The organism is Streptomyces sp. NPDC052023 (assembly GCF_044548465.1).
Lineage (GTDB): Bacteria > Actinomycetota > Actinomycetes > Streptomycetales > Streptomycetaceae > Streptomyces.
On sequence record NZ_JBIUBW010000005.1, the window covers coordinates 258789 to 373455 of the forward strand.

The following is a 114667-nucleotide window of genomic DNA, read 5'->3' on the forward strand; positions in this document are numbered from 1 at the left end:
CTGTGCTCGCTCCCTCCTCCCACCTCCTCCCCCCGCCCCCCCCCCCCCCCCGCTCCCCCCCCCCGCCGGGGGGGGGGGGGGCCCCCCCCACCCCGCCCCCCCCCCCCACCCCGGTGGCGAAGAAGCGGGAGACGTCCGCGTCGCACGTCCCGCCGGGCGCCCCGGTGTCCGGCGGGACACCCATCTTCCAGTCGAGGCCGTAGCGCCGGAACAGCTCGGCGCGCAGGGGCGCGATCGGCATGCCCACGTTCGGCAGCACCATGGCGTAGACCGAGCCCATCAGCAGCGCGCGCAGCATCGGATAGTCGGCCCCGGCGTCGTGGGAGCCGTGCCGGGTGACGGTGTCCCGCAGCAGTTCGGCGAGCCGCTGCTGCTCGGGGCACTGCACGAAGCCCTCGGTGTCCAGCAGTCCGGCCATGTGCTGGCGCATCAGCACCGTCCGGTCCCGGGCCAGCCCCAGGATCGCGTCGATGGCCCGCGCCATCCGCTCCCGGCCGTCCTCGGTGCGCGGTTCGCGCTCCAGCGCCTCCTCCAGGGTCCGGTGCATCAGCCGGTGCACGGCGGACTGGACCAGCTGGCGCTTGCCGGGGAAGTAGTACGACACCAGCCCGCGCGCCGATCCGGCCCGGTCCGCGATGTCCGCGAGCGTCGTCGCGTCGTATCCGCGCTCGCTCACCAGCTCGACCGCCGCCTGCAGAAGCCGTTCCCGGGAACGCCGCCGCAACTCTTCATTGACCGAGGCGCTACGGGGGGTCATGCTGTAACTCCTGCGTTGACTGGCTGCCAGCCAACTATACTCAGGGTGTCCGGACCGGCCCACGGAGTGGCCGGTTCCGGCGGTGCCGTCCTGCCCCGGGCGACGCGGGGGATCGTCCGGGGTGGGCGGTGGTTCTGCGAGGTCAGCGCACCAGGCCGAGAACCGGGCGCAGCCCGTCCGGCCGCCGGTCGGCCGGCAGATGGTCCACGAAGTGCACCGCGCAGCCCAGCGCCGCGGCGCCGCCGTCCGCCCGCCTGTCGTCACCGACCATCAGCACCTCCCGGGGGTCGGCGCCGATGCCGGCGCAGGCGATCTCGAAGAGCCGGGGATCGGGCTTGCGGATGCCGTGCTCGTACGACAGGACGTACCTGTCCACGTACGCGTCCAAGCCGTGCGCACGGAAGACCGGGCGCAGGTCCCAGCCGATGTTGCTGACCACGCCGACGGCGATTCCGCGTTCGCGCAACGTCCCCAGCACCTCGGCGGCGTCCGGGTACGGCGTCCACGCGTCCGGTCGCATGTGGCGCTCGTAGAGCGCGTCGTGCAGTCGGGGGTCGGGCAGCGGCACCTGCCGGGAAAGGCCGGTGAAGGCGGCCCGGTGCTCCTCGGGTGTCCGGTCACGGACCTCCCACATCTCGGCGAGGTCGGCGGGAACGTGCTGCGGGGACGCGCCGCCGGGCAGCGCGCCCGCCGCCTGAAGGGCCTGCGCGGTCTTGGTGAACTCGGGCTCGGTGAGCTCTACTTCGGTTTCGGCCAGTACGGCACGCAGCCAGACCTCGGTGGGCTCGACGCGGAAGAGGGTTCCGGAGAAGTCGAAGAGAACGGCGGTCATGCGGTGATCCTAGGGGCGGGCGCCCCGCGCCGTCCGGGGATGCGGGGGACCACGTACCGGACGAGCCTTGGGCCACCGGCCCCGTGGTCAGGGGTGCCGGCGCGTGTGGACCCCGACCGCCAGGGCCACCACCATCGCCCCGAGCAGCCAGCCCGCGACCACGTCCGTCAGCCAGTGCACCCCCAGCCACACGCGGGTCAGCCCGACGCCGGCCACCGAGACCACGGCGACGGCGAGGACCGTGCGAAACAGGGGGCGGCCTGCGTCGTAGTGGTGCAGCAGCCACAGCAGCAGACCCAGGACCACCGTGGCGGTCATGGCGTGGCCGGACGGAAAGGCCGCGTAGTGAGCCGTGTCGACGGGGTCGGGCCACTCGGGCCGTTCACGGCCGACCGCGGCCTTCATCGTCTGCTGCACGCCTGTGGTCACCGCCACGGTGACCACCAGCCACAGAGCCGTCCACCACGCGGAGCGCCGCAGCACCAGCCACAGCACGACCGCCGCGCACAGGAGGCGCATCGTCACGGGATCCCAGACCCAGTCCGTGAGGATCCGGCACGCCTGCGTGAGCCCCGGCTCCTCGACCGCCCAGCCGTGGGTGACCCGGGCGACCTCGCGGTCCAGGGTGATCAGGGGGTGCCAGCCGGATGCGACCAGGGCGAGGAGCAGCAGTGAGCTCAGTGCCAGCGCGATCGCGGCACGGACGGCCGTGTGGGGGGCGGACGTACGGGGCGGGGTGTCGACGGGCTGGTGCATGGTGCGATCTTTACCAACTCTTGGGGTAGGAGGCCAATGTCCTGAGGCGCCGGGACACAGGACGGCCTGATATCGCCGCCGATGCGTGGCGGACATCATCATGTGCGCCGCGGCGCCCGTGACTACCCCAGTACCCGCAGTGCCGGTACGAACGTCACCAGCACCGGCACGACCGGCACCAGGGCCCCCGCCGCCGTCAGACGCATCCGGCGGGCGGCCGTGAGGCGCGCCGGGGGAGTCAGCAGACGGTGCACCCGCTGGGGCACGTGCGCGTGCGGGGCCGGACCGGGACCGAACACACCCCGGTCCTCGTTGAGTTCCACCAGCGCCAGGGCGGTGGTCAGCCGGCCGAAGCGGCGGGAGGCCACGTCGTCCGCGGCGAGTTCCACCAGCCGGTGCATCTCGTCGCGGAACGCGGCGAACACCGGCACCTGCGGGAACCCGCCCGCCAGCGCCGCCGAACAGTGCAGCAGCCAGTCGTGCCGCGCCCGCGCGTGCCCCTGCTCATGCGCGAGGACGGCGTCCAGCTGCCGCCCCCTCAGTCGGCGCAACGCGGCGGTGGTGACCACGAGCCGGGGCGGCGCACCAGGAAGCCACCAGGCGTCCGGCCGCTCACCCTCCAGTACGACGAGCCGCCCGTCCGCCGGTTCCTCGCCCGGCAGCAGCGGCGCGCGGACCAGGAGCTCGGCCCGCCGCCGGTGGCGCAGCGCCCGTGCGCGGACGACCTCACGGACCAGCATCGCGGCGCTCCACACCGCGCCGCCCGCGAGCGCCAGCGCGGTCGCCGCCGCCCACGGAACCGCGACTCCCAGCGCATACGCCTCGACCACCGCGCTCGGTGCCCCGGCGAACACCTGGCCGCGTACCGCGTGCCAGGCCGCCGCCGCACTGAGCGTCATCGACAGCGCGCAGCACAGCAGCACGCCCGCCACCACGCACTGCCACACCCACAGGGCCACCACGGGTTCGCGGTCCGGCCAGTCGGCCCGGGCGAGGAGCCGCGGGGCCAGGACGGCAGTCAGGGCGCCGAGCAGCAGAAGTGCCGCGGGGACCATCATGGGAACACCCTATGAGCGGCGGGCTACTCGGCGGTACGACTGCGTCGGCAAGTGACACAGGACACGTTTCCCTCACAGGGTGATGAGCATGGCGACCATGGCGATGCCCATCGACAAGCGGCAGGCCTGCGCCAGTTCGGGCCGGTCGCCCCATCCGGCGGGGGGCGCGCCGCCTGCCGCGGCGGGCACCGGGATCAGCCGGGCCCCGCTCAGCAGGACGTATCCGGTGAAGTAGAGCAGGAGCGCGCCGGTCACCGGGGCCAGGCCGGACCCGCCGTGGGCGTGGCCGTGCGCGGAGGGGGAGACGGCCATGGCCCATGCCATGTAGACCATGGCCGCGGTGCCCACCAGGTGGTGCAGGTGGTGCCTGCCGACGCGCGCCGCCCACAGGGCGCGCAGGCCCGCCGCGCCGAAGACGGCCCCGTAGACCGGCCAGGCCCACTGCGGTGGCGTGTACACCGCCGCCGGTACGGCCATCGCGGCCATCCCGAATCCCATCAGCGCCTCGTCGCCCGCGGTACGGCGCTGCTCCTCGACACCGCTGCGCAGGCGCAGCAGGCAGTAGGCCCCGGTCGCCGCGCACAGCGCGACCAGCAGCCAGCCCGACGCGGCCGGTCCGTGCACCCGAACCTCCCCGCTCGACGGTCGGTCAAGGGTTGCTCGGTTGAAAGAGATGCCCGTTTCGTGCGGCGCGCACGCGAGCGCAGGGGTGTACGTGGGGGCGTTCGGCGGAGCGCATTCACTCCGTCGTGAGGATTCCCGGGCGAGGCCCGCGCAATGCATCGCGATGCGCCGAGATGATTCACGAGTAAAACACCTGTTGCTCGGCATGCTGGGTGGGCTCGCCGTCGCCCTGGTCACCGCGTCGCTCACCAGCGACGGCGTGGTGCTGGTGACCGTCGGAGCCCTCCTGGCCGCCGCGCAGAAGGCGCTGTGTGACGCCACCCGGATCGGCCCGCCCGGCAACGTCGTCCTCACGTTCGTCAGCTCCGCCGCACTGTTCGCCCCGCAGTCCCTCCACCAGGTGCCCGGTCATCTGGCCTTGGGCCTCGCCGCCGGCGCGTGGGCCTGGCTCGTCGGCATGGCACCGGGCCTCGCCCGCCCGCACGGCCCGGAACGCCGCGCCACCGCGCTGGCCCTGGACGCCGCCGCCGGGTACGCCGCCCTGCACGGCACCGGGGACGGTCACGCCCGGACCCGGGCCGCCGCGGCCGCCGCCGTGCAGGCCGCCTGGCAGACGCTGCTCCCCCCGGGGACCCGCCCGGGCGGACGCTCGACGACCCGGAGTGACCTGCGTGCCCTCGTCGTCCGCGCCGAGGTGGCCCTCGCCGCGCCCCGCGGCACCGACCCGGCGCGGCTGCGCGCCTGGGCCCGCGACCTGCGCGGCAACCGTCCCGTGCCGCACACGGGTGACGCGAGCACCGGCGAACTGCTCGGAGTCGACCTGGAACTCGCGGCGCCCCGCCGGCCGTTGGGACGCACCCTCGCCGCCCTCGGCCCGATCACGGTCCGCACCGCTCTGGGATGCGCGCTCGCCGGGTACGTCTCCCTGGGCCTCGGGATCGGCCGTCCCTACTGGGCCCTGGTCACCGCCGCCGCGCTGTACCAGGTCAACATCACCCTCACCTGGAGCCGGGCCGTACAGCGCGTCGTCGGCAACCTCGACGGCGTCCTCGTCTTCGCCGCCCTCACGCCGCCCGCCCACCTCGGCCCCGCGGCGCTGGTGCTGTGCTGCCTCGCCTGCAGCTTCGGCGCCGAAGCGCTGATCAGCCGCAACTACTGGCTCGGCAGCGTCTGCGTGACGCCGATGGCGTTGCTCATCACCGAGTTCACCGGCTTCCAGGATCCCGGCGCGCTGACCACTGAGCGAGTCGCGGACACCTTCGCCGGCGCGCTGGCCGGCTTCGCCGCCGCGCTCGCCGTCACCGACCGGAGCGCGGGCGCCCGCCTCGAACAGGCCCTCGCCGCCGCCGAACGCGCCCGCGGGTTCACCGCCCGCCTGCCGGCCGAGTCACGGCCCGCCGCCGGAGCGCTGGAAGCCGCCCGCCGTGGCCCCGCCGCCGCCCTCGTCGACCTGCGCGCCGCCGCCGACGCCGCGTCCGGCGAGTGGTGGCAGGGGGCCCCTGCCCCAGGAGCGGGTCGTCGACGCCGAACAGGCAGGACACCGTACGCTCGCGGCGACGGTACGACACCAGGGCTCGCTCCTGGACCGGGACGCGCGCAGGACGACGGAGGACGCACGGCCATGACGGGGACGAACGGGCGGGGCACCGACGGGGGAGACCGGGCGGATGCGCGGGGGCGGCGTGACGCGGGCGAGGCGGACCGTCCCGGCGCCTCGGCCCACCCCACCCCCACCGACGCCGATCCCGCAGGTGGCGCAGATCGCGCCGGGCCGGGCGGCCGGCGAGACACCGTCGCCGCCGTCGTCCATCAGTGGCAGGCCGTGCACCCCGGTCTCGACACCGGCCCCATGGAGATCATCGGCCGGGTCAACCGCTGTGCCGCCCTCCTGCAGCAGGCCGAGGACGCCCCGCTGCGGCGGGCCGGGCTCAGCAGGCCGGAGTTCGACCTGCTCGCCGCGCTGCGCCGCACCGGGCACGAGCTGACCCCCGGCGAACTGGTCCGTGAGACCTTCTCCTCCGGCGCCGCCGTCACCAAACGCCTCAAGCAGCTCACCGAACGCGCACTGGTCGAGCGGCGGGGCGACGACCGGGACCGTCGTGTCGCCCACGTCCGTCTCACCGACTCCGGACGCGACCTCGTCGACGCCGTCCTGCCTGAACAGCTCGCCTACGAGGGCGCCGTACTGGCCGGACTCGACCGTCCGCGGCAGGGTGAACTCGCCGCGCTGCTGGGCGAGTTGCTCGGCCAGCTGGAAGGGCGCCTGGGCGCGCCGCGGTGAGCGGACCGCCGGCTCAGCCCTCGTCGCTCGCGAGATAGACGCCGAAGACCGCGCCCTGCGGGTCGCGCAGCACGGCGATCCGCGGACCCTCGGGTACGGAGGTGGGCTCCATCAGGGCCGTACCACCCGCCCCGGTCGCCGTCGCGGCGGCGGTGTCGACGTCGTCCACCGCGAAGTAGGGGAGCCAGTGCGGGGGCACCTCGTGCGGGAACTTGTCGTCCATGACCATCATGCCGCCGAAGTCCTGGCCCGCGAGGCCCCACTGGGTGTAGTGCTCGGAGGCGTTGACGGTCCACCCGAAGACGTTCGTGTAGAAGTCGCGCGCCCGTGCCGGCTCCCGGGTGAGCAGTTCCACCCAGCCCAGCGCGCCGGGCGCGTTGAACACCCCGGCGCCCTCGAAGGCCCGTGGCTGCCACAGCGAGAACACGGCGCCGGACGGATCGGCGGCCACCGCGAAGCGTCCCATGTCGAACACGTCCATCGGGTTCATCACCACCGTCCCGCCGGAGGCCGTCACCTGCTGCGCGGTCTCGTCGGCGTCCCGGACTGCGAACGACACGGTCCACGCGACCGGCTGCCCCTCCTGGTACAGCGGTGTCAGCGCGGCGACCGCCGCGTCTCCCAGGTGCGCGACCGTGTATCCGCCCGCCTCCTGACGCGGGTCGGTCTCGCAGCGCCAGCCGAACAGCTCGGCGTAGAACCGCTCGGCCTGCGCCATGTCACTCGTGCCCAGTTCGGTCCAGCAGGGACCGCCGACAACCGGCTTGTGCAGCTTCATCCGACGTCCTTCCCCAGGGCAGACCTCCACCAGCACGCTAGTCCCGGCCACCGGCGGCGGCCATCCGGCAATCTCCTCGCGCCCGGCGCCGCCTCCGACGTACGATCAGCCGCGTACCGCACCGCGTGGCGGCCTCCAGACGCTCACCCCTGCCCGGAGGTCGAACATGTCAGCGCCGCAGGTGCGCCCCTTTCTCCGCGACGACCGTGACCAGCTCACCGAACTGATCAACGCGCATGCCGCCGCCGTCGTCCCCGGTGTCTCCGTCTCCGTCAACACCGTGCTCGGCGCGCTGGAGCGGGAGCCCGGCGAGTTCATCACCGACCCTTGGGTGCGCGACCGGGTCACCCTCGTCGCGGAGCAGCGCCACTCGGTCGTGGCGGCCGCCCATCTCCTGCGCTACCGCGCCGACGCCGGCGTGGGCGCGCCCTACCGCGACACGGGTGAGATCCGCTGGTTCGTGTGCTCCCCGCGGGCCTCGTTCCGGCCGGACACCGAGCGGGCCGGCGATCTGCTGATGCAGGCCTGCCTCGCCTGCCTGGCCCGTTGGCGGGTGCGGGCGCGGTACGCCGACGGCGCGCTCCCGGCGCCCGGCGTGTACGGGCTGCCCCGGCCCTGGCCGCACGTCCGCTCCGTCTACGAACGCGCCGGGTTCCGCCACACCGGCCGCACCGAGGTGCTGCTCATCGCCCGCGTCGCCGACCTGCCCCGCCCCGATTCCGCGCCCGGCGTCGGGTACGAGCGCACGCTGGGGGAGTGCGGCACCCGCTGGACGGCGTACGCCGACGGGCACGCCGTGGGTTTCGTCGAGGTGGACACGGCACCGGCCCGGCCCGAGCGGCATGTCCGGGCCGGTGGTCTCGCGGACATCGGGAACCTGTGCGTGGAGCCGTCCCGCCGGGGTGAGGGCTGGGAGCGCCGGCTGCTCGCCCGGGCGGCCGACTGGCTCCGCCTGTGCGGCGCGGACCGCGTCCTGGCGTACGAGGAGGCCGAGGACCGTACGGCGATCGATCTGCTGACCGCCGCCGGCTTCCGGGAGCTGACCCGTATGGACCGCGGCTGGGAGCACCGCCCGGCGTGACCGGGCGTCAGATGCCCGGCCGGTACCTGATCGGATGATCGGCCGGCACCTCCACCAGCACGATCGGCACGCCGTCCGGATCCGCGATCCACATCTCGACCAGCCCCCACGGCTCGCGGACCGGCGGACGTACGATCTCCACGTTGTTCCCGCGCAGTTCGTCGTGCGCGGCGGACACGTCCTCGACCTGGAGCCACAGCCGGACGGCCGGGGACGGCGGGGTCTCGGAGCGGCCGGAGAGCTCGAGGTGGCCGCCGCCGAGGAAGTAGACCGTCCCGCGCTCCGGTCCCGTCCCGAACTCGCGGTAGACGGCGAGGCCCAGCTGCTCGCCGTAGAAGGCACGGGACCGCTCGGGGTCGGTGGGCCGCAGCAGGATCCGTCCGCTCAGTACATGCACCATGCACCCGGAGCCTAGTGGCAGCGTTAGGCTCGTCGGTGCCCGAGCCGCGCCGAGAACCGGAGAGACACCTCATGGAGAGCGCCGCCGTCCACGGACTGACCTTTCGCGACGCCACCGACGCCGATGTGGACACGCTGGTCGCGCTGATCGAGTCGGCCTACCGGGGTGACTCCAGCCGGGTGGGGTGGACCACCGAGGCGGACATCCTCCAGGGGCAGCGGACCGACCCGCAGGGCGTACTGAGCGTGATCAAGGCCCCGGACAGCAGGCTGCTGACCGTGGAGCGCGACGGCACCGTCGTCGCATGCTGCCAGCTGGAGCGCCGGGACACCCACGCCTACTTCGGCATGTTCGCCGTCAGCCCCGCCCTGCAGGGTTCCGGACTCGGCAAGGTGATCATCGCGGAGGCGGAGCGGCAGGTCCGCGAGAGCTGGGGCGCACGGGAGATGCACATGACCGTGATCTCCGCACGCGACGACCTCATCGCCTGGTACGAGCGGCGCGGCTACCGCCGTACGGGCCATATGACCCCGTTCCCGTACGGCGACGAGCGGTTCGGCATCCCGCAACGCGACGACCTGCAGTTCGAGCTGCTGGTGAAGGAGCTCGCGTGACTCTCGCGCCTACGCCGTGAACCGGCCGGTGCGCTTGATCTCCGGGTAGTCCGTCGTCGCGCCGTCCAGTTCCAGCGCCCGTACGAGACGCAGCTGCTCCTGCGTGTTCACCACCCAGCCGATGATCCTCAGGCCCGCCTCACGCGCGTGCTCCACGATCTCCAGCGTGAGCCGGCGGACGTTCAGGCAGACGGTCGCCGCACCGGCCTCGACGGCACGCTCCACGACGTCGGGGCCGTAGCGGCTCGCGATCAGGGCGGTGCGCACCCCGGGCACCAACCGGGTCATCTCGGCGACGGCCGCGTCGTGGAACGAGGACACCTCGACCCGGCCCGTGAGGTCCCGCTGCCGCATGATTCCGGCCAGTGCCCGCGCCGCCCGCACGTCCTTGATCTCTGCCTGGAGCGGCGCCCGCACCGCCTCCAGGACCTCCTCGAACACCGGGACCCGCTCGCCCCGGCCCGCGTCGAGGGTGCGCAGCTCGGCGAGGGTCTTCTCGGCGATCGGACCCGAGCCGTCCGTCGTCCGGTCGACCGCTGTGTCGTGCATCACGACGAGGGCGCCGTCCTTGCTGAGATGGAGGTCGAGTTCGATCGCGTCCAGACCGGCCTCCTGAGCTGCGACGAAGGACCGGAGGGTGTTCTCGGGCTCGACACCCATGACTCCGCGGTGACCGATGGTGAGGAAGTTCAAGGTGTGACTCGCTTCCGTCGACAGCGGCGTGGAGGCCTCGCGGCCCGTCTTGGAAGGTATCGCCTGAGCGGTTCTGGGCAGAGGGTGACGACGAGGCCATGTGTCCTCGCCATCGCCGTGTCCGACAGAAAAAAGTGCGGTGAAGGCGGGGGCGCCGCAGAATATTCTCCCGAGCTTCCCCTTGCTGGGTGAAACTCGGTGTGTATACGGTCTCCTTACGCGAGGTTCTCCCGTGGAGGATGGGACATGACGGAAATTCTTGTGCAGGTGGGTACGGAGGGGCAGGTTCCTCCTGTGGTCAGGGTGGTGGAGCACCCGGCGTGGCCCGTGCTCAAGGATGCCGTGGAGCAGATCCGGCCATGGCAGTCCAAGGACGGATCGATCGACTTCGAGGCCGAGGGCGCCCCCGGCCGGGACCAGGCCGAGCTGGCCGTACGACGGGTCGTCGACGCCGTCGAGGCGCTCGCGCCGCTCCTGCCGCACGACGCCGCCTACCACGAGGCACTGGTGCGGGACCTGCGCCGCTGGGCCGACGAGGGCTTCGAGGTCCCCGACTTCCTGGACTCGCTGCTCGCCTTCCAGCCCGCCGCGAACCGCCAGGACGGTCTGCAGCACCTGGTCGTCTTCCCGATGTACACGCAGAACGGCAACCCCGACCGCAACCTCGAAGCGGTCGTCCTGCGCATGGTCTGGCCGGAGTGGCTGGCCGAGCTGGAGCGCACCCGATACGACAACCCGCTGTTCTGCGGCATCACCTTCGAGGACTTCACGGCCGGGTACGACACCAACTCCGCCGTCCTCTTCCCCGAGACCATCGCCGTGCGCGAGGCGCCGGAACGGTTCTCCTGGGGCGGTATCTTCTGCGACCGCGAGGCCGCCCGCTTCCGCCGGGTCACCGACGCCGCTGTCGGCCTCCTGGGGCTCGACCTGCCCGAGGACATCGCCGCCATGGTCCACGACCAGAAGCGCTGCGAAGAGGCCTTCGTGCTCTGGGACATGGTCCACGACCGCACCCACAGCCACGGCGACCTGCCGTTCGACCCGTTCATGATCAAGCAGCGCCAGCCGTTCTGGATGTACGGCCTGGAGGAGCTGCGCTGCGACCTCACCGCCTTCAAGGAGGCCGTGAAGCTGTCCGGCGAGGGCGTCCCGCAGGCCCGCGACGTGCAGTACGCGGTGCTGTTCGACCGCATGTTCCGCTTCCCGGTCACCGGAGAGCGGGTCCGCAACTACGACGGCCTCGGCGGCCAGCTGCTCTTCGCCTACCTGCACAAGCACGACGTCGTCCGCTGGACCGACAACAAGCTGTCCATCGACTGGGAGCGCGCTCCGCAGGTCACCAACCAGCTCTGCGCCGAGATCGAGAAGCTCTACCGGGACGGCATCGACCGTCCCAAGCTCGTGCACTGGTTCGCCGGATACGAGCTGGTCTCCACCTACCTCGCCCCGCACCCGGGTTCCAAGTGGGCCAAGGGCCCGGACGCCCTGGACCTGAGCCAGCCGCCGCGCAAGCTCGTCGATGACGTGCTTCCGGACGAGTTTCCGCTGAGCATGTTCTATGAGGCGCTGTCCAAGAAGCTCAGGAACGTGATTGCCTCGACCAAGGGCATCACGGCGGACCCCGCCGAGCAGGTCGCCGCGTGAGCGACCGCACCACACACGCTGCTCAGGAGGCGAAGACCATGCACAACGGAGCTCTCAGCGGTGCGGTGATCGCGGTGGCCGGCGCGGGCGGCCCCGCGGGCCGGGCGACGCTGCAGCGCCTGGCCGACGCGGGAGCGACCGTCGTCGGCTCCGACAACGACCCGGAGCGCCTCGCCGAGGCCGTGGACGCGGCGAGCTACGCGCACGGCGGCGCCACGGTCGTCGGCGACACCGTCGACCTGCTCGACCTGCAGGCCACCCAGGACTGGGCGAACCGCATCGAGAAGGACTTCGGGCGCGTCGACGGCCTGGTCCACCTGGTCGGCGGCTGGCGCGGCAGCGAGACCTTCACCAAGACCCGGCTCGACGACTGGGACCTGCTGGAGCTGCTGCTCATCCGGACCGTGCAGCACACCTCCCTCGCCTTCCACGAGCCGCTCCAGCGCAGCCCCCGCGGCCGGTACCTCCTGATCAGCGCCGCCGGGGCCAGCAGGCCGACCGCGGGCAACGCCGCGTACGCCGCCGCCAAGGCCGCCGCGGAGGCGTGGACCCTGGCCATGGCCGACTACTTCGCCAAGGCCGGGGGCGAGCAGGGGCCGAACGCCGCGGCTGCGATCCTGGTGGTGAAGGCACTGGTGCACGACGCCATGCGCGCCGACCGCCCCAACGCGAAGTTCGCGGGCTTCACGGACGTCGGCGACCTGGCGGAGGCCATCGCCTGCGTCTGGGACAAGCCTGCCGCCGAAGTGAACGGACAACGTCTGTGGCTGACCGAGAAGCCGTGAACCCACCGAAGACCGACGCGCGTCGCCATCACGACCCGGAGGTCCGCGGTTTCGCGAGCGACAACTACGCCGGGGTCCATCCGGAGGTGCTCGCCGCCCTCACCGTGGCGAACGGCGGGCACCAGGTCGCGTACGGCGATGACGACTACACCGAGAATCTCCAGCGCATCGTCCGCAGCCACTTCGGTGCCACGGCCGAGGCGTTCCCGGTGTTCAACGGCACCGGCGCCAACGTCGTGGCCCTCCAGGCGGTCACCGACCGCTGGGGCGCGGTGATCTGCGCCGAGAGCGCGCACATCAACGTCGACGAGGGCGGCGCCCCCGAGCGGATGGGCGGCCTGAAGCTGCTCACCGTGCCCACGCCGGACGGCAAGCTCACCCCCGAGCTGATCGACCGGCAGGCCTGGGGGTGGGACGACGAGCACCGTGCGATGCCGCAGGTCGTCTCCATAGCCCAGGCCACCGAGCTGGGCACCGTCTACACACCCGACGAGATCCGCGCGATCTGCGAGCACGCCCACGCCCACGGGATGAAGGTGCACCTGGACGGCTCCCGGATCGCCAACGCCGCGGCCTCCCTGGACGTGCCGATGCGGACGTTCACCAACGCGGCCGGCGTCGACATCCTCTCCCTGGGCGGCACCAAGAACGGCGCCCTGTTCGGCGAGGCGGTCGTGGTGATCGACCAGGACGCCGTCAGCCACATGAAGCATCTGCGCAAGCTGTCGATGCAGCTGGCCTCCAAGATGCGTTTCGTGTCGGTGCAGTTGGAGGCCCTGCTCGCCAGGGACCTGTGGCTGCGCAACGCCCGGCACTCCAACGAGATGGCCCAGCGGCTCGCCGAGGGTGTCCGGTCCGTGCACGGCGTGGAACTGCTCTACCCGGTGCAGGCCAACGCGGTCTTCGCGCGGCTGCCGCACGATGTGAGCGAGCGCCTGCAGAAGCGCTTCCGCTTCTACTTCTGGGACGAGGCCGCCGGCGATGTGCGCTGGATGTGCTCCTTCGACACCACGCAGGAGGACGTGGACGCGTTCCTCGCGGCGCTCAAGGGGGAGATGGCGCGGTAGGACGCGCGGCTCTTGTGCATAGGTATGCGGTCACCTGAAAAGTCATTGACGCTCGGGTGATCGCATTTCTATGCTCTGCGGGCATGGAGCTGATCCAGGAAACACCTCACCTTTCCGCGTACCTTGGCGCCGACGAGGCCGTCGACCACGACCATCCGCGGGTGCGGGACACGGCTGCCCGGCTCGCCACCTCGGCTGCTGACTCGTATGACTATGCGCGGAGGGCGTTCGAGTTCGTGCGTGACACCGTGACGCACTCCCAGGACGCCGGCGACCTCCGTGTCACCTGGCGCGCTTCCGGCGTCCTGGAGCAGGGCACGGGCATCTGTCACGCCAAGGCCCACGCGCTGGCCGCGCTGCTGCGGGCCGAGGGCATCCCGGCCGCTCTGTGCTACCAGCGGTTCGACGTGGTGCACGGGCTGGTCGCCGTGCGCTTCCGGGGTGCGTGGCATCGGCAGGACCCGCGCGGCAACAAACCCGGCGTGGACGCGCAGTTCTCTCTGGATGGTGAGCGTCTGGCCTTCACGCCCGACCTGAAGTCCAATGAGATGGACTATCCAGTCCTGTATGCTGCACCGCATCCAGCGGTACTGGCGGCGCTCAAGGCCGCGCCCGACCGGCCGTACCTCTGGCGGCACCTCCCCACCGCACTCTGAGGCAAGGACCATGACTCTCACGCTGACCGTGTCCGACGAGGTACGTGCCCTCGCACCCGGCTTCACCCATGTCGCCGTCGAGGCGCACGGACTCGTCAACGGACCCAGCACCGACGCCAGTGCGGCGCTCCTCGACGAGGCGGCCCGTCGGCTCGCCGTACGCCTGGACGGGCGCGCCCCGCACGAGGATCCGCACATGGCCGCCTGGCGCGAGGTCTACACGGCGTTCGGCTCGAAGCCGTCGCGCACCCGTAACTCCGCCGAGGCGCTGGCCAGAAGAGCCCTCACGGACGCCGGTCTGCCGCGGATCAACGTTCTCGTGGATGTCTACAACGCCGTCAGCGTCGCCCGTCTGATCCCCGTCGGCGGCGAGGACATCCACCGGGTCCAGGGCGGGATGCGACTCGTGCGGGCCACCGGCGAGGAGGACTTCGTCACCGCCGCCGACGGCGCGGAGGCCGTCGACCACCCCGATCCGGGCGAGGTGGTGTGGCGTGACGACGCGGGAGTGACCTGCCGTCGCTGGAACTGGCGCCAGGGCCCGCGGACCCGGCTCACCGAGGCGACCGTCTCGGGCATCTTCCTGCTGGAGACGATGGCTCCGATGCCGGTCGCCGAGGCCGAGCAGGCGGCCGCCGAACTCGCGGCGCTGCTGGAGAAGTTCAGCCCCGGAGCCCGGATCACGGTGCACACCCCCGAGCCGGCGGCCTGAGCCGCCGGCTCGCCCGGGGTCAGCGCGCCTCGGCCTCGCGGACCTGCTCCGGGGTCGGGGCCGAGCCGCCGAGGTGGGCGGGCAGCCACCAGCTGTCGTCCGCGCCGCGGGGGCGGCCGGGGTAGGCGCGCTGGGCGACGTCCAGCAGGTCCTGGACCCGCTCGCGCAGGCGGCGCGTGATCGCCCCCGCGTACTGGTCGCGGGGGGCTTCGACGGCCTCGCCCACCCGGATCGTGACCGGGAGGTGGCTGCGCCTGAAGTTGCGCGGATGCCCCTTGGTCCACAGCCGCTGCGTGCCCCACACGGCCATCGGGATCAGGGGAACGCCCGCCTCCTGGGCCATCCGTGCCGCACCCGACTTGAAGCTCTTCAGGGTGAACGACTGCGAGATCGTGGCCTCCGGGAACACCCCCACGATCTCACCGGAACGCAGCGAGTCCAGGGCGTGCTGATAGGCCGCCTCACCCTGCTTGCGGTCCACCGGGATGTGCCGCATGCCGCGCATCAGCGGACCGGAGATCCGGTGCCGGAACACGGACTCCTTCGCCATGAAACGCACCAGCCGCTTCTGCGGGAGCGCGGCCAGGCCGTTGAAGACGAAGTCCAGATAGCTGATGTGATTGCTCACCAGCACAGCGCCGCCCGAGCGCGGGATGTTCTCCGACCCCTGACAGTCGATCTTCAGGTCCCAGACCTTGAACAAGGTCCGTGCGAGACCGACGACGGGACGGTAGACGAGTTCTGCCATGGGCGGGGTGGACCCTTCCTGCTCTGCCTGGGGAGGAACTCCCCGCCAGAAAGTTACGTAGCCGTAGGTTTACGGCATCTCGCAGATCGTGCCCCAAGAACGGTCGGGGAGCCAGCCCCCGTGCCCGACCGGCGCGAGATCCTCGTCACGTCGGCGTACATTCCACCTCGTGCTTTTACGGCGCCTTTACTCCACGCGGAGCGCGACCTGCTGGGCGAGCAGGTACATCTCGCACGCCACGCAGAACCCCGACGCCGCGTGCAGGAAGGCACCGGCGAGCACGGCCCCGGTGGCCAACAGGCCCAGCCACAGCGGGCCCAGGGTGTAGCCGGCCAGTCCGACACCGGCGAACACCAGCCCCACCGCCTGAGCGAACCGCGAGGGTTCGAGCCCCGCCGGATCGGCCACCGGCGCCACCCGCGTCCGTACGAACCGGTGGAACGCCCAGCCGTACGGCGAATGGCCCACACCGCCCGCCGCGCCCCACGCGAACACCAGGGTCTGCCACGCCAGCAGCCACGCGTTCCCGGTGATCAGAACGACCGCAAGGACGGCGGCCGTCACGGCCGCCCCGAAGCGCGGTCCCCTCACGTCGATGTCCATGAAGCCAGGATTCCGGGGTGAGATGACCCGCGGCAGGCGGGAATCTTTGCGGTCTCGTGAACGCTTGTGCTGGTCGTGACGGAAGAACTGACAGGCGGGGTGGGACACGCGCGTGCGTGACGACGACAAGGAGAGGCCGCTCGGCGCTGCCGAACTGGGCGCCGAACTCGGTGAGCGGGCCACGCTGGTGCAGTTCTCCAGCGCCTTCTGCGCGCCCTGCCGGGCGACGCGGCGGGTCCTCGGCGAGGTGTCCGGCCTGGTGCCGGGCGTCGCCCACGTCGAGATCGACGCCGAGGCGCAACTGCATCTCGTCCGCGCGCTCGGCATCGTCAGGACCCCTACCGTGCTGGTGCTCGACGCGGACGGCCGGATCGTGCGGCGGGCCACCGGACAGCCGCGCAAGGCGGATGTGATCGCCGCGCTCGGGCAGGCGGTCCGCACCCCGGCTCCCGGCGGCTGAGACCGGATCCCGGATCACGGGGCGAACTTGACTGGGCGCGGCATCCATCGTCAGCTTGACCCCATGCCTTCGGAAGTCCTTCTCTTCGGCCGGGTCCACGTCGACCTCGTCCGCACCGCGAGCGCGCGCTGTCCGGGCTGATGAACAGCCCAGGATCCGCCCGCCGCCCCCCGCAGAAGGACAACTCCATGACGGCCACCCCCGGCCTCGCCACACCCGCCTCCCCGCACCGTGCCGCTCCCGACCTGTTCCGTGCCGTCTTCCGGCGGCACGCGGCCGGCGTGGCGGTGATCACAGCGCGCGGAGCCGACGGTCCGGTCGGCTTCACCGCCACCTCCCTCACCTCGGTCTCCGCCGAACCGCCGTTGCTCTCCTTCGGGATAGGCACCGGGTCGTCCAGCTGGGCGGCGATCTCCGGGGCCGGGCATGTCGGGGTGCACATACTCGGTGAGCACCAGCAGGAGCTGGCGGCCACCTTCGCGCGCAGCGGTGCCGACCGCTTCGCGGCGCCCACCGTCTGGCGCGAGGGTCCCGAAGGGGTCCCGCTGCTCGACGGCGTGCTGGCCTGGACGGTGTGCGCGGTGCACGCGCGCGTGCCCGCGGGTGATCACCGTCTCGTGCTCGCGGAGGTCGTCGGCGGTGACCCGGCCGGCGCAGGCCGGCCGCTGCTCTACCACCAGGGACGCTTCACCGCGTTGCGCGACTGAGCGGCCTGCGGAACCGTCCAGTTCCGGTTACGCTGCGTTGCGAAGGTCACAGTTCAAAGCGCTTGCTTAGCGGGCATGAAGTGGATGTACTGACGAGTAATATCTCGTTCGGAGCGTGGGTCGCCCCGACCGGGATCCGCCGCTAGAGGCGCCTATGCTGCCTGCAAGAAGGCAGCCAGAAATTGACGATGCAGTAGGAGAGCCGGCGTGAGCTTGAGGATCGTTGTCACTGTGAAGTACGTGCCCGACGCCACTGGCGACCGGCACTTCGCCGATGACCTGACCGTCGACCGCGACGACGTGGACGGTCTGCTCTCCGAACTGGACGAGTACGCGGTCGAACAGGCCCTGCAGATCGCCGAGGACGCCGACGACGCCGAGGTCACGGTGCTGACGGTGGGCCCCGAGGACGCCAAGGACGCGCTGCGCAAGGCGCTGTCGATGGGTGCCGACAAGGCGATCCACGTCGAGGACGACGACCTGCACGGCACGGACGCCATCGGCACCTCGCTCGTGCTGGCGAAGGCGGTCGAGAAGGCGGGCTACGACCTGGTCATCTCCGGCATGGCCTCCACCGACGGCACCATGGGCGTCGTCCCCGCCCTGCTCGCGGAGCGTCTCGGCGTTCCGCAGGTGACCCTGCTGTCCGAGGTCTCCGTCGAGGACGGCGTGGTGACGGGCCGCCGCGACGGCGACGCCGCCTCCGAGCAGCTTCAGGCGCAGCTCCCGGCGGTGGTCTCCGTGACCGACCAGTCGGGCGAGGCGCGCTACCCGTCCTTCAAGGGCATCATGGCGGCCAAGAAGAAGCCGGTGGAGTCCTGGGACCTGTCCGACCTGGACATCGAGGCCGACGAGGTCGGTCTGGAGAACGCGTACACCACGGTCGACGCCGCGACCGAGCGCCCGGCGCGCACCGCGGGCACGATCGTCAAGGACGAGGGCGAGGGCGGCAAGCAGCTCGCTGAGTTCCTCGCGAGCCAGAAGTTCATCTGAGCCCTGCGCTCGACTTCGCTGACCGCCCCTCATACTTCGCAAGCAGGAGAGAAGAAGTCCCATGGCTGAAGTTCTCGTCTACGTCGACCACGTGGACGGCGCCGTCCGCAAGCCCACCCTGGAGCTGCTGACGCTGGCCCGCCGCATCGGCGAGCCCGTCGCCGTCGCGCTGGGCAACGGCGCCGCCGACACCGCCGCCACGCTCGCCGAGCACGGCGCGGTGAAGGTCCTCACCCACGACGCCGCCGAGTACGCCGACTACCTGGTCGTCCCGAAGGTGGACGCTCTGCAGGCCGCCCACGAGGCGGTCTCCCCGGCCGCCGTGCTGGTCCCGTCCTCCGCGGAGGGCAAGGAGATCGCCGCCCGTCTGGCGCTGCGCCTCGGTTCCGGCATCATCACCGACGCCGTCGACCTGGAGGCCGGCGACGAGGGCCCGGTGGCCACGCAGTCGGTGTTCGCGGCGTCCTACTCCACCAAGTCCCGTGTCACCAAGGGCACCCCGGTCATCACGGTCAAGCCGAACTCGGCCGCCGTGGAGGCCGCCCCGGCCGCCGGTTCGGTCGAGGCCCTGAGCGTGTCCTTCTCCGCCCAGGCCACCGGCACGAAGGTCACCTCGCGCACGCCGCGTGAGTCGACGGGCCGTCCCGAGCTGACCGAGGCCGCCATCGTGGTCTCCGGCGGCCGTGGCGTCGGCGGCGCGGAGAACTTCGCGCTGATCGAGGCGCTGGCCGACTCCCTCGGCGCGGCCGTGGGTGCCTCGCGTGCCGCGGTGGACGCGGGCTGGTACCCGCACACCAACCAGGTCGGCCAGACCGGCAAGTCGGTCTCGCCGCAGCTGTACATCGCCTCCGGCATCTCGGGCGCGATCCAGCACCGGGCCGGCATGCAGACCTCGAAGACCATCGTGGCCGTCAACAAGGACGCCGAGGCCCCGATCTTCGAGCTGGTCGACTACGGCGTCGTCGGCGACCTCTTCGACGTCGTCCCGCAGCTCACCGACGAGATCAAGACCCGCAAGGGCTGACCGTCCGCGGGCTGTCCACAGTCTGTACGAGGCCCCCGTGACCGTCGACGGTCACGGGGGCCTCGCCTCATCCGAGGGTCACCGTGGCCTGCACGGGCAGGTGGTCGCTGGGGAACTGCCCGTCCACCGAGAAGGTGTTGATGTCCGCCCGGTGCACGGTGACCCCGGGCGTGGCGAGGATCCAGTCGATCCGGTCGCCGTTCGGCGTCAGCGGCCGGTAGCCGTGGAAGGTGGCGTACAGGTCGCCCCGCTCGGCGGCCGTCTCCCAGGTGTCGGTCAGGCCGGCGCCCAGCATCGTGTCGTAGACCGGGTCCTTGTGCGCGGCGACGTTGAAGTCACCGGTCACCAGCAGCGGCAGCGAGCGGTCCAGCCCGGCGATCCGCTGCGCGATCAGCGTGGCCGCACGCGCGCGTGCCTCCTGGCTGCGGTTGTCCAGGTGCGTGTCGAGGAAGTAGAACTCCCGGCCACCGTCGCGCAGATCGCGGAAGCGGACCCAGGTGACCATGCGGATGGAGCCGCCGCCCCAGGTGTTCGAGCCGATGAGGTCGGGGGTGTCGGAGAGCCAGAAGTGGTCGTACTCCAGCGGGGCGAGGCGCCGGGTGTCGTAGAAGATCGCCATGAACTCGTCGCGGCTGCCCCCCGCGCGGCCGGTGCCGATCCAGTCGTGGTGCGGGCCGAGGTCGGACTCGATGTCCCGTACCTGCTGGAAGAGCCCCTCCTGGGTGCCGATGAGGTGCGGGCGCTCGCGGCGCAGCAGTTCGCGCATCACGGGTCTGCGCACGGCCCAGCTGTTGGGTTCGGAGGTGCCGGCGAAGCGGAGGTTGAAGGACATGGTCTCCAGCCGCCGGCCGCCGCGCTCCGTCGGCGCGGCGCCGGCACGCTCCTCCGCCGAGGCGGCCGACGACGACAGTGCTGTACTGGAGAGGGGCACGGCGGCCGCCGCGGCCAACGCGCTCTTCAGGCCCAGGCGGCGGGTGACTCGGCTCCGGTTCGGCACAGGGGCTCCTTCGGTCGTGGCGGCCAGCAGAGTGTGCCTACCGAAGTGTTCCACCGACTCGTGATGTGAACGTGAACATGCCGAAAGGTCAGGGTGGCACGGCGAGGAAGCGGGTGTTGACCAGGCGGAAGGTCCCCGGATAACTTCATTCTACGGATTGTTGATTCCGCAGAGCGGAAAATAGGAGAGTGTGGGATGGGTCAGGGCCAGCAGGAGCAGGTCGCGACGAGCCTCGCGGGCACGGTCAGCGAGGAGATCAGCGCCTCCCTCGCGCCGGTCGACGCCGAACTGGAACGCCGCTACCCCGGAGACCCCGGCACCCGTCAGCCCGTCCACACCGTCTACGTACCGGGTGACGCCTTCGCCCCCGGCACCCTCCGCTCCTGGGGCGACCAGGCGCTCGCCACCCTCGACGAACACGCCCCCGACGCCGCGTCCTTCGCCGCCGTACTGGGGCTCGCCGACGACCTCGCCGAGCCCGTGTACGCGCGCGTGCGCGCCAAGCTGGAGCGCGAGCCCGTCGAGGACCTGCGGGTCGACTTCGAGGACGGCTACCAGGGTGGCGACGAGGACCATGACGCCGCCCGCGCCGCCCGCCTGATCGCCGACGCCTACGCCGGCGGCACCGCGGCCCCGTACATGGGCATCCGCATGAAGTGCATGGAGGCACCGGTACGGGACCGTGGCATCCGCACCCTCGACATCTTCCTCACCGGCCTGATCAGGGCCGGTGGCCTGCCCGGCGGACTGGTGCTCACGCTGCCCAAGGTGACCTATCCGGAGCAGGTCACGGCCATGGTCCGGCTGCTGGAGGCCTTCGAGAAGACGCACGCCCTGGAGCCCGGCCGGCTGGGCTTCGAGATCCAGGTCGAGACCAGCCAGTCCATCCTCGCCTCCGACGGCACCGCCGCCGTCGCCCGGATGATCCAGGCCGCCGAGGGCCGCGCCACCGGGCTGCACTACGGCACCTTCGACTACAGCGCCTGCCTCGGTGTCTCCGCCGCCTACCAGGCCGGCGACCACCCCGCCGCCGACCACGCCAAGGCGGTCATGCAGGTCGCCGCCGCGGGCACCGGCGTCCGCGTCTCGGACGGCTCCACCAACGTCCTGCCCGTCGGTCCCACCGAGAAGGTGCACGACGCCTGGCGCCTGCACTACGGACTCACCCGCCGCGCCCTGGCCCGTGCCTACTACCAGGGCTGGGACATGCACCCCGGCCACATCCCCACCCGTTACGCGGCCGTGTTCGCCTTCTACCGCGAGGGGTTCGAGCAGGCCGCCGGCCGACTCGCCCGCTACGCCAACCGGACCGGCGGCGACGTCATGGACGAGCCCGCCACCGCCAAGGCCCTCAGCGGCTATCTGCTGCGTGGCCTGGACTGCGGCGCCCTCGACATCGCGGAGGTCGCACGCCTGACGGGGCTGACCCGGGCCGACCTCGAAGCCTTCGCGGCGCCCCGGCGGGGCGACCTGACGGCCTCCGCGAAGTAGGCGACGGACCCTGCCCCGCACGTCCCGGCCGTCCGCCGGCGCCGCAGCCCCATGGCACTGACCGGCGTTGACGGACGGGTCGTGCAGGCATGGCAGCGGGGCCGCCGTCGCGGCAGAGCGTGGTCCGGCGGGCGGCCGACGAGGCCTCCGGCCGCGAGGCCGAGGGTGGGTCAGTGAACGGCGGGCCGCGCGTGCGCCGCGGCGAGCGCGACCGACCGTCGGACCGTGTCCAGCGCGGCCGTTCGCTGCACGTCGGTCATGCGGGCCGGTCCATAGGTGACCACGGGGTCGAGCACCTGGTAGCCGACGAACTCCAGCATGCCGCGGTGGATGTGGAACAGGAAGTCGTCCATCGGGCCGAAGTCGCCACCGGGCCGGAACGACTCACCGGAACCGCCGGTCGTGAACAGCAGCATCGCCCGCTTCCCGGCGAGCGCCGCGTCGGCGAAAAGGCCGTACTCCCCGCCGAAGACCCCGCCCATCACGAAGACCCGGTCGATCCACCCCTTGAGGACGGCGGGCAGCGAGAACCACCACAGCGGGAACGACAGCACGAGCAGATCGGCGGCGAGCAGGCGGTCGAGGTGGGCCTTGACGGTGGCATCGAGGTCCCCGTCCCGGACCGCGCGCTGCTGCTCGGCCTGCGGCTTGAAGTGGCCTTCCACCGGCGCGAACTGTTCGCGGGTGAGCACCGGGGCCCAGGCCTGCGAGTAGAGGTCGAGGACATCGACCAGGTACCCGGCGTCGCGCAGGGCCTGTGCCGCAGTGGTCATCTGCGCCGTGCTGAACGAGCGGGGCTCGGGGTGAGCGTGCACGATCAGGGCGGTGGGAACAGCATCACGGGTCGACATGAAGAGATCGTATCGACGTATTGCGATTCGTCAATCAGAGGGTGACGTCGATCGCTCGTGCCACCTGCGTCAGCCGCGCTTCGTCGCGCCGGTAGTGGGTCCACTTGCCCACCCGGGTGAGCCGTACGAGCCCCGCCCGTTCGAGGGTGCTCATATAGCTGGAGACGGTCGACTGGGCGAGCCCCGACTTCGCCTGGATGTGCGTGACGCAGACGCCGACCGACCGGCGGTCGGCGATTGGCTCGTACTCGCCGAAGTGCGCCTCGGGATCCTTCAGCCACCGCATGATCTGCAGACGGGCAGGGTTGCCGAGGGCCTTGAACACCTCGATCAGATCGCCGGAGTCCAGTCCGGTCGCCTCGGTCATGAGCCACACCTCCGTCACGCCGGACGCCGTCCCGCCGACGTGCCGTCACATCACGATATCCCGATACTCGGCGCCCATGAGCGCCGCCTGACCGTGCCGTCCGCGGTGTCGATTCCCGCGCCGCCCGGTCCGCCGCGCGGGGAGGCTCAGCGTGCCGGCGGCAGCTCCCCCGACCCCCGGGTGATCAGCCGGGTCGGCAGTTCGATCTTCTCCGGGACGACCAGTGAACCGTCCAGCTGGCGGAACAGCCGCTCGGCGGCCGTGCGGCCCAGTGCCGCCGCGTCCTGCGCGACGACCGTGACGCCGGGCTGGAGCAGGTCGGCCAGCTCGATGTCGTCGAAGCCGACGAGCGCGACCTGGCGCGGCTGCTCGGCCAGGACCCGGATCACGGTGACCGTCACCCGGTTGTTGCCCGCGAAGATCGCGGTCACGTGGTCGGGGCGGGACAGCATCTCCTCGGCCGCCCGCCGCACCCGGAGCGGATCCGTGGCCCCCAGGGACATCCAGGCGTCCTCGACGGGTATGCCGGCGTCCTCCATGGCCGCCCGGTAGCCGCGCAGGCGCTCGGCGGCCGTGTGGATGCGGGGCATGTCGCCGATGAACCCGATCCGTCGGTGCCCGTGCGCGATCAGGTGGGCCACGCCGTCCCGGGCGCCGCCGTAGCTGTCCGAGAGGACCACGTCGGCGTCGATCTTCCCGGCCGGACGGTCCACGAACACCGTGGCGACGCCCGCCTTCAGCTCGGGCTCCAGATAGCGGTGGTCGTCGCCGGCCGGGATGACCACCAGTCCGTCCACCCGCCTGGCGCACAACGCCAGCACCAGCTCCTGCTCGCGGTCCGGGTCCTCGGCGCTGGACCCGTTGATCAGCAGCGCCCCGTGCGCGCGGGCCACCTCCTCCACGGCGCGGCTCAGAGGGCCGTAGAACGGGTCGGCGAGGTCCTCCAGGACGAGTCCGATGCTCGCCGTGCGGCCCTTGCGCAGCACGCGCGCGCTGTCGTTGCGGCGGAAGCCGAGCGCCTCGATGGCCTCCTGAACGCGGCGCTCGGTCTCCGGAGTCACCCCCGCCTCCCCGTTCACGACGCGGGACACCGTCTTGAGTCCGACTCCGGCGCGGGCCGCCACGTCCTTCATCGTGGGCCGGTTGCCGTAGCGGTTTGCGGCGAGGCGGTGGGTCTCGGGCACGGTGCGCTGTCCTGTCCTGTGGTCCATGGGGATGCGTCGATCCATGGTTTGTATGAGGATGTGGCGTCGAGCATAGAGCCTGGACAACGTTGTCAGAAGCGGGAGAGACTGTCCACCGCACTTCCCGGCCCGCGCCCCACCGCAGGGTCGGCCGGCCCATAACCCAAGGTTGACGGGGGATCTCACACTGATGCACACCGACCTCGTGGCCGCGCTCGACATCGGCGGCACCAAGATCGCAGGCGCGCTGGTGGACGGCGGCGGCCGGATCGTGGTGCGCGCGCAGCGCCCCACACCCGCCCAGCAGGACGGCGAGACCGTGATGCGGGCCGTCGAGCAGGTCATCGGCGAGCTCACCGCCTCGCCGCTGTGGGGGCGCGCGCACGCGGTCGGCATCGGCAGCGCGGGTCCCGTGGACGCCTCCGCGGGCACGGTCAGTCCGGTGAACGTCCCCGGCTGGCGCGACTATCCGCTGGTTTCCCGGGTCCGGGCGGCGACCGGTGGGCTGCCCGTCGAGCTGATCGGCGACGGCGTGGCCATCACCGCCGCCGAGCACTGGCAGGGCGCCGCACGCGGTCACGACAACGCACTGTGCATGGTCGTCTCCACCGGCGTCGGCGGCGGCCTGGTCCTCGACGGGCGCCTGTATCCCGGCCCCACGGGCAACGCCGGCCACATCGGCCACATCAGCGTGGATCTCGACGGTGACCCCTGCCCGTGCGGCGCGCGCGGATGCGTGGAACGCATCGCCAGTGGCCCCAACATCGCCCGCCGCGCCCTGGAGGGCGGATGGCTGCCGGGTCCGGACGGCGACACCTCCGCCGCCTCCGTTGCCGCCGCCGCCCGTGCGGGCCATCCGGTCGCGGTGGCGTCCTTCGAACGCGCCGCCCGGGCCCTGGCCGCCGGCATCGCGGCCACCGCCACCCTGGTCGAGATCGACATCGCCGTGATCGGCGGGGGAGTGGGCAAGGCCGGCGACGTGCTCTTCGTGCCCCTGCACAAGACTCTCGCCGACTACGCGACGCTGTCGTTCGTCCAGCGCCTGACCGTCGTGCCCGCCCAGATGGGCACCGACGCGGGGCTGGTGGGGGCCGCCGCCGCGGTGCTGAGCCGGAGGCCGGACGCCGCAGCGGCGGGCGTCTGAGACGGAGGCGGCAGGAACGTTCACCCTCGGCCCCGGCGACGGCCGGGGCCGAGGGAACGGGAGACAGGTGCGTGACCCCGGGGCCGGTCCGTCAGTTGTTCGGGGCATGAAGAAGCGCAGCATGCTCGCCATCGCCTCCCTCGCCACCGGCTTCGTCGTCGCGGCGGTCACCCCCTCCCACGCCCTGGGTGAGGGGCTGAGCAATCTCAGTGTCGGGGACACCCTCGACACGATCGACCAGACCATCGCCGACGAAAGCCTGCAGATCGACAGGGATGTCCTTGGCGGCGGCCGAAGTGACACGGACGACGACAAGCAGGGTCAGAAGACCGAGGGCGGCAAGGGCCAGAAGACCGAGGGCGGCAAGGGCCAGAAGACCGAGGGCGGCAAGGGCCAGAAGGCCGCAGGCAAGCCGGGCAACAAGGCCGGCGGTGACAAGGGCGGCAAGGCCGCGAGCGGCAAGGCCGCGAGCGGCAAGGGTCACAAGGCGGGCAGCAGCAAGGCCGGCAAGGGCCACTGAGGCGGCAGGCAGCGACACGCCAAGCGCCGGCGACCCGGACAAGGGTGCCGGCGCTTCCGCTTGTGCACCCTCAACTGGGGCTGGTTTCCGTGGCAGGGTGGAGCGGGCAAGGCACAGGGGGCCAACAGAAGAGGGGGAACCGTGATCGTCTGGGTCAACGGCGCGTTCGGTGCGGGGAAGACCACCACCGCACGGGAACTGATCGACCTGATCCCGAACAGCACGCTCTTCGACCCCGAGGTCCTCGGCGGCACACTCACGCATCTGCTGCCGGCCAAACGCCTCGCCGAGGTCGGTGACTTCCAGGATCTGCCGATCTGGAGACGTCTCGTCATCGACACGGCAGCCGCGCTGCTCGCCGAACTCGGCGGCACGCTCGTCGTGCCCATGACCCTGCTGCGTCAGGAGTACCGTGACGAGATCTTCGGTGGCCTCGCCGCCCGCCGGATCACTGTCCGGCATGTCCTCCTCACCCCGGCCGAAACGATCCTGCGCGAGCGGATAGCCGCCCGTGAGATACCGCAGGACATACCCGACGGCGAGATACGGGCGCGGCAGTGGGCGTACGACCACATCGAGCCGTACAAGACCGCCCTCGCGTCCTGGCTCACCGCCGACGCCCACCCCGTCGACAACGGCGCCCTCACCCCGTACGAGACCGCGAACCGGATCGCCGAGGCCGTCAACTCGGGTGCCGTCCCCGTCTGTGACATCGTGCAGACCCCCGAACCCACCGCCGAGACCCTCGCCGCCGGCGTCCTCCTCTTCGACGAGCAGGACCGCGTGCTGCTCGTCGACCCGACCTACAAGGCCGGCTGGGAGTTCCCCGGCGGCGTCGTCGAGCCCGGCGAGGCACCCGCCCGCGCCGGCATCCGCGAGGTCGCCGAGGAGACCGGGCTCCACCTGGACGACGTACCGCGCCTGCTCGTCGTCGACTGGGAGCCGCCCGCGCCTCCCGGGTACGGCGGTCTGCGCCTCCTCTTCGACGGCGGAAGCCTCGACTCCGCGGCGGCACGGGAGTTGCTGCTGCCCGGCCCCGAACTGCGCGGCTGGCGTTTCGTCACCGAGGAGGAGGCCGCCGGCCTGCTCCCGCCGGTCCGTTACGAGCGCCTGCGATGGGCCCTGCGGGCCCGGGAACGCGGTGCGGCGCTGTACCTGGAGGCGGGCGTCCCGGTCGGGGGGTGAGGGGTGGGCACCTGTCGTCCGGTGGTCGGTGTCCTCCGGGGAGGCCCGTGTCTTCCGGGGGTGTACCCGTGCCCTCTGCGGGTGGGACCGTGCGTCTTGCGCGGTGGGTCTGTGTGTCCTCTGCGGGTGGGACCGTGCGTCTTGCGCGGTGGGTCTGTGTGTCCTCTGCGGGTGGGCCCAGGTGCTTTCTGTGGGCGGGCCCGTGGCCGGACGCGGGGCTTGATCACCCGGTGTGTCCGGCAACGGGCCGAAGGCGCCGCCCGGCGCCTCACCGACGACGGGCCGGCCGGCGCCGACCGGCCGGTCAGTTCGCCGCGTAGTTGCGCAGGAACTCCGCCTCCGCCACCGACAGCCGTTCCAGTTCCTCCGGCGAGACGCTCTCGTTCACCGCGTGGATCTGGGCCTCCGGCTCGCTCAGGCCGATGAGCAGGATCTCCGCGCGCGGGTAGAGAGCGGCGAGGGTGTTGCACAGCGGAATCGAGCCGCCCTGGCCGGCGTACTGCATCTCCTGTCCCGGGTACGCCACCGCCATCGCGTCGGCCATCGCCTGGTACGCCGGGCTGGACGTGTCCGCGCGGAACGCCTGCCCCTGGCCGATCTGCTCCGTGCTCACCCGCGCGCCCCACGGCGTGTGCGCCTCCACATGCGCCTGGAGCAGCTTCGTCGCCTCGGCCGCGTCCACACCCGGCGGCACCCGCAGGCTGATCAGCGCGCGGGCGCTCGCCTGCACGGACGGAGTGGCGCCGACGACCGGCGGGCAGTCGATGCCGAGCACGGTCACGGCCGGACGCGCCCAGATCCGGTCGGCGACCGTACCGGAGCCGATCAGCCCGACGCCCTCCAGCACCTTGGCGTCCCGGCGGAACTGCCCCTCCTCGTACTGCAGACCCTCCCACCGCGCCTCGGAGGTCAGCCCGTCGACCGTCGTCGATCCGTCCTGCGCACGCAGCGAGTCCAGCACGCGGATCAGCGCCGCCAGCGCGTCGGGCGCGGCCCCGCCGAACTGCCCGGAGTGCAGGTTGCCTTCCAGCGCGTCGACCCGCACCCGCACCAGGGTCATCCCGCGCAGGGTCGAGGTCACCGTCGGCAGTCCGACGCGGAAGTTGCCCGCGTCGCCGATGACGATCGTGTCGGCCGCGAGCAGCTCCGGGTGCTCCTCGGCGTACCGCTCCAGGCCGCCCGTGCCCATCTCCTCCGAGCCCTCGGCTATCACCTTGACGTGCACGGGCACGCCACCGTTGGCCTTGAGGGCGCGCAGCGCCAGCAGGTGCATGATCACGCCGCCCTTGCAGTCGGCGGCACCGCGGCCGTACCAGCGGCCGTCCCGCTCGGTCAGCTCGAAGGGAGGGGTCGTCCAGCCGGCCTCGTCCAGCGGCGGCTGCACGTCGTAGTGGGCGTACAGCAGCACGGTCTTCGCGCCCGCGGGGCCGGGCAGGTAGCCGTACACCGACTGCGTGCCGTCAGGGGTGTCGAGCAGTGCCACATCCTCGAAGCCCTCGGCGCGCAGCGCGTCCGCGATCCAGCGCGCCGCACCCTCGCTCTCACTGCGCGGGAACTGGTCGAAGTCCGCCACCGATTTGAAGGCCACCAGCTCGGCGAGCTCCTCCTTCGCCCTGGGCATCAGAGAGGCGACGGTCTCGGCGACCGGATTCGACATCATGGGCACGCTCCTCGTAGGTGCGACGTTGTACTTCTGTGTACGGGTTCCGTACGGGTCGGTCTGTACCGGACCTGTACGGTCCGCGCGGTCGGTGGTGGTTGCCGCGGGTGCTGCACCCGGCCGCGTGAGTGTAGGCGCGCCCTGGTGTGCGGGGCGCATACGGTGCCGATCCTCCCACAGCGACCTGCGGCGATCACGGCCGTAGGATGCGGGGGACAGATCGGCAGGCGGCGGATCGGGAGCAGTAGACCATCGTGAGCAGCGAGAACTCTTCGGCGGACGACGGGCAGCAGGTGTGGGACGTCGTCGTGGTGGGTGCGGGACCCGCGGGAGCCTCGGCGGCCTATGCGGCGGCGGTCGCGGGACGGCGTGTGCTGCTGCTGGAGAAGGCCGAACTGCCCCGTTACAAGACGTGCGGCGGCGGGATCATCGGCCCCTCGCGCGACGCGCTGCCACCCGGGTTCGAACTGCCGCTGCGGGATCGCGTCCACGCGGTGACCTTCTCCAGCAACGGCCGCTTCAGCCGTACGCGGCGCTCCAGGCAGATGCTCTTCGGGCTGATCAACCGGCCCGAGTTCGACCAGCAGCTCGTCGAGCACGCCCAGAAGGCGGGCGCCGAGCTGCGTACGGGTGTCACGGTCTCGCGGGTCGAGCAGCACGGGTCGGCGGTGCCGGACCGGCGCTCGGTCGCCGTCGTGCTCCAGGGCGGTGAGACGCTGCTGGCGCGGGCGGTGGTCGGTGCCGACGGCAGTGCCAGCAGGATAGGTGCCCACGTCGGGGTCAAGCTCGGTCAGGTGGATCTCGGCCTGGAGCTGGAGATCCCGGTGCCGGACACGGTCGCGGAGGACTGGAAGGGGCGCGTCCTCATCGACTGGGGGCCGATCCCGGGCAGTTACGGATGGGTGTTCCCCAAGGGCGACACCCTCACGGTCGGCGTGATCTCCGCGCGCGGTGAAGGTGCCGCCACCAAGCGGTACTTGGAGGACTTCGTCGCGCGGCTGGGGCTCGCAGGCTTCGAGCCCAGCATCTCCTCCGGGCACCTGACCCGCTGCCGCGCCGACGACTCGCCGCTGTCGCGCGGGCGCGTGCTGGTGTGCGGTGACGCGGCCGGGCTGCTGGAGCCGTGGACGCGCGAGGGCATCTCGTTCGCGCTGCGGTCGGGGCGGCTGGCGGGGGAGTGGGCGGTACGGATCGCAGAGGCGCACGACGCGGTGGACACGCGCCGGCAGGCCCTCAACTACGCGTTCGCCATCAAGGCAGGGCTGGGCGTCGAGATGGCGGTCGGCAAGCGGATGCTGACCGCCTTCGAGCGACGGCCCGGGCTCTTCCACGCCGCACTCACCGGGTTCCGGCCGGCATGGAAGGCATTCCGGGACATCACGCGGGGCGCCACGTCCCTGGGCGAGCTCGTTCGCACGCATCCCATGGCCCAGCGGGCCCTGACCATGCTGGACCGGTGGGCCGTGGGGAACGCGACCCCGGAGAACGGGGCGGCGGAGAGCGGCCGGGGGGACAACGGCACGGCGGCGAACGGCACGGCGGTGAGTGGCGCCGGGGAGCGTGACGCGGGGGAGCGTGGCGCGGCGGACCGTGGTGCTGGGGAGCGTGGTGCGGGAGAGCGTGGCTCGGGCGAGGAGAACGGCGCGACCGGGAGCGGTACGGCCTGAGGCCGGCGCGTCAGCTCAGGGTCCGTCGCGCCGGCGAGGCCGGGGGAAGGGCCGATGGGGCTGATGGGGCTGATAGGGAACCGACGAGGCCGTCGAGGTCAGTTACTCAGGCTCGTGGGGCTTGCCGGCTCCGTGTAGCTGATCTCGAAGATGGGGTGGTCGGGGGCGATACGGCGCAGCTCCTCGTCGGAGGAGTCGGGGACCTCTTCTTCCGGCAAGCCGCCGGCCAGCTCGCTCAGACCGTCGGCCTTGTCTTCCCGCAGCGGGGCAGGGCCGAGCAGCGCCGCCGAGGCAACGGCTCCGGAGGCAAGGACGGAGGGTCCGCCGGCAAGGGCGGCAGGCCCGGGCAGTAATGCCGGAGCGGCGCGTGCAGTGACGTGCCCTCGTGTCCTCGTGCCCCGCGCCCCCGTGTCCTCCTGCCCCGCGCCCCCGTGTCCTCCTGCCCCCGGCGCCCTCGCGTCCAGGCGCCCGGCCCGGCCGGCCCGGTCAGGTCGTCCGGCTTCGCAGGTCGCTCGCGGCGTGGAGGGACACGCTTGCCGAGACGGGGGCATGGTCAGGCCAGGCGAAGACGTACCGGGGGTCGCCCCCACGACTCAGCCGTACGAAGCGCAGGAGTTCGCGCACGATGCCTGCGCTGCCCATCGCCCAGCCGGTGCGCGGTTCGAGGTCGCTCGGTGTGGCCCGGTGCTCGGAGTTGGACCAGCGGGCTCCGCCGGCGTCCCGGATCGCACGGCCGGCCAGGTCCGCGACGAGGACGTGGGCGAAGTCGTGCGGGTCCTGCTGTTCGGCGATCCGGTCGCAGGCCAGGGCGAGGACACCCGCGGTTCCGCAGCAGCGGCCGTTGTTGTCCCAGAACCCGGGGCGTAGCCGATCGGGCAGGCCGGAGTGGGTGACCGTGTGCCAGCAGCGGTCGGCGAGGGCCGGCCAGGCGGGGTCGGCCGTGACGTCCCGCAGCAGCCGGAAGACCTGGGCGTCGCCGGCCGGGCCATGGCACCAGCCGTAGCTGATCGGTTCGATCCGGTCGGGGAGGTACTGCGGGGTGGAGTGCCGTACCAGGAAGCCCTTCGGCCCCGCTTCGTCACGTGCCACCACGTCCGCGGCGCCGGCCAGCGCCGACTCGACCAGGTCCGCACGGCCGGTGGCCCGGCCGACCTGGGCGAGGCCCAGGACGATGCCGAGGGTGCCGTGCGAGATGTGGTGCAGGCGTGAGTCGGTGCCTGTCCGGTGGGCCCAGTGGACGCCTGCCGGGGTCTGTTCCGCCATCCGCAGATACGGTTCCAAGGCGAGGACGGCCAGATCGGTGTCACCGGCCACAAGCGCCCCGAGGCCGATCCCCGCGTTGCCGCCCATCAGCTCGAACAACTCGCCCCAGCGCGTTCCGTCGAAGCGTGACCGTACGAGTTCCAGCGCACGGTCGGCGGCGGCGCCGGCGGCGGTGTCGCCGAGTTCTTCGTGAAGGGCCCGCAGTACGAGGGCTGTCCCGGTGCGGCCGAAGTAGAGGGAGTCGTCGTCGAGGCCGTCGATCGATTCCGCCAGGCCGGGGACCGTGCGCAAGGCGGTGTCGGCGTAGGAGTCGTCGCCGAAGTGCCGCCACGCCTCCAGGAGGACGGGGACGATCCCGGCCGTGCCGCTGTAGAGCGTCGGGTCGGTTGCGTGATCCGAGGGCTTGTCCGGCCAGGCGAGGCTGCCCCCGGCCGTCTCCCGCGCGTCAGCGGTGAGCCGGCGCAGCCCGTCCGCCGCGAGTGCCTCGACCTCGTCGACCGCCACGGTGGCTTCCGCTGTGTTCATCGGCCCAGACTCGCATGATCTTTTGGGCCTGCCCAGAGGGTGGTGGTTCTCCGGCCGGGTGCCGGGTGCCGGGTGCCGGGTGCCGGGTTCAGGGTTCTCTCGTCGCATGCCCGCAGCTGATGGGCCTGCGCCGGAGCGCGTACTTCGGTGGGAGTAGACGTGATCACGCCGCACGGCCGACGCCGTCCGCCGGGGGCGCGGTCTAGCGTGGCGGCATGGAGGAGCAGTGGGGACCGCGCGGCAGGTGGCGAGGCCATGGGCCGCCCCGGTGGGGCCGCCGGGCCCATGAGCTGATCCACCGGGACGACGAGCAGCGCCGCCGGGATGCCGAGCGGGGCTGCCAGGACGACGGGCAGCCCCACCGGGACGCCGAGCGGTGCCGCCGGGACGACGAGCAAAGTGGTGGGGACGACGGGCAGAGCCGCCGGGACGACGGGCCGCCGGGACGCTGGGACGACGAGCGGCTGGGACGCTGGGGTGTCGTGCCGGGCGGGCGGTGGCCGTGGCGTTCCACCGCGCTGCTCACCGTGTTCGTGCTGGTGGGCTCCCAGTTCGCGGCCCAGGCCCAGCAGGGCGAGCGGGCGATGCTCGACCCCTTCGCGCGGATACTGCTGGTGGCGGCGGCGGGGGTGCTGCTGTGGCGGCAGCGGTTCCCGGCGGCCGTGGTGTTCGCGAACGCGGTTGCCGTCGCGGTGTATCTGGGCGCCGGTTACGCCTACGGGCCCGTGCTGCTCACCGTCGCAGTCGCCTGCTTCGGCGCGATCGTCGCGGGGCACCGCAGGGCCGCCTGGGCGGCGCTGGGGATGCTGTGGGCGGCGCATGTGCTGGTCGCGCACTGGCTGTACCGGTGGCTGCCGCCCTCCGGCGACGCTGCCGCCGGCTGGACGCAGGAGATCGTGATCGCCACCTGGGTGGTGGCGATCGTGGCCCTGTCGGAGCTGGTACGGACCCGGCGTGAGCAGTGGGCGCGGGAACGGGCCGAGCGGGCGCAGGCGGCGCGGCGCCGGGCCGACGAGGAACGGCTGCGGATCGCCCGCGAGCTGCACGACGTGCTCGCGCACAGCATCTCCGTGATCAACGTCCAGGCGGGAGTCGGCCTCGCCCTCCTCGACACCGACCCGGAACAGGCGCGGACGGCGCTCACCACCATCAAGGACGCCAGCAAGGAGGCGCTCGGCGAGGTCCGCCAGGTGCTCGACACCCTGCGCACACCGGGGGACGCGCCGCGCGCCCCCGCACCGGGCCTGGACCGCCTGCCCGAGCTGGTCGAGCAGGCGGCGGGTGCCGGACTGACGGTGACGGTCGACGGCGAGGCGCCCCGCCTGCCGCCCGGGGCGGACCTCGCCGCGTTCCGGATCGTCCAGGAGGCACTCACCAACGTGGTACGGCATTCGGGTTCGCGGCACGCGCGTGTGCACCTCGCTCACGCGGGCGGCGCGTTGCGGCTGCGTATCGACGACGACGGGCCGGCGACCGACGCGGACGCGGGCGGCAGCGGCAACGGCCTGGCCGGGATGCGGGAACGGGCCGCCGCGCTCGGTGGCACGATCGAGGCGGGACCGCGGTCCGACGGCGGCTTCCGGGTGCTCGCCACTCTGCCGCTCACGAGAAAGGACGACGAACGGTGATCCGCGTACTGCTCGCCGACGACCAGTCACTGGTCCGGGCCGGTTTCAAGGCGCTGCTGGACGCACAGCCGGACATCGAGGTGGCCGGTGAGGCCTCCGACGGCGGCGAGGCGCTGCGCGCGGTGCGCGAACTGCGGCCCGACGTCGTCCTGATGGACATCCGCATGCCGGTCCTCGACGGCCTCGCCGCGACCCGCCGCATCACCGAGGACGCCGGCCTGACGGACGTGAAGGTGGTCATGCTGACCACCTTCGAGCTGGACGAGTACGTCTTCGAGGCGCTCCGCTCCGGTGCCTCCGGCTTCCTGGTCAAGGACACCGAGCCGGCGGAACTCCTGCGCGCGGTACGGGCGGTGGTCGCCGGCGACGCGCTGCTCTCACCGGGCGTGACGCGGCGGCTGATCGCGGAGTTCGCGGCCCGCTCCAAGGAGCCCGCGGCCGCCGGCGCCCTCGCCGGGCTGACCGAGCGGGAACGGGAGGTGATGGCCCTGGTCGGCATCGGGCTGTCCAACGAGGAGATCGCCCGCCGTCTGGTCGTCAGCCCGCTCACGGCGAAGACGCACGTCAGCCGCACGATGGTGAAGCTGGGCGCGCGGGACCGCGCCCAACTGGTCGTGCTGGCCTACGAGTCCGGATTGGTACGGCCCGGCTGGCTCGGCTGAGCCGCGTGCCGGAGACGGAGAAGCACGGCGGTCACCCGTACGACGAACAGCACCGGAGCGAGAACCTGTCCCGCCCGGATCAGTGACGTCTCCAGCAGGCCGGGCAGATCGAAGAGCCACGCCGGCCCGGCGACCGCCCCGAAGACCACTGCCGCCGCGAAGGCCGCGCTGCACAGCGCGTAGCCGATCTCGACGGTGATCGCATCACGTTCGGCCTGTGTGCGCCGTCCCCCGTAGCTCTTCATGACCGCATCAAACATGCGTGCGCCCGGCGGAGCAAGCAGGCTCCGCCGGGCGCACTCCGGACATGCCCCGTGGTGGACCGGTACCGGCCGGGTCAGTCGCGGACCGGTACGCGCTCCGCCTCCGCCACCTTCTCCACGGATCCGGTGCCGGAACGGGCGACCACCACCGTCTGCCGCGCACGCTTCGGGGAACGCAGCCCCGACAGGGCGGTCAGGAGGCCGGCGACGGCGATGCCCGTGACAACGATCAGGCCGGGCCGGTAGCTGTCGAGGACGGCCTGCGGGGTGGCGTCCGCCGGGGCGCCCGCGGTCACCACCGCCGTCACCACGGCGAGGAAGATCGCGCCGCCGACCTGGACGGAGGTGTTGAGCAGTCCGGAGACCATGCCCTGTTCGTGGTCGTCGACGCCGTTGGTGGCCTGGATGTTGAGCGACGGGAAGACCAGCGCGCAGGCCGCGCCGATCAGCAGCATGCTGGGCAGGATGGCGGCCGCGTAGACCGGGTCGAGGTCGACACCGAGGAACAGCGCGTAGCCGACGACCATCAGCGCGAAGCCCGTCGCGAGCAGACGCTGGGTGCCGAACCGGTCCACGATCGAGCCCACGCTCGTCGACGACAGGGCCACCAGCGCGCCGGCCGGCAGGAAGGCGAGCGCGGTCTGCAGCGCGGACCAGCCGAGCAGGGACTGCATGTACAGCGTGACCAGGAACTGGAAACCGACGTAGGAGCCGAAGAAGGCCATGGCGCCCAGCTGGGCGCGGATCTGGGTGCCCGAACGCAGGACGCCGAGCCGGATCAGCGGTCCGGGGGAGCGCCTCTCGACCACGACGAACACCGTGAGCAGGACGGCGGTCGCGAGGAACGACAGGAGGGTGCGTGCGGAGGTCCAGCCGGCCTCGGGTGCCTGGACGACGGTGAAGACCAGCAGCAGCATCGAGGCGGTGCCGAGCACGGCGCCCGGGATGTCGTAGCCGTTGTGGTCGCGTTCGCGGGGGCTGCGCGGCAGCAGCTTCAGGCCCGCGAGCAGGGCTATGAGGGCGATGGGCGCGGGCAGCAGCATGGTCAGGCGCCAACTGGCCTCGGTGAGCAGGCCGGACAGCACCAGACCCATCGAGAAGCCGGTGGCGGCGCAGGTGGTGTAGATGGACAGGGCGCGGTTGCGCAGTGGGCCCTCGGGGAACGTCGTCGTGATGATCGACAGGCCGGCTGGGGCCGTGAACGCCGCGCTGAGGCCCTTGATGAAGCGGCTGGCGATCAGCAGCGGGCCGGAGTCGACGAGGCCGCCGAGCAGCGAGGCGAGAGCGAAGACACCCAGGGCGATCAGGAAGACCTGGCGCCTGCCGAGCAGGTCGGCGGTGCGTCCGCCGAGCAGCAACAGGCCGCCGTAGCCCAGGATGTAACCGCTGACGACCCACTGCAGGGCCGAGGTGGACAGGCCGAGGTCGGCGCCGATGGACGGCAGGGCGACGCCGACCATCGAGACGTCCAAGGCGTCCAGGAACATGGCGGCGCACAGCACCAGGAGGGTGCCCCACAGCCGCGGTGTCCAGCGTCCCCCGGACGCCGAGGTGGTGAGCGGAGAGGTCATGGCGGCGACACTACATGCGCATGCATTCAATGCAAATGCATTTAATGTCGATGCAATAAATTCATTTCTCTGCTACGGTGCCGTCATGGCGGCGAAGAAGGCCGAGCAGGCGCTTGTCGAGCAGTGGCGGGACATCCTGGACCTGCACGCGCGCACCCAGTGCGAGATAGACCGCGCCCTTCACCAACACGGCCTGTGCGCCAGCGACTTCGAGGTGCTCGACGTGCTCGCCTCCGGCTCCGCGACGGACACCGGCACCTGCGCCCTGCGCGTCCAGGAGATCTCCGAGCGGGTCCACCTCAGCCAGAGCGCGCTGTCCCGGCTGATCGCGCGGCTGGAGAAGGACGGGCTCCTGGAGCGCGCGATGTGCCCCGAGGACCGGCGCGGCGTCCGTGTCGCGCTCACGGCGAAGGGGCGCGAGACGCACAGTGAGGTGCTGCCGGTGCAACGGGCGGTGCTGACCCGGATGCTGACGGACTGACGGCGTCCCGGCCGGGCATCAGCTCCAGACGATCCCCGACTTCTCGCGCCACAGGCCGGCGAGCGCGCTGTCCCCGCCGACCTCGGGGAACGGCCGCCGGTTCCACAGCGACAGATAGAGCTGTACGGCCGGTCCGGCGATCTCGCAGTCGGCGGCACCGGCGTCGTCCCGCTCCGTCACGGGCGGTTCCGCGGACAGCCGTACGGTCCACACCGCGTCGTCCCGGTCCGTGGCCCGCACCCGCAGCACCCGGGGCGCCTCGGTGCGCACGGCGCTCCGGCGGCGGGCGTGGAAGCCGCGCAGCAGCTCGTCGATGCCGTCCACCGCGAACCCGGGGGCGATCTGCGCGCCCGTACCGCCGCGTGCCGCCTCCGCGTCGACGCGGTGCACGGTCGTCTCGTGCGCCTGCCGCCGCGCCCAGCAGGCCAGCGGGGACGGAGCGGGCAGCACCTGCCAGCACTGCACGTCGGCCGGGGCGGCGGTGAGCGCCCCGACGAGCCGGCGGTGCCCCGCGCGGAACCAGGTCAGCAGGTCCTCGCCGTCCAGGTCCGGCAGTTCGCCGCCGGGCCGGTACGAGGTCCGCGCCTCGGCGACGAAGGCGGTCGCCCAGCGGTGCACCATGCCCGTGTGCCGCAGCAGGTCCCTGACCTGCCACTCCGGGCAGGTCGGCACCTTGGCGCCGGTCCCGGCCTCGGCGGCGGCGGTGGCGAGCAGACGGCCCTCGCGGTCGAGGGTGTCGATGAAGTCGGCGGTCTCCATGCGGGCGAGTCTGCCGCATGGAGCGCGGTCGCGGGGGCGCGTTTCCAGGCGCTTCTCTAGTTGTCGTCAGGCGGCTGCCGGTCGTCCGACCGTCGTGGCGCCTCCGGCGCCGTGCGGGCGTTCGGCCCGCACGGTGCGCGGCGCGGCACGCCCGGCTCGGGCGGCCGGCGGCCTTCACCCCCCGGCCACCTTGCGGGTGGCGATGCCGATCACCGCGGCGATTCCCGCCAGTACCGCCACGCTCGTCAGGGCGGCAGGCAGGGAGAACCAGTCGGCCATGAACCCGATGGCGGGCGGCCCGAGCAGCATGCCGCCGTATCCGAGCGTGGAGGCGGTGGCGACGCCGCCGGGACCGGCGAGCGCGCCCGCGCGTTCGACGGCCACGGGGAAGAGGTTGGCGAGACCGAGGCCGGCGACCGCGAAGCCGAGGAGGGCCGCCCACAGGGAGTTCGCCAGCGCGCCGACCAGCATCCCGGCCGCCGCGGTCATGCCGCCGGCGACCACGGTGCGGGTACGGCCGAGGCGTTCGAGCAGCGCGGTCCCGGTCAGCCGGCCCACCGTCATGGCGAGGGCGAAACAGGAGTAGCCCACCGCCGCCACCCCGGCCGAGGCGTCCAGGTCCTGCTCCAGGTGCAGGGCGCCCCAGTCGGCCAGGGCGCCTTCCCCGTAGGCCGTGCACAGTGCGGTCAGGCCGAAGACCAGCACGAGGCCCCGGGTGCGCCGGTCCATGCGGCGTGGGTCCTTCGTGCCGCGCGGGGTCCGCTCCGGCGGGGCGGGCGGTGTGATGCGCAGCAGAGCCGGTCCCGCCAGGGCGGTCACCAGCAGGCCGACGCAGGTGAGTCCGAGCAGGTGGCGGGTGGGCGAGAGGGTCCCCGCGACCAGCGCGCCGAGGCCGGCGCCGACCATGCCGCCCAGACTGAAGGCGGCGTGGAAACTGGGCATCACCGGGCGCCGCAGCGCGGTGACGAGGTCGACGGCGGCGCTGTTGAAGGCGACGTTGATGCCGCCGTAGGCCGCCCCGAAGAAGAGAAGGACGGCGCCGAGGGTCGTCGTGGAGTGGGTGAGCGGTGGCAGAGCGACGCTGAGGGAGAGCAGGACCGAGCAGACCACGGTCACCGGGTGACTGCCGAAGCGCCGGCACAGCCGTCCCGTCAGCGTCATCGTGACCACTGCCCCGGCGGAGACGCAGAGCAGCGCCAGCCCGAGCGTGCTCGCGGAGGCGTCCGTCTGTTCCTTGATCGCGGGGATGCGGACGACCCAGCCCGCGAAGATGAAGCCGTCGAGAGCGAAGAAGGTGGTCAGGGCGACGCGGAGCCGGGTGAGGTCGTTGCCCTTGCCCGGCACGGCGCTGTGCGAACGGGTTTTGTTTATCAGCGGCACAAAATGAGGTTAGGTCGAGTGTGGGGGACGGGGCAAGGCCGGAGAGCTGTGAGGGCGCCGGCCGCGTCCCGAGGGTGCGCAAACGCCTCCGGCCGTGAGCGCGCCGACCGGGCCAGGGGTTCGTTCCCACAGCGCCGACGCGCCCCCGGGGCGGGTACGGTCGCCACGGTGACGTCCTGAAGGGCTGGCAGCGGGGGGTGGAGGGGGCGTTCCGGCCGCCCCAGCTCTGGCGGGAGTTCCCCGGTGCGGCGCTCCGCTCGGCGGCCCCTGGCCCAGGTGGCGGCGAGGGCTACCTGTACGGCCGCCCGTCGCACCCCTCGGCCAGGGTGCGCCAGGCGTCGTCCTGCCGGGCCTGCTCCTGGCCCTGTCTTGACCCGGCTCGCCGCGGGTTCTCCAGCCGGTCCCTGTCCCGGGGCCCTGGAAAACCTGACGTAACCACCCGGCGAATGATCGAAACGGCGGTGTGGTTAGCATATGAGCGCCACCTAGCTCGAAAGATAGGCCCGTGACGATCAACGACGACTCGTTCACCAACTGGAAGAACCGCGAGGAGATCGCGGAGTCGATGATTCCGATCATCGGGAAGCTGCACCGCGAGCGGGACGTCACCGTCCTGCTGCACAGCCGCTCCTTGGTGAACAAGTCGGTCATCAGCATCCTCAAAGCCCACCGGTTCGCCCGCCAGATCGCCGGTGCGGAGCTCTCGGTCACCGAGACGATGCCCTTCCTCCAGGCGCTGACCGCCCTCGACCTCGGCCCCTCCCAGATCGACATCGGCATGCTCGCGGCCACGTACGTGGCCGACGACCGCGGCCTGAGCGTCGAGGAGTTCACCGCCCAGGCCGTCGCCGGCGCCACCGGCGCCGACAGGATCGAGCGCCGCGAGCCACGCGACGTCGTCCTCTACGGCTTCGGCCGCATCGGCCGTCTGGTCGCCCGCCTGCTGATCGAGAAGGCCGGCTCCGGAAACGGGCTGCGGCTGCGCGCCATCGTCGTCCGGGGCGGCGGCGATCAGGACATCGTCAAGCGGGCCTCGCTGCTGCGGCGCGACTCCATCCACGGCCAGTTCCAGGGCACGATCACCGTCGACGAGGCGAGCAGCACCATCTTCGCCAACGGCAACGAGATCAAGGTGATCTACTCCGACGACCCGACGTCGGTGGACTACACGGCGTACGGCATCAAGGACGCCATCCTCATCGACAACACCGGCAAGTGGCGGGACCGCGAGGGCCTGTCCAAGCATCTGCGGCCGGGCATCGACAAGGTCGTGCTGACCGCTCCCGGCAAGGGCGACGTCCCCAACATCGTGCACGGCGTCAACCACGACATGCTCAAGCCGGACGAGAACATCCTGTCCTGCGCGTCCTGCACCACCAACGCCATCGTCCCGCCGCTGAAGGCCATGGACGACGAGTACGGCGTGCTGCGCGGCCACGTGGAGACCGTCCACTCGTTCACCAACGACCAGAACCTGCTGGACAACTACCACAAGGCCGACCGGCGTGGCCGTTCCGCGCCGCTGAACATGGTCATCACCGAGACCGGCGCCGCCTCCGCCGTCGCCAAGGCGCTGCCCGACCTCAAGGCGAGGATCACCGGCAGCTCGATCCGTGTCCCGGTGCCGGACGTGTCGATCGCGATCCTCAACCTGCAGCTCGCCCGCGAGACCACCCGCGAGGAGGTGCTCGACCATCTCCGCGAGGTGTCGCTGACCTCGCCGCTGAAGCGCCAGATCGACTTCACCAGCGCCCCCGACGCGGTCTCCAGCGACTTCATCGGCTCGCGCCATGCCTCGATCGTCGACGCCGGCGCCACCAAGGTCGAGGGCGACAACGCGATCCTCTACCTCTGGTACGACAACGAGTTCGGCTACTCCTGCCAGGTCGTCCGGGTCGTCCAGCACGTCTCCGGCGTCGAGTACCCGACCTACCCGGCACCGGTCGCCTGACCGGTCGTACGCCGCCGCGACGCCCGGATCACGTTCACCCGTGGTCCGGGCGTCGGTCGTTTCTCACGGGGTAGCGAGCTCACGGGCAGCGAGCGACGGGCCGTCGCCGGCGAAGGGGCGCACACGGCTTGGCCGATCAGGTACTGGACGAGCCCCCGCACATCCCTACTCTGTCCCTCATGAAGACCACAGAGCGCCTGGCGGCCGGGACTTGACGGCGCGTCGGCCGAGGCCGGTCCGGGGCGAGCCCCTTCACCGCCAGTCAACGTGCCGTACCTCATGGCCGTCACCTCCCGGCCAACCGACCGCCCCGTGGGGGCGGTTGTTAACCCAGTCGGTGGTAGCGGGTCAACTGGCGAAGCGGTGGCTGTTGCCTGTGGCTCGGACCCTCGCGAACATGACAACGACCAGAGCCGGACTGTCACGTGTCGCGGCGGCCACCGTCGCCGCCCTGGCCATCCTGGCCGCTCCCTCCGCTCAGGCCGCCCCGCCCGCTCAGGCCGCGGCCACCGCTCAGGCCGCCGGCGCCGCCCGGAGCCTGCCGCTCGGTGACGCCGACCTGGTGGAGACGCGCAGCAGCCAGACCCTGGCGAGCGGCGTCACCCTCACCCGGATCGTCCGGGGCACCGAGCCCGCCCCGCCCGACCAGATCAACACCACGACCCGGGGCCCCTGGGTGGTCAACGTCCTGACCATCGACCCCCGCAAGGCGCGCGGCCACCTGGAGGCCACGTACGGCCCCGACCTCGCCCGCACCGAGAAGACCACCGACCTCGTCCGCTCCTCCGGGGCGCTCGTGGGCGTCAACGCCTCCTTCTTCACCTTCACCGCCAACCCCCAGTACCCGGGAGACCCGGTCGGCCTCGGCCTGTACGGCGGCAAGCTGCTCAGCGAGCCGTCCAGCGACCCCGCCGAGGTCAACTTCCTCGTGGACTCCCGCACCGACCGGGTCGTCATGGGCAAGCTCAGCTGGTCCGGCAGCGTGCACAACCGGCAGACCGGCGCGAGCCTTCCGCTGGAGTTCATCAACCACCCGCCGGTGGTCCCCGCGGGGTGCACCTCCCTCCCGGACCAGACCCAGTGCACCCAGCCCGGTGACCTCGTCCGCTTCACGCCCGAGTTCGCCGCGGCCACGCCGTCCGGCGCCGGCGCCGAGGTCGTCCTCGACCGGCGCGGCTGTGTGGTCCGCACCGCCACGACCCGGGGGACGCAGCTGACCACCGGTCAGACCTCCCTGCAGGCGACCGGCCGTGAGACGGCCTCGCTGCTGCAACTGGCGGCGGAGGGGTGCCTGTGGACCAGGTCCCGACTCGTCGACGAGAAGGGCGAGCGGGTCGCGCTGCACAGTGGGCTGACCGGCGTCAACGGCCGTTACCGGCTCACGGCCGGCGGCCGGATCGTCGTCCCGGGCGGCACGGGCAGCTTCTTCGACCGCAACCCCCGCACCATCGGCGGTACGGCGAAGGACGGCCGGATCGTCTTCGCGACCATCGACGGCCGGATGACCAGCAGCGTCGGCACCACCATGGACGAGACCGCCGCTGTCGCCCACGCGCTGGGGCTGCACGACGCGGTCAACCTCGATGGTGGCGGCTCCACCGCCATGTCCGTCCGGGGCGAGTTGGTGAACCGGCCGAGCGGCACCACCGAGCGGCTCGTCGGCGACGCCCTGATCCTGCGCGGCTGACCCCGCTGCCCGCCCGGCCGGCCGGCCGGACCGAGAGGTCCGGCCGGTCAGCCGAGGGCCTTGTCCAAGTTGAACGCCGCGCTGATCAGCGCGAGATGGGTGAACGCCTGCGGGAAGTTGCCCTGCTGCTGGCCGGTGTGGCTGATCTCCTCGGCGTACAGGCCGAGATGGTTGGCGTAGGTGAGCATCTTCTCGAACGCCAGCCGCGCCTCCTCCACCCGGCCGGCGCGCACCAAGGCCTCGACGTACCAGAACGAACAGATCGAGAACGTGCCCTCGTCTCCGCGCAGCCCGTCCGGGCTGGCCTGCGGGTCGTAGCGGTAGACCAGCGAGTCGGACACCAGGTCCCCGGTGAGCGCGTCCAGCGTGGACAGCCACTTGGGGTCGGTGGGCGCGATGAACTTCGACAGCGGCATCATCAGCATCGCCGCGTCGAGCACCTCGTCGTCCTCGTGCTGGACGAACGCCTGACGCCGCTCCGACCAGCCCTGGGTCATGATCCGCCGGTAGATCGTGTCGCGGACGCCCCGCCAGCGCACGATGTCGGCGGGCAGACCTCGCCGGTTGGCCATCCGGATGGCCCGCTCGATCGCCACCCAGCACATCAGCCGCGAGTACAGGAAGCTCTTGCGGCCGCCGCGGGTCTCCCAGATGCCCTCGTCCGGCTGATGCCAGTTCTCGCAGACCCAGTCGACCAGGTCGCACACATGGTCCCACTGGGTGCTGGAGATCGGCTGCGCCCACTTGTCGTACAGATAGATGGAGTCGATGAGCGCACCGTAGATGTCCAGCTGGAGTTGCTCGGCGGCGGCGTTCCCGACGCGTACCGGAGCCGCGCCCTCGTGCCCCTCCAGATGGTCGAGTTCACGTTCGGGCAGGTCGGTGCGGCCGTCGATGCCGTACATGATCTGCAACGGGCCCGAAGGCTTGCCGTCGCCCGGGGTGATGTGCCGGGTCACGAACTTCATGAACGCGTCGGCCTCGCCGGTGAAGCCCAGCCGCAGCAGGGCGTACACACAGAAGGCGGCGTCGCGCACCCAGACGTAGCGGTAGTCCCAGTTGCGCTCGCCGCCCAGCTGCTCGGGCAGGCTGGTGGTCGGCGCGGCGACGATCGCGCCGGTGGGCGCGTAGGTGAGCAGCTTCAGGGTGAGCGCCGAGCGGTGCACCATCTCCCGCCAGCGGCCCCGGTACTTGGAGGCGGACAGCCAGCGCCGCCAGTACGCCACCGTCGCCGAGAACTGCTCCTCCGCCTCCTGACTCGGGCAGCAGCGCGGGGCCACGTCGTCGCCGACCTGGTCCAGCGCCAACACCGCCGACTCGCCCTCGGCGAGCTTGAAGTCGGCACGGGCGTCGAGACCGGCGGCGTCCATGGGGACCGTGGAGGTGAGGCCGAGCGAGAGGTCGGGGGACTCGAACACTGCCACGTCGCCGACCATGCGCAGGGTGTGCGGATGGGTGCCGTAGTGGAATCGCGGGGCCACCCGCGCGCGGAACGGGATCGAACCGCGCACGCACAGCACCCGCCGGATCAGCCGGTGCCGCTCCGCCTCGAGGCACTCGCTGCTGATCGGCATGAAGTCCTGCACCTCGCCGACGCCGTCCTCGGTGAAGAATCGGGTGATCAGGACGTTGGTGTCGGGGAAGTAGAACTGCTTGGTCCGCCCGGGCACGGACGCGGCCAGCTCGAAGCAGCCGCCCCGCTCGGCGTCCAGGATCGACGCGAAGACGCTCGGCGCGTCGAATGCGGAACAGCAGTACCAGTCGATCGTGCCGTTGGTGCCCACCAGGGCGACACTGCGCAGATCGCCGATCAGCCCGTGCTCGGCGATCGGCAGGTACCGGGAGCGCCCGGATGCCCCGTCACCAGGTATTCCGTACATCGCTGCCTCCCAGAACGGCCGTACAGCGCGGTTCCAGCTTAGGCGCGATCGAACAGACCGGCGGTACGAACCGGACACCGAGCCGGATCGGAGGCCGTGGAGGCGCCGCCTGCACGGCAAGGGTGCCGGTCAGACCGCGACCACCGTCACGCCCGCCTCCTCGAAGCGCCGTACCGTCTCCTCGTCCACCGCCGTGTCCGTGACCAGCGTGTCCACGAGCTCGGTGCCGCAGATCCGGGCGAAGGCGCGCCGGCCCAGCTTGCTGGAGTCGGCCGCGACGATCACTCGCTCGGCGCGCTCGCACAGCAGCCGGTTGATCGCCGCCTCCGCCTCGTCGTGTGCGGCCGCCCCGTCCGCGACATGCAGGCCGACGACCCCGAGCACCGCCACGTCCAGCGTGATCTGGCCCAGCACACCGTCCGCGAGCGGCCCGATGAGCTCGTACGACTGGGCCCGCGCCACCCCGCCCGTGACCACGATCTTGAACTGTGGTCGTACCGCCAGCTCGTTGGCGATGTTCAGCGCGTTGGTGACGACGGTCAGCGCCGGCGAGCCGGAGGCGAGGTCGCCGCGCACGGCCAGGGCCCGCGCCACCTCGGTCGTGGTCGTGCCGCCGGTCAGCCCGACCGCCTCACCGGGGGCGATGAGATCGGCGACCGCCTGGGCGATGCGCTGCTTCTCGGAGGCACGACGGGCCGTCTTGTAGCGCAGGGGCAGCTCGTACGACACCCCGTGGACGACTGCGCCGCCCCGGGTGCGGACGAGCATCTGCTGCTCGGCGAGCCGGTCGAAGTCGCGGCGGATCGTCGCGGGCGACACCTCCAGTTCGGTGGCGGCCTCCTCGACGTCCAGTCGGCCGCGCTCGACGAGCAGCTCCAGCAGCGCCTTCCAGCGGGCGTCCCGCGACATCCGCACCTCCCTGCACGTTCCCGGTACCCGTGACCCTAGCGCAGCCCCCGTTCCGCGAAATGCTTGATTCTGCTCGAAAAAGCGCTGTACCTTGCAGTAATAATCATACGCTGGGAGGGGTACGGCATGACGCATGTCGAGGACGAGCTGCGCAGCCAGCCGGAGTGCTGGACCCGGGCCGCCGCGCTCGCGCCGGAGCGGCGCGCGGCACTGCCGGCGCCGGGGGAGCGGGTCGCGATCGTCGGATGCGGCACCTCGTACTTCATGGCACAGTCGGCCGCGGCCCTGCGCGAAGCCGCCGGGCAGGGCGAGACGGACGCCTTCGCCGCCTCGGAGTTCCCCCACGGCCGCGGGTACGACCGGGTCCTCGCCCTGACCCGCTCCGGCACCACCACCGAGGTCCTCGACCTGCTCCGCAAGGTGAACGGACGCACCCGCACCTCCGCGATCACGGCCGACCCGCTCACCCCCGTCATGGACGCCGCCGAACACGTCGTCGTGCTCGACTTCGCCGACGAGCGGTCGGTCGTACAGACCCGTTTCGCCACCACCGCGCTCACCCTGCTGCGCGCCCACCTGGGCCTGCACACCGACGGCGCCGTCGCGGACGCCCGCACCGCACTCGACGCCGTGCTGCCCGAAGCCCTGGTGGAATGCGGTCAGTTCACCTTCCTCGGCACCGGCTGGACGGTGGGCCTCGCCCATGAGGCGGCCCTGAAGATGCGCGAGGCCGCCCAGGCGTGGACCGAGTCCTACCCCGCGATGGAGTACCGGCACGGTCCCCTCAGCATCACCACCGAGGGCACGGCGACGTGGATGCTCGGGCCCGCGCCCCACGGACTCGCCGACCAGGTGCGGGCCACCGGCGGGCAGTGGGTGGCGGGTGGCCTCGACCCGCTCGCCGAGCTGATCCGCGCCCAGCGCCTCGCCGTGGCCGTGGCGGCGGCCCGCGGCCTCGACCCCGACCGGCCCCGCAACCTCACCCGCTCGGTGATCCTCTGAGACGCCTGCGCACGGAGGGGCCGTCCGGCCCCGTCCTCGCCTGATCCTCCGAGCAGCACCAGCAAGGAGAAGCCGTGCCCCTCGTGACCACCGGCGAGCTCGTCACGCGCGCCGCCGAGGCCCGTTCCGCCGTAGCCGCCTTCAACATCATCACGCTGGAACACATCGAGGCCGTCATCGCCGGCGCGGAGAGCGCCGAGAGCGGTGTCGTGCTGCAGGTCAGCGAGAACGCCGTCAAGTTCCGCTACGGCCGGCTGCTGCCGCTCGCCCGCGCCGCCGTCACCGCCGCCGAACGGGCCGCCGTTCCCGTCGCGTTGCACCTCGACCACATCCAGAGCGACAGCCTGCTGCGCCAGGCCCCGGACGCCGGCTTCAGCTCCGTCATGTACGACGCCGCGCGCCTGGCCTACGCCGACAACCTCGCCGCGACCCGCGCCGCCGCCGACTGGGCGCACGCCCAGGGGCTGTGGATCGAGGCCGAGCTGGGCCAGGTCGGCGGCAAGGACGGACAGCCGCCGCTGGACGCCCACGCGCCCGGCGCCCGTACCGAGCCCGCCCAGGCCCGCGCGTTCGTCACCGACACGGGGGTGGACGCGCTGGCTGTCGCCATCGGCAGCAGCCATGCCATGACCACCCGCACCGCCACCCTCGACCACACCCTGCTCAAACGCCTCTCCGGCACCCTCGACGTCCCCCTCGTCCTGCACGGCTCCTCCGGAATCCCGGACGGCGAACTGACGGCGGCGGTCGCCGGCGGCATCACCAAGGTCAATGTCGGCACCGCCCTCAATGTCGCCATGACCGGCGCGATCAGGGAGTTCCTCGCCGCCCATCCGGAGGCCGTCGACTCCCGCAAGTACCTCAGCGTCGGCCGCGAGGCGATGGCGCGGACGGTCACGGCGCTGCTGCGGACACTCGGCCGGCCTACCGCTTGACGGCCTTCAGCACCACGAACTTCGGGTCGCTCGCCATGAGATGGCTGTTCCCGAACAGCCGCCGCAGCTTGACGTGATATCCGAGATGCCGGTTGCCGATCACCCACAGCTCGCCGCCCGGCCGCAGGGCCCGCCGCGCACCCGTGAACATCCGCCAGGCGGTCGCGTCGGTCGTCGCCTGGTGCGAATGGAACGGCGGATTGTTCAGCACCAGGTCGACACTGCCCGACGGCACCCCGGCCAGCCCGTCGCCGACGCGGAACTCGGCGTGCCCGGGCACCCCGTTCGCCTTGTACGTCGCCTCCGCCGAGGCGACGGCCTGGAACGACTCGTCGACGAACAGGACCTCGGCGGCCGGGTCGGCCAGCGCCACCGCCGTACCGACGACACCGTTGCCGCACCCCAGGTCGACCACGCGGCGCAGCCCACGCGTCCGGGGCAGATGGGCGAGGAAGAACCGCGTGCCGATGTCGAGCCGGTCCGCGCAGAAGACGCCCGCGTGGTTCACGACCGTGTGCCCGGACACCGGGCCGACGCCGCCGGGCAGGGCGTAGCTGTGCGGCCACGGGTTCGCGGGCCGCCGCAGCGACGGATCCGGCGTGCACAGGATCAGCCGGGCCTTCTTCTGCGCGAGTGAGGTACGGGTCGGGCCGAGGATCCGCTCGAACAGATGCAGCGTCGAGGTGTGGATCTCCTTCACCATGCCGGTGCCGACGACGACCGTGCCCTCGTGCACGGCGGGCGCCAGCCGCAGCAGCTGGTCCTCCAGGAGCGCCAGGCTCTTCGGGACACGCACCAGGAGCACGTCGATCCGCCCGGGCGGCGCGTCCCGCGTCGTGAGCAGCGACACCGTGCCGGGCTCCACGCCGCTTCGGGCGAGGTTGGCGCGGGTCGCCTCCTGGGCGAGGTAGGAGTCGGTGATCTGCACCGGCGCGTGCCGCGCGAGCGCCGTGACCAGCGCCCCCCATCGGTCGCCGAGCACCACGACCGTGCCGGACAGCGGGACGTCCTGCTCCACGAGGTGCCTGAGCAGATACTCGTCGGAGGCGTCCCACGCGCGCAGGCGGTCACGCGGGTCCTCGGGGAAGCGGGTCGGCGCGAACTCGCCCCAGGGCGTCGTCATACGGTCGTTCATCGTGCCGTCCAGGCTAGCTGCCCGCAGCTCACGGCCGGTGCGCGAGGATGGAGGGCATGGACACCGAGCTGTTCCCCAGGGAGCGTACGGAGATCGCGCCCGGCGCGGTGCACGTGCCCGACTGGCTGGACGGGGACGGTCAGCGTGAGCTGCTGCGCGCCTGCCGCGAGTGGGCGCGCCCGCCCGCCGGACTGCGCACGGTCCGCACCCCTGGCGGCGGCAGCATGACCGCCCGGCAGGTCTGCCTGGGGTGGCACTGGTACCCGTACGCCTACGCCCGCACGGTCGCCGACGGCGACGGTGCCCCGGTGAAGACCTTCCCGTCCTGGCTCGGCGACCTGGGCCGGCGCGCGGTGACGGACGCGCTCGGAGCGGAGGCGGCCACCGGGGCCGCGTATGACATCGCACTGATCAATTTCTACGACGCCGACGCCCGGATGGGCATGCACCGCGACGGCGACGAGAAGTCGGACGCGCCGGTGGTGTCCCTGAGCCTCGGCGACACCTGCGTCTTCCGCTTCGGCAACACCGAAACCCGGTCGCGCCCCTATACGGACGTCGAGCTGCGCAGCGGCGACCTGTTCGTCTTCGGAGGGCCGTCACGGCTCGCCTACCACGGGGTGCCCCGGGTGCGGCCGGGGACCGCGCCCGGCGAGCTGGGCCTGACCGGGCGGCTGAACGTGACCCTGCGGGTGAGCGGCTTCACGGCAGAGCGGGCCGAGGGCCGTACGGCACCCTGATCGGGCGCGGGGAACCGGGCGGCCCGCCACTACGGCGGCGCAGACCGCCGGCCGCATGGCCCGGCACTTCCAGCGGCGCCCCCGGCGGCCGTCGCCGAACGAACGGATCATGGGAGACTCGCCCTCATGAGCGGCAAGGCGGACCCCCGGACGGCGGGGGAAGGGACCACCTCGAGAACGCGGTTGGACCGAGGGCGCGGAGCGCTCGGCCCCGCGCTGGAGCTCGTGCACACCGGACGCGCCCCGACCCGCGCCGTCCTCACCGCCGAACTCGGCGTCACCCGCGCCACGGCCGGAGCGGTCGCCGCCGAACTGGAGGCGCTGGGCCTGATCCGTGTCGACGCGCGGCCCGGCGCCGCCGCCGGTTCCCAGGGCCGCCCCTCGCACCGGCTGGAACTCGCCGAGGACGGCCCCGTGGCACTCGCCGCGCAGGTGCACGCCGACGGCTTCCGGGCTGCGCTGGTCGGCCTCGGCGGGCGGATCGTGGCCACCGCGCCCGGCTGCGAGACCGTCGACGCCGACCCCGCGAAGGTGCTCGGGTCGGTGGTGGAGGCAGGTGCCGAGCTGCTGCGCGAGACCGGGCGCCGGTGTGTGGGCGCCGGGCTCGCCGTGCCGTCGGCCGTCGCCGAGCCGGCGGGGCTGGCACTCAACCCGCTGCACCTGGCGTGGCCGGCGGGGGCGCCAGTGCGGCAGATCTTCGCCGAGTGCGTCCGCGCGGCCGGGATCACCGGCCCCGCGTTCGCGGCCAACGACGTCAACCTCGCCGCGCTCGCCGAGCACCGGCACGGCGCCGGACGGGGCGCCCGCGACCTGCTGTGCGTGGCCACCGGACACCGCGGCGTCGGCGGGGCGCTGGTGCTCGACGGGCGGCTGCACACCGGCAGTTCGGGCCTGGCTCTGGAGGTCGGGCACCTCACCGTCAACCCCGAGGGCCGCCCCTGTCACTGCGGCAGCCGCGGCTGCCTCGACGTCGAGGCCGACCCTCTTGCCTTCCTCACCACGGCCGGCCGCGAACCGGGCCCCGAGGTGTCCCTGCTGAAGCAGGCCGACGACCTGATCCGGCACGAGTACGCCGACCCCGCCGTCCGCATGGCGACCGAGGCCCTCATCGACCGGCTGGGGCTGGGCCTCGCCGGGCTGGTGAACATCCTCAATCCCGACCGGATCATCCTGGGTGGCCTGCACCGCACCCTCCTCGACGCCGACCCCGGGCGTCTGAGGGCGGTGGTCGCCGACCGCAGCCTGTGGGGCCAGAGCGGCGGAGTGCCGATCCTCGCCTGCTCCCTGGACCACAACAGCCTGGTCGGTGCGGCGGAGCTGGCGTGGCAGCCGGTGCTGGACGATCCGCTGGGGGCGCTCGCGGCGGCCTGAGGAGTGCCGCGGTCCGGCGCAGACGTCTGGCAGGCAGTCACCGTGACGACACGGCCGGCCGGGCCTTCGGGGCGGCCGGACCGGGCCCTCTCGGGGCGGGCGCGACAACTCCCCGCCCGTCAGCGCCACTCCACGGCGAACGCCCGTCCCGCGTCGGCGGCGGACGTCACGGTCCGGCCCCGGACGGCGGCCGGACCCCCGGTGCGGTCCGGCGCCACGTACGGCGGGCCGTGGCCCCCGTGTGACGCCGTTCAGCAGGTCCCGCGCGGTTCGCTCACCGCCCGGTCAGCCGACAACGGCCGACCGGGCGGGAGTGTGTTCGGGCGCGCGGCCGGCCGGTTCGACCTCCGCGAACCGGCGCGCCGGCTCCGCGGCCGTACGGCGTGCCGGGCGCGGGGGCGCCGTCATGGCAGGGCTGACCGTGGGCAGCGTGAACCACACGATCTTGCCGTTGTCGCCGTCCGGCCGTACGCCCCAGCTCTCGCTCATCGCCGCCACCATGGCGAGCCCGCGCCCGCAGGTGGCCAGCGGGTCCGCGTCCGCCACCACGGGCAGACGCGGGTCGCGGTCGCGCACCGAGACGGTGAGCCGGTCGAGCAGGAGCTCGATCTCGACGGTGCACGTCTTGTCGGGTTGGGCGTGCCGGTGGACGTTCGAGAGCAACTCCGTCACACCGAGCGCCGCTCGGTCTATCAGGGGATCCAGATGCCAGTAGCGCAACTGCGCAGATACGATTCTGCGGACCTGGCCGATCCGCGACGGCAGGGCTTGGAGCTCCACCGTGCAGTGCCTGCTTGGGTGACTGATCACGGCTGCGACTCCCCGACGTGAGGTCCGGAAGAACACGGAGTTCGGATCCAGCAGCGCCTGCGTGAAAACGGCCGCCTGCTGTCGTGGCCGGCGGGCTGGTTCGCAGCGTTATCGCCGGTAAACCCAGAGTGACGTGAGACCAGAGTGACGCAAGGGGTATGAGGCCGCAACTCGCGGTATTCCGGACGGAAGGCGGCCCCGTCGCTTCCCGGCCACCGCTGCGGCCCCCCTCGGCCCCGCTCTCGGTCACCCGTCAGGTGCCCTCTCCCGCCGCCCTGCGCACGGCCTCGATGAACCGGCGTGCCGCGGGTGGCCCAGGCTCGCCCGGGGCGGGGTCCTGCTCGCCGAGGGTCAGCACATAGCGCTTGCCGTTGAGGTCGGCCAGCGCGCGGTCCCCGGAGGCGAACCACGGTTTCGACGCCCGCACCGCCCGTACCGGCGCGCTGTCGATCTCGCTGCCGTAGCTGGTGAGCAACTCCACCCGGCCGCCGCTGATCCGGACCTGCCCGGCCCGGGTGAGTGAGCGAAGGCCCTTCCCGATCCGCACGCCCAAGGCCGTGAACTCCGGCTCCGCCATGCCCTGCCGCCCCCTCGTCGACCGCGGGTCCTGTTCGGGGTGTCCGTCCCACCCGGTGCAGTCTGCACGCCCCCGCAGTCGCGCACCAGTGCGCACGTCACCGAGGCATAGGCCACCCGGTGCACTCACGCGAATGCGCCCCCGGAGATGGCCGGCGGCGCCTACGTCCGCAGGCCGGCGACCGGGGCACGGCACGACCGCCGCGCGGTGGTGGCGCGTGCCGGTACGGAGTGGGCCCCCAGCGCCCGCTTTGAGCGCCTCAAAGATGCGTTTATGCAGGTGAGAAGCGTGCGCAGGCTGCTTATGATCGGTGTGTCGGCCGCGCGATCCGCCGTCGGCGTGCAGCCCTAAGGAGCCCCGCCGTGACCACCCCCCAGCAGACCCGGACCGGCGCCACCCTCGACGCCGACCGTACCGACGCCGCCTACCGCGTCTGGCTCAAGGACGCCGTCCGCAAGGTCCAGGCCGACGCCAACCGCTCGGCCGACACCCACCTCCTCCGTTTCCCGCTGCCGGAACACTGGGGCATCGACCTCTACCTCAAGGACGAGTCGACCCACCCCACGGGAAGTCTCAAGCACCGCCTCGCGCGCTCGCTCTTCCTCTACGGCCTGTGCAACGGCTGGATCCGTCCGGGCCGCCCGGTGATCGAGGCGTCCAGCGGCTCGACGGCCGTCTCCGAGGCGTACTTCGCGAAGCTGATCGGTGTCCCCTTCATCGCGGTGATGCCCCGCACCACGAGTGCCGAGAAGTGCCGTCTGATCGAATTCCACGGCGGCCGCTGCCACTTCGTGGACGACTCACGCAGGATGTACGAGGAATCCGCCCGCCTCGCGGCCGAGACCGGCGGACACTACATGGACCAGTTCACCTACGCGGAACGGGCCACGGACTGGCGCGGCAACAACAACATCGCCGAATCCATCTTCCGCCAGCTGGAGTTGGAACGGTTCCCGGAGCCCGCGTGGATCGTCGCCACGGCCGGCACCGGCGGCACCTCCGCGACCATCGCGCGTTACGTCCACTACATGCAGTACGACACCCGCGTATGCGTCGCCGACCCGGACAACTCCTGCTTCTTCGAAGGCTGGACCACCGGCGATCCGGACGTCACCTGCGACTGCGGCTCCCGCATCGAGGGCATCGGCCGGCCCCGGATGGAGCCGAGCTTCGTGCCCGGTGCGATCGACCGGATGATGAAGGTGCCGGACGCGGCGAGCGTCGCCGCGGTACGCGCCCTGGAGCGGGCCATCGGCCGCAAGGCGGGCGGCTCGACGGGCACCGGCCTGTGGAGCGCCCTGAAGATCGTCGCCGAGATGGTCGCCGAGGGACGTACCGGCAGCGTGGTCACCCTGCTGTGCGACCCGGGCGACCGCTATCTCGACAAGTACTACTCCGACGCCTGGCTGGCCGGACAGGGGCTGGACATCGCCCCCTACACCGCGGCGATCGACTCGCTGCTCGCCACGGGTGTCTGGCCGGACTGAGGCGTCCTACCGCGCCAGCCGCCGGTCCAGCGCCGTCACCGCGTCGCGGAACGCCTTGCCGAGGCCAGGGCGGGCGAGCCTCAGCAACGCGCGGAACACCGGCGGCCCGTCGGCCGCGAACGTCCACTGCACCCGCGTACCGCCACCGGCCGGCGCGAGCCGCCACTCCTCGACGAGCGCGCGGGCGCCCGGCGTGTTCGTCTCGTCGATGCGATACGCGTACACCTCGGGCCCCTTCGCCACGAGGATCGTCTCCGCGAACCGCGTACCGCCCCGCAGGCGGACCTCCCGCCCGGCGCCCTCGTGGGTCGGCCGGGCCAGCGTCACCGCCGAGAACCACTCCGGCCAGCCGGCCACGTCCTCGGCGAGCGCGCGGAAGACCGACTCCGGGGGAGCGGTGATCTGCCGCGCGAAGACCAGCCGTACCGGAGCGGACCGGACGAAGTCGAGATCCACCGGACGCAGTCGGCGCGCCATGCGAAACCCCCTGTGGGAGGAGCGGGAACGGGGCCGCTCACCCTAGTCGGGGGATCCGCCGGATGTCTGCGACGCGGACGGGATCAGGGCTCGTCGGTGGCCTCGTCCTCGCCCGCCACGATCAGGTGCCGCAGATGCTCCGCGATGTCCTCGCGCGCCTCGGCGGTCAGCCCGGAGTCGGTCACCAGCGTGTCCACCTGCTCCAGCGTCGCGAACGAACTCAGGCCCACCGTGCCCCACTTGGTGTGGTCGGCGACCACGACGACCCGCCGTGCCGACTGCACCAGCCGCCGGTTGGTCTCGGCCTCCGCGAGGTTCGGCGTCGACAGGCCCGCCTCCGCCGATATGCCGTGCACGCCGAGGAACAGGACGTCGAAGTGGAGGGTGGCGATCGCCTGGTCGGCGACCGGCCCCACCAGGGAGTCGGACGGCGTGCGCACCCCACCGGTCAGCACGACCGCGGCGGCGCCCTGCCGCTGTCCCGAGGAGCGCTGCGCCGAGTGGAAGACGTCGGCCACCCGCACCGAGTTCGTGACCACGGTGAGGTCGGCGACCTCCAGCAGATGGTGGGCCAGCGCGTAGGTCGTCGTGCCGCCCGACAGCGCGATCGCCGAGCCCGGCGCGACCAGCTCGGCGGCTGCCTTCGCGATGTCCTCCTTGGCGCTCAGCTCCAGGCCCGACTTGGCCTCGAAGCCCGGCTCGTGCGTGCTCGCCTCCAGCACCGGCACCGCACCGCCGTGCACCTTCTCCAGGACGCCCTGGCGGGCCAGCGCGTCCAGATCGCGGCGGACGGTCATGTCGGAGACGCCGAGCTTGCGGGTCAGCTCGTTGACGCGGACACCACCGCGCCGCCGCACCTCGTCCAGGATCAGGGCGCGGCGCTGCTCCGCGAGGAGGTTCTGATTCTCACTCACGTACGCTCCGGTCCTTTCCTCAAGCCGCCCGACACACCCCTCGCACCTGCTCCCACTAGGACGTTCTCGTGGGCCCCGGTGCGTGGGCGTCCCATATTCGCACGGCTTGGCCCGAGTCGCGCCACCGGCTGCACGACGCGCACATGTCACCTGGGTCTCATCCGTTGCCCGCCCCTCACACGGATCGGGGAGATTCCGTGACGAGGGGTGTGCAACGTCCCGCCAGGGGAGATCCTGGTGCCGCATGGACATGCCGATGGCGCGCCCCGGGGGATGTGCCAAGGACACGGGGGAAGTGCGGAGAGTGGAAAGCGCGCAGGAACGCGGCCTGAACGACGGGGCGTCCGGGCCCGCGGCCGCGCCGGCGGGGACCGGGGCCACCCTGGAACTGCTGGTGCACGGAGTGGGCGGCGCCACGCCCGAGCACATGCTGGACGATCCGCGCACCGTGCGGGTCTCCGGCGACGACACGGCCGCCGTCTTCCGCCGCGCCGACGACGTGGATGCGGAGCATCGCCCCGCCGGGACCCGGACCGGGACCGGCAACGCGACCGGCACCGGCAGCCGCCCGGTGCCGGAGGCCTACGTCTGGTGCAACCTCACCTCCGGGAACGGCGCACGAGCCCTGTGGCTGCTCTTACTGCCGTTCATGGTGGCCAACCTCGCGCACTGGATGCGCCCCTCGGCACAGGACCGCCCCCGCACCATCCGTTTCTACGGGCTGCTGGTGCGGCTCGTCGGGCTCAGCCTGACGGTGCTGCTGGTCGCGGCCGCCTGCGAGGTCGCCCTGGACCTGACTGCCTGGCAGTGCGCCGGCACGCGCGCGTGCGCCGAGCGGCACACCTGGCTCGGCTTTCTGTCACCCACCGCTTCGGCCGGCGGCTGGTGGAGCCCGCCGGGCCGCCGGCTGGCCCTCGCGGCCCTGGTGCCCACCGCTCTGGTCGGTCTGCTCTGGTACCTCTCCCGGCGCACCTGGAGCGCCTACGAGTCGGAACAGCCGCTCGTCCGTGAACCCGACGAGGACATCCCCCGCAGTGCGCTCGGCCGCCCCGGCTTCTGGTACGGCCGGCGCCTGGTCGCGCGGCTGCGCGGCGCCCACACCGCCGCCGGTCTGCTCACGGTGGCCGCCGCCGTGGCCCAGGCCGCCGCCCGGCACGACCGCGAGGCCGGCGGTCCGGCCGCCCTGGAGACGCTGGGACGGGTCCTGGAGGCGGCTCTCGTCCTCGGCGCGGCCACGGTGGTGGCGGTGGTCTGCCGGCGCGGCCGCAGCGAGAAGCACCTCGACCGCGAGATCGACGCCTCCTTGGTACGGCACCTGCCGCTCGGTGCCCTCGTGCTGCTCGCGCTCACCCTGGTCCACGCCTGCTGGGAGCGCCCCGGGTGGCACTCGGACGGCAGGCTGCCGGGCGACGTGGCTTTCGGGGGCATCGCCCTGGCCCAGGGCCTGCTGGTGATCGTCCTCGCGGTCGTCGCCCACCTGCTGTACCGCAGCGACCCCGACCCACGCACCGCGATGCGGGGCTTCGCCGGACCCGCCGTCGCGATGCTGGCCTGCGCACTGGGCGGCGTGATGTCCGGCGGCGTCTCCCAGCGCGTCGCCGACTGGGTGGACGGCACCCGGGCCTCCCTTCCCGGTCCACCCGTCGTGCTGACCTGGCAGGCCTCCGTGATCCCGCCGCTGCTCGTCGTCCTGCTGCTGCTCGCCGGCTGGCAGGCCTGGCGCACCCTGCGGCTGGCCCGCGCCGAGCGCGCCGTCGTGGAGGCGGAGTACGGGCGGGAGGCCAAGGACCCGGACCGCACCCGCCGTATCGCCCGCACGCGTGCGATGGCCACGCTCACCGACCGCGGCCCCCTCTTCGTCGCCGCCGTCTCCGCCGTCTCCCTGATGCTGGGTACCGGAGCGCTGGCCGGCGCGATGGCGACGGACAAAACCCCTGGTGCCGCCGCGCAGCACACCCATCCTTTCGTCCACGGTGCCGCGGACACCGCCCAGGCGCTCGGATCCTGGCTGGTCGGACTCGGCTTCATACTGTTCGTCACCCTGGGCCGGCGTGCCTACAAGGACGCCTCCGCACGCCGCACCGTCGGCGTCCTGTGGGACGTCGGCACGTTCTGGCCGCGCGCCGCCCACCCCTTCGCGCCGCCCTGCTACGCCGAGCGCGCGGTCCCCGACCTGAGCTGGCGGATCACCACCTGGACCCGCACCACCGGCGGCCGTCTGGTGATCTCCGGCCACTCCCAGGGGAGCGTCCTCGCCGCCGCCGCGGCGTGGCAGCTGGCGCCGGCCGTGCGGGGGAAAGTCGCTCTGCTGACCTACGGATCGCCGCTGGAGCGCCTGTACGGCCGCTGGTTCCCGGCCCACTTCGGGCCGGCCCCGCTCGCCGCTCTCCGCGAGGAGGTCGACTGCTGGCGCAACCTGTACCGGCTCAGCGACCCGATCGGCGGCCCCGTGCGGCTGCCCGCCGGCGACGGCCCACAGGTCGACTGCGAGCCGCTGCGGGACCCTCTGGCCCATGCCCGCAGCGACCTGCACCCGCTGCCCGCCCCGATCCTCGGCCACTCCGACTACCAGGCCGACCCGACCTTCGACCGGGAACGCGGCGACCTGCTGGACCGGCTCCGCCCCGGACTGCCGGGCCAGCGCCCCGGGGACACGCGCTAGCCGCTCACGCGAGGTCGGGCAGGTCCTGCGCGTACAGCAGGGTCAGGTCGTCCGTGCTCGGCTCCTCGACCTGGGCCACCCGGCTGGCATGCCGTTCCACCATCGCCTCGAAGGTCTGCCGCGCGGTGCGGCCGTTGCCGAAGGCGGGACCCTTGGGGATCGCCGTGAAATACTTCAGCAGGGCCTCCGCAGCACCCGGCGCGAGCCGGTACTCGTGCTCCTCGGCCTGCTGTTCCACGATCCGCAGCAGTTCCTCGGGGCCGTAGTCGCTGAAGGTGATGGTGCGTGAGAAGCGGGACGCGACACCGGGGTTGACCGACAGGAAGCGCTCCATCTCGGCCGTATAGCCCGCGACGATCACCACGACCGCGTCCCGGTGGTCCTCCATCAGCTTCACCAGTGTGTCGATGGCCTCCTTGCCGAAGTCCCGGCCCGCGTCCTGCGGGGACAGCGCGTACGCCTCGTCGATGAACAGCACCCCGCCACGCGCCCGTTCGAACGCCTCCTGGGTGCGGATGGCCGTCGAACCGATGTGCTCGCCGACCAGATCGACGCGGGACACCTCGACCAGGTGGCCCTTGTCCAGCACCCCGAGCGAGGCGAGGATCTCGCCGTAGAGGCGCGCGACCGTGGTCTTGCCGGTGCCGGGGGAGCCCGTGAAGACCAGGTGCCGCTTGACCGACGCGGCCTTCAGGCCCGCCTGCTGCCGGCGCCGGCCCACCTCGATCATGTCGGTGAGCGCCCGCACCTCGCGCTTGACGCTCTCCAGGCCCACCAGGGCGTCCAGTTCACCCAGGACGGCCTTGGAGGTCCGGGCCGCTGTCTCCGGCTGCACGGCGGCGACGAGCGGCTCCTGCTCGGTCGAGCGCTGCCCGGGGATCGCGCCCAGCAGTCCCGGCGACTGACCGGCCGTCTGCACCGCGGGTGCGGGGGCCGCGGTGGGTGTGCGCACTCCCGCGCTCTCGTCGCTGGTGCAGTCCTCCACCACCGGCCCCATACCCGACTCGGCGTCGGGACCGCCGTCCGCGAACTCGTACCCGCCGCGCGCGCACCGCTCCGTACGGCACTTCTTCAGCGTCGTACGGCAGCCGTCGAGGACATGGAAGCCGTATCCGCCGCTGCCCCGCACCCGGCAGTCGAGGAAGCTGCCGCGGCCTCCCGCCGAGACGTAGAAGCCGGCCTCGGCGGGGGAGTCGACCGTGCACCGCTCGATGGTGGGGTCGGCGCCCTTGGTGACGATCACGCCGGTCTGGGTGCCGTCCAGCGTGCAGTTGCTGAGCGTGCCGCCGCTGCCGTGGTCGCGGAACCACGCGCCCGTCGCGGCGTCCCGGATCCGGCAGTCGTCGAGCTGCGCGGTCGCCCCGTCGCTCACCGACACCGCCGTGTTGCGCACCTGGGACAGATCGCTGTCGACGACGTCCGCGCGCGAGCCGCGATCGAGGACGAACAGCGCGTCGGGCACGTCGTGCACCCGGCAGGAGTCCAGCACCGCGGTGGCGCCGTCGCTGACCCAGACCGCCGGGTAGTCGCCGGTGCTGTCGAAGATCTCGCACTGGTTGGCGTCCACGCGTGTCCCCGGGTCCCACACCGACAGGCCGTTGCGCCCGAACTGGCGCACGCTGGTGCGGGTCAGCGTCAGAACGGAGCGGGAGCGCAGGTCGACCGCGTTCTCCGGGATGTCGTGGATACGGCAGTCGGCGAGGGTGAGCACGGCGTCCGTGTCGAGGGTGACACCGTCGGCGGTGGTGCGGTGGACGTCGCAGTCGGTGAGGTGGGCCGTGGCCCGGCCGGTGATCTGCACACCGCTGCCACGGACCTCGTACACCTCGCACCCCACGGCCTCCAGCGCGGAGTTCTCACCGGTCACGGTGAGGCCCGAACCGGCGGCGTGGTGCACCCGGCAGCGCTCCAGGCGCGGGTGCGCGCCGCCGCGCACCGCCACGCCTGCCTGCCCGGCGGCGACGACCTCGCAGTCCTCGAACACCCCGGCCCCGCCGTCGACCACGGCGATCCCGATACCCGCCGGGTTGTCGACGGTGCACCGCCGCACGGTCGGCCGGGCGCTGCCGCGCACCTCGATCCCGGCGGCGGACCGTGTGACGACCCGGACGTCGGACAGCTCCGGCGTGCCCTCCTCGACGAGCAGCGCGGGCGCCGCCGCGTCCTGGCCCTCCACGTGCAGGTCCTGGACCACCGCGGAGGCGCGCACGACGAGCGGCACGCCGTCGGCGGGCGCGATCCGTACGGAACCGGGCGAGCCCTCGGGTCCGCGCAGGGTCACCGCCCGCTGGACGACGAGATTCTCCCGGTAGGTCCCCGGGGCGATGGTGAGCACGTCACCGTCGGCCGCGGCCTCCAGGGCGGCGGCGAGCGAGGCGTACTCACCTGTGCGGCGCCGCCACCGCGACGTACCGGCGTGCGTCACCTGGACCGTGCCCTGTGCCATGGCGTTGCTGTGCCCCCACCTCGGTCGTACTGATGGCTCGTTCGCCCGGGGGCGTCACGCCGGTGCCGGAACCCGTGACCGCGCCCGGCCCCGGAGGGCCGTCGCGCGCTCGCGCGCTCGACACCGGCGCACCCCTGAAGCTCTCTCGCGCGCAGGTCGATGCCGAATCTCGCTTCGGCCGGTCCACCGTAGCGTGCGCGCGGACGCCGGGTTGACCGGAGCCGGAAGGCCGTCAGCTGCCCGTGCCGGTCCTGCCCCAGTCAGGGCCCGCCCGGTCCCATGCCTGGTCCCAACGCGCGTACCGGCGAAGGACCATGCGCCAGACGATCAGCCGTCTTGCGCCCTCGATCAGGCACATGGCCGCAAGAGCCGCGCCGACCCCGGCGAGCACGGCGTGCGTCGACGCCGTCGCGGCGTCCAGCGGGCGCACCGCCGGGCGCCCCTGCTCGTCGGTCCATGTCGCGAACCGGTCGCCCGGCTCGGGGTCCTTGAGCCCGGCGGCGACCGGACCGGTCCGCTCGGTGCCGTCCGGAGCGGTCCAGTGTGCGAGGACGCGTGTCCTGTTGTCCCGCGCGACCGTCTCGGGGTCGGCGGCGAGCGTGGCACGATCCAGCTCCCGGAGGACGGTGGCGGTCACCGGATGCCGGGACTCGTGCTGCCGGCGGACGGACCGCAGAAGGCCGTCCTGAGCCGCGGAGCCGGCGAGAGCTCCGATCGAGGGTGCGACGAGGAGTATCAGCAGCAGGGCGGCCAGCGCCACCCAGGCCTCCATGAGATCGGTCGTGCGGCGCAGCGGATTGTGCCGCCAGCGCCACAGACCGCGAACAGCGAGCATCTTCCGCACCCCCCTTCCCGCTCCATGACAACCCCGCGGAGCCGTTCACACGCGGTACCGGTCGAAGAGAGAGCGACATCACCCGTGTCCCCCGGACCTCTCACGAACGTCTCACAAAGGGCCCAACGCCCAGGTCCCGCCGCCGGGTTCCCGCCGGCAGCGGCTCCCCGCGGACATCGCTCATTCGAGGACGCGGACCGGGTCACCGGTGCGGACCGTGCCCGGCGACAGGGGCACGAGATGCTGTCCGAAGATCAGGCGGCCGCCGATCCGGCGGTGCCGGCCGAGGGTGCGCAGGGGCTCCTTGCCGCGCTCGGCGGTGTCCTGGTCGGTCGTCGTCACGACGCACCGCCCGCACATCCTGGCGACGCGGAACTCGACCTCGCCGACGGCGATGCGCCTCCAGCCGTCCTCGGCCCAGGGTGAGGTGCCCGCGACGACCAGATTCGGCCGGAAGCGGTTCATCGGCAGGGGGCCCTCGGCGGCGAGACCGTCCTCGGCGATGAGGGAGTTCAGGGCGTCGAGCGAGGCTGCCGTGGTGAGCAGCAGGGGAAAGGCGTCGGCGAACGAGACCGTCTCGCCGGGCAGCGCGTGCTCCGGGGCGACCGGCCTGCGTGTGGCGGGGTCGTCCATGTGGACCAGGCGCGCACCCGCCCCGAGGTAGGCGCTGCACCACGCGTGTGCGGACTCGCCGGCGAGGACCCCCTCCACCTTGTTGCCGAAGATGTCCAGCGTGACCGTGCCCGCCGGTTCCGGGACGGGCACTTCGAGCGGCTCCGTCCCGGGACCGGACAGCCGGACGCCGCCGGGCACGAGCTCGGCGGCGGCAAGCGCGAGACGCGGTTGCTGGCGTTGGGTGACGACCTTCCCCCCGTCGTCGATCAGCACCCAGCGTCTGTCCCCGGCCAGCCCCCAGGGCTCCACGACGGCCTCACGGGGCGCCAGGCCCCGGAACGCCTTGACCGGATGGACGTGAATCGACTGCAGCTCCGCGTTCCCCATGAGGCCATCGTGCCAGCCGGCGCCGGCAACCTCACGGTGTGATCAGTAACCGCGGTACTGCTGGTGCTGGTAAGGGTCCTGGTACGGCGCCGGGGTGGGCCGGGGGGCCGCGGGGCGCATCGCCTCGTAGCCCGTGCCGCCGGGTGCGGCGGGGCGGGGGTGCTGCGGCTGCGGGCCGGGGTATCCGCGAGGTGCGGCGGCCTGCTGCGGGATGTAGGCCGTCGGCGCCTGCTGCAGCGGAGCGGGCTGCTGCGCCTGCGGGTAGCCGTACGCGGGCTGGGAAGGGGCCGCGGGGAGGGCGGGCAGCGCGGAGGGGAGGGCGGGCAGGTGGCTGCCCGGGGTGTCGTACGCGGCGGGGACCCGGATCGGGGCGATTTGCGGGGTGCCCCGCTCGGCGACGAGCGAGTCGTAGATCGGGGTGTCCGGGAAGGAGGCGGAGTAGTAGCCGCCGCCATAGGTGGAGCGGGGGGAGGTCATGGCACATAAGTTAAGCCCACGATGTGCTGGTTGGGGAGACCGATAAGAGGGTTGTTTTCCGTGTCGGCGGTGACGTGGGATCCCCAATGTGAGCGAACTTGGGAAAAAGGGGCACCAGACGGGGTTCGGATCGTGTAAAGGCTCAGTTCCCGGGGGGTTACCGGCGGTTGACGACTTGTGTTTCTGCGCTCCACATGGGCGTCCGGCGCTCTGGGCAATACGTTGGGGGGCGCAGAGAACGCGACGGGATGCCGGGACGTGACCTGGCGTGGTGACAGCTGATGGGGGCGGACATGTCAATGCCGAAGGGATCGAACGTCCCGGTGCCGACGACGGCGCTGCGGGTGGAACTGGGCTGGCGCTCCGGACCGGGCGTGCCCGACACCGACGCCTCGGCGCTGCTGCTGGTGGGCGGAAAGGTCCGCTCGGACGCGGACTTCGTCTTCTACAACCAGCCGCAGCACTCCTCCGGAGCGATCCGGTACGAGGGGAAACGGGACGCCGGCGGCCAGGTCACCGACACGCTGGTCGTCGACCTCGCGCGCGTGGAGCCCGCCATCGAGACGGTGGTGCTCGCCGCGTCCGCCGACGGCGGGACGTTCGCACAGGTGCCGGGTCTTTACATCGAGGTCAAGGACGCCGGCGGGGGCACGGTGGCGGCGCGGTTCGACAGCGCGGGCGCGACCGTCGAAACGGCCTTCGTGCTCGGCGAGTTCTACCGGCGCCAGGGTGCCTGGAAGTTCCGCGCCGTCGGCCAGGGGTACAGCAGCGGCCTGGAGGGCCTGGCCACGGACTACGGCATCACGGTGGACGAGCCGCGGCAGACCGCACCCGCCGCACCCCCGGTCCCTCCGGCCCGGCCCGCGACCGCCGCCCCGCCCGCCCCCGCCGCTCCGCCGGCTGCCCCGCCGGCCCCGCCCGCTCCCGTCCAGCTCACCAAGGTCACGCTGACCAAGGCGTCCCCGTCGGTGTCGCTCACCAAGCAGGGCGGAACGTCGGGTGCCATGCGCGTGAACCTCAACTGGCAGGTGCGCAAACAGTTCTCGGGATGGGGCAGCAAGCGCGGCCGCGCCGTCGCCATGCACTCGGACCTCGACCTCGACCTGTGCGCCCTGTACGAACTCAACGACGGCAGCAAGGGAGTCGTACAGGCCCTCGGCAACGCCTTCGGGTCGCTGCACCAGCCGCCGTACATCCACCTCGACGGCGACGACCGCACCGGTGCCGTGGCGAGCGGTGAGAACCTCACCATCAACCTCGACCACAAGCAGGCGTTCCGGCGCATCCTCGTCTTCGTGACCATCTACGAGGGCGCCCGTTCGTTCGCCGACCTGCACGCCACGGTCACCCTGCATCCGCAGTTCGGCGCGCCGATCGACTTCTCGCTGGACGAGTGCACGGTTCCCTCCCCGGTGTGCGCGCTCGCGCTCATCACCAGCACCGGCCAGGACCTGGTCGTCCAGCGCGAGGCGCGTTACCTGGTCCCCGATCGCGGGGTGAGCATGCAGCGGGCCGTCGACCGAGCCTACGGATGGGGCATGAACTGGACACCCGGCCGCAAGTGAGCCCGCCGCCGGCTCACCCCTCGTCGGGTACGGCGTCCGGCCGTGTGTAGGTGCGGCCCTTCCAGGCCGCACCGCGTCCCCTGTAGTGCCGCACCGCGGAGTCGACGGTCATGAGCAGGTACAGGGACGCGGTGAACGGCAGCAGGGGAGCGAGCCACAGGGGCTGCGCGTAGTAGCGGAGCATCGGCAGGTACGTCCCCGTCATCACGAGCCACGCCAGGGCGCCGAGCACCGCGGTCGCCGTGCTCCCCAGGGCCAGGCCCACGGCCACCGCCACGGGCGGCACCAGGTACACCACCGCGAGCCCGGCCACCGTCCCGGCGAGCACCAGTGGGTTGTGCCGCAACTGGGCGTAGGCGCTGCGCGAGACCATCCGCCACAGGTCGTGCAGCCGGGGATAGGGGCGCACGCTGTCCACGCGGTCGGCCAGCCCCAGCCAGATACGCCCGCCGCTGCCGCGCACGGCCCGCGCGAGGGCCACGTCGTCGATGACGGCGTGCCGGATGGCGTCGGGGATCCGCGCGCGCATGGCGGCCTCGGTGCGCAGCAGTACGCAGCCGCCCGCCGCGGCTGCCGTGCGCGCGCCCTTCCGGCCGATACGGCGGAACGGATACAGCTGCGCGAAGAAGTACACGAAGGCCGGCACGACGAGGCGCTCCCACAGGCTCTCGACGCGCAGCCGGGCCATCTGGGAGACGACGTCGAAGTCACCGGTGTGCGCCGCCGCGACCAGCTCGCGCAGACTGTCCGGCGCGTGCGCGATGTCGGCGTCGGTGAGCAGGAGGTACTCGGGGGCACGCGCGCGGGCCAGGCCGATGCCGTGCCGCACCGCCCAGAGCTTGCCGGTCCAGCCCGCGGGCGGTTCGCCCGGCGAGGCCACGGTCAGCGGCAGCCCGCCGTACCGGCGCGACAGCTCGCGTGCCAGCTCCCCGGTGCCGTCCGTGCTGCCGTCGTCCACCAGGAAGACCTCGGCCCGCCCGGGATAGTCCTGGGCGAGCAGCGACGGCAGACCGGCCGGGAGCACAGCGGCCTCGTCGCGCGCGGGGACGACGACGCACACCGACGGCCAGACGGCGGGAGCCGCTCGCGGCGGCAAGCGGATGTCCGTGCGCCAGAAGAACCCCTGACAGAGCAGCAGCCACAGCCAGGCGGAGAGGGATCCGGCGGCGATCCACAGCAAGGCGCTCATCCGCGCAGTCTGCCCCACCGGACCGGCCGCGAACTGCCCATCGTCTATCGTGGCCGGGTGAAGATCGCGCTCATGGACTCCGGAATCGGTCTGCTGGCGGCCACCGCAGCGGTACGGCGCCTGCGACCCGACGCCGATCTCGTCCTCTCCCTCGACCCCGAGGGCATGCCCTGGGGACCCCGGACGGTGGAGGACCTCACCGCGCGCGCCCTGGCCGTCGCCGAGGCGGCCGCCGCGCATCGTCCCGACGCCCTCATCGTCGGCTGCAACACCGCCACCGTGCACGCCCTGACCGCCCTGCGCGCCCGCCTGGAGCCCGCGCTGCCCGTCGTCGGCACGGTACCGGCGATCAAGCCCGCGGCGGCGGGCGGCGGACCTGTCGCGATCTGGGCCACGCCCGCGACCACCGGCAGCCCGTACCAGCGCGGGCTCATCGAGAACTTCGCCGACGGCGTGGACGTCGCGGAGGTGCCGTGCTGGGGGCTCGCGGAAGCGGTCGAACGCGCGGACGAGACGGCCATCGACGCCGCCGTCCGCGCCGCCGCCGAACTGACCCCGGACGACGTCACGACCGTCGTGCTGGGCTGCACCCACTACGAACTGGTCGCGGAGCGCATCCGCGGCGCCGTGCAGCGCGCCGGCCGGCCCCCGCTCGTGCTGCACGGCTCCGCAGGTGCCGTGGCCGCCCAGGCGCTGCGGCGGATCGGCGTGCGCACCGACCCCACGGCCACGCCACTCGGCGGCGTGACGGTGCTGCTCAGCGGGCGCGAGGGGGCGCTGCCCGACGCCGCCCTCACGTACGAGGAAGGCCGTCTGCTCGCGGCCGCCAGCCCCGTGCGGTGACCGCCGGTCATTGACCGGAACCGCTCGGTCCGCTCCCGGCCCAGCCCTGTCCCGTCACTGTGTGCGACCCCCTACCCGCGCAGCGAAACCTGAGTAGTCTCAATGGCATGAGGCACCACCCACGCGGCGAGCACACCACGCATCCGGACGTCTGGACCGGCCGGGCAACCAACCGGGTCCAGTGGCTGCTGGCACTCGTCGGCGCCGCCTGTCTGGCGCTCGGCATCGAGCTGGCCGTGGCCTCCGCGTGGACGGACGAAGGACTCGCACCGCTCGTGATGTCGGTCGTCGGCTGCATCGCCGCCGGGCTGCTCGTGCTGTTCGGCACCCTCGCCTTCGTGCACGTCGCCCTGCGGGTGGACAAGGAGTGCCTGGAAGTGCGCTGCGGCCACATCGGCGTGCCGCGTCGCCGTATCCCGCTGTCGGACGTCGCCGGCGCGGAGTTCGTGCCGCACGTCACCCCGCGCCAGTGGGGCGGCTGGGGCTACCGCTGGCGTCCCGAGAAGGGCACCGCGGTCGTCGTGCGGCGTGGCGAGGGCGTGGCGCTGCGGCTCTGGGACGGTCACACGTTCACGATCACCGTGGACGACGCGGAGGCGGCCGTCCGGGTCATCAAGGAGCGCCTGCGGCCGACCACGCCCGGCGCGGCGCGCTGAGGCCGGGGGTCACTGCGACGCGGGGTGCCTTGAGCCCTGGTGGAGCTTGTGCGGCGGGCCGGGCCTTGCGGGGTGTGCTGCGGCCGGGGGCCGCTGCGGCGCGGGGTGGGCCGAGTCTGATGGAGCTTCTGCGGCCGGCCTGGCCCGGCGCGGCGCGCTGACGCCGGAGGGCGCCGCGCGAGCGGTGCCGGGATATCGGCCGCCCTCAGCGGCCGGCCGCTGGTCGCAGCCGCGGGCGAGGTCCGGTGTGCTGGGGCGCAGGTAGCGCTGGTCTCGTCACGGCACGGGTCGGTGCTTCGGTACGGTGCCTTCCCGACGAGTCTGCTCCTCCGCCAGCGGGCGTGCCGTTGCCAGCCCCGCGAGCAGTCCGGCGCCCACCGAAACCGCCGTGAAGCTGAGCGCGTTGCCCACCGAGGCGATGGTCGCGAGGGCCGTCAGCGCCGCCCCCGCGCTCAGCGCGACCGGCGTCGGGCGGGCGGTGCGCCACAGGGCGTACAGCAGCCAGCAGAAGGCCGCCGCCAGCAGCGTCACTCCAACGGCCCCCTGTTCGGCCGCCTGCTGAAGCAGCGCGGAATGGGGCTTGCCGTCGGACAGCGGCGACGCCGCCGAGGTCGCGCTGAGCTCCCCGAAGCGTCCGGGACCGACTCCCAGGGCGGGGTCCTCGCGGGTCAGTGCCAGCGCGTCGTGCCACAGCTGTACCCGGTGCCCCGTCAGCGGACCCTCCAGGGCGGCGGCGAGCCCCGCGGGCAGCGCGCCGGCCGCGACCGCCCAGGTCAGGCCGGCCACCACCGCCGCCACCGCGCCCAGACCGGCGAGGCCGACAGCACGGTGGCCCATGCGCCCGGCCGCCAACGAGCAGAGCAGCACGCCTGTGCCGGCGACGACCCCGGTGATCGTGCCGAGTACGGCCGCGGTCGCCACGATCCCGGCCGCCAGCGCCCACAGGGCCGGCCGCAGCGCCGGTGCGGCCGTGGACCAGGCGGCGCAGCACGCGGCGCCGGTGGCCAGCGTGAGCAAGGCCGCGGTGGCGCCCGCGTGGCCGAGCGGGACCCCCGGCTGCGGCCCCGGCGCGAGATGCGGAACGGCGATGGCCAGGCCGGTACCCGCCAGCGCTCCGGTCAGCGCTGCGGCGACCGGTGCGATCGCCCCGCACACGCGGCCTGCCGCATAACCGGCCGTCACCGCCAGCACCGCGAGCAGCACGCCTTCCGGGCGCCCGCCGTGCACGGCCGCCGTGATCAGCGACCACAGGGCACAGGCGCCGAGCACGACGACGCCCGCCGCGTCGGAGGCGCTGCGTCGTCCGTCGTCGGCCTTCGCATCGGCCACAGACGTCATTCCCGTGAACCCCACCCGTCCCCCCGCAACCGGCCGTTTTCCCGACCTGCACGGGCCCGGGCCGTCCCGCGGGCGACCTGGGCACGGGCACACGGTAACGGCTTGTGGGCGGTTTGGGGATGTGTGGCACCGACTTGTGCAGAAACGATGTGTCAGGCCCCGGGGAGCGCTCCGGCCGCGCTGTCGGCCACGAACGGGGCGGCCGTAGACTCCCGGGGTGACCGTCACCGCAACCTCCGTGGACGAGTCGGACGCCGCAAACCCGCGAACCGCGCCCGAGTCGCGCGCCGCGCGGTCGCTGCGCCGCCTCGTCCCGGCCGCCGCCTCGGCGCTCTCCGGAGTGCTTCTCTACGTCAGCTTCCCGCCGCGCACCCTGTGGTGGCTGGCCCTGCCGGCCTTCGCCGTCTTCGGCTGGGTGCTGCGCGGCCGGGGCTGGAAGGCGGCCCTCGGTCTCGGCTACCTCTTCGGCCTCGGCTTTCTGCTTCCGCTGCTGGTGTGGACCGGCGTGGAGGTGGGTCCCGGCCCCTGGCTCGCCCTGGTCGTGATCGAGGCGATCTTCGTCGCCCTGGTGGGCGTGGGTGTCGCGGCGGTGTCCAGGCTGCCCGGCCGGCCGGTGTGGGCGGCGGCGGTGTGGATCGCCGGTGAGGCGGCACGCGCGCGTGTGCCGTTCGAAGGCTTCCCGTGGGGCAAGATCGCCTTCGGGCAGGCGGACGGCCTCTTCCTGCCCTTGGCCGCGGTCGGCGGCACGCCGGTGCTCGGCTTCGCCGTGGTTCTGTGCGGCTTCGGTCTGTACGACGTCGCCCGGCTGAGCCTTGCGGCGCGGCGCACCGGGACGGTACGGCGGGGCGCGGCGGCGGTGGCGCTACTCGGTGTCGCCGTGCCGCTGGCCGGTGCCCTCGCCGCGCGCCCCCTGGTGAGCGACCGGGCCGAGAACGGCACGACGACCGTCGCCGTGATCCAGGGCAACGTGCCGCGCGCGGGCCTCGACTTCAACTCCCAGCGGCGCGCCGTACTCGACTACCACGCGCGCGAGACGGAGCGCCTGGCCGCCGAGGTCGAGGCCGGCAGGGTGGCCAGGCCCGACTTCGTGCTGTGGCCGGAGAACTCCTCCGACATCGACCCCTTCGCCAACCCCGACGCCTACGAGGTCATCGACCATGCGGCCAAGGCGATCGGTGTGCCCATCTCGGTGGGCGGGGTCGTCGAGCGTGACGGCAAGCTCCTCAACGAGCAGATCCTGTGGGACCCGCGGAAGGGGCCCGTCGACACCTACGACAAGCGGCAGATCCAGCCGTTCGGCGAGTACCTGCCGCTGCGCCCGTTGCTCGACATGATCAACGAGAGCTGGACGTCCATGGTCCGCCAGGACTTCAGCCGGGGCGGCGAGCCCGGCGTGTTCGACATGGACGGCGCCACGGTCGGCCTCGTGACCTGCTACGAGGCGGCGTTCGACTGGGCCGTGCGCTCCGAGGTCGTCGACGGCGCGCAGCTGATCTCGGTCCCCAGCAACAACGCGACCTTCGACCGCAGCGAGATGACCTATCAGCAGCTCGCCATGTCCCGCGTCCGCGCCGTCGAGCACAGCCGTACCGTCGCCGTGCCGGTGACCAGCGGTGTCAGCGCGATCATCCTGCCGGACGGGACGATCACCCAGCGGACCGGCATGTTCGTGGCCGACTCCCTGGTCCAGGAGGTGCCGCTGCGCTCCTCCCTGACGCCCGCCACCCGCCTCGGCGTCCTGCCGGAGATCGCCCTGGTGCTGGTGGCGGCGGGTGGTCTCGGCTGGGCGGTCACCGCGGCCGCGCGCGGGCGGCGCGCGGCTGACGCGTAGCGGTACGCCCGCGGTACGCCTCCGGAACCCGTCCGGGACCGTGGAAACAGCCCGTTAGGGTCGTCCCATGGCGACTCCTGACTTCATCCGCGCTCTGCGAGCGACCGCCGGTCATCAGCTCCTGTGGCTCCCGGGGGTCACCGCGGTCGTCCTCGACGACGACGGACGGGTGCTGCTGAACCGCCGGTCGGACACCGGACGGTGGTCGCTGATCGGCGGTATCCCCGACCCCGGAGAGCAGCCCGCCGCCTGTGCCGTGCGGGAGGTCCACGAGGAGACGGCGGTGCACTGCCGGCCGGAGCGGGTGGTGCTGGTCCAGGCGCTGAAGCCCGTCACGTACGGCAACAAGGACATCTGCCAGTACATGGACATCACGTTCCGCTGCCGGGCCGTCGGCGGCGAGGCGCGTGTGAACGACGACGAGTCGCTGGACGTCGCCTGGTTCGGCCTCGATGCCCTACCGGAGCTCAACGAGTTCGCAGTGCTGCGGATCAAGCAGGCCCTGTCGGACGCACCCACATGGTTCGACCCCACGACATCGGGATGAAGTATGGGGGCTGACCACATGGGGCGAGGGGAGAGGGCTGCCTAGGGTCAGTCCCATGACCGCGTCCCGTGCCTTCCCCGGCCCTCCTGCCCCGTCGCTCGACCTCGGTGGCCGCACGGCCCTCGTCACCGGCGCCGCCGGTGGTATCGGCCGCGCCTGCGTCCTGCGGCTCGCGGCCGCCGGCGCCAAGGTGAGAGCGGTCGACAGGGACGACTCCGGCCTCGCGGCGCTCGCCGAGCAGTCGGCGGGCCTGCCGGGCAGTGTCGAACCGCAGGTCCTCGACCTCACCGACCTGGACGCCGCCGAGGCCGCGGCCGCCGGCACGGACGTGCTGGTGAACAACGCCGGACTGCAACTGGTCCGGCCCATCGAGGAGTTCCCGCCCGACGTCTTCCACACCGTGCTCACCGTGATGCTGGAGGCGCCGTTCCGGCTCGTCCGCGGGGCGCTGCCGCACATGTACGGCCAGGGCTGGGGGCGCATCGTGAACATCTCCTCGGTGCACGGCCTGCGCGCCTCTGCCTACAAGTCGGCGTACGTGGCCGCCAAGCACGGCCTGGAGGGGCTGTCCAAGACCGCCGCCCTGGAAGGCGCGCCTCACGGCGTGACATCGAACTGCGTGAACCCCGGCTATGTGCGCACCCCGCTGGTCGAGGAGCAGATCGCCGACCAGGCCCGGGCACACGGCATCCCGCGGGAAAGGGTGCTGTCGGAGGTCCTGCTGCAGGACAGCGCGGTCAAGCGGCTCATCGAGCCCGAGGAGGTCGCCGAGGCCGTGGCCTATCTGTGCGGTCCTCAGGCGTCCTTCATGACCGGTGCGTCGCTCGTGCTCGACGGCGGCTGGACCGCTCACTAGTTCGACCGCGTTCGGGGGTGCCCGGAGTTTTCCACAGGGCTGGACGGGGTGGCCCGGCGATGAGGAATCCTGTGACCATGTCCCGCGATCACGTGCAGTCCGCCGAGCGCCCCACGGACGAGCCCGAAGCGCCACCGTACGGCGCAGAGGTGCCGTTCCTGGAGCTGCTGGCCCGTGGCGCGTCCGCCGACGCCTACGAGCAGCCCGTGCTCCTCGCCCGCGCCCAGGGCCGGCCGGACCGGTGGATCGCGGCACTCGAACACGCCAAGCTGCTCGCGCTGCGCGTCCGGTCGGAGCTGGAGGGGCGGCGGCGCCGGGAGGCCGAGCTGTCGGCGCTCTTCGAGACCGCCCACGACCTGGCCGGGCTGCGCGACCTCGATGCCGTCCTCCAGGCCATCGTGCAGCGCGCCCGGTCGCTGCTCGGCACCGACATCGCCTACCTCAGCCTGAACGACCCGGACCGCGGCGACACCTACATGCGGGTGACCGAGGGCTCGGTCGCGGCCCGCTTCCAGCAGCTGCGGCTCGGCATGGGGGAGGGACTCGGCGGCCTGGTCGCGCAGACGGCCCGGCCCTACGTCACCGACGACTACTTCAAGGACGGCCGCTTCCAGCACACCGACACCATCGACGCGGGCGTGCGGGACGAGGGTCTCGTCGCCATCCTCGGCGTCCCCCTGATGCTCGGGCACCATGTGATCGGCGTGCTCTTCGCGGCGGACCGGCGTGCCCGGGTCTTCGAGCGGGAGCAGATCGCGCTGCTCGGCTCCTTCGCCGCCCTGGCCGCCGCCGCGATCGACACCGCCAACCTGCTCACCGAGACCCGTTCGGCGCTCGCCGGCCTGGAGCGCGCCAACGAGATCATCCGGGACCGCAGCGCCGTCATCGAACGGGCCTCCGACGTGCACGACCGCCTCGCCGAACTGGTGCTGCGCGGCGGCGGGGTGCACGACGTTGCCGCCGCCGTCTCCGAAGTCCTTGACGGCACGGTCGAGTTCATCGACGCCACCGCCGCACCCACCCAGGCCCTGGAAGCCTTCCGCACCGAAGGACACGCGGTGCGGCACGCCGGCGACTGGATCGCCGCCGTCGCCGCGGGCGGTGAGCTGTTCGGAGCGCTCGTGCTGCGCGGCCACCCCGGACTCGACCCCGTCGACCAGCGCACCCTGGAGCGCGCCGCGATGGTCACCTCGCTCCTGCTGCTCGCCCGGCGCTCCGCCGCCGAGGCCGAGCAGCGCGTCCGGGGAGAACTCCTCGACGACCTGCTCGACGCCCGCGACCGTGACCCCCGCCTGCTGCGCGAGCGAGCCTCCCGGCTGCACGCCGATCTCGACACCACCCACGTCGTCCTGGCCGCCCGCATCGACGGCCCCGCGGCCGACGCCGACCAGGAGGCGGACGCCCGTCGGCGCCTCTGGTCCGCCGCGTCCCACCTCGCCGCCACCCGGCGCGGACTCGCCGCCGCCCGCGACGGCGGCACGGTCCTGCTGCTGCCTCTGGACGCCGGTGACACGGCGACGGACCTGGCCCGCCGCACCGCCCGGCACCTGGGCACCGCCGTCCACGAAGCGGTCACGGTCGGCTCGTCCGCCCCGGTCGAGGACCTCACCGCCCACCCGGACGCGGTGGCCGCCGCCTACGAGGAGGGGCGGCGCTGCCTGGACGCCCTGCGCCTGCTCGGCCGCAGCGGGGACGGCGCGGCCGCCGAGGACTTCGGCTTCCTGGGGCTGCTGCTGGCCGGTGACCGGGACATCGCCGGCTTCGTCGACCGCACGATAGGCCAGGTGGTCACGTACGACGAACGCCGGGGCACCGACCTGCTGCGCACCCTCGACGCGTACTTCGCCTGCGGGATGAGCCCCGCCCGCACCAAGGACGAACTCCACGTCCACGTCAACACCGTGGCCCAGCGTCTGGAGCGCGTCGGCCGGCTGCTGGGCGACGACTGGCAGAGCCCGTCCCGCGCCCTGGAGATCCAGCTCGCTCTGCGCCTGCAGCGCCTCACGGCTTCCTCGATACGCCCCTGACCCCCGCCGCCACGGGGGCGTACGGGGGTCAGCGGCACGAGGATCAGGCGGTGTGCGCGTCAGCCGCCTTGACCGGCGGGGACGCCGCGTCGGTTTCCGCCTCGACATCGGCCAGATCCCGGTTGCGGGTCTCCTTGGCCACCGCCACGGCGACGGCCGTGAGGAGCGCCGCGGCGATCACGTACAGGGCGATCGGGGTGGAGGTGCCGTATGCGGACAGCAGGGCGGTCGCGATCAGCGGGGCCGGGGCGCCGGCCGCCACGGAGGCGAACTGGGCGCCGATGGAAGCGCCGGAGTAGCGCATCCGGGTCGCGAACATCTCGGAGAAGAAGGCGGCCTGCGGCGCGTACATCGCCCCGTGCAGCACCAGGCCCACGGTCACGGCGAGGATCAGGTTGCCGAAGCCGCCGGTGTCGATGAGCCAGAAGAACGGGAACATCCACAGGCCGACGCCCACCGTGCCGATCAGGTAGACGGGACGGCGGCCGATCCGGTCGGACAGCGCGCCCCACAGCGGGATGACCGCGAAGTGCACGGCCGACGCGATGAGCACCGCGTTGAGGGCGGTCTGCTTGGAGATGCCGGCGGCGGTGGTGGCGTAGACGAGGATGAAGGCGGTGATGACGTAGTAGCTGATGTTCTCGGCCATACGGGCGCCCATCGCCACGAGGACATCACGCCAGTGGTGGCGCAACACCGCGACCAGCGGCGCCTTCTCGGCCTGTGCCGTGCGGTCGGCCTTGCGCGCCTCGGCCTGGGCGAGCGCCTGCTGGAACACGGGCGACTCGTCGACGGACAGCCGGATCCACAGCCCCACGATCACCAGCACACCGGAGAGCAGGAAGGGAATCCGCCAGCCCCAGCCGGTGAAGGCGCTCTCGGAGAGGACGGCGGTGAGGAAGGACAGCACGCCGGTCGCCAGCAACTGCCCCGCGGGCGCGCCGGTCTGCGGCCACGACGCCCAGAAGCCACGGCGCCGCGCGTCACCGTGCTCCGAGACCAGCAGGACGGCGCCGCCCCACTCGCCACCGAGCGCGAAGCCCTGTACGAGCCGCAGCACCGTCAGCAGCACGGGCGCCGCGCTGCCGATCGTGGCGTGTGTGGGCAGGAGGCCGATCGCGAACGTCGCGCCACCCATCAGCAACAGGCTCAGCACCAGCAGCTTCTTGCGGCCGAGCCGGTCGCCGTAGTGCCCGAACACGAGGGCGCCGATCGGCCGGGCAGCGAAGCCGACGGCGTAGGTGAGGAAGGAGAGCAGGGTGCCGACGAGCGGGTCGGACTCCGGGAAGAACAGCTTGTTGAAGACCAGTGCGGCGGCCGAGCCGTAAAGGAAGAAGTCGTACCACTCGATGGTGGTGCCGATGAGGGACGCGGCGACGATGCGCTTGAGGTTGTTCGGCGTCGGTGGAGCGGATGCTGCGGAGGCCATGTGCGCCACTTCCTCGTGTGCGGTGGGGACGGGTACGTGTCGGCACACGGTAGAAACACGCAGATCAGGCGCACATGTGGCGGGGCAACATAGTTAACGGCCGGACTATGCGTCCGGCCCCCATGCCTGCTCGCCGAGGGTACTTCAGGGCCTCGACGGAGACGGAGCTGGGAGAGTGCGTGAGGGGTTTGCGGAAACCGGTCGGCGTCCTTCGGCCGCGGGGTCAGCCCTGGGGGCTGCTGACGCGTTCCGGCTGGATCACATAGATCACCCGGACCTGGTCCCGGCCGCCGAACCACGGGTAGGGCCCGCCCAGGTACTTCCGCGCGAGCGCCTCGATGTGATCGACCGCTCCCTCGGTGGTCACACGCAGCACGCGGCCGCGGATCTGGACGTAGAAGGCCGGTTCCGAGGGGTCGGCGACAGCGACGGCCACCCGCGGGTCGCGCTGGATGTTCCGGGTCTTCTGGTGCGACTCGACGCTGTTGATCAGGACGTGCTCACCGTCCGTGTCGACCCACGTCTGGGTGAGCTGGGGTGAGCCGTCGGGCATCGACGTCGCGAGGTAGCAGGTGCAGGGGCGGCGCAGCAGCGCCACCACGTCCTCGCCGAGGGATACGGGCACCGGGGTCCTCCGTGGGCCGGTCGGTGAGGCCGGGGCCGCTGCACGCAGCGTCCGTACCGCCCCCGGCCGGGCCCGGCCTCCGGGTGGCTGGTGGGGTTCCGGAGGGGGCCCGGCCTCGGGAGCGGTTTCCGGGTCGACTCAGGTGGACACCGCGCACTGACCGCGGTCCGCGGACATCGGTCCCTCAGAGGTGGGACGGACGTCGAAGTCGAAGATCCCGGTCGGGAGGTACAGGGAGCAGCAGGCGTTGGGGATGTCGACGATTCCGCTGATGCGTCCCTCGATGGGGGCCGCGCCGAGGAGCAGATAGGCCTGCTCACCGGTGTAGCCGAACCTCTTCAGGTACTCGACGGCGTTGAGGCAGGCGCGGCGATAGGCGACCGTCGCGTCCAGGTAGTAGTTGGTGTCGGTGTCGTGGTCCACGGAGATCCCGATGAACGAGAGGAATTCCGAGTACCGCGGCTCGACGTTGCCCGGCATGAAGACGGGGTTGGTGGTGACACCGTACTTCTCCATGCCGCCCTTGATGAGATCGACGTGGAAGTCGATGAAGCCGCCCATCTCGATGGCACCGCAGAAGGTGATCTCACCGTCCCCCTGGCTGAAGTGCAGATCGCCGCCCGACAGCTTGGCGTCCTTGACGTGCACGGGGTAGAAGACGCGCGATCCACGAGTGAAGTTCTTGATGTCGTGGTTGCCGCCGTTCTCCCGTGCGGGAACGGTCCGGGCGCCTTCCCGGGCGATGCGTTCGGCATCCGAGCCGCTCGCCTTGCCGGACAGGGCCTCGGCGGGTTCGGGCGCGAGTCCCAGGGGCGGGACACGGTCCGGGTCGGTGTCGATCAGGGCCTGCTCACGCCGGTTCCACCGTTCCAGCAGCTCCGCGGACGGCGCGGTGCCGAAGAGGCCGGGGTGGGTGATGCCGGTGAAATGGACACCGGGAAGGTGCCTGGACGTCGCCACCTGCCCGTGGAAGTCCCATATCGCCTTGTAGGCGTCCGGGAAGTAGTCCGTCAGGAAGCCTCCGCCGTTGGCCTTGGCGAAGACGCCGGTGTAGCCCCAGGCCTCACCGGGAGCGTCGCCCACATGCTGCGGTACGGGCCCGAGGTCGAGGATGTCCACGACGAGCAGGTCCCCCGGCTCCGCGCCCTGGACGCCTATCGGCCCGCTGAGCATGTGGCACGCCTTCAGGTTGACGTCACGTACGTCATTGGCGGAGTCGTTGTTGCCGATCTGCGCGTCGGTCCATTCGCGGCATTCGACGCGGAATTCGTCCCCCGGGCGGACCATCGCTGCGTTGGGTACGTCAGGGTGCCACCTGTTGTGTCCCGGTACTTCCTGCTCGCGCATCGAACGGGACTGGTCGACGCTGAAGATTACTTCAGGCATGTGAATTCCCCATGTTCTTCTGTAATGGTGAGCGGCTGTGAAGGGGGCAACGGCGTGCCCCGATGACAGCCCCGTTGACCATCTGCCGCTTTTCTGTTCCTGCTCGCCTGTGAGTTACGCACATTCCGTGCTCCCGGTGAGCCGTCAGCGGCGCTCTCCCGCCGCGCTAGCCGTGGCTGCCGGCCGGATATCCCGGAGTTCCGTACTGCTGCTGCTCCGCGGGCTTGCCGGGCCGCCTGTGACGCAGCGCGAACCACAGCCCGCCGAAGGTCACCACGCCGAACGCGCCGAGCGCTATCGCGATTTCGTAGAAGTTCTCCGCGACCCAGTAACCGGACAGCAGCATGAATGCCGGTATGACGCCGGTCACCCATCCCTCGATCGCGGTCACCCAGCCGACGTAAGGCGTCAGACTCTCCATTTTCAGACCCAGGAGCAGGAAGAAGAGGAACCAGAGGAACGCCCAGTAGAGCCATATGACTCCGAAGGGCTGATCGCTGAACTGCCGGAAGCTGACGAAGGAATAGCCAAGTGCCACGATCGCCACGAACAGTGAGTAATAACCCACGCCTGTGGTGTCGAGGCCCATCAGCAGTCCGATTCCTACATACAGGTACGTGAAACCGAAGAGGAAGATGCCGGAAGCCAGCAGGATGCGCTGGGGATCCTGGTTCGCGGCGATGATGAGGTAGGTGGGTGTCAGGACCTGGAGCCCGCCGACGAACAGATTGAATACGCCGGCTGCCCGGCTGTCCACTTTCCCCAGCAGCATCAATCCGTTCAGGAACAGCACCGCGCCCACGAAGAGAAGTCCGACATTCGCCAAGGGAACACACCTCCCGATGCACTGGCGAGGCAGTAGGCCCGCGGCCGTTTCCTGCCTGTCCAGGAAGGGCCGACCGGCCAGGTCGCGACTTCCCGGTCAGGGGCGGGGTAGCCGGGCGTGGGCCGGATGAACGAGCCTCGGCGCTGCCTCCTTGGCAGGCACCCGCGTGACCACCGCGGGGCTCTCCCGAGACTTTTCCTCCCGCTCGTGCAGAGCCGCGACCGCGGGTGTCGTGGAGGTGGTCGCGGGTGGGGAGTACACACGACGAGCCGTACCCGAGCACCGCGGGCACATTTCCTCGGCCGACGCCGTGCCGATGGGCCGCTTCACGTCGAACGAACCGCAGCGATTGCAGGAATACTCGTACGTCGCCATGAGCTGTCTCCGCCCGTTTCCGGGCCCTTTGACGCGGGCGCGGATCCGATCGAGCCGGGTGAACTTTGAGAAGCCGCCTCTCATACCAGGCAACGCCCGCCACGACGGCGTGTCAAGGCGAGTTGCCGAGGGCCCACTGGGTGTTGGGCGTCCCGCTGGTGGCAGGGCACCACGGCGGCACAGCGTCGCTGCGGGGGCGGCAGTCGTGGCGGGACCGAGGGCGGTCGGCAGGTGATCCGGCGTACCAGGGTCAAAACCGGCGAGGCCGTCGCCGCATGAGCGGCGACGGCCTCGGACCGGCGAATGCGGGACACGCTCCGGCGTGTGTCAGGGCGCGCCCGCGATCGCGCACGCGCGGCACGGCGGCCGGCCGCAGGTGCACTGCATGATGGCGTCCAGCACGTCACGGTCGTGGTAGAGGCACTCGTCCCGGCAGGTGTGGCGCGGGACGAAGCCCGCCTGCAACTCGTCCGGCCAGGGCTCTTCGCCTTCCCGGCAGCGCACGAACCGCTCCGGATCCGTGGAGTGCAGCTCCTGCATGCTCTCCCGGGCCTGGCCCTCCAGGTCCCGCGTCTCGGCGACAACCGCCTTGAGCTGCTCGGCGAGGCCGGAGAACCTGGTGTCGCCGGTCCTCACATGGGCGGCGCTCAGTGCCATGACGGCGTTGCCCAGGAACCGGCGCGCGTCTTGGAGATCAGTGACGTGGTGCAGCTGGATGCCGGTCACACCCCTGACCCACACGGCGTCTTCGCTCACTTGTCCACCTTCCGGGCTCGAGTGGCCCCTCTGGTGATGCCGGCGCGGAAGTACGCCGCATCTTGCTCATGCGCCCTGAAGTGCCGGGAACGGAAAGCTGTCCGCGAGTCGCGGTCGATCCGTTCTGTTGTACGGCCCGTCCGCTGCGCTGCGGAAATCGTCTGCAAGGCTGCTCTTTCCTGCGAAGCTAAATCTGCGAGACGCCGCAGTCCAGGTATGTGCTGGTGAAATGCCTCACAAGGTGCTATTTCGCGATCAAATACGCGCGAAGCGGTGAGGCGGAGTGGGGGCGAATGCAGCAGCGCGGTCGGCCGGCCCCTGGGGTGCAGGTGCCGTCCCTGTTCTGCGACCGGGCCCGGAAAGTGTCCGGTGGATAGAATCGCAAGTACGGACGAGCGGCTGTCACGTCGGCCGGTCACCTGAAAATCGGGGACGGAGCGGCATGATCGGCACCTTTCGCTCAAGGGCACCGCAGAAGCGCGGATCCGTCGCCCGGGCGGCCCGGTGAGGGGGCCTGAGGGGCATGGCGGCGCATGACATGGGCCTGTACACGGGGCGGCCTTCCGGCCTGGTCGGGCAGCAGATCGCGGGCTACCGGATCGAGCATGTGATCGGCCGCGGCGGCATGGCCGTCGTCTACCGTGCCAGGGATCTGCGTCTGGACCGCACCGTCGCGCTCAAGCTCATCGCCCCGGAGCGTGCCCGCGACGACACCTTCCGGCGCCGCTTTGCGCACGAGTCACGGGTGGCCGCGGCGATCGATCACCCGCACATCGTGCCGGTCTTCGAAGCCGGTGAGACCGACGGCGTCCTGTACATCGCGATGCGGTACGTCGCCGGGCAGGATCTGCGGGCGCTGCTGGACCGGGAGGGCCCGCTGCCCGTCCCGGCCGCCCTGCGTATCGCCGCCCAGGTGGCCTCCGCGCTGGACGCCGCCCATGCGCACGACCTGGTGCACCGGGACGTCAAGCCCGGCAACATCCTGGTCGCCGCGGGCACCGACAGCGACCACCCCGAGTACATCTACCTCACCGACTTCGGGCTGACCAAGAAGTCGCTGTCGCTCAGTGGGTTCACCGCCGCGGGCGAGTTCGTCGGCACGCTCGACTACATGGCGCCGGAACAGATCTCCGGCCGGCCCGTGGACGGAAGGTGTGATCTCTACAGCCTCGCCTGCGTCGTCTACGAGACCCTCGCCGGCGGGCCGCCCTTCGAGCGCGACGAGGACGTGGCGCTGTTGTGGGCGCACCAGTACGACCAGCCGCCCCGGCTGACCGAGCGGAGGCCGGGGATCGCGCCCGCCGCCGCCGACGTCATGGCCAAGGCGCTGTCGAAGGTTCCCGAGGACCGCTACGACTCCTGCCTGGAGTTCGTCGCGGCGCTGCGTGCCGCCATCGGGAGCGGGGTCGGCCTGGGCGTTCATGCACCGCCCTCCGAGGACGTGCGGCCGCCGGAGAGTGCGGGCGGGCCCGAGGCGCCGCCCGATCCCCCCGACTGGGCCCGGCCGGTCTTCCGGGGGCCGCCGGAGTGGCCGTAGACCGCTCCGGCTCCTGTGCCCGGCTGTGGCCCGTAACGACCTGCGGTTCTCCCGGCGTCACAGGCCCAGGGAGATGGCGAGGCGGGTCAGTTCCGCCGTGCTGTTGATGCCGAGCTTGGCCCGGATGCGGCGGAGGTAGGCGTCGACGGTGTGCTTGGAAAGTCCCATGTGGCGGGCGGTCTGGAGGTAGGTGCGCCCGGCGGCGATGTGGCGCAGGGTCTCCTGCTCGCGGGGGGCCAGCGTGGGGGCGGGGGCTTCGACGAGCGGCGCGGCGATGGTGAGGCTCATGGGTTCTTCACTCCGATGGGTTGGCTCGGCCATCCCTGCTCACGACCTCGGAAGCGGGTGACATATGCCGGTATGTCGCTTTTTTCCTCGTATGGAAAAGCCTGGCCCCGCGACTTCATGGCAGCGTCCGTGGACTGTCACAGGCGTGTCACAGCGGACATTTCGGTGCGTGTCATCGCGATCGGAGGGGCCCTGAGTCTCGCTCGGCGAGCGGCGTCCTCACTGAGCGGCGAGGGACTGCTCGGCCCAGATGGTCTTGCCGATGGGCGCGTGCCGGGTGCCCCAGCGCTGGGCGAGCTGGGCCACCAGCAACAGGCCACGCCCGCCCTCGTCGAAGGTCCGGGCCCGCCGCAGATGCGGAGCGGTACTGCTCGAATCGGAGACTTCACAGATCAGGGTGCTGTTCTCATGAATCAGCCGCAGCTGGATGGGTGGTCGGCCGTAACGGATGGCGTTGGTGACCAGCTCGCTGACCATGAGTTCGGTGACGAAGCCGGCTTCCTCGAGTCCCCAGACCGTCAGCTGGTCGGTGGTGAGCCGGCGGGCCTGGGCGACGACGGAAGGATCGGGTGGCAGCTCCCAGACGGCGACCCGGTCGTCGTGGAGGACCCGGGTGCGGGCGACGAGAAGGGCGACGTCGTCCTCGGGACGGTGGGTCAGCAGTCCCGTCAGGACCCGGTCGCAGACCGTTTCCAGCGTCGCGGCGGGACGGGCGAGCGCCGCGAACATGCTGTCCAGGGCGTCGTCGACGTCGTGCTCGCGGGTCTGGAGCAGACCGTCGGTGTAGAGGGCGAGGATGGTGCCCTCGGGAAGCTCGGTCTCCACCGTCTCGAAGGGCAGACCGCCCAGCCCCAGCGGCGGACCGACCGGGACATCGAGGAGATACACGGAGCCCTCGGGGGAGACCACGGCGGGTGGAGGATGACCGGCCCGGGCGATGGTGCAGCGCCGGGAGACCGGGTCGTAGACCACGTACAGGCAGGTCGTGCCGATTCCGCCAGCGGCATCCCCGGCGCCTTCCGTGCCGGCCTCGTCGGCGGACAGGCGCAGGATCAGGTCGTCGAGGTGGGTGAGCAACTCGTCGGGCGGCAGGTCGACGTCGGCCAGGGTGCGTACCGCCGTGCGCAGCCGGCCCATCGTGGCGGAGGCGCGCATGCCGTGGCCGACGACGTCGCCCACCACCAGCGCCACCCGCGCTCCGGACAGCGGGATCACGTCGAACCAGTCACCGCCCACGCCGGACTCGGTGCCGGCCGGCAGGTAGCGGGAGGCGATCTCCAGTGCCGACTGCACCGGCAGCGTCTGCGGCAGCAGACTGCGCTGCAGCGTCATGGTGTTGGTGCGCTCCCGGCTGCGGTGGCGCGCGTTGTGGATGCCCACGGCAGCTCTCGTCGTGAGCTGCTCGGCCAGCCGCAGGTCTTCCGGCCCGAAGGGCTCCGGTCGCCGGTGACGGCCGAAGACGGCCATGCCCAGGGTGTTCCCGCCGGAACGCAGCGGCACTGTCATGATCGAGTGGGTCCCGTGCCCGCGGACCCAGGCGGCGCCGGGATCCTGGGCCACCCACCGGGCGATCACGGCGTCGCTCGTCGCGTAGACGGCGCCGCGGCCCGTGGCCAGGCACTCGGCGGGCGGTGACATCGGTGGATAGACGGTCGTCCCGCCGACCCGGACCGGGGACTCGGGGCTTCCTTCCAGCACCGATCGCACAGCGGTACGGCACATGGTGACCGGCTCGGCCGCCGGGACGCGAACCGGCTCGCTGCCGCCGGCAGGAGGGTCGAGCAGGTCGACGGTCACGAAGTCGGCGAGCCGTGGGACGGCGACGTCGGACAGTTCCTGCGCGGTGCGGGCGCTGTTCAGGCCGGTGCCGGTCAGGGTGTCGGCCTCCGTGGGCAAAGGCGTCCGGTGCCGGGCACCGCCGACGCCGGTCTCGTCATGCGCGGACAGGCATACGGCTCGCACCTTGCCGTCCGGGTTCCGCAACGGGGCCAGCGAGGTCGTCCAGTCGTGTTCCCCGCCCCTGCCGGCGTGGCGTACGAAGGCGCCCACCTGCTGCGGCTCGCCGCTCTCCAGTGCCAGGCGCATCTTGCGCTCGGTCTCGTCGCTCACGGGGTCCGGCGCGATGTCCGGCAGCCGCAGCCCGCGCATGGTGTCCTCCGAGAGGGAGAGCGTGCGCTCCATGACGGCATTCGCCCGCAGCAGCCGCAGGTCCGTGTCGAAGATCGCCATCAGGTAGGGGGACTGGGTGAACGCCCACTCCTCCATGGGTTCGGTCCAGGGCGTGCGGGGCCTGTCCGGTACGGGGGACACCACGAGCCACTGTGCGCGCGCGCCGGTGGACGTCCAGTGGTGCGCGAGCAGGCCGACGTCCAGCCGGTGGCCGTCCCGGTGCCGCAGGGCCACGGTGCCGCTCCACCGTTCCTGTCCGGACGGGGCTCGCCGTGTCGTGTCACCTACGGCGTCGGCGAGCAGACGGGCGGCGGGCAGCCCGAGCACCTCGGAAGTCGTGTAACCGAGCAGGCGACGGGCACTGTCGCTCCACCCGATCACGATGCCCTGCTCGTCGATGGTGGCCGTCGCCGTGTCCGCCGACCCGGCACTTGGGTCCGGCTCCTCCGGCCGCTCACCAGGAGAGACGGGAAATCGTTGCATCGCCGCTCATCTCGCCCTCGCTAGTTCCCTTCCCGTCGGCCCCGTGGGGACCCGCACGGCGAAGGACTCCACTGACAAGCATGATTTAGCGGGGCCGGGAGCACCAACGCAGTGCCGCCCTGTCGCCGCCAGGGGATCGGGCTGTCGTGCGGATCGGCTGTCGGGCGGCGAGAAGCGCAGAAAGCTGAAATCCTGGCCAGGGCTGAGCGGTCTGTGAAGACGATCGATCCCGCCAGAACTCATCGCGTGAAAGCAGCGGAAGCGCAAGACATGGCCACCCCCGACGCCGACTTCCTTCCGACCCACGTCATCCCCAGCGACGGACTGGCCGCCTGGGAGACCCCCGACGCGTCCCGGCCGACGGTGCCGCTCGACGCACTGCTGCCCGTCCAGCTGGTCGAACGGCGCGGCGACTGGGGGCGCATCGTCTGCTACAACGGCTGGTCGGCCTGGGTCGACGGCCGTCTGCTGATCCCCGTACCGCAGGCTCCGCCCATGGCCGGAGCGCCGCCCGCCCGCTCGGCCGACCTCCGCCGGCTACTGGCCCGGGCGAAGGACTCGCTGTTCCGTTACGGGCAGGCCGTGGACGATCTGGCGGCGGGGAGGGCGGACGGCGAGACCTTCCGGGAGCGCACGCAAGGGCTGCGGGCCGGGCTGGTCATCGACGGGGAGGCGGCGTGGCTGTACGACGTCGACCAGGAGCGCTGGGTGTACTGCGAGGGCACACGCGCGGGCACCTACGCGGTCTCGTCCGCTCCGTCCGGCGATCGGGCGGCGGTGACACCGGCGCCCTCGCGGACCGCGGGTGAGGTGCCGAAGCGGACACAGATCGTGGACTGGCCGGGGGAGTCCTGACGGGGCGGACGTTTGAGCTTGGGCCCGATGGCGCCGGAGCGCACAATGAGATCGAAGGCACACATTCACATGCCGTGCCGTGAATCATCGGCCAGGTCCTTGATCTGCGCGACTCCGTCACCCGGTGGGAGGTGAACCGTGAGTTCCGGATCGCAGTCAGAACATCCCACGGGACCACCCTCCGGGCCTCTGTCCGGCCGCCCGTCCAGTGAATCGGCAGGACATCCCCCGCCGCCTCCGCCGCCGCCCGGAAGTCAGGGGCCGCCCGGGTCCCCGAGCGGTCCGGGCGGGCAGGGTGGGCCGGACCACCCGAAGCGCCGACCCGGGGGAGGGAACGGCCCCAGGCGGCGATCCGTGCCGCGCATCATGGCGATCACCGCCGTGGTCGCCGCCGTGGGTCTCGCGGTCGTCTTCACCCGCCCCGGAACCGAACCGGCCTCGGCCGGCGAAGTCATCCTGCAGCCCACGAGCTCCACCGGTCCCGACCCGTACACCCCGTCGACGGCGAAGTCGACCTACCCGTTGCCGTCGGCCGCGCCCAGCTCGCCTGCGGGCAAGGAGAACGCCCTGCGCAGTGTGACGGGATCGGAACCCGGCCTGTACGGCGGTAGCCTCAACATCGCCAGTTGCGACGTGGAGAAGCAGGTGCGTCATCTGACCGCCGACAGCTCAAAGAACAAGGCGTTCGCCTCGGTTCTGGCTCTCCGGGAGTCCGCGGTCGCCGGCTATCTGCGTTCATTGACGCCCGTACTGCTTCGTTCCGACACCCGCGTCACCAACCACGGCTATCGCGACGGTGCTTCCACCGACTACCAGGCCGTGCTCCAGGCCGGTACGGCCGTCCTCGTCGATGGTCGCGGTGAGCCGAAGGTCCGTTGTGCCTGCGGCAATCCTCTGACCCCCGGGGTCGCACACCAGGGGACGCCTCAGCAGAAGGGGACCCCCTGGTCCGGGTACCGGCCGCAGAACGTGGTGGTCGTCAAGCGCTCGGACTCCGAGATCAAGGAATTCGTCATCTTCGATACGAAGGACCGGAGTTGGGTCCGACGCGACTCGGGTGACCACGGCGACGCCGACAAGAAGACCACGGCCCCGGCCCGGCATTGGCCGCTGCCGCCGAAGGAACCCCCCGCGAAGGAGTCGCCGGACAAGCGCGAGCAGAAGCCGGAGCAGGAGCAGGACAAGCCCGAACACAAGCCCGAGCAGGAGCAGCCTCCGTACAAGCCTGACGACCCCGGCACCAAGCCCGACAAGCCCGAGCAGAAGCCGAACGAGGACAAGCCTGGGCACAAGCCTGACGATCCTGGCACCAAGCCCGACAAGCCCGAGCAGAAGCCGAACGAGGACAAGCCTGGGCACAAGCCTGACGATCCTGGCACCAAGCCGGACAAGCCCGAGCAGAAGCCAGAAGGGGAGAAGCCGGAGCAGAAGCCGGAGCGGGAGCAGGACAAGCCGGAGCGCGAGCAGGACAAGCCGGAGGGGGAGCAGGACAAGCCGGAGGGGGAGCAGGACAAGCCGGAGCCCGACAAGCCCGAGCAGAAGCCGAACGAGGACAAGCCCGAGTACAAGCCTGACGATCCTGAAACCGAGCCGGACAAGCCTCAGCAGAAGCCGAACGAGGAAAAGCCCGGCAACCAGGATCAGCAGCCCGGTCCCGATGACGGTAATCAGGATCAGCAGGGTCCGGACGGCGGTAATCAGGATCAGCAGGGTCCGGACGGCGGCAATCAGGATCAGCAGGGTCCGGACGGCGGCAATCAGGATCAGCAGGGTCCGGACGGCGGCAATCAGGATCAGCAGGGTCCGGGCGACGGTAATCAGGATCAGCAGGGTCCGGGCGACGGTAATCAGGATCAGCAGGGTCCGGGCGACGGTAATCAGGATCAGCAGGGTCCGGACGGCGGTAACCAGGATCAGCAGGGTCCGGGCGACGGCAATCAGGATCAGCAGGGTCCGGACGGCGGTAACCAGGATCAGCAGGGTCCGGGCGACGGCAATCAGGATCAGCAGGGTCCCGGCGACGGCAACCAGCGCTGATCTGCGCATGCGGGCGGATCCTGCGACGCCTCTGTGCATCCCTTCCGCTGCGTTCCACTCCCCGATGTGACGGCGCCCATTGCGTCGTCGTGCAGGTCCCGTGAAGGCTCTCGCGGAACACGTGTCCGAAGAACTGTTATCCCGGGGCCTCCGAGCGATCTCCCATGTATCGGACAGGACCGTTCGGCGTCGAGGACAGGAAGATTTTTGATGAGTACAGAGCGCACGAGGGAGTCGGCTGCGCTGGTGGCCGCTGCCGCCGACGGCGACCCGCAGGCTCAGGACGCGCTGGTCAGCGCGTACCTGCCGCTGGTCTACAACGTCGTGGGCCGGGCTCTGAACGGCTCGGTCGATGTCGACGACGTCGTGCAGGACACCATGCTCCGCGCGCTCGACTCGCTGGACTCCCTGCGCGCTCCCGAGAACTTCCGCTCTTGGCTCGTGGCCATCGCGATGAATCAGGTCCGGGCGCACTGGCACGACCGTCAGGCGGCGCCGGGTGCCGTTGACGAGGCCCAGGACCTCGCCGATCCGGGCGCAGACTTCGTCGATCTGACGATGGTCCAGCTCCAGTTGTCCGGGCAACGACAGGAGACCGCCCGTGCGACCCGCTGGCTGGAGCCCGACGACCGGGGGCTGTTGTCGCTGTGGTGGCTGGAGTGCGCCGGTGAGCTGACGCGGTCGGAGGTCGCGGCGGCTCTGGAGCTGTCGCCTCAGCACACCGCGGTCCGGGTGCAGCGCATGAAGGCGCAACTGGAGGCGGCCCGCGTGGTCGTGCGGGCCCTCGACGCGCGTCCGCGATGCGAGGAACTGAGCGCGCTGCTGGCCTCCTGGGACGGCCGTCCTTCGGCGCTCTGGCGCAAGCGAACAGCCCGGCACGCCCGCGGCTGCGCACGCTGCTCCGGTCTGTGGAGCGGGCTGATGCCGGCTGAGGGGCTGCTGGCCGGCCTGGCGCTGGTCGCCGCGGCGCCCGCGCTGCTGGAGCGGGTGCTCTCCGCCACCGGCGGACTGGAATTGGCCGGCTCGGCGTCCCGGCTGGACCCGTCCGGCGGCCGGCGCGGATCGAGCCCCGGCGCCGGGCCCGGCCGTGGGGTCTCCCGCAGTGAGGCCCGCCGGCGCCGGCGCATCCGCCGGCGTGCCGCCGGAGTTGCCGTGGCGGCGGCCTGCGTGACGGGTGGTGGCCTGTGGTATCTCGGCCCGGACTCCGGAACCGGTTCCGAGGACGCCTCCGTCGAGCGTGCCGCCGCCGTCCCGTCCGCCGCCCCCTCGACCCCCCGTGCCGCCGAGGCCTCCCCGTCTGCCTCCAGATCTCCGTCACCGTCCGCGTCGCCGTCGAAGAAGGCCCGCCCCTCCAAGACCCCGAGCCCCACCGACAAGACCGTGCCGGCTCCCCGGCCCTCCGCCGAGCCGACCCGCAGCGTTCCCAGCAGCCCGCAGACCCAGCCGGCGCCCACGGGGGACGTCGCGCAGGTGGTCGCGCTGGTGAACAAGGAGAGGTCGGCGGCCGGTTGCGGTCCGCTCGCCGAGGACGGGCAGCTGAACCAGGCGGCGCAGGGTCACTCGCAGGACATGGCCGCCCGTGACTTCTTCGATCACACCAACCCGGACGGCGCCGACCCCGGGCAGCGCACCACCGCCGCGGGCTACAACTGGTCCACGTACGGCGAGAACATCGCCCGGGGCCAGCAGACGCCGGAGGCCGTGATGAACTCCTGGATGAACAGCCCGGGCCACCGGGCGAACATCCTCAACTGCGCGTTCAAGGACATCGGCGTGGGCATCCACAACGGCTCGGGCGGACCGTGGTGGACCCAGAACTTCGGTGCCAGGCAGTGACGGACGCCGGCGTCCGCCGGCAGCCGCACCTGCGCGGCTCCCGTCACAGCATGACGTGCTTGACCTGGGTGTAGTCGAGCAGCCCGGTCAGGGAGAGGTCGCTGCCGTAGCCGGAGTGGCGTACGCCGCCGTGCGGCATCTCCGACACCGTCGTGCCATGGGTGTTGACCCATACGATGCCGGTGCGCAGGGCGCGGCCGGCGCGCATGGCCCGGTCGTGGTCGCGGGTCCAGACGCTCGCCGCGAGGCCCTGCGGGACACCGTTGGCGAGGTGGAAGGCCTCGGCCTCGTCGGTGAAGGGCTGGACGGTGACGACCGGGCCGAACACCTCGCTCCGGACGATCTCGTCCTCCTGCCGCGCCCCGGCGACGACCGTGGCCTGGTGGAAGTAGCCGGGACGGTCCAGGGCCGCGCCGCCCGTGACGATCTCGGCGTGGTCCGGCAGGCGCGCCAGCAGGCGCTGAACGCCCGCGAGTTGGGCGGCCCCGGCGAGCGGGCCGAAGGCGGTGCCCGGCGCGTCCGGAGGGCCCGAGTGCGTCTCCGGCACGGCGGCCGTGGCCGAGACCCTCACGGCCGTGGCCCGCGGCGAGGGGGACGAGGACCGGACCGGCAAGCTGCTGCGCTGGTCGCGGCAGCTGCCCGGCCGCGGAGCCTGCGGGCTGCTCGACGCCCTGGACGGCGCGCTCGGCTCCATCTGGCGCCACGTCGCCGCCGCCCTCGGCCTGCCCGGCACCGTGCCGGCGGAGTGAGGGCCGCGGGCCCGGGCCGGCACGCGGGGGCGGAGGCTCCGCCATTCGGACGCGGCCCGCTCGCAGGGCGCGCCGGGCCACGGTGGGGTTGAGGCGTATGCGCGCCGGCGCCCAGCGCATGGGTGGCGTCGGGCGCCCAGCCGTGAATGGACAAGGCATGCACATATCCGCACCGACGGGCCGCCGCCGGGCCTGTGCCGCGGCCGTCGCCGCAGTCGTCACCTGTGCCACGGCACTGGCCGGACCGGGCCTCGCCACCGCCGACGGCCCCCCGGCGCCGGCCATGAAGCTGGACTGGAGCCCCTGCGTCAAGGGCAGCCCCTTCGACTGCGCAACCGCGAAGGTGCCGCTGGACCACGGCGACCCCGGCGGACGCTCCATCGACCTCGCGCTGGTCAAGCGGAAGGCGACCGGACCGGGACGGCGCATCGGCACCCTGTTCTTCAACCCGGGCGGCCCCGGCGGGCCCGGGACCGTGCAGATGCCCCAGAACTACGAGTCCTTCCCGCGCGAGGTGCGGGAGCGCTTCGACATCGTCAGCTGGGACCCACGGGGGATCGGCAGCAGCACCGCGGTGAACTGCTTCGCCGACTCCACACAGGCCCAGGCGTGGGCGGCGAGCAAGACGGCCGGTGTCCCGGTGGGCGAGAAGGAGCGCGCGGCCTGGATCGCCGCGTACCGGGACCTCGGCAGGCGCTGTCAGCAACGTGACCCGCAGCTGCTGCGCCATGTGTCGACCACCGACACCGCCCGCGACCTCGAACAACTCCGCCAGGCGGTGGGCGACCCGCAACTCACCTACCTCGGCATCTCCTACGGCACGTACCTGGGCGCCACCTACGCCAACCTCTTCCCCGACAAGGTCCGCGCCATGGTCCTGGACAGCAACTGGGACCCCCGGGCCTGGACGAACGACGCCTCCGACGCCGCCGCCCGGCTCACCACCATGCTGCGGCTGGGCTCGGACCGCGGTGCGGCGGAGGTCCTGGACGAGTTCCTCCGCCTGTGCGGGGCCGCCACCACCGCCCGCTGCCCCTTCTCCGCCGGAAGCCCGGAGGCGACCAGGGCCAAGTTCGACCAGCTGCTGCGACGGCTGCGGACGGATCCCGTGGGCGCGTGGTCCTACGGCCCGGCGGTCGGTGACGTCGTGGGCAGCCTCTACTCCGTGCTTCCGGGATGGGCGGACCTGGCCGGCAGGCTGCAGGACCTCTGGCAGGGCCGCGCCCCGCAGCCGTCGGCGCTCCCGCCCGCACCTCCCGTGCCGGACCCCAGTCCGTACGCGGGCGAGGAGCAGCCCACCGCGGTCGTGTGCGGCGACAGCCCCAACCCGCGTGACCCCGACGCCTATCCGGCCATGGAGGAGGCCAGTGCCGCCCGCGCGGGGGACGCCGGACGCTACTGGACCTGGGCCACCGTGGGCTGTGCCACCTGGCCGGCCGTCGCGCAGGACACCTACCGCGGCCCGTGGAACAAGCGGACGGCCCACCCCGTCCTGGTCGTCGGCACCACCCACGACCCCGCGACCCCCTACTCGGGCTCGCAGGCCATGGCCAGGGAACTGGCCGACGCCCGCCTGCTCACCCACGAGGGCTACGGACACACCGCCCTCGTCAACCCCAGCAGCTGCGTGCAGGCACACGAGAGCCGCTACCTCGTCGACGGCACGCTGCCGCCGGAGGGCACGAAGTGCCGGCAGGACAGACCGCCCTTCTCCTCGGACGAGCCACAGGGCGCCGTCTCCGCCGGAGAGGGCGGCACGGCCAACATCCTCACCAGCCGTCCCTAGGGCCTGACCGGCAGGCACCGGCCCGCGGAATTCCAGGGACGGCCCGATCGGCCCTGTCGGGGTACCCGTCGCCGGGCGGAGTGTGGGAGAGCACTCGCCTGAACCGTCCGCCTCCGCCCGAACGGGAAGGAACGCCCATGTCCGCCGATACCCGACCGACGCCCGACGGCCTCACCGACGAGGAGCTCCAGACACTGGACGCCCACTGGCGCGCCGCGAACTACCTGTCCGTCGGCCAGATCTACCTCATGGCCAACCCCCTGCTCACCGAGCCGCTGCGGGCGGAGCACATCAAACCCCGTCTCCTCGGCCACTGGGGCACCTCGCCGGGCCTGAACCTGGTGCACACCCACCTCAACCGCGTGATCAAGTCCCGTGGGTTCGACGCCCTGTGCGTGTGGGGACCCGGGCACGGCGGGCCCGCCGTCCTCGCCAACAGCTGGCTCGAAGGCTCGTACACCGAGACGTACCCCGACGTCACACGGGACGGGGCGGGGATGGAACGGCTGTTCCGGCAGTTCTCGTTCCCGGGCGGCGTGCCCAGCCATGTCGCCCCCGAGACGCCGGGCTCCATCCATGAGGGCGGTGAACTGGGCTACTCCCTGTCGCACGCCTACGGCGCCGCCCTGGACAACCCCGGCCTCGTGGTGGCCTGCGTCATCGGTGACGGCGAGGCGGAGACCGGGCCGCTGGCGGCGTCCTGGCACTCCAACAAGTTCCTCGACCCCGTCCACGACGGGGCCGTCCTGCCGATCCTCCACCTGAACGGCTACAAGATCGCCAACCCGACGGTGCTCGCGCGGCTCCCCGAACCCGAACTCGACGAGCTGCTCCGGGGCTACGGTCACGACCCTCTCCACGTCACCGGGGACGACCCGGCCGCCGTGCACCGGGCCATGGCGGCAGCCATGGACGCCGCCCTCGACCGAATCTGCGAACTCCAGCGCGCCGCCCGAGAGGACGGCGTCACCGAGCGCCCCCGCTGGCCGGTGATCGTGCTGCGCACACCGAAGGGCTGGACCGGCCCGGCGGAGGTCGACGGCCTGCCGGTGGAGGGCACCTGGCGCTCTCACCAGGTCCCGCTGGCCGCAGTGCGCGACAACCCCGAGCACCTGCGCGCGCTGGAGGCGTGGCTGCGTTCGTACCGGCCCGAGGAACTGTTCGACGAGCAGGGCAGCCCGCGGCCGCGCGTCCTCGGCTGCGTCCCGGCGGGCCCGCGCAGGCTGGGTGCGACCCCGCACGCCAACGGCGGACTGCTGCTGCGCGAACTGCCGCTGCCGCCGCTGGAACGCTACGCCGTCCCGGTCGACAAGCCCGGCGTGAGCGTCCACGAACCCACCCGCGTGCTGGGCGCGTTCCTCGAACACGTCATGCGGGAGACCGCCGCCCGCCGCGACTTCCGCCTCGTGGGGCCCGACGAGACCGCCTCGAACCGTCTGGACGCCGTCTACGCAGCGAGCGGGAAGGCCTGGCAGGCCGGGACCCTGGAGGTGGACGAACACCTCGACCGGCACGGCCGGGTGATGGAGATACTGTCGGAACACACCTGCCAGGGCTGGCTGGAGGGCTATCTGCTGACCGGCCGGCACGGGCTGTTCTCCTCCTACGAGGCCTTCGCGCACATCGTCGACTCGATGGTCAACCAGCACATCAAGTGGCTGCGCGTGACCCGCCGGCTGCCCTGGCGCGCGCCCATCGCCTCCCTCAACTACCTTCTGACGTCCCATGTGTGGCGGCAGGACCACAACGGCTTCTCCCACCAGGACCCCGGCTTCGTCGACCACATCCTCAACAAGAGCCCCGAGGCCGTACGGGTCTACCTGCCGCCGGACGCCAACACCCTGCTCTCCGTGGCCGACCACGCGCTGCGCAGCCGTGACTACGTGAACGTGATCGTCGCGGGCAAGCAGCCCTGTTTCGACTGGCTCTCCGTGGAGCAGGCCCGGGTGCACTGCGCCCGGGGCGCGGGCGTCTGGGACTGGGCCGGAACCGAGGACGACACCCGGGAACCGGATGTCGTCCTGGCCTGCGCCGGCGACGTCCCGACCCAGGAGGTGCTGGCCGCCGCCCAGCTCCTGCGGCGCCATCTGCCCCGGCTCGCCGTACGCGTCGTCAACGTCGTCGACATCGCCCGCCTGCTGCCGAGCGAGGAACACCCGCACGGCATGAGCGACTTCGAGTTCGACGGCCTGTTCACCGCCGACATGCCGGTCGTCTTCGCGTACCACGGTTATCCGTGGCTGATCCACCGCCTGGCCTACCGGCGCACCGGTCACAAGAACATGCATGTGCGGGGCTACAAGGAGATCGGCACCACGACCACGCCGTTCGACATGGTGGTCCGCAACGACCTCGACCGCTACCGCCTGGTGATGGATGTCATCGACCGGGTGCCCGGCCTCGCGGTGCGTGCCGCCGCCGTACGCCAGCGCATGGAGGACGCCCGCCTGCGGCATCACGACTGGATCCGCGCGCAGGGCACCGACCTGCCCGAGGTGGCGGACTGGTCCTGGGACGGCTGACCCGGCCCGCGGCCCGCGGAACCGGCGTCTGCCTGTTCCGCGGCCTGGGCCGGGTCCTCAGTAGGGCAGCGGGCGTCCCGAGGGAGTCCGCAGGTCGAGACCCGCCGGGCGCCGTGGCGGCCGCGGACGCTTTTCCTCCCGGATCCGCTTCATGACCGTCGCCTCCTCGGGTCTCGCCGCTCCGCCCCCTGCGGGTACGTGAACGAACCGTGTCCTCGGCCGGGCCCTGGACGAGCGACCCGATCACCGGTTACGCCGGACCTTTCCCCGTGATCGGCCGGCCCAACCCCAACCGCGCCCCTGACGGGGCCGGTTCCGGGTCACGGACCGGAGCGCTCGCGCCGAGCACGGGGCGGGGCGCCCGGGTTGCGGGGCCGGATCTCCCGCGAGGGCCGGCTGACCACCGGCCCTCGGGTCAGCCCACCGGGTCGCCCGCTGCGACAGGGTGCGTCTCCAGGCCGGGATCGGCGAGCAACTCGGCGATCAGCTCCGGGGATCCGCCGACATAGGTGCTCACCAGGTCCACGTCACCGCCGACGCACCAGGCGCGGTCCCGCGGCCACCACAGGTCGGGCAGCTCGGCGAACTCGTCCAGGGTGGTGGGGGAGACGGCGTCGGCGAGCGTGCCGGACAGCAGCACCTCGTCCCGGCCGGGGGTCCCGAAGACGGGGAACCGGTCGAAGTCCCAGCGCCCGTAGCCGTTCCAGAGGCCGAACCAGCAGTGTTCCGGGGTCCGGGTGTGCCGTGCCAGGACCGGGATCAGGGCCTCGGCGACGGGCGGCGGCGTCGGTCCCTCCGCCGGGTGCTCGTCCCAGACGCCGGGCAGACCGTACTCGGAGGCGTTGTGGTACATGCCGTCCATCCCGACCAGCTCGTGCCAGCGGGCGGTGGGTGTCACCGTACGCCCGTACGCGGCGGCCGCCGTCGCCCAGCGCACCGGCCGCTCGTCCAGGGACGCCGGATGCAGTACCCGGACGTAGCCGGGGAATCCGGGCCCTGTCACCCCGGACACCGTGCCGAGGCCGCCGGCCTCACCGAACCCGGCGGTGCGGCCGGTGAGCCAGCCGGCCGGGGTGAGGTCGGCGGTCTGCACGCGCAGGCGTCCGTAGTGCTCCGGAGCGAGGTCCCGGTCGACCGGGCGGTAGTCGTTCACACCGCCCAGTCTCGCCGACTCCCAGGGCCGGCCGGCCCGGCCGGCCTTTTCCGCCCGGTCGTTCACCTCACGCCCAGACCGGCGTCGTCGACCTCGTCCTTGCCCTCGGCCCTGAGGACCTCGTTGAGCGGCGCGAGGTCGTAGATGCCCTCCAGCCGGGGCTCCTCCAGCAGGCCGGCCTTGACGGCGTGATCGGCCTGGGCGCCGAGGGTGGCGGCGAGCGGGTCGTCGAGGAAGGTGATGGACTTCCAGGCCGGGTCGATGATCTCGGCGGGCAGCTCCTTGCCCGACAGCTGCTTCAGCGCCGCGTTGGCGGAGGCCTTCGCCTTCTCCGGATGGGCGTTGATCCACTCGTTGGTCTTCACCGAGCCGCGCAGCACGGCCTCGACGACGTCCGGGTGCTCCTTCAGGAAGCTCTGCGAAACGATGATGTTCGTGATCACGAACTTCTTGTCCGGCCACAGGTCCGCCTCGTTCAGCAGCACCTTCGCGCCCTCGGAGACCAGCTTGGAGGCGGTCGGCTCGGGCACCCACGCGCCGTCCACGGAGCCGGACCTGTAGGCGTCCGGGGTGATCTTGTTGTCCGTGCGGACGACGGAGACGTCGCCGCCGCCGCTCTGCGCGTCGACCTTCCAGCCCTTCTCCGCGACCCAGTTGAGGAACGCGACGTCCTGGGTGTTGCCGAGCTGCGGCGTGGCGATCTTCTTGCCCTTGAGGTCGTCCAGGGACTTGATCCTGTCCGGGTTGACGACGAGCTTGACGCCACCGGAGGCCGAACCGCCGATGATGCGCAGGTTCTTGCCGTTCGACCTGGTGTAGCCGTTGATGGACGGGGAGGGGCCGATCCACCCGATGTCGATCGAGCCGGAGTTCAGCGCCTCGATCTCGGAGGGGCCGGCGTTGAAGGTCGACGCCTTGATCCTCGTGCCGCCGAGTTCCTTCTGGAGCAGGCCCTCCTGGACGCCCACCAGCGCCGTGGCGTGGGTGAGGTTGGGGAAGTAGCCGATCCTCACCTCGCCGGCGGACAGCTTTCCGGCGCCCGCCGCGACCTCCGCCCGCTTGTCGTCGGCGGACTCGGCACCGTAACCGCAGGCGGTCAGCAGGAGGGGGAGCGCCACGAGGGCGGCGATGGTGCGCAGGGTGGTGTGCGGTCTTGGGGCAGACACGGAGGTGTCCTCTCAGGGATAAGAGTTGATCAAGGGGATGCGGGAGCTGCGAGGCGGGCAGCCCGGCGGCGCCGCCGGACCGTAGCTCGCCGGCCTTCGGAGGCTGGGGAGTCGAGGTGCGGTGGCGGAGAGGGGCGCAGGGGGCCGCCGGGCCGGAGGGCGTCCTTGCGGACGGCTCAGCAGTGCCGACAGATGGCGCTGGAGGTGCGGCCGAGGTCGATGTGGCGACGCGAGGTCAGCAGGGGGAGTGGCCGGTCGTCGCGGTGGAGCGCGCGCATGCCTGACCCCCGATCCCTAGTATTCCTACTTGATTGCTAGGGATCATGGCAGAAGCCGGCACGGTCCCCAAGGGGGTGTTCGCATGGTGGACGCCGGCCTCCGGCGTCACACCGGCAGGACGAACGGAGGGTGGGCGCCGTGGAGGAAGTAGTCCCCGACATCACTGAGTTGGTGGGTGACGGGCTGATGCGGGGAAAGGATCCGGGCGTTGCGCCAGAAGCGGTCGAAGCCCAGCCGTGCCGAGGTGGACCGGGCGCCGACGATGTCGAGGGCGCGGGTGGTGGACTCCAGCGCGGCCCTGGAAGCGGCCGCTTCGGCCATCGCCGCGAGGACGGCGATCTCCGCGTACTCGTCGTAGGTGAGGTCCTTGCCGCGGCCCAGCCCGCCGTACAGCGCCGCCAGGGCCTGATCGCCGAGCGCGGAGGCGGAGCGGGTGAGGACGGCGAGTTCTCCGTAAGTGGCCGGCGCACGGGGGTCGCCTGGGGCGCCGGCCGGCCAGGACGCGTGGCCCGTCCTGCTGTACTCACGGGCCTCCGCGAGCACTCCTTCCGCCATGCCCAGCAGGAGCTGGACGGAGACCAGGCGCCCGACGGGTGATGCCAGGGCGGCCCGGGGCGTCAGGATGTCCTCGTCCGCGGACAAGGACCCGAGTACGTCGTCGGCGGCGACCGGTACGGCGTCGAACTCCACGCTGCCGCCGCCCGCGAGCCGCTGGCCGAAGGTGTCGGCGTCCTCGACCCGGACCCCGCGGCGGCCGGGGTCCACGGCGACGGCGAGGGGTTCGCCGGTGCCGGCCCGCACGGCCCGCACAGCGAGACGGTCGGCCACCGGGACGCCGGAGGTGTAGCTCCGCCGGCCGTGGAGCACCAGGCCGCGGGTTGTCCGGGTCAGTGTGGGGACCGGTTCGCGGTGGGCGAGGCCGCCGCCCCAGCGCCACTGCTCCGCCGCGGACCGCTGCTCGATGCGCGCGGCGAGCGCGGGCTCGGCGAAGAACGAGGCGCTCCACGACAGGAAGTAGTGACAGCCGAGCAGTTGACCGACGGCGCCGTCCGCCGCGGCGATCTCCCGGACGACGGCGTAGGCCGCCGGCCGGTCCGCGCCGCCGCCGGACCCGGCCGGTGCCGTGAGCGTCAGCAGCCCCGCCTCACGCAGCCGGGACACCTCGTCGAACGGTGGCTTGCCCGCCTGCTCCCTGGCCGCCGCGTCGATGGCCAGATCGTCCGCCGCCTCGCGGGCCACGCGCAACCAGTGCGCACGGCCGGGTCCCGTGCTGCCCGATTCGTCGGTTCCTCTCGAGATCCTGCCTTCCTCAGCGGGTCCTGACGGTGCGGTGGCAACGCCCATGGGGTCGTCTCCTGGGGATCGGTCGCAGGGCTCGGGGCCGGCCCGCTCCGGCGGCAGTGGGGCGACGTGGACGTCCGCGTGACCGCCGGCGCTGATGCGGACCCGATGTGCGGGCGGCGCGAACTCCTCGTGAGGACGGCCGAGTCCGCCTCGGTTCAGGGGCGCCGGCGGATCTGGACCGCGTGTCCTAGGCGCGACAGCACGCGGCGCCGGCTACCCGGCAGAAGTCGACATGCCGGCGACGAACGAGGCGTGGCTGCGTTCGGGACATGCGCAACATCCTGCGCAGCGCCGCTCGGTGGCGTCAAGCTTTCCCTAGTAATTCGATAGGAAATGCGGGGAGGGGGTGGTGAGGGGGTGAACCGGACGCGCACAGGTTGGCGCGTCTTCCTCTTGCGTACTGCCACCCCTGGGGTTCAATCCGTGCTTAGGTTAGGCTAACCTTCGCAACGTGCGAGCTGCTGAAGAGACCCCCGGGGCCGTGAGCCCACGCGGTCATGAGCTGTCGGCCACGGACGTCACCGTGGCCTACGACGGTGTCGATGTCGTGCACGGCGCTGCCCTGAGGCTGCGGCCGGGCGAGGTGACCGTGCTCGTGGGACCCAACGGCAGCGGCAAGTCGACGCTGCTGCGCACCCTCGCGCGGTTGCAGCGGCCGAGGACCGCCGAGCTCGTCATCGACGGCGAGACCGACGGACTGGCGCTGACCCCCCGGGAATTCTCGCGCCGCGTCGCCCTGCTGACACAGGGACGGCCCACGCCGAGCGGGCTGACCGTGCGGGACGTCGTCGCGTTCGGCCGGTATCCCTACCGGGGCCGCTGGGGCAAGGGGGATCCGGACGGCCGGGCCGCGGTGGCGCGCGCGCTCACCCTGACCGGCGTCGCCGAGCTCGCCGACCGGGGTGCCGAGCATCTCTCCGGCGGCCAGCTCCAGCGCGTCTGGCTCGCCGGCTGCCTGGCCCAGGAGACCGGCGTACTGCTCCTCGACGAGCCCACCACCTACCTCGACCTGCGCTACCAGATCGAACTCCTCGACCTCGTCCGCGACCTGGCGGACGAGCACGGCATCGCGGTCGGCGCCGTCCTGCACGACCTGGACCAGGCGGCGGCCGTCGCCAACCGGATCGTGCTCCTCCACGAGGGCCGGATCATCGCCGACGGCCTGCCGGAGGACGTTCTGACGGCGCGGCGACTCACCGACACCTACGGCATCCGTATCGAGGTCGACACCGACCCCCTCACCGGCCGGCTGCGCACCCGCGCCATCGGCCGGCACCACACGCGAAGCGAAAGGCTCAGCACCACCTCATGAGACGCCTCCTGCTGACCGCGGCGGCCACCACCGCCGCGGCCCTGACCATGACCGCCTGCGGGACCACCGAGCCCGCCGCCGACGACGCCGCGAAGAAGACCGGCGAGCGCATCACCCTCACCGACGCCAATGGCGCGAAGGTGGAACTCGACGGGCCGGCCGAGAAGGTCGTCGGAACCGAGTGGAACGTCGTCGAGAACCTGATATCGCTCGGTGTCGACCCCGTCGGTGTCGCGGACGTCAAGGGCTACAAGACGTGGGACACCGCGGTCTCCCTGAAGAACGAGCCCAAGGACATCGGCACGCGCGGCGAGCCGAGCATGGACACCATCGCCTCGCTGTCCCCGGACCTCATCGTCGCCACCACCGACCTGCCGCCGGCCGCCGTGAAGCAGCTGCGCGAGGTCGCCCCCGTCCTGGAGGTCCGCTCCGCCGACGCGTCCGACCCGATCGGGCGGATGACCGAGAACCTGGACCTCATCGCCCAGGCCACCGGCACCACCGAGAAGGCGGACGAGCTCAAGGAGCAGTTCGAGGCCAAGCTCGCCGAGGGCAAGAAGGCCCTCGCCGGCGCCGGACTCGCGGGCGCCGACTACGCCTTCGCCGACGGCTACGTCGTCTCCAACCAGGTCTCGATCCGCCCGTACACCAGCGGCTCCCTCATCGGCGCGGTCAACGAGAAGATCGGTCTGAAGAACGCCTGGAAGATCGAGGGCGACAAGGACTACGGGCTCGCCTCCACCGACGTCGAGGGCCTCACCGAGCTGGGCGATGTGCAGTTCGCCTACATCGGCAGCGAGGGTGACAAGAACAGCACCCCGTTCGCCGGAGCCCTCGCCAAGGACAAGGTGTGGACCTCGCTGCCGTTCGTGAAGAAGGGCAACGTGCACCGGCTGCCCGACGGCATCTGGATGTTCGGCGGCCCCGAGTCGATGGGGCAGTACGTCGACGCGGTCGTCGAGGCGCTGGCGAGGTAACACCGTGGCCGTCACCGCAACCGCTCCCACCACCCACCCGGCTCCGGCCCCGTCCCGGAGCGGCGCCGCCGCGGTGACGGCCACGCTGGTCCTGCTGGTCGCCGTCCTCGCGCTGGTGGACACCACGCAGGGCACCGCCGCCGTCGGCGCGCCCGAGGTCTGGAAGGCCCTCACCGGCCGGGCCGACCCGGGTGACTCGTCCGTCGTCATCGCCTCCCGGCTGCCCAGGATGACCGCCGGGCTCGTCGTCGGGGTCCTGCTGGGGATGGCCGGCGCCGCCCTCCAGGCCGTCAGCCGCAACGTGCTCGCGTCCCCCGACACGCTCGCCGTCAACGCGGGCTCCTACCTTGCCCTCGGGGTGGCCGCCGTCACGGGCGTCTCGCTTCCGCTGTTCGCCTCCACCGGCGTCGCCTTCGCCGGCGGCCTCACGGCCGCCGCCGTGGTCCTCGGGCTGTCCGGCCCGGGCACGGGAACCGTCCGGCTCGTGCTGGCCGGCAGCGCGCTCATGCTCGGCCTCACCGCCGTCACCGAGGGGCTGCTCCTGCTGTTCCCGCAGCAGACCGAGGGCCTCTACCGGTGGAACCAGGGCAGCATCGCGCAGAACGGCTTCGACGGCGTGCTCCAGACGGCGCCCATCGGTGTCGCCGGCCTGATCGGGCTGCTGCTCGTCGCCCGGCGCGTCGACGCACTGGCGCTCGGCGACGACGCCGCACGCGGCCTCGGCGTCCGGGTCCGCGCCACCCGGGTCACCGTCGTCGTCTTCACGGCTCTGCTCTCCACGGCCGCCGTCACCCTCGCCGGACCCATCGGCTTCGTCGGGCTGTGCGCCCCCGCGCTCGTCCGCCCCCTCGCCCGCAGATTCCGCGCGTTCACCCGCACGCGCGCGGGCATGCCCCTCGCCGGGCTCGTCGGTGCGGCGCTGGTGCTCGGCTCGGACGTGCTGCTGCGCGCCCTCGTACCGGCGGACCTGGCGGTGGCCGTGCCGACCGGTGTCGTCACCAGCCTCGTCGGCGCCGCGTTCCTGATCGTGATGGCCACCCGGGTGCGGGACGGCGCCGCCGCCTCCGCGCCCGACCGGCTGCGCATCCGGAGCAGGGCCGTCTTCCTGACCACCACCGCCGTGCTGGTGGCCGTGCTCGTCGGGGTGACGATCGCCGCGGTGCTGCTCGGTGACAGCAAGCTGCTGCTGGGCGACGTGGTCAACTGGGCCCAGGGCAACGCCGGGCGGACCGTCGGCTTCGTGCTCGACACCCGGGTGCCCCGGGTCCTCGCCGCGCTCCTCGCGGGCGCGGCACTCGCCCTGGCCGGGACACTCGTGCAGTCCGTGACCCGCAACCCGCTGGCCGAGCCGGGTGTCCTGGGAGTCTCCGGCGGCGCGGCACTGGGCGCCGTGCTCCTGGTGACGACCGTGCCCGCGGCCGGGTCGTGGAGCGTCGCCGGCGGGGCCTTCGCGGGTGCCGCGGTCAGCTCCGTCCTCGTCTTCGGGCTCGCCGCGCGCGGCGGGTTCCAGCAGAACCGGCTCGTCCTCGTCGGGTTCGGCGTCGCCACCGGGGCAAGTGCCCTGATCAGCATGCTCATCATCCTCACCGACCCGTTCAACGCGACCAAGGCGCTGACCTGGCTGTCGGGTTCCACCTACGGTCGGACGCTGCCCGACGTGGCGCCGCTCGCGGCGGTCCTCGTCGTCGGCGCGGCCGTCGCGGCGCTGCGGCGTACGGAGCTGGACCTGGTGTCGCTCGACGAGGACACGCCCAAGTTGCTGGGGCTCGACGTGGCGCGCGGGCGCCTGGGCTTCCTCGTCCTGAGCGTCCTGCTGAGCGCCACGGCGGTGGCCGCCGCGGGCACGATCGGCTTCGTGGGCCTCGTGGCACCGCACGCGGCCCGGGCCCTGGTGGGCCGGCAGCACGTCCGGGTGGTGCCGGTGGCGATGCTCCTCGGCGCCGTCCTCGTCTGCACCGCGGACCTGATCGGCAGAACCGTGATCGCACCGGCCCAGCTCGGCGCCGGCCTGATGACCGCGGTCATCGGGACGCCGTACTTCCTCCATCTCCTCGTGCGCAGCCGCCGGTAGCGTCACGGCCGCCCGGCGCCGGCAGGCCCTAGCTCGGCACGCGGTCCGCCCTCATGGTGTCCGCGCCGTGCCGGGCCAGCAGGGAGGTGAGGATCTCCCCGGCCCGTACGGCGGTGGTGGACAGCAGGGTCGAGGTGAGGCCGTGGGTGTGTTCGGTGCCGCCCTGGAGGTAGATGCCGGCGGTGACGTTCGAGGTCGTCACCACCCGGTGGTCCCGGCCCACCTCGAGGGCGTCCTCCTCGTCGCGCAGGCAGAGCTTGGCGAGTTCGCCGAGGTTGTCGCCGATGCCCTGCGGCTGGTAGCCCGTCGCGTAGACGAGCAGGTCCGAGGCGACGACCTCACGTTCGCCGGTGGGCAGGAACTCCACCGTCACCTTGACGTCGTCCGCGCCGTCCTCGACCTCACGGATGCGGGAGACGTTCATCATCCGCAGCCGCTGCCTGCCCTGGACCTTCTCCTGGTACATCGTCCGGGACAGTGCCTCGATCAACTCCAGGTCGACCACGGAGTAGTTGGTACTGCGGTGGTAGTCGAACAGCGACTGCTTCACCTCGCGGGACGCCCCGTAGTACAGGTCGACGGCCTCGGGATCGAAGATCCGGTTGGCGAACGGGCTGTCGTCGGCGGGGGTGTAGCCGTACTTGGCGAACACGGAGCAGATCTCGGCGTCGGGGAAGGTGCGGTGGAGGTAGTCCACGGCCTCGGCGGCGCTCTGCCCGGCCCCGAGCACGACGGCACGGCGTACCGGCGTCGCCGAGGCGACGAGCTCGTCCACCCGGGGCAGCAACTCGCTGTTGTGCCAGACCCGTTCGGATCGAACCGCGCCCGGAGGCAGATGCGGCTCCAGGCCGGTGGCGACGCAGACGCTGCGCGCACGGCGGACGGTCAGCCGTTCGGGGGCGGCCGGATCGCGGCTCGTGACGTCGAAGTAGCGGACCTCGCCGTCCTCCGTGACGGGCCGTACGGAGACGACCTCGGCGGAGTACTCGACGAGCGAGGCGACCCGGCCCGCCGCCCACTCGAAGTAGTCGTGGAACTCGATGCGCAGCGGGAAGAGTGTCTTCTGGTTGAGGAAGTCGACGAGCCTGCCGCGTTCGCGCAGGTAGCACAGGAAACTGAAGTCACTGGTGGGGTCGCGCATCGTCACCAGGTCCTTGAGGAAGGACACCTGCATGGTCGCGTCGTCGATGAGCATCCCGCGATGCCAGCCGAATCGGGGTTGTTTTTCGAGGAACAGCGCCCGGATCGCGCCCCCTTCGCCCGATGCCGCGCCGTGCTCCTGGAGCGCGATCGCGAGTGCGAGGTTGGACGGTCCGAAGCCGATGCCCAGAAGGTCGTGGACGTGATCCGGCTCGCTCTGCAGTGTCGTCACCGCTTCATCGCCTCCCATGAAGGGGGGGACACAGTGTTCCGAGAGTTGGAGCACGGCCTCCCCCAAACAGGCACATGCTAGATAAGGTTAGCCTTACCTAGCAATGCCTGAGGAGGCCTATATGCGGGTCGTCATGTTCGGCTATCAGACGTGGGGGCACCGGACGCTGCGGGCTCTGCTCGCCTCCGACCACGAGGTGGTCCTCGTCGTCACCCACCCCAAGAGCGACCACGCGTACGAGAGGATCTGGAGCGACTCGGTCGCCGACCTCGCCGAACAGCACGGTGTCCCGGTGCTGTTGCGCAACCGGCCGGGCGACGACGAACTCCTGCGCGCGCTCAAGGAGGCCGAGCCGGACATCATCGTGGCCAACAACTGGCGTACCTGGCTGCCCCCGGAGATCTTCGAACTGCCGCCGCACGGCACGCTCAACGTCCACGACTCGCTGCTGCCCTCCTACGCCGGCTTCTCACCGCTGATCTGGGCGCTCATCAACGGCGAGAAGCAGGTCGGGGTCACCGCCCACCGCATGGACGCCGAGCTCGACATGGGCGACATCCTGCTCCAGCGTGCGGTGCCGGTCGGGCCCACCGACACCGCCACCGACCTGTTCCACCGTACGGTCGAGCTGATCGGCCCCCTCGTCACCGACGCCCTGGACCTCATCGCCTCAGGCAAGGCGGTGTGGACACCGCAGGACCGCTCCCGCTCCAGCTTCTTCCACAAGCGGTCCCTGGAGGACAGCCGGATCGACTGGACCTGGCCCGCCGCGGACCTGGAGCGGTTCGTACGGGCCCAGTCGGACCCGTATCCGAACGCCTTCACCCATCACCGTGGCGAACGGATCCGGATCGTCTCGGCCACCGTCTCCGAGGGCCGCTACGGAGGCACGCCGGGGCGCATCTTCATCCGTGAGGGCGACGGGGTGGTTGTCGTCGCGGGCGCCGAGGCCCGGTCCGGTGCGCTGCCCGGTCTGGTGGTCAGGCGGGTGCGCACCGAGGACGGCACCGAGTACGCCGCCACCGACTACTTCCGCACGATGGGCGGGTATCTGACGCCTCGTCCGTAGTGGGGCGAGCGGGGCCGGACCGGTGGCGCCGGCCGGCCCCCGCGTCAGCCGGCCGCGCCGGGGACGGCGACGGAGGCCGTGGCGTCGGTGCCCTCGTGGTGACGGCCCATCGGGATGACCATCGGCGTCCGGCTGACGGGGTCCTCGCCGACCACGCAGCGCAGCCCGAAGACCTCCTCCACCATCACGGCGGTCACGACGTCGGCGGGCGCGCCCTCGCCCACGACGCGGCCCGACTTCATGGCGACGACGTGATCGGCGTACCGGCACGCCTGGTTGAGGTCGTGCAGCACCATCACGACGGTGCGGCCCTGATGCCGATTCAGGTCGGTGACGAGGTCGAGGACGTCTATCTGGTGCGCGAGGTCGAGATACGTCGTCGGCTCGTCCAGCAGCATCACCGGGGTGCCCTGCGCGACCGCCATGGCGATCCAGGCCCGCTGCCGCTGGCCCCCGGAGAGCGCGTCGACGGGCCGGTGCGCGAGCTCGGTCATCGCCGTGGCCCGCAGCGCGTCGTGCACGGCCTCCTCGTCGTCGGCCGACCACTGCCGCCACCACGTCTGGTGCGGTGAACGCCCGCGCCCCACCAGGTCGATGACGGTCAGCCCCTCGGGCGCGACGGGCGTCTGCGGCAGGATGCCGAGCCGCTGCGCCAGGGCGCGGGTGGGTATCGAGTGCACCGAGCGCCCGTCGAGGTACACGGCACCCGACTTGGGGGTCAGCAGCCGGGCCAGGGCCCGCAGCAGGGTCGACTTGCCGCACGCGTTCGCGCCGACGATCGCCGTGATCCGGCCGGAGGGGATCACGACGTCGAGCCCGTCGACGACGACCCGGTCGTCGTAGGCCAGGCGCAGGCCCTCGGCGCGCAGGTCGGGCCCGTCGGCGGGACCTTCGTACACCTCGTGCTTCGATGACACGTCTTCAGCCTCCTGAACCGGCGCGGTTGGCGCGGACGAGCAGCCACAGCAGTACGGGGGCGCCCAGCACGCCCGTGACGATCCCCACCGGGAGTTCCGTGTCCGGGATCAGTTTCCGGGCGATCAGGTCGGACACGAGCACCATCACCGCGCCGGTCAGCCCCGCGGCCACCGGTGGCGGAACGGCCGTGCCGGCGAGACGCTGGGCGACCTGGGGCGCGGCGAGCGCCACGAACGCGACCGGCCCGGCGGTCGCCGTACCGAAGGCCACGAGTCCGACGGAGACGAGCAGCACGGCCACCCGGACGGTCTGGACGCGCGTGCCCAGGCCCCGCGCCACGTCGTCGCCGAGTTGCAGGGTGCGCATCTGCCGCCCCAGCAGTAGGGCGGCCGGCACCAGTACGGCCATGGTCACGGCCAGCGGGCCGATCTGCTCCCAGGTGCGGCCGTTGAGGTTGCCGACCAGCCAGCCGAGCGCCGACTGCGCCTGGAACCGGCTGCCGTGGGCCATGAGGTAGTCGGTTGCGCTGGTGCAGATCCAGGCGATACCGACGCCGACGAGGACGATCCGGTATCCGGTGGTGCCGCGGCTCCACGCCAGGACGTACACCAGCAGCGCGGCAGTGAGCGCGCCGAGCAGGCCGAGGGCCTGGGTGCCCGGGCCGCTGTCCCAGCCGAGGACGATGCCGGCGACGACCGCGGTGCCGGCGCCCTGGGTGATGCCCATCATGTCGGGGCTGGCGAGCGGGTTGAGCGTCATGGTCTGCAGCAGGGCGCCCGAGATGCCGAACGCGATGCCGACGAGCAGGCCCGCCAGGGCCCGCGGGAGGCGCAGTTCATGGACGATCAGCTGGGTGCCGGGGTCGCCCGCACCGAACAGGGCCTGCATCACGTCGGGGAGCGGGAGGCCGATGTCCCCGATCGCGGTCTCCACGGAGAAGGCGAGGAAGGCGCAGGCGGCGAGAACCAGGCAGACGGCCACCAGCCGGGGCCGCAGCACGCCCGAGACGGGCGGGACGCCGAGCCGGAAGGGGACGCGGCCGGGGGAGCGGGGGAGGGCAGGACGCTCCGCCGCGTCCTTCCGGCCCGCTCCGGGCACGAGTTCGGTCGTCATACGCTCACACCTTCGTGCGTGGGTTCGTCCTGGGCCGGCGGCCGAGGACGGCGGTCCGTGGAGTGGGCGGGGGCGGGTGCCGGTTGGTGGCGGCTCGTGGAGTGGGCGGGGGCGGGTGCCGATTGGTGGCGGGCCGTGGAGTGGGCGGCGGTGGTGGGTCCCGGTCCGTGGCGGTCAGGGGCTCCGTCCCGGTCCACGGCACGGCGCGGCAGCCGGCCGGGGACCCGAGACTGCGTGCGGTGGCTCCGCTCGGTCGCCCGGAGCCGGCAGGGCCGGACCGGCAGGGCACCAAGCCCCGCGCCTCGGCGCGCAGTTCGGCACACCGCAGGCTCACGGCCCTCACCCCGCCCCCCTCGTGGATGCGTCATCGTCACAGCTCCGCGAGGCGGCGCCGGCGGACCAGGGCGATGAAGAACGGGCCTCCGACGAAGGCGACCAGGACGCCGGCCTGGATCTCCACCGGGCGGGCGATCAGCCGGCCGGCGATGTCCGCAGCGAGCAGCAGGCAAGGCGCGAGCACCGCCGACAGGGGCAGCAGCCAGCGGTGGTCCGGGCCGATGCCGGCGTACTGGGTGAGGGCGCGCGCGATGTGCGGCACGACCAGGCCGACGAAGACGACCGGGCCGATCACGGCGACCGCTCCGCCGGTGAGCAGGGTGACGGCCACCACCCCGCAGACGCGGACCGTACCCAGCTTGAGCCCCAGTGACTTCGCGACGTCGTCGCCGAGGGCGAGGCTGTTCAGCGCGGGCGCGCAGGCGAGGGCGAGGATCGCGCCGGTCACCAGGAACGGCAGGACGCGCAGGAGGACTTCGTCGTTCTGGTGGGCGAGCGAGCCCGCGGACCAGAAGCGGTAGCGGTTCAGGGAGTCCGGGTCGGTGAGGGCGACCGCGCTGGTCAGGGAGAAGAGCAGGGAGGTCACGGCGACGCCGGCCAGGGCCAGCTTGACGGGAGTCGACCCCGAGCGGCCCAGCCCGCCCAGGAGGTAGACCAGCACGCTGGCCACGAGCGCACCGGCGAAGGCGAACCAGATGTAGCCGGAGACCGTGCCGATCCCCAGGACGCCGACGGACAGCACGACGGCGAAGGCGGCACCCGCGCTCACGCCCAGGATGCCCGGGTCCGCCAGCGGGTTGCGGGTGAGGGCCTGCATCAGTGCCCCCGACAGGCCCAGCGCGGCTCCGGTGGCGAGGCCCAGGGCCGTGCGGGGCAGCCGCACGGACCAGATCACGTTCTCGATGCGGGAGTTGGGCGCGTCGCCGGTGAGCGTGTCCCAGACCTGGTCGACGGGTACGGCGAGCGCGCCGTACGCCATGGACAGGGCGCACAGCGCGAGGAGCGCCACGCCGGAGAGCGCGAGCAGTGCGACTGCGCGGGGGCCTTTGGCCGCCCGGACCACTGAGGTCCCCACGTGAACTTCCTTTGATGAGGCTTGCCTTAGCCCAGCGTAGGGCGAGACGGCCCGGCGTCCCACCCCTTGATGAACCATGTGCCTGCCCTGTGAATTAGGTAACCCTTACCTTAGTATGTCGCCGACCCCCGGCCCAGGGCCGGGACAGACCCGCTGGGGAGGCACGCTGCTGTGTGCGGTTCCGAAGAAGTGCTGGCGTACTGGCGGCGGATGCTCACACCGCTCCCGCTGGAGATATCCCTGCCGACCGACCGGCCCTGTCCCGCGACGCCGGGGGCGGAACGCGAGACCCGCACCCTCGCCGGTGTGCCGGAGGCCGGCGACGCCGAGTTGCTCGCCGCGTTCGTCGCCCTGCTGCACCGCTACAGCGGCGCGCCGGACCTCACCGTCGGCCACGACGGGCTCCCGGTGCGCGTCTCCGTGGACCACGAGCCCACCTTCCAGGAACTGGTGCGCCGCGTGACCGAGGCGTGGGACGAGGCGCAGACCCACCGGGTGCCCGCCGAACTCCTCGTCGACGAGCTGCGGCCACGGCCGACGCGGGGTGGCGGCCTGTTCTTCAACACGGTGTTCGCGACCGCCGCGCGGCCGGCCGGGGACCTGCCCGGGCCGGCCGACGTGGTGCTGGAGGTGCGGGACGGCGAGGCGCGGGCCACCTACGATCCCCGGCTCTTCGACGGCACCACCGTGGAGCGCCTGCTCGGCCACTACCTGGTCCTCCTCACCGCCGCCCTCGCCCGCCCCGGCACCCCCGTCGCCCGGCTCGACCTGATGGGCCCGGACGAGCTGCGGCAGGTCGTCGACGAGTGGAACGCCACCGGGCACACCGTGCCGCCGCTCACCTGGCCCGCGATGTTCGCCGAGCAGGTGCGGGCGCGTCCCGAGGCCGTGGCGCTGGTCTTCGAGGACGAGGAACTCACCTACGCCGAGCTGGACGCGCGGGCGAACCGGCTCGCGCACGCCCTGGTCGCGCGGGGCGCCGGTCCCGAAGCCATCGTCGCGCTGGCGCTGCCGCGCTCCACCGACCTGATCGTCGCCGAGGTCGCCGTCCTCAAGTCCGGGTCCGCCTATCTGCCGATCGACCACGACTACCCGGTCGACCGCATCGCGTACATGCTCGGCGACGCCGCACCGGTCTGCATGGTCACCACCGGGGAGACCGCGCGGGAGCTCCCCGAGCGGGACGGCATGACCCTGCTCGTACTCGACTCGCCCGCCACCGCGGCCGAGCTGGCCGGGCGACCGCCCCACGACCCCGCCGCGCCCGTCTCCCTCCTCAACGCCGCCTACGTCATCTACACGTCGGGCTCGACCGGCCGTCCCAAGGGCGTCGTCCTCTCCCACGCCGGTGTCGCGAAGCTCGTCGCCACGCAGAGCGAGCGGTTCGGCATCGGGCCGCACAGCCGGGTGCTGCAGTTCGCCTCGCCCAGCTTCGACGTCGCCTTCTGGGATCTGTGCCTCGGCCTGCTCTCCGGCGGCCGGCTGGTCGTCGTACCGGCCGAACGGCGGGTGCCCGGCGCGCCGCTCGCCGACTACGCGAACGCCCACGGCATCACGTTCATGATCCTGCCGCCCGCGCTGCTCGCCGCCATGCCCGACGACGTCCGGCTGCCGCCCACGGCCACGCTGCTGGCAGGCACCGAGCGGGTGTCGCCGGAGCTGGTGGGCCGCTACGCGCGCGGCCGGATGATGTTCAACGCCTACGGACCGACGGAGGCCACCACCAACTCCACCCTCGGACTGTGCGATCCGGACATCCCGGCCGGTGCCATCGTGCCCATCGGCGTGCCCGACCCCGGCACGCGCGCGTACGTCCTCGACGCCTTCCTCCGGCCGGTGCCCGCCGGTGTCACCGGTGAGCTGTACCTCGGGGGAGCGGGCCTCGCGCGCGGCTACCTGGGGCGCCCGGACCTGACCGCCGAGCGGTTCGTCGCCGACCCCTTCGGCGCGCCCGGCGAACGCCTGTACCGCACGGGCGACCTGGTCCGCTGGAAGGCCGACGGGCGGCTGGAGTTCCTCGGCCGCGCCGACGCCCAGGTCAAGATCCGCGGTTTCCGCATCGAGCCCGGCGAGATCGAGTCCGTGCTGCGCGGCCACCCGGCCGTCGACCAGGTCACCGTGGTCGCCCGCGAGGACCGCCCCGGCGACCGGCGCCTCGCCGCCTACGTCGTGCCCGCCCTGGACGGACCTCGCGGCGAGGACCCGGACGCGCAGGTCGAGGAGTGGAAGGACCTGCACGAACTCCTCTACGCGGCCGCCGGTTCCGAGAGCTTCCGCGAGAACTTCGCGGGCTGGAACAGCATGTACGACGGCCGGCCGATCCCCGTCGAGGAGATGCGCGAGTGGCGGGACGCCACCGTCGAGCGGATCCGCGGACTCGGCACCGCCCGCCGGGTGCTGGAGATCGGCGTCGGCAGCGGTCTGATCCTGTCCCGGATCGCGCCGGACTGCGAGACGTACTGGGGCACGGACCTCTCCCGGCAGGCGATCGACGCGCTGCGCGCCCAGGTGGCGTCCGACCCGGACCTTGCCGCCAAGGTCGAACTGCGCGCCCGCCCCGCGCACGACACCGACGGGCTGCCCACCGGGTACTTCGACACCGTCGTCCTGAACTCCGTCGCCCAGTACTTCCCGAGCGCCGAGTACCTGCACGACGTACTGCGCCGGGTCTCGGCGCTGCTCGCGCCCGGCGGAAGCGTCTTCGTCGGCGACGTACGCAATCTGCGCCTGCTGCGCACCCTGCGCTGCGCCGTCGAGACCAGGCGGGCGGCGGGTGAGGAGGAGCCGGACAAGAGCGCCCTGCGCGCGGCCGTCGAGCAGTCGGTGCGCTGGGAGGGCGAACTGCTCCTCGACCCGGACTTCTTCGCCACGCTCGACGGCTTCGACGCCGACATCCGCATCAAGCGGGCCGCCCATCACAACGAGCTGAGCCGCTACCGCTACGACGTCGTCCTGCGCCCCGCGGCAACCGCGCCCGGCGTCCCGCAGGAACGAGAGGTTCACTGGGCCGCCGTCGGTGGCACGGCAGGCCTCGCCGAAGTGCTCGCCGAGCGGCCGCGGCGGCTGCGGGTCACCGCGGTGCCCAACGCCCGGCTCGCCGACGACCTGACCGACCTGCGGCGACTCGACGGCAGCGGCCAGGAGGCGGCACCCGGCGCCGACCCCGAGGACATCGAACGCCTGGCCGCCGAGCACGGCTACGCTGCGGCCCTCACCTGGGACGGCGCCGCCGACGACGGCGCGCTCGACGTGCTCCTCGCCCTCGACGGCCCGCTCCGCGGGCCCTACCGCACGGCCGGGGCGTATCCCCTCGCGAACCGCCCCGCCCCCTTCCGCGACGTGACCGCGCTGATGCGCACCCTGCGCGCGCACGCTGCCGAGTGGCTGCCCGACCACATGGTCCCCTCGGCCTTCGTCCCCTTGCACGCCCTGCCCGTCACCCCCAGCGGCAAGATCGACGCCAAGGCGCTCCCCGTCCCGGACCGCTCGGCGATGAGCTCCGGCCGGCCGCCGCGCACCGCCCGCGAGAAGCTGCTGTGCGGGCTGTACGCCGGCGTGCTCGGGCTGGACTCGGTGACGGCCGAGGACGACTTCCTCGCCCTCGGCGGCGACAGCATCACCGCCATCCAGTTGCTGGTCCGGGCCCGTGAGGCGGGACTTCGGCTCACCACCCGTGACGTGTTCCGGCACCGCACGGTGGAGGCCCTCGCGAAGGCGGCCGTCGAACGGACCGACGAGCACACCGCCGACCACCCGCTGGTGGAGGGCGGCGCCGCCGAACTGGCCGGGATCCAGGGGGCGCGGCCGCTGGCCGTCGAGGAACTGCTCCCGCTCACCCCGCTCCAGCAGGGCTTCTTCTTCCACGCGCTGAACGGCGGTCCGCACGGCGACGCCTACGTGGTGCAGCAGGTCCTGGACCTGGCCGGGCCGGTCGACGGCTCCACCCTGCGCCGCGCCGCGCAGCGCCTGCTGGACCGGCACGCGCCCCTGCGGGCCGCGTTCCGCCGGCGCGCGGACGGCACCCCCGTCCAGATCATCACCCGGGACGCCGAGCTGCCGTGGCGGGAGGTCGACCTGTCGGCCCAGGACGGCGAGGTCCGCGAATCGCTCGGCGACGCGGTGGCCGAGGACGAGCGGGCCCGCGGTTTCGACCTGGCCATGCCGCCGCTGCTGCGCTGCGCCCTGGTCCGGCTCGGCGCCCACCGCAGCCGGCTCGTCCTGACGTTCCACCACATCGTGGCCGACGGCTGGTCCCTGCCGGTCCTGCACCGCGAGCTGATGGCCTGCTACGGCGACGACGCGCCGCCCCTCGCCGACGTCACCCCCTACCGCGCCTTCCTGCGCCGCCTCGCGGCTCAGGACCGTGACGCGGCCCGCGACGCCTGGCGCACCGCCCTCGCCGGTCTCGACGAGCCCACCCGGCTCGTGGACGGCCCGGGCACCGACGCGCCGGTGCGGCCGGCGCACATCCGTGTGGAGCTGCCCGAGTCGACGACCGCGCGCCTCACCGAGCGGGCCCGCGCCCACGGCGTCACTCTCGGCACGGTCGTCCAGGCCGCCTGGGGGCTGCTGCTGGGCAGACTGACGGGCCGGCACGACGTGGTGTTCGGCACCACCGTCTCCGGCCGGGACAGCGAGGTCGACGGCATCGCCGCGATGGTGGGCCTGTTCATCAACACCCTGCCGACCCGCTTCCGCTGGGCCCCGGGTGAGCCGCTCGGGGAGCTGCTCGTCCGGCTCCAGGAGGAACAGGCACGGCTCCTCGACCACCAGCACCTCGGCCTCGCCGAGATCCAGCGGCTGGCCGGGCACGCGGGCGGGGGCGAGATCTTCGACACCCTCGTGGTCTTCGAGAACTATCCCGCCGAGACGGACCTGCGGGACCCCTCGGGCAGCGTCCGGATCACCGGCGACGCGTTCCACGACGCCGTCCACTATCCGCTCGCCCTCGTCGTCAAGCCCGGCCGGCGGCTGGACCTGCGGCTCAAGCACCACACGGAACGGCTGGGCGCCGACGCCGTGCGCGCGCTCGGCGACCGGCTGGCCCGCATCCTGGAGGCGATCGCCGACGACCCGGCGCGCCCCGCCGCCGCCGTCGAACTGCTGTCGCCCGACGAGGCACTGCGCGCCCACCCGGCGGGCGAGGAACGCCTCGTCCCGGAGACCACCCTGGCCGAGGCGTACGCGGCGCAGGCCGCCCGCACCCCGGACGCCACCGCCGTCGTCCACGGGGACGAACGGCTGACCTACGCGGAACTCGACGCCCGCGCCGAGGTGCTGGCCGCCCGGCTGCGTGGTCGCGGGGCGGGTCCCGGGGCGTTCGTCGCGGTCGCGGTCCCGCGGTCGGTGGAGCTGATGGTCGCCCTGGTCGCCGTACTGAAGTCGGGTGCCGCCTATCTGCCGGTGGACCTGGACTACCCGGCGGACCGGGTGGCCCACATGCTCGCCGACTCCGGCGCCACGACGGTGCTGACGCTGTCCGCGACCGCCGGACGGCTGCCCCGGCAGGCACCCTCGGTCCTGCTGCTCGACGCCCCCGAGACGGACGGGGAGCCGGTCACCGGGCGCACGGCGGCCCGCCCCGACGACCCCGCCTATCTCATCTACACCTCCGGCTCGACCGGCCAGCCCAAGGGCGTGGTCGTCACCCATCGCGCGATCGTCAACCGGCTCGCCTGGATGCAGGGCGCCTACGGGCTGCGCGCCGACGACCGGGTGCTGCAGAAGACACCGTCCAGCTTCGACGTGTCCGTGTGGGAGTTCTTCTGGCCGCTCCTGGAAGGCGCGGCCGTGGTCCTCGCCCGGCCCGACGGTCACCGCGACCCGGCGTACCTCGCGGCGCTCGTGCGCGAGCAGGGCATCACCACGATGCACTTCGTGCCGTCCATGCTGGAGGCGTTCCTCCGGTCGGACGACGTCACCGCCGACCCCGCCTGGGCGGCGTCCCTGCGCCGGGTGCTGAGCAGCGGCGAGGCGCTGCCGGTGGCCGCCGCGAGCCGCTGGCGCGAGCTGACCGGCGTACCCCTGCACAACCTGTACGGCCCGACCGAGGCCGCCGTCGACGTCACCCACCACCCGTACGACGGTGCCCCGGGTACGACCGTGCCCATCGGGCGGCCCGTGTGGAACACCGGACTGCGGGTGCTGGACTCCTGCCTGCGGCCCGTGCCGGACGGCGTCCCGGGCGAGCTGTACCTGACGGGCGTGCAGCTGGCGCGCGGCTATCACGGCCGCCCGGCGCTCACCGCCGAACGGTTCACCGCCGACCCCTACGGCCCGCCCGGCAGCCGCATGTACCGCACCGGCGACCTGGTGCGGCGCCGCGCGGACGGCGTCGTCGAGTACCTGGGCCGCACGGACCGGCAGGTCAAACTGCGCGGCAACCGCATCGAACCCGGCGAGATCGAGGCCGCGCTGGTGCGCCTGCCCGAGGTGGCGCAGGCCGCCGTGACCGTACGGGACGACGCGCTCGTCGCCTACCTGGTGGCGAGGACCGACGTGGACGTCATGGCTGTGCGCGACGCCCTGTCCGGCGCCCTCCCCGCCCCCATGGTGCCCGGTGCCTACGTGGTCCTCGACGCCCTGCCGCTGACCCCCAGCGGCAAGCTGGACCGGGCCGCGCTGCCCGCCCCCCGGGCCGTGCGAGCCGCCGCCCGCGCCCCGCGCGATCCGCGGGAGGCGCTGCTCACGGAGATCTTCGCCGCCGTGCTCAAGCTCGGGGACGTCGGCGTGGACGACGACTTCTTCCTGCTCGGCGGCGACAGCATCAGCTCCATCGCCGTCTCCAGCCGGGCCCGCCGCGCCGGCCTGGTGCTCGATCCGAGGGACGTCTTCGAGCACCGCACACCGGCCGCGCTCGCGGCGGCCGTGACCGTGCGCGAGCCCGCCGGGACCGCGCAGCCCGCCTCGGCCTTCACCCTCACCGAGGAGGAGCGGGCCCGGGTCGAACAGCTGGCCCCAGGCCGTGTCGAGGACGTGTGGCCGCTCGCCCCGCTCCAGGAGGGCCTGTTCTTCCACTCCACGTTCGACGACAGCTCCCTCGACGTCTACACGGTCCACGAGTCCTTCGACCTCGCCGGGCGGATGGACGCCGAGCGGCTGCGGGCGGCGACCCGCACCCTGCTCGACCGCAACCCGAGCCTGCGCGCCGGGTTCACCAGCGAAGGCCTGCGCGAGCCCGTGCAGTTCATCGTGCGCGACGCCGAGGTCCCGCTGACGGAGGTGGACCTGTCCGGACTGCCGCCGGCCGAACAGGACCGGCGAATGGCCGGGTTGATGGACGAGGAGCGCTCCCGGCGCTTCGACCTGAGCCGCCCCCTGCTGTTCCGGATGCTGCTGATCCGGCTCGGCGAGGCGCGCGGGGACCGGCTCGTCGTCGGCCGCCATCTGATCCTGTGGGACGGCTGGTCCGCCTGGCTCTTCCTGGACCAGCTGTTCGCGCTGTACGACAGCGGCGGCGACCCCGCGGACCTGGCCCGCCCCGGCTCCTACCGCGACTACCTGACCTGGCTGGAGCGGCAGGACGACAGCGACGCGACGCGTGCCTGGCGCAGCGCCCTGGCCGGTTTCGACGAGCCGACGCTGCTGGTGCCGGCCGTCGACGACCGGGGCCTGGAGCCGGTGATCCCGGAACACCTCGACGCCGTCCTCGCACCGGAGGCGGCCGAGCGGCTGCGCGACACCACCCGCCGGCACGGTCTGACCCTCAACACGGTGCTCAACGCCGCCTGGGGCCTCGTCCTCGCCGGCGCCACGGGCCGCGACGACGTCGTCTTCGGCACGACGGTCGCCGGCCGGCCGAGC

98 protein-coding genes and 2 pseudogenes (1 of these 100 running past the window's edge) are annotated in these 114667 nt (G+C 72.4%); 49 read left to right on the top strand and 51 right to left on the bottom strand.

Features of this window, described 5'->3' with window-relative positions; translation table 11 throughout:
- Positions 1 to 97 precede the first annotated feature (97 nt).
- From ACIHCM_RS13840 to ACIHCM_RS13860, 5 genes and pseudogenes are all read right to left on the bottom strand, one after another.
- Positions 98 to 757: pseudogene (locus ACIHCM_RS13840) on the bottom strand (TetR/AcrR family transcriptional regulator); the annotation flags it as partial.
- A gap of 142 nt (positions 758 to 899) precedes the next feature.
- Positions 900 to 1589, bottom strand: a complete 690-nt coding sequence (locus ACIHCM_RS13845; protein ID WP_399894061.1) for an HAD family hydrolase — start codon at positions 1587 to 1589, stop codon at positions 900 to 902.
- Between the two features lie 87 nt (positions 1590 to 1676).
- Positions 1677 to 2345, bottom strand: coding sequence for a phosphatase PAP2 family protein (locus ACIHCM_RS13850; protein ID WP_399894064.1), 669 nt, complete (start codon positions 2343 to 2345; stop codon positions 1677 to 1679).
- Positions 2346 to 2467: 122 nt separating this feature from the next.
- The gene (locus tag ACIHCM_RS13855) at positions 2468 to 3403 is read right to left on the bottom strand and encodes a M56 family metallopeptidase (protein ID WP_399894067.1); all 936 of its coding nucleotides are present in this window, start codon (positions 3401 to 3403) and stop codon (positions 2468 to 2470) included.
- A gap of 72 nt (positions 3404 to 3475) precedes the next feature.
- A complete protein-coding gene (locus tag ACIHCM_RS13860; RefSeq protein ID WP_399894070.1) occupies positions 3476 to 4027 on the bottom strand; it encodes a DUF5134 domain-containing protein in 552 nt (183 codons plus the stop codon).
- A gap of 193 nt (positions 4028 to 4220) precedes the next feature.
- On the opposite strand from ACIHCM_RS13860, the pseudogene ACIHCM_RS13865 reads away from it, so the two are divergent.
- A pseudogene (locus ACIHCM_RS13865) lies at positions 4221 to 5652 on the top strand (FUSC family protein); the annotation flags it as partial.
- Positions 5649 to 6308 carry a MarR family winged helix-turn-helix transcriptional regulator gene (locus tag ACIHCM_RS13870; RefSeq protein ID WP_399894072.1) on the top strand — a complete coding sequence of 220 codons (660 nt, stop codon included), beginning with the start codon at positions 5649 to 5651 and terminating at the stop codon, positions 6306 to 6308. The pseudogene ACIHCM_RS13865 and the gene ACIHCM_RS13870, both read left to right, overlap by 4 nt.
- 13 nt (positions 6309 to 6321) lie before the next feature.
- Here the strand turns inward: ACIHCM_RS13870 and ACIHCM_RS13875 are convergent, their stop codons facing one another.
- Positions 6322 to 7086 carry a VOC family protein gene (locus ACIHCM_RS13875; RefSeq protein ID WP_399894075.1) on the bottom strand — a complete coding sequence of 255 codons (765 nt, stop codon included), beginning with the start codon at positions 7084 to 7086 and terminating at the stop codon, positions 6322 to 6324.
- Positions 7087 to 7252: 166 nt separating this feature from the next.
- On the opposite strand from ACIHCM_RS13875, the gene ACIHCM_RS13880 reads away from it, so the two are divergent.
- Positions 7253 to 8167 carry a GNAT family N-acetyltransferase gene (locus ACIHCM_RS13880; RefSeq protein WP_399894079.1) on the top strand — a complete coding sequence of 305 codons (915 nt, stop codon included), beginning with the start codon at positions 7253 to 7255 and terminating at the stop codon, positions 8165 to 8167.
- Positions 8168 to 8174: 7 nt separating this feature from the next.
- Here ACIHCM_RS13880 and ACIHCM_RS13885 read toward each other — a convergent pair whose 3' ends face one another.
- Positions 8175 to 8567, bottom strand: coding sequence for a VOC family protein (locus tag ACIHCM_RS13885; RefSeq protein WP_399894082.1), 393 nt, complete (start codon positions 8565 to 8567; stop codon positions 8175 to 8177).
- Positions 8568 to 8638: 71 nt separating this feature from the next.
- On the opposite strand from ACIHCM_RS13885, the gene ACIHCM_RS13890 reads away from it, so the two are divergent.
- Positions 8639 to 9181, top strand: a complete 543-nt coding sequence (locus tag ACIHCM_RS13890; protein WP_399894085.1) for a GNAT family N-acetyltransferase — start codon at positions 8639 to 8641, stop codon at positions 9179 to 9181.
- Between the two features lie 9 nt (positions 9182 to 9190).
- On the opposite strand, the gene ACIHCM_RS13895 is transcribed toward ACIHCM_RS13890, so the two are convergent.
- Positions 9191 to 9874, bottom strand: a complete 684-nt coding sequence (locus ACIHCM_RS13895) for a glycerophosphodiester phosphodiesterase (RefSeq protein ID WP_399894088.1) — start codon at positions 9872 to 9874, stop codon at positions 9191 to 9193.
- Positions 9875 to 10120: 246 nt separating this feature from the next.
- Here ACIHCM_RS13895 and ACIHCM_RS13900 point away from each other — a divergent pair, with 246 nt between their 5' ends.
- The 5 genes from ACIHCM_RS13900 to ACIHCM_RS13920 all read left to right on the top strand — a co-directional run bounded on the left by ACIHCM_RS13900 (position 10121) and on the right by ACIHCM_RS13920 (position 14738).
- Positions 10121 to 11518, top strand: coding sequence for a DUF6421 family protein (locus ACIHCM_RS13900; protein ID WP_399894091.1), 1398 nt, complete (start codon positions 10121 to 10123; stop codon positions 11516 to 11518).
- Positions 11519 to 11556: 38 nt separating this feature from the next.
- Positions 11557 to 12303 (top strand): SDR family NAD(P)-dependent oxidoreductase, encoded by a 747-nt coding sequence (locus tag ACIHCM_RS13905; RefSeq protein WP_399894622.1) that lies wholly within the window; start codon positions 11557 to 11559, stop codon positions 12301 to 12303.
- A complete protein-coding gene (locus ACIHCM_RS13910; RefSeq protein WP_399894094.1) occupies positions 12300 to 13370 on the top strand; it encodes a threonine aldolase family protein in 1071 nt (356 codons plus the stop codon). Before ACIHCM_RS13905 ends, ACIHCM_RS13910 begins: the two co-directional genes overlap by 4 nt.
- An 83-nt stretch (positions 13371 to 13453) precedes the next feature.
- A complete protein-coding gene (locus ACIHCM_RS13915; protein ID WP_399894097.1) occupies positions 13454 to 14026 on the top strand; it encodes a transglutaminase domain-containing protein in 573 nt (190 codons plus the stop codon).
- A gap of 10 nt (positions 14027 to 14036) precedes the next feature.
- The gene (locus tag ACIHCM_RS13920) at positions 14037 to 14738 is read left to right on the top strand and encodes a B3/4 domain-containing protein (protein ID WP_399894100.1); all 702 of its coding nucleotides are present in this window, start codon (positions 14037 to 14039) and stop codon (positions 14736 to 14738) included.
- 19 nt (positions 14739 to 14757) lie between these two features.
- Here the strand turns inward: ACIHCM_RS13920 and ACIHCM_RS13925 are convergent, their stop codons facing one another.
- Positions 14758 to 15486: a lysophospholipid acyltransferase family protein gene (locus ACIHCM_RS13925; protein WP_399894103.1), complete on the bottom strand. Its 729-nt coding sequence runs from the start codon at positions 15484 to 15486 to the stop codon at positions 14758 to 14760.
- A gap of 186 nt (positions 15487 to 15672) precedes the next feature.
- Positions 15673 to 16089 carry a DUF4395 domain-containing protein gene (locus ACIHCM_RS13930; RefSeq protein WP_399894106.1) on the bottom strand — a complete coding sequence of 139 codons (417 nt, stop codon included), beginning with the start codon at positions 16087 to 16089 and terminating at the stop codon, positions 15673 to 15675.
- A 112-nt stretch (positions 16090 to 16201) separates the two neighbouring features.
- Here ACIHCM_RS13930 and ACIHCM_RS13935 point away from each other — a divergent pair, with 112 nt between their 5' ends.
- The 5 genes from ACIHCM_RS13935 (at position 16202) to ACIHCM_RS13955 (ending at position 19273) form a co-directional block, all read left to right on the top strand.
- Positions 16202 to 16549 carry a TlpA family protein disulfide reductase gene (locus ACIHCM_RS13935; protein ID WP_399894109.1) on the top strand — a complete coding sequence of 116 codons (348 nt, stop codon included), beginning with the start codon at positions 16202 to 16204 and terminating at the stop codon, positions 16547 to 16549.
- A gap of 63 nt (positions 16550 to 16612) precedes the next feature.
- On the top strand, positions 16613 to 16690 hold the full coding sequence (locus ACIHCM_RS13940) for a putative leader peptide (protein ID WP_399894625.1): 78 nt from the start codon (positions 16613 to 16615) through the stop codon (positions 16688 to 16690).
- A gap of 47 nt (positions 16691 to 16737) precedes the next feature.
- Positions 16738 to 17256, top strand: coding sequence for a flavin reductase family protein (locus tag ACIHCM_RS13945; RefSeq protein WP_399894111.1), 519 nt, complete (start codon positions 16738 to 16740; stop codon positions 17254 to 17256).
- Positions 17257 to 17463: 207 nt separating this feature from the next.
- Positions 17464 to 18249: an electron transfer flavoprotein subunit beta/FixA family protein gene (locus ACIHCM_RS13950; RefSeq protein WP_399894114.1), complete on the top strand. Its 786-nt coding sequence runs from the start codon at positions 17464 to 17466 to the stop codon at positions 18247 to 18249.
- Positions 18250 to 18310: 61 nt separating this feature from the next.
- Positions 18311 to 19273, top strand: coding sequence for an electron transfer flavoprotein subunit alpha/FixB family protein (locus tag ACIHCM_RS13955; RefSeq protein ID WP_399894117.1), 963 nt, complete (start codon positions 18311 to 18313; stop codon positions 19271 to 19273).
- Between the two features lie 67 nt (positions 19274 to 19340).
- On the opposite strand, the gene ACIHCM_RS13960 is transcribed toward ACIHCM_RS13955, so the two are convergent.
- A complete protein-coding gene (locus ACIHCM_RS13960; RefSeq protein ID WP_399894120.1) occupies positions 19341 to 20270 on the bottom strand; it encodes an endonuclease/exonuclease/phosphatase family protein in 930 nt (309 codons plus the stop codon).
- A 195-nt stretch (positions 20271 to 20465) separates the two neighbouring features.
- Between ACIHCM_RS13960 and ACIHCM_RS13965 the strand changes: the two genes are divergently transcribed.
- Positions 20466 to 21761 carry a DUF6986 family protein gene (locus ACIHCM_RS13965; RefSeq protein ID WP_399894123.1) on the top strand — a complete coding sequence of 432 codons (1296 nt, stop codon included), beginning with the start codon at positions 20466 to 20468 and terminating at the stop codon, positions 21759 to 21761.
- 170 nt (positions 21762 to 21931) lie between these two features.
- On the opposite strand, the gene ACIHCM_RS13970 is transcribed toward ACIHCM_RS13965, so the two are convergent.
- The 3 genes from ACIHCM_RS13970 to ACIHCM_RS13980 form a co-directional block, all read right to left on the bottom strand.
- Positions 21932 to 22612, bottom strand: coding sequence for an NAD(P)H-dependent oxidoreductase (locus ACIHCM_RS13970; RefSeq protein WP_399894125.1), 681 nt, complete (start codon positions 22610 to 22612; stop codon positions 21932 to 21934).
- A gap of 34 nt (positions 22613 to 22646) precedes the next feature.
- Positions 22647 to 22979 (bottom strand): ArsR/SmtB family transcription factor, encoded by a 333-nt coding sequence (locus tag ACIHCM_RS13975; protein WP_399894128.1) that lies wholly within the window; start codon positions 22977 to 22979, stop codon positions 22647 to 22649.
- A 146-nt stretch (positions 22980 to 23125) separates the two neighbouring features.
- Positions 23126 to 24190: a LacI family DNA-binding transcriptional regulator gene (locus tag ACIHCM_RS13980; RefSeq protein WP_399894628.1), complete on the bottom strand. Its 1065-nt coding sequence runs from the start codon at positions 24188 to 24190 to the stop codon at positions 23126 to 23128.
- A gap of 163 nt (positions 24191 to 24353) precedes the next feature.
- Here ACIHCM_RS13980 and ACIHCM_RS13985 point away from each other — a divergent pair, with 163 nt between their 5' ends.
- The 3 genes from ACIHCM_RS13985 (at position 24354) to ACIHCM_RS13995 (ending at position 27012) form a co-directional block, all read left to right on the top strand.
- Positions 24354 to 25307: an ROK family protein gene (locus tag ACIHCM_RS13985; protein WP_399894131.1), complete on the top strand. Its 954-nt coding sequence runs from the start codon at positions 24354 to 24356 to the stop codon at positions 25305 to 25307.
- A 106-nt stretch (positions 25308 to 25413) separates the two neighbouring features.
- Entirely contained in the window at positions 25414 to 25827 is a 414-nt protein-coding gene (locus tag ACIHCM_RS13990) for a hypothetical protein (RefSeq protein ID WP_399894134.1), read from the top strand.
- A gap of 141 nt (positions 25828 to 25968) precedes the next feature.
- Positions 25969 to 27012, top strand: a complete 1044-nt coding sequence (locus ACIHCM_RS13995; RefSeq protein ID WP_399894137.1) for an NUDIX domain-containing protein — start codon at positions 25969 to 25971, stop codon at positions 27010 to 27012.
- Positions 27013 to 27316: 304 nt separating this feature from the next.
- Here ACIHCM_RS13995 and ACIHCM_RS14000 read toward each other — a convergent pair whose 3' ends face one another.
- Positions 27317 to 28672: a dipeptidase gene (locus tag ACIHCM_RS14000; RefSeq protein ID WP_399894140.1), complete on the bottom strand. Its 1356-nt coding sequence runs from the start codon at positions 28670 to 28672 to the stop codon at positions 27317 to 27319.
- 254 nt (positions 28673 to 28926) lie between these two features.
- On the opposite strand from ACIHCM_RS14000, the gene ACIHCM_RS14005 reads away from it, so the two are divergent.
- A complete protein-coding gene (locus tag ACIHCM_RS14005; RefSeq protein ID WP_399894143.1) occupies positions 28927 to 30339 on the top strand; it encodes a geranylgeranyl reductase family protein in 1413 nt (470 codons plus the stop codon).
- A gap of 486 nt (positions 30340 to 30825) precedes the next feature.
- Here the strand turns inward: ACIHCM_RS14005 and ACIHCM_RS14010 are convergent, their stop codons facing one another.
- A complete protein-coding gene (locus tag ACIHCM_RS14010) occupies positions 30826 to 32127 on the bottom strand; it encodes a lanthionine synthetase LanC family protein (protein WP_399894146.1) in 1302 nt (433 codons plus the stop codon).
- 215 nt (positions 32128 to 32342) lie between these two features.
- Between ACIHCM_RS14010 and ACIHCM_RS14015 the strand changes: the two genes are divergently transcribed.
- Together ACIHCM_RS14015 and ACIHCM_RS14020 are read left to right on the top strand one after the other, a co-directional pair.
- Positions 32343 to 33755, top strand: a complete 1413-nt coding sequence (locus tag ACIHCM_RS14015) for a sensor histidine kinase (RefSeq protein WP_399894150.1) — start codon at positions 32343 to 32345, stop codon at positions 33753 to 33755.
- The gene (locus ACIHCM_RS14020; protein WP_399894153.1) at positions 33752 to 34417 is read left to right on the top strand and encodes a response regulator; all 666 of its coding nucleotides are present in this window, start codon (positions 33752 to 33754) and stop codon (positions 34415 to 34417) included. The genes ACIHCM_RS14015 and ACIHCM_RS14020 overlap by 4 nt, the downstream gene beginning before the upstream one ends.
- On the opposite strand, the gene ACIHCM_RS14025 is transcribed toward ACIHCM_RS14020, so the two are convergent.
- Entirely contained in the window at positions 34378 to 34662 is a 285-nt protein-coding gene (locus tag ACIHCM_RS14025) for a DUF6332 family protein (protein ID WP_399894156.1), read from the bottom strand. The genes ACIHCM_RS14020 and ACIHCM_RS14025 overlap by 40 nt on opposite strands.
- Before the next feature lie 92 nt (positions 34663 to 34754).
- On the bottom strand, positions 34755 to 36251 hold the full coding sequence (locus ACIHCM_RS14030) for an MFS transporter (RefSeq protein ID WP_399894159.1): 1497 nt from the start codon (positions 36249 to 36251) through the stop codon (positions 34755 to 34757).
- A gap of 85 nt (positions 36252 to 36336) precedes the next feature.
- Here ACIHCM_RS14030 and ACIHCM_RS14035 point away from each other — a divergent pair, with 85 nt between their 5' ends.
- Positions 36337 to 36732, top strand: a complete 396-nt coding sequence (locus tag ACIHCM_RS14035) for a MarR family winged helix-turn-helix transcriptional regulator (protein WP_399894162.1) — start codon at positions 36337 to 36339, stop codon at positions 36730 to 36732.
- Positions 36733 to 36750: 18 nt separating this feature from the next.
- Here ACIHCM_RS14035 and ACIHCM_RS14040 read toward each other — a convergent pair whose 3' ends face one another.
- Positions 36751 to 37491: a maleylpyruvate isomerase family mycothiol-dependent enzyme gene (locus ACIHCM_RS14040; RefSeq protein ID WP_399894165.1), complete on the bottom strand. Its 741-nt coding sequence runs from the start codon at positions 37489 to 37491 to the stop codon at positions 36751 to 36753.
- A 174-nt stretch (positions 37492 to 37665) separates the two neighbouring features.
- Positions 37666 to 38835, bottom strand: a complete 1170-nt coding sequence (locus ACIHCM_RS14045; RefSeq protein ID WP_399894631.1) for an MFS transporter — start codon at positions 38833 to 38835, stop codon at positions 37666 to 37668.
- Between the two features lie 541 nt (positions 38836 to 39376).
- On the opposite strand from ACIHCM_RS14045, the gene ACIHCM_RS14050 reads away from it, so the two are divergent.
- Positions 39377 to 40822 carry a glyceraldehyde-3-phosphate dehydrogenase gene (locus tag ACIHCM_RS14050; protein ID WP_399894168.1) on the top strand — a complete coding sequence of 482 codons (1446 nt, stop codon included), beginning with the start codon at positions 39377 to 39379 and terminating at the stop codon, positions 40820 to 40822.
- A gap of 397 nt (positions 40823 to 41219) precedes the next feature.
- Complete coding sequence (locus ACIHCM_RS14055; protein ID WP_399894170.1) at positions 41220 to 42509, top strand: phosphodiester glycosidase family protein; 1290 nt, start codon at positions 41220 to 41222, stop codon at positions 42507 to 42509.
- A 47-nt stretch (positions 42510 to 42556) separates the two neighbouring features.
- Here ACIHCM_RS14055 and ACIHCM_RS14060 read toward each other — a convergent pair whose 3' ends face one another.
- Positions 42557 to 44389, bottom strand: coding sequence for a glycoside hydrolase family 15 protein (locus ACIHCM_RS14060; RefSeq protein WP_399894172.1), 1833 nt, complete (start codon positions 44387 to 44389; stop codon positions 42557 to 42559).
- 129 nt (positions 44390 to 44518) lie between these two features.
- On the bottom strand, positions 44519 to 45298 hold the full coding sequence (locus ACIHCM_RS14065; protein ID WP_399894175.1) for a DeoR/GlpR family DNA-binding transcription regulator: 780 nt from the start codon (positions 45296 to 45298) through the stop codon (positions 44519 to 44521).
- Between the two features lie 126 nt (positions 45299 to 45424).
- Between ACIHCM_RS14065 and ACIHCM_RS14070 the strand changes: the two genes are divergently transcribed.
- The gene (locus ACIHCM_RS14070) at positions 45425 to 46300 is read left to right on the top strand and encodes an SIS domain-containing protein (RefSeq protein WP_399894178.1); all 876 of its coding nucleotides are present in this window, start codon (positions 45425 to 45427) and stop codon (positions 46298 to 46300) included.
- Positions 46301 to 46374: 74 nt separating this feature from the next.
- Positions 46375 to 47235: a ketose-bisphosphate aldolase gene (locus tag ACIHCM_RS14075; RefSeq protein WP_399894181.1), complete on the top strand. Its 861-nt coding sequence runs from the start codon at positions 46375 to 46377 to the stop codon at positions 47233 to 47235.
- Here the strand turns inward: ACIHCM_RS14075 and ACIHCM_RS14080 are convergent.
- The gene (locus tag ACIHCM_RS14080; RefSeq protein ID WP_399894635.1) at positions 47225 to 48358 is read right to left on the bottom strand and encodes a methyltransferase; all 1134 of its coding nucleotides are present in this window, start codon (positions 48356 to 48358) and stop codon (positions 47225 to 47227) included. The genes ACIHCM_RS14075 and ACIHCM_RS14080 overlap by 11 nt on opposite strands.
- Positions 48359 to 48426: 68 nt before the next feature.
- Here ACIHCM_RS14080 and ACIHCM_RS14085 point away from each other — a divergent pair, with 68 nt between their 5' ends.
- Positions 48427 to 49110, top strand: coding sequence for an alpha-ketoglutarate-dependent dioxygenase AlkB family protein (locus tag ACIHCM_RS14085; protein ID WP_399894184.1), 684 nt, complete (start codon positions 48427 to 48429; stop codon positions 49108 to 49110).
- A gap of 126 nt (positions 49111 to 49236) precedes the next feature.
- A complete protein-coding gene (locus ACIHCM_RS14090; protein WP_399894187.1) occupies positions 49237 to 50481 on the top strand; it encodes an ROK family protein in 1245 nt (414 codons plus the stop codon).
- A 285-nt stretch (positions 50482 to 50766) separates the two neighbouring features.
- On the opposite strand, the gene ACIHCM_RS14095 is transcribed toward ACIHCM_RS14090, so the two are convergent.
- Positions 50767 to 51291 (bottom strand): ATP-binding protein, encoded by a 525-nt coding sequence (locus tag ACIHCM_RS14095; protein WP_399894190.1) that lies wholly within the window; start codon positions 51289 to 51291, stop codon positions 50767 to 50769.
- Between the two features lie 253 nt (positions 51292 to 51544).
- Positions 51545 to 51868 carry a hypothetical protein gene (locus ACIHCM_RS14100; RefSeq protein WP_399894193.1) on the bottom strand — a complete coding sequence of 108 codons (324 nt, stop codon included), beginning with the start codon at positions 51866 to 51868 and terminating at the stop codon, positions 51545 to 51547.
- A gap of 362 nt (positions 51869 to 52230) precedes the next feature.
- On the opposite strand from ACIHCM_RS14100, the gene ACIHCM_RS14105 reads away from it, so the two are divergent.
- On the top strand, positions 52231 to 53355 hold the full coding sequence (locus tag ACIHCM_RS14105) for a PLP-dependent cysteine synthase family protein (RefSeq protein WP_399894196.1): 1125 nt from the start codon (positions 52231 to 52233) through the stop codon (positions 53353 to 53355).
- A gap of 6 nt (positions 53356 to 53361) precedes the next feature.
- Here ACIHCM_RS14105 and ACIHCM_RS14110 read toward each other — a convergent pair whose 3' ends face one another.
- Positions 53362 to 53832, bottom strand: coding sequence for an SRPBCC family protein (locus ACIHCM_RS14110; protein WP_399894199.1), 471 nt, complete (start codon positions 53830 to 53832; stop codon positions 53362 to 53364).
- Positions 53833 to 53915: 83 nt separating this feature from the next.
- A complete protein-coding gene (locus tag ACIHCM_RS14115) occupies positions 53916 to 54746 on the bottom strand; it encodes a DeoR/GlpR family DNA-binding transcription regulator (RefSeq protein ID WP_393113626.1) in 831 nt (276 codons plus the stop codon).
- 304 nt (positions 54747 to 55050) lie between these two features.
- On the opposite strand from ACIHCM_RS14115, the gene ACIHCM_RS14120 reads away from it, so the two are divergent.
- The gene (locus ACIHCM_RS14120; protein ID WP_399894638.1) at positions 55051 to 57408 is read left to right on the top strand and encodes a hypothetical protein; all 2358 of its coding nucleotides are present in this window, start codon (positions 55051 to 55053) and stop codon (positions 57406 to 57408) included.
- A 4-nt stretch (positions 57409 to 57412) separates the two neighbouring features.
- On the opposite strand, the gene ACIHCM_RS14125 is transcribed toward ACIHCM_RS14120, so the two are convergent.
- The 4 genes from ACIHCM_RS14125 to ACIHCM_RS14140 all read right to left on the bottom strand — a co-directional run bounded on the left by ACIHCM_RS14125 (position 57413) and on the right by ACIHCM_RS14140 (position 62168).
- Positions 57413 to 59854: a right-handed parallel beta-helix repeat-containing protein gene (locus ACIHCM_RS14125; protein ID WP_399894202.1), complete on the bottom strand. Its 2442-nt coding sequence runs from the start codon at positions 59852 to 59854 to the stop codon at positions 57413 to 57415.
- 232 nt (positions 59855 to 60086) lie between these two features.
- Positions 60087 to 60689 (bottom strand): hypothetical protein, encoded by a 603-nt coding sequence (locus ACIHCM_RS14130; RefSeq protein ID WP_399894205.1) that lies wholly within the window; start codon positions 60687 to 60689, stop codon positions 60087 to 60089.
- A 180-nt stretch (positions 60690 to 60869) separates the two neighbouring features.
- Positions 60870 to 61691 carry an MOSC domain-containing protein gene (locus ACIHCM_RS14135; protein ID WP_399894208.1) on the bottom strand — a complete coding sequence of 274 codons (822 nt, stop codon included), beginning with the start codon at positions 61689 to 61691 and terminating at the stop codon, positions 60870 to 60872.
- A gap of 42 nt (positions 61692 to 61733) precedes the next feature.
- Complete coding sequence (locus tag ACIHCM_RS14140) at positions 61734 to 62168, bottom strand: DUF6643 family protein (protein WP_399894211.1); 435 nt, start codon at positions 62166 to 62168, stop codon at positions 61734 to 61736.
- 299 nt (positions 62169 to 62467) lie between these two features.
- On the opposite strand from ACIHCM_RS14140, the gene ACIHCM_RS14145 reads away from it, so the two are divergent.
- Complete coding sequence (locus tag ACIHCM_RS14145; protein ID WP_399894641.1) at positions 62468 to 63733, top strand: TerD family protein; 1266 nt, start codon at positions 62468 to 62470, stop codon at positions 63731 to 63733.
- A gap of 13 nt (positions 63734 to 63746) precedes the next feature.
- On the opposite strand, the gene ACIHCM_RS14150 is transcribed toward ACIHCM_RS14145, so the two are convergent.
- Positions 63747 to 64922, bottom strand: coding sequence for a glycosyltransferase (locus ACIHCM_RS14150; RefSeq protein WP_399894214.1), 1176 nt, complete (start codon positions 64920 to 64922; stop codon positions 63747 to 63749).
- A gap of 57 nt (positions 64923 to 64979) precedes the next feature.
- Here ACIHCM_RS14150 and ACIHCM_RS14155 point away from each other — a divergent pair, with 57 nt between their 5' ends.
- Both ACIHCM_RS14155 and ACIHCM_RS14160 read left to right on the top strand, forming a co-directional pair.
- Positions 64980 to 65765, top strand: a complete 786-nt coding sequence (locus tag ACIHCM_RS14155) for a glutamate racemase (protein ID WP_399894217.1) — start codon at positions 64980 to 64982, stop codon at positions 65763 to 65765.
- Positions 65766 to 65872: 107 nt separating this feature from the next.
- A complete protein-coding gene (locus ACIHCM_RS14160; RefSeq protein WP_399894220.1) occupies positions 65873 to 66421 on the top strand; it encodes a hypothetical protein in 549 nt (182 codons plus the stop codon).
- Positions 66422 to 66697: 276 nt separating this feature from the next.
- Here ACIHCM_RS14160 and ACIHCM_RS14165 read toward each other — a convergent pair whose 3' ends face one another.
- Positions 66698 to 67759 carry an O-antigen ligase family protein gene (locus tag ACIHCM_RS14165; RefSeq protein ID WP_399894223.1) on the bottom strand — a complete coding sequence of 354 codons (1062 nt, stop codon included), beginning with the start codon at positions 67757 to 67759 and terminating at the stop codon, positions 66698 to 66700.
- Positions 67760 to 67976: 217 nt separating this feature from the next.
- Here ACIHCM_RS14165 and lnt point away from each other — a divergent pair, with 217 nt between their 5' ends.
- The 4 genes from lnt to ACIHCM_RS14185 all read left to right on the top strand — a co-directional run bounded on the left by lnt (position 67977) and on the right by ACIHCM_RS14185 (position 73020).
- Positions 67977 to 69590: an apolipoprotein N-acyltransferase gene (gene lnt / locus ACIHCM_RS14170; protein WP_399894226.1), complete on the top strand. Its 1614-nt coding sequence runs from the start codon at positions 67977 to 67979 to the stop codon at positions 69588 to 69590.
- Positions 69591 to 69657: 67 nt separating this feature from the next.
- Positions 69658 to 70137: an NUDIX hydrolase gene (locus tag ACIHCM_RS14175; RefSeq protein ID WP_399894229.1), complete on the top strand. Its 480-nt coding sequence runs from the start codon at positions 69658 to 69660 to the stop codon at positions 70135 to 70137.
- A 55-nt stretch (positions 70138 to 70192) separates the two neighbouring features.
- Complete coding sequence (locus tag ACIHCM_RS14180) at positions 70193 to 70993, top strand: 3-hydroxybutyrate dehydrogenase (protein ID WP_399894232.1); 801 nt, start codon at positions 70193 to 70195, stop codon at positions 70991 to 70993.
- 77 nt (positions 70994 to 71070) lie between these two features.
- Positions 71071 to 73020, top strand: a complete 1950-nt coding sequence (locus ACIHCM_RS14185) for a helix-turn-helix domain-containing protein (RefSeq protein WP_399894235.1) — start codon at positions 71071 to 71073, stop codon at positions 73018 to 73020.
- 43 nt (positions 73021 to 73063) lie between these two features.
- Here ACIHCM_RS14185 and ACIHCM_RS14190 read toward each other — a convergent pair whose 3' ends face one another.
- From ACIHCM_RS14190 to ACIHCM_RS14215, 6 genes are all read right to left on the bottom strand, one after another.
- The gene (locus tag ACIHCM_RS14190) at positions 73064 to 74449 is read right to left on the bottom strand and encodes an MFS transporter (protein WP_399894238.1); all 1386 of its coding nucleotides are present in this window, start codon (positions 74447 to 74449) and stop codon (positions 73064 to 73066) included.
- Positions 74450 to 74672: 223 nt separating this feature from the next.
- On the bottom strand, positions 74673 to 75074 hold the full coding sequence (locus ACIHCM_RS14195) for a PPOX class F420-dependent oxidoreductase (protein ID WP_399894241.1): 402 nt from the start codon (positions 75072 to 75074) through the stop codon (positions 74673 to 74675).
- Between the two features lie 138 nt (positions 75075 to 75212).
- Complete coding sequence (gene fmdA / locus ACIHCM_RS14200; RefSeq protein ID WP_399894244.1) at positions 75213 to 76460, bottom strand: formamidase; 1248 nt, start codon at positions 76458 to 76460, stop codon at positions 75213 to 75215.
- Positions 76461 to 76626: 166 nt separating this feature from the next.
- Positions 76627 to 77286 (bottom strand): AmiS/UreI family transporter, encoded by a 660-nt coding sequence (locus ACIHCM_RS14205; RefSeq protein WP_399894247.1) that lies wholly within the window; start codon positions 77284 to 77286, stop codon positions 76627 to 76629.
- 96 nt (positions 77287 to 77382) lie between these two features.
- Entirely contained in the window at positions 77383 to 77745 is a 363-nt protein-coding gene (locus ACIHCM_RS14210; RefSeq protein WP_399894250.1) for an FmdB family zinc ribbon protein, read from the bottom strand.
- A gap of 243 nt (positions 77746 to 77988) precedes the next feature.
- Positions 77989 to 78417, bottom strand: coding sequence for a hypothetical protein (locus ACIHCM_RS14215; protein WP_399894253.1), 429 nt, complete (start codon positions 78415 to 78417; stop codon positions 77989 to 77991).
- A gap of 523 nt (positions 78418 to 78940) precedes the next feature.
- Between ACIHCM_RS14215 and ACIHCM_RS14220 the strand changes: the two genes are divergently transcribed.
- A complete protein-coding gene (locus ACIHCM_RS14220; RefSeq protein ID WP_399894256.1) occupies positions 78941 to 79954 on the top strand; it encodes a serine/threonine-protein kinase in 1014 nt (337 codons plus the stop codon).
- A 57-nt stretch (positions 79955 to 80011) separates the two neighbouring features.
- On the opposite strand, the gene ACIHCM_RS14225 is transcribed toward ACIHCM_RS14220, so the two are convergent.
- Both ACIHCM_RS14225 and ACIHCM_RS14230 read right to left on the bottom strand, forming a co-directional pair.
- Positions 80012 to 80242, bottom strand: a complete 231-nt coding sequence (locus tag ACIHCM_RS14225) for a response regulator transcription factor (RefSeq protein ID WP_399894259.1) — start codon at positions 80240 to 80242, stop codon at positions 80012 to 80014.
- A gap of 219 nt (positions 80243 to 80461) precedes the next feature.
- Complete coding sequence (locus ACIHCM_RS14230) at positions 80462 to 82894, bottom strand: SpoIIE family protein phosphatase (protein ID WP_399894262.1); 2433 nt, start codon at positions 82892 to 82894, stop codon at positions 80462 to 80464.
- Between the two features lie 270 nt (positions 82895 to 83164).
- On the opposite strand from ACIHCM_RS14230, the gene ACIHCM_RS14235 reads away from it, so the two are divergent.
- The 3 genes from ACIHCM_RS14235 (at position 83165) to ACIHCM_RS14245 (ending at position 87622) form a co-directional block, all read left to right on the top strand.
- A complete protein-coding gene (locus tag ACIHCM_RS14235; RefSeq protein WP_399894265.1) occupies positions 83165 to 83749 on the top strand; it encodes a hypothetical protein in 585 nt (194 codons plus the stop codon).
- 354 nt (positions 83750 to 84103) lie between these two features.
- Complete coding sequence (locus tag ACIHCM_RS14240; RefSeq protein WP_399894267.1) at positions 84104 to 85786, top strand: DUF6777 domain-containing protein; 1683 nt, start codon at positions 84104 to 84106, stop codon at positions 85784 to 85786.
- 210 nt (positions 85787 to 85996) lie between these two features.
- A complete protein-coding gene (locus ACIHCM_RS14245) occupies positions 85997 to 87622 on the top strand; it encodes a sigma-70 family RNA polymerase sigma factor (protein ID WP_399894270.1) in 1626 nt (541 codons plus the stop codon).
- Between the two features lie 43 nt (positions 87623 to 87665).
- Here the strand turns inward: ACIHCM_RS14245 and ACIHCM_RS14250 are convergent, their stop codons facing one another.
- A complete protein-coding gene (locus tag ACIHCM_RS14250) occupies positions 87666 to 88169 on the bottom strand; it encodes an aldehyde dehydrogenase family protein (protein WP_399894273.1) in 504 nt (167 codons plus the stop codon).
- Between the two features lie 7 nt (positions 88170 to 88176).
- Between ACIHCM_RS14250 and ACIHCM_RS14255 the strand changes: the two genes are divergently transcribed.
- The 3 genes from ACIHCM_RS14255 (at position 88177) to ACIHCM_RS14265 (ending at position 92679) form a co-directional block, all read left to right on the top strand.
- A complete protein-coding gene (locus ACIHCM_RS14255; protein WP_399894275.1) occupies positions 88177 to 88371 on the top strand; it encodes a hypothetical protein in 195 nt (64 codons plus the stop codon).
- 157 nt (positions 88372 to 88528) lie between these two features.
- Complete coding sequence (locus ACIHCM_RS14260; protein ID WP_399894277.1) at positions 88529 to 90157, top strand: alpha/beta hydrolase; 1629 nt, start codon at positions 88529 to 88531, stop codon at positions 90155 to 90157.
- A gap of 137 nt (positions 90158 to 90294) precedes the next feature.
- Positions 90295 to 92679 (top strand): phosphoketolase, encoded by a 2385-nt coding sequence (locus ACIHCM_RS14265; RefSeq protein ID WP_399894280.1) that lies wholly within the window; start codon positions 90295 to 90297, stop codon positions 92677 to 92679.
- 415 nt (positions 92680 to 93094) lie between these two features.
- On the opposite strand, the gene ACIHCM_RS14270 is transcribed toward ACIHCM_RS14265, so the two are convergent.
- The 5 genes from ACIHCM_RS14270 to ACIHCM_RS14290 form a co-directional block, all read right to left on the bottom strand.
- A complete protein-coding gene (locus tag ACIHCM_RS14270; RefSeq protein WP_399894283.1) occupies positions 93095 to 93832 on the bottom strand; it encodes a hypothetical protein in 738 nt (245 codons plus the stop codon).
- 62 nt (positions 93833 to 93894) lie between these two features.
- On the bottom strand, positions 93895 to 94998 hold the full coding sequence (locus ACIHCM_RS14275) for an aliphatic sulfonate ABC transporter substrate-binding protein (RefSeq protein ID WP_399894286.1): 1104 nt from the start codon (positions 94996 to 94998) through the stop codon (positions 93895 to 93897).
- Positions 94999 to 95174: 176 nt separating this feature from the next.
- Positions 95175 to 95276 (bottom strand): putative leader peptide, encoded by a 102-nt coding sequence (locus ACIHCM_RS14280; RefSeq protein WP_399894289.1) that lies wholly within the window; start codon positions 95274 to 95276, stop codon positions 95175 to 95177.
- Between the two features lie 106 nt (positions 95277 to 95382).
- Positions 95383 to 96621, bottom strand: a complete 1239-nt coding sequence (locus ACIHCM_RS14285; RefSeq protein WP_399894292.1) for an acyl-CoA dehydrogenase family protein — start codon at positions 96619 to 96621, stop codon at positions 95383 to 95385.
- A 187-nt stretch (positions 96622 to 96808) separates the two neighbouring features.
- Positions 96809 to 96901: a putative leader peptide gene (locus ACIHCM_RS14290; RefSeq protein WP_399894295.1), complete on the bottom strand. Its 93-nt coding sequence runs from the start codon at positions 96899 to 96901 to the stop codon at positions 96809 to 96811.
- 171 nt (positions 96902 to 97072) lie between these two features.
- On the opposite strand from ACIHCM_RS14290, the gene ACIHCM_RS14295 reads away from it, so the two are divergent.
- From ACIHCM_RS14295 to ACIHCM_RS14305, 3 genes are read left to right on the top strand one after another with little or no spacing between them, the layout of a single operon-like run.
- Positions 97073 to 97933, top strand: coding sequence for an ABC transporter ATP-binding protein (locus ACIHCM_RS14295; RefSeq protein ID WP_399894298.1), 861 nt, complete (start codon positions 97073 to 97075; stop codon positions 97931 to 97933).
- On the top strand, positions 97930 to 98910 hold the full coding sequence (locus tag ACIHCM_RS14300) for an iron-siderophore ABC transporter substrate-binding protein (RefSeq protein ID WP_399894301.1): 981 nt from the start codon (positions 97930 to 97932) through the stop codon (positions 98908 to 98910). Before ACIHCM_RS14295 ends, ACIHCM_RS14300 begins: the two co-directional genes overlap by 4 nt.
- Positions 98911 to 98914: 4 nt before the next feature.
- Complete coding sequence (locus ACIHCM_RS14305) at positions 98915 to 100981, top strand: iron ABC transporter permease (protein ID WP_399894304.1); 2067 nt, start codon at positions 98915 to 98917, stop codon at positions 100979 to 100981.
- A gap of 28 nt (positions 100982 to 101009) precedes the next feature.
- On the opposite strand, the gene ACIHCM_RS14310 is transcribed toward ACIHCM_RS14305, so the two are convergent.
- Entirely contained in the window at positions 101010 to 102353 is a 1344-nt protein-coding gene (locus ACIHCM_RS14310) for a lysine N(6)-hydroxylase/L-ornithine N(5)-oxygenase family protein (RefSeq protein ID WP_399894307.1), read from the bottom strand.
- A 121-nt stretch (positions 102354 to 102474) separates the two neighbouring features.
- Between ACIHCM_RS14310 and ACIHCM_RS14315 the strand changes: the two genes are divergently transcribed.
- Entirely contained in the window at positions 102475 to 103422 is a 948-nt protein-coding gene (locus ACIHCM_RS14315; protein WP_399894644.1) for a methionyl-tRNA formyltransferase, read from the top strand.
- 44 nt (positions 103423 to 103466) lie between these two features.
- Here the strand turns inward: ACIHCM_RS14315 and ACIHCM_RS14320 are convergent, their stop codons facing one another.
- From ACIHCM_RS14320 to ACIHCM_RS14330, 3 genes are all read right to left on the bottom strand, one after another.
- Entirely contained in the window at positions 103467 to 104339 is an 873-nt protein-coding gene (locus ACIHCM_RS14320) for an ABC transporter ATP-binding protein (RefSeq protein WP_399894310.1), read from the bottom strand.
- Positions 104340 to 104343: 4 nt separating this feature from the next.
- The gene (locus ACIHCM_RS14325) at positions 104344 to 105453 is read right to left on the bottom strand and encodes a FecCD family ABC transporter permease (RefSeq protein WP_399894313.1); all 1110 of its coding nucleotides are present in this window, start codon (positions 105451 to 105453) and stop codon (positions 104344 to 104346) included.
- A 370-nt stretch (positions 105454 to 105823) separates the two neighbouring features.
- The gene (locus ACIHCM_RS14330) at positions 105824 to 106864 is read right to left on the bottom strand and encodes a FecCD family ABC transporter permease (protein WP_399894317.1); all 1041 of its coding nucleotides are present in this window, start codon (positions 106862 to 106864) and stop codon (positions 105824 to 105826) included.
- Between the two features lie 171 nt (positions 106865 to 107035).
- Here ACIHCM_RS14330 and ACIHCM_RS14335 point away from each other — a divergent pair, with 171 nt between their 5' ends.
- Positions 107036 to 114667, top strand: the 5' end (the start) of a protein-coding gene (locus tag ACIHCM_RS14335) for an amino acid adenylation domain-containing protein (RefSeq protein ID WP_399894320.1). It continues 11223 nt past the right edge of the window; only the first 7632 of its 18855 coding nucleotides appear in the window; the start codon lies at positions 107036 to 107038; its stop codon lies beyond the right edge, outside the window.

Coding starts and splice junctions, on each gene's coding strand:
- ACIHCM_RS13845 (WP_399894061.1), bottom strand. CDS start 1,589: ATGACCGCCGTTCTCTTCGACTTCTCCGGAACCCTCTTCCGCGTCGAG.
- ACIHCM_RS13850 (WP_399894064.1), bottom strand. CDS start 2,345: ATGCACCAGCCCGTCGACACCCCGCCCCGTACGTCCGCCCCCCACACG.
- ACIHCM_RS13855 (WP_399894067.1), bottom strand. CDS start 3,403: ATGATGGTCCCCGCGGCACTTCTGCTGCTCGGCGCCCTGACTGCCGTC.
- ACIHCM_RS13870 (WP_399894072.1), top strand. CDS start 5,649: ATGACGGGGACGAACGGGCGGGGCACCGACGGGGGAGACCGGGCGGAT.
- ACIHCM_RS13875 (WP_399894075.1), bottom strand. CDS start 7,086: ATGAAGCTGCACAAGCCGGTTGTCGGCGGTCCCTGCTGGACCGAACTG.
- ACIHCM_RS13880 (WP_399894079.1), top strand. CDS start 7,253: ATGTCAGCGCCGCAGGTGCGCCCCTTTCTCCGCGACGACCGTGACCAG.
- ACIHCM_RS13885 (WP_399894082.1), bottom strand. CDS start 8,567: ATGGTGCATGTACTGAGCGGACGGATCCTGCTGCGGCCCACCGACCCC.
- ACIHCM_RS13890 (WP_399894085.1), top strand. CDS start 8,639: ATGGAGAGCGCCGCCGTCCACGGACTGACCTTTCGCGACGCCACCGAC.
- ACIHCM_RS13900 (WP_399894091.1), top strand. CDS start 10,121: ATGACGGAAATTCTTGTGCAGGTGGGTACGGAGGGGCAGGTTCCTCCT.
- ACIHCM_RS13905 (WP_399894622.1), top strand. CDS start 11,557: ATGCACAACGGAGCTCTCAGCGGTGCGGTGATCGCGGTGGCCGGCGCG.
- ACIHCM_RS13915 (WP_399894097.1), top strand. CDS start 13,454: ATGGAGCTGATCCAGGAAACACCTCACCTTTCCGCGTACCTTGGCGCC.
- ACIHCM_RS13920 (WP_399894100.1), top strand. CDS start 14,037: ATGACTCTCACGCTGACCGTGTCCGACGAGGTACGTGCCCTCGCACCC.
- ACIHCM_RS13925 (WP_399894103.1), bottom strand. CDS start 15,486: ATGGCAGAACTCGTCTACCGTCCCGTCGTCGGTCTCGCACGGACCTTG.
- ACIHCM_RS13930 (WP_399894106.1), bottom strand. CDS start 16,089: ATGGACATCGACGTGAGGGGACCGCGCTTCGGGGCGGCCGTGACGGCC.
- ACIHCM_RS13940 (WP_399894625.1), top strand. CDS start 16,613: ATGCCTTCGGAAGTCCTTCTCTTCGGCCGGGTCCACGTCGACCTCGTC.
- ACIHCM_RS13945 (WP_399894111.1), top strand. CDS start 16,738: ATGACGGCCACCCCCGGCCTCGCCACACCCGCCTCCCCGCACCGTGCC.
- ACIHCM_RS13955 (WP_399894117.1), top strand. CDS start 18,311: ATGGCTGAAGTTCTCGTCTACGTCGACCACGTGGACGGCGCCGTCCGC.
- ACIHCM_RS13965 (WP_399894123.1), top strand. CDS start 20,466: ATGGGTCAGGGCCAGCAGGAGCAGGTCGCGACGAGCCTCGCGGGCACG.
- ACIHCM_RS13970 (WP_399894125.1), bottom strand. CDS start 22,612: ATGTCGACCCGTGATGCTGTTCCCACCGCCCTGATCGTGCACGCTCAC.
- ACIHCM_RS13975 (WP_399894128.1), bottom strand. CDS start 22,979: ATGACCGAGGCGACCGGACTGGACTCCGGCGATCTGATCGAGGTGTTC.
- ACIHCM_RS13980 (WP_399894628.1), bottom strand. CDS start 24,190: ATGGACCACAGGACAGGACAGCGCACCGTGCCCGAGACCCACCGCCTC.
- ACIHCM_RS13985 (WP_399894131.1), top strand. CDS start 24,354: ATGCACACCGACCTCGTGGCCGCGCTCGACATCGGCGGCACCAAGATC.
- ACIHCM_RS13990 (WP_399894134.1), top strand. CDS start 25,414: ATGAAGAAGCGCAGCATGCTCGCCATCGCCTCCCTCGCCACCGGCTTC.
- ACIHCM_RS14000 (WP_399894140.1), bottom strand. CDS start 28,672: ATGATGTCGAATCCGGTCGCCGAGACCGTCGCCTCTCTGATGCCCAGG.
- ACIHCM_RS14010 (WP_399894146.1), bottom strand. CDS start 32,127: ATGAACACAGCGGAAGCCACCGTGGCGGTCGACGAGGTCGAGGCACTC.
- ACIHCM_RS14015 (WP_399894150.1), top strand. CDS start 32,343: ATGGAGGAGCAGTGGGGACCGCGCGGCAGGTGGCGAGGCCATGGGCCG.
- ACIHCM_RS14025 (WP_399894156.1), bottom strand. CDS start 34,662: ATGAAGAGCTACGGGGGACGGCGCACACAGGCCGAACGTGATGCGATC.
- ACIHCM_RS14030 (WP_399894159.1), bottom strand. CDS start 36,251: ATGACCTCTCCGCTCACCACCTCGGCGTCCGGGGGACGCTGGACACCG.
- ACIHCM_RS14035 (WP_399894162.1), top strand. CDS start 36,337: ATGGCGGCGAAGAAGGCCGAGCAGGCGCTTGTCGAGCAGTGGCGGGAC.
- ACIHCM_RS14040 (WP_399894165.1), bottom strand. CDS start 37,491: ATGGAGACCGCCGACTTCATCGACACCCTCGACCGCGAGGGCCGTCTG.
- ACIHCM_RS14055 (WP_399894170.1), top strand. CDS start 41,220: ATGACAACGACCAGAGCCGGACTGTCACGTGTCGCGGCGGCCACCGTC.
- ACIHCM_RS14060 (WP_399894172.1), bottom strand. CDS start 44,389: ATGTACGGAATACCTGGTGACGGGGCATCCGGGCGCTCCCGGTACCTG.
- ACIHCM_RS14065 (WP_399894175.1), bottom strand. CDS start 45,298: ATGTCGCGGGACGCCCGCTGGAAGGCGCTGCTGGAGCTGCTCGTCGAG.
- ACIHCM_RS14070 (WP_399894178.1), top strand. CDS start 45,425: ATGACGCATGTCGAGGACGAGCTGCGCAGCCAGCCGGAGTGCTGGACC.
- ACIHCM_RS14080 (WP_399894635.1), bottom strand. CDS start 48,358: ATGACGACGCCCTGGGGCGAGTTCGCGCCGACCCGCTTCCCCGAGGAC.
- ACIHCM_RS14085 (WP_399894184.1), top strand. CDS start 48,427: ATGGACACCGAGCTGTTCCCCAGGGAGCGTACGGAGATCGCGCCCGGC.
- ACIHCM_RS14090 (WP_399894187.1), top strand. CDS start 49,237: ATGAGCGGCAAGGCGGACCCCCGGACGGCGGGGGAAGGGACCACCTCG.
- ACIHCM_RS14100 (WP_399894193.1), bottom strand. CDS start 51,868: ATGGCGGAGCCGGAGTTCACGGCCTTGGGCGTGCGGATCGGGAAGGGC.
- ACIHCM_RS14110 (WP_399894199.1), bottom strand. CDS start 53,832: ATGGCGCGCCGACTGCGTCCGGTGGATCTCGACTTCGTCCGGTCCGCT.
- ACIHCM_RS14125 (WP_399894202.1), bottom strand. CDS start 59,854: ATGGCACAGGGCACGGTCCAGGTGACGCACGCCGGTACGTCGCGGTGG.
- ACIHCM_RS14130 (WP_399894205.1), bottom strand. CDS start 60,689: ATGCTCGCTGTTCGCGGTCTGTGGCGCTGGCGGCACAATCCGCTGCGC.
- ACIHCM_RS14135 (WP_399894208.1), bottom strand. CDS start 61,691: ATGGGGAACGCGGAGCTGCAGTCGATTCACGTCCATCCGGTCAAGGCG.
- ACIHCM_RS14140 (WP_399894211.1), bottom strand. CDS start 62,168: ATGACCTCCCCCCGCTCCACCTATGGCGGCGGCTACTACTCCGCCTCC.
- ACIHCM_RS14145 (WP_399894641.1), top strand. CDS start 62,468: ATGCCGAAGGGATCGAACGTCCCGGTGCCGACGACGGCGCTGCGGGTG.
- ACIHCM_RS14150 (WP_399894214.1), bottom strand. CDS start 64,922: ATGAGCGCCTTGCTGTGGATCGCCGCCGGATCCCTCTCCGCCTGGCTG.
- ACIHCM_RS14160 (WP_399894220.1), top strand. CDS start 65,873: ATGAGGCACCACCCACGCGGCGAGCACACCACGCATCCGGACGTCTGG.
- ACIHCM_RS14165 (WP_399894223.1), bottom strand. CDS start 67,759: ATGACGTCTGTGGCCGATGCGAAGGCCGACGACGGACGACGCAGCGCC.
- ACIHCM_RS14175 (WP_399894229.1), top strand. CDS start 69,658: ATGGCGACTCCTGACTTCATCCGCGCTCTGCGAGCGACCGCCGGTCAT.
- ACIHCM_RS14180 (WP_399894232.1), top strand. CDS start 70,193: ATGACCGCGTCCCGTGCCTTCCCCGGCCCTCCTGCCCCGTCGCTCGAC.
- ACIHCM_RS14185 (WP_399894235.1), top strand. CDS start 71,071: ATGTCCCGCGATCACGTGCAGTCCGCCGAGCGCCCCACGGACGAGCCC.
- ACIHCM_RS14190 (WP_399894238.1), bottom strand. CDS start 74,449: ATGGCCTCCGCAGCATCCGCTCCACCGACGCCGAACAACCTCAAGCGC.
- fmdA (WP_399894244.1), bottom strand. CDS start 76,460: ATGCCTGAAGTAATCTTCAGCGTCGACCAGTCCCGTTCGATGCGCGAG.
- ACIHCM_RS14210 (WP_399894250.1), bottom strand. CDS start 77,745: ATGAGAGGCGGCTTCTCAAAGTTCACCCGGCTCGATCGGATCCGCGCC.
- ACIHCM_RS14220 (WP_399894256.1), top strand. CDS start 78,941: ATGGCGGCGCATGACATGGGCCTGTACACGGGGCGGCCTTCCGGCCTG.
- ACIHCM_RS14225 (WP_399894259.1), bottom strand. CDS start 80,242: ATGAGCCTCACCATCGCCGCGCCGCTCGTCGAAGCCCCCGCCCCCACG.
- ACIHCM_RS14230 (WP_399894262.1), bottom strand. CDS start 82,894: ATGCAACGATTTCCCGTCTCTCCTGGTGAGCGGCCGGAGGAGCCGGAC.
- ACIHCM_RS14235 (WP_399894265.1), top strand. CDS start 83,165: ATGGCCACCCCCGACGCCGACTTCCTTCCGACCCACGTCATCCCCAGC.
- ACIHCM_RS14245 (WP_399894270.1), top strand. CDS start 85,997: ATGAGTACAGAGCGCACGAGGGAGTCGGCTGCGCTGGTGGCCGCTGCC.
- ACIHCM_RS14260 (WP_399894277.1), top strand. CDS start 88,529: ATGCACATATCCGCACCGACGGGCCGCCGCCGGGCCTGTGCCGCGGCC.
- ACIHCM_RS14265 (WP_399894280.1), top strand. CDS start 90,295: ATGTCCGCCGATACCCGACCGACGCCCGACGGCCTCACCGACGAGGAG.
- ACIHCM_RS14280 (WP_399894289.1), bottom strand. CDS start 95,276: ATGCGCGCGCTCCACCGCGACGACCGGCCACTCCCCCTGCTGACCTCG.
- ACIHCM_RS14285 (WP_399894292.1), bottom strand. CDS start 96,621: ATGGGCGTTGCCACCGCACCGTCAGGACCCGCTGAGGAAGGCAGGATC.
- ACIHCM_RS14290 (WP_399894295.1), bottom strand. CDS start 96,901: ATGTTGCGCATGTCCCGAACGCAGCCACGCCTCGTTCGTCGCCGGCAT.
- ACIHCM_RS14300 (WP_399894301.1), top strand. CDS start 97,930: ATGAGACGCCTCCTGCTGACCGCGGCGGCCACCACCGCCGCGGCCCTG.
- ACIHCM_RS14315 (WP_399894644.1), top strand. CDS start 102,475: ATGCGGGTCGTCATGTTCGGCTATCAGACGTGGGGGCACCGGACGCTG.
- ACIHCM_RS14325 (WP_399894313.1), bottom strand. CDS start 105,453: ATGACGACCGAACTCGTGCCCGGAGCGGGCCGGAAGGACGCGGCGGAG.